77 protein-coding genes and 4 pseudogenes are annotated in these 93,831 nt (G+C 42.2%); 39 read left to right on the top strand and 42 right to left on the bottom strand.

From position 1 onward, the window contains the following. The first annotated feature begins 254 nt into the window (after window positions 1–254). The 5 genes from B9G53_RS03325 (at window position 255) to B9G53_RS03305 (ending at window position 9,471) form a co-directional block, all read left to right on the top strand. Entirely contained in the window at window positions 255–1,460 is a 1,206-nt protein-coding gene (locus B9G53_RS03325; RefSeq protein WP_254923533.1) for a response regulator, read from the top strand. 129 nt (window positions 1,461–1,589) lie between these two features. After that, on the top strand, window positions 1,590–1,967 hold the full coding sequence (locus tag B9G53_RS03320) for a response regulator (protein ID WP_094529079.1): 378 nt from the start codon (window positions 1,590–1,592) through the stop codon (window positions 1,965–1,967). Further along, entirely contained in the window at window positions 1,964–2,545 is a 582-nt protein-coding gene (locus B9G53_RS03315) for a chemotaxis protein CheW (RefSeq protein WP_094529076.1), read from the top strand. The genes B9G53_RS03320 and B9G53_RS03315 overlap by 4 nt, the downstream gene beginning before the upstream one ends. 136 nt (window positions 2,546–2,681) lie before the next feature. After that, window positions 2,682–8,549 carry a methyl-accepting chemotaxis protein gene (locus B9G53_RS03310; RefSeq protein WP_176453073.1) on the top strand — a complete coding sequence of 1,956 codons (5,868 nt, stop codon included), beginning with the start codon at window positions 2,682–2,684 and terminating at the stop codon, window positions 8,547–8,549. Window positions 8,550–8,844: 295 nt separating this feature from the next. After that, window positions 8,845–9,471 carry a low-complexity tail membrane protein gene (locus B9G53_RS03305; RefSeq protein WP_094529070.1) on the top strand — a complete coding sequence of 209 codons (627 nt, stop codon included), beginning with the start codon at window positions 8,845–8,847 and terminating at the stop codon, window positions 9,469–9,471. Between the two features lie 309 nt (window positions 9,472–9,780). Here the strand turns inward: B9G53_RS03305 and cobS are convergent, their stop codons facing one another. Then, window positions 9,781–10,533 (bottom strand): adenosylcobinamide-GDP ribazoletransferase, encoded by a 753-nt coding sequence (gene cobS, locus B9G53_RS03300; protein WP_094529067.1) that lies wholly within the window; start codon window positions 10,531–10,533, stop codon window positions 9,781–9,783. 157 nt (window positions 10,534–10,690) lie between these two features. On the opposite strand from cobS, the gene B9G53_RS03295 reads away from it, so the two are divergent. Continuing rightward, window positions 10,691–11,965, top strand: a complete 1,275-nt coding sequence (locus B9G53_RS03295; RefSeq protein WP_094529064.1) for a S41 family peptidase — start codon at window positions 10,691–10,693, stop codon at window positions 11,963–11,965. Between the two features lie 121 nt (window positions 11,966–12,086). Here B9G53_RS03295 and B9G53_RS03290 read toward each other — a convergent pair whose 3' ends face one another. After that, window positions 12,087–13,391, bottom strand: coding sequence for a serpin family protein (locus B9G53_RS03290; RefSeq protein ID WP_094529061.1), 1,305 nt, complete (start codon window positions 13,389–13,391; stop codon window positions 12,087–12,089). Window positions 13,392–13,645: 254 nt separating this feature from the next. Between B9G53_RS03290 and B9G53_RS03285 the strand changes: the two genes are divergently transcribed. Further along, window positions 13,646–14,056 (top strand): DUF4259 domain-containing protein, encoded by a 411-nt coding sequence (locus tag B9G53_RS03285; RefSeq protein ID WP_094529058.1) that lies wholly within the window; start codon window positions 13,646–13,648, stop codon window positions 14,054–14,056. Window positions 14,057–14,122: 66 nt separating this feature from the next. Here the strand turns inward: B9G53_RS03285 and rppA are convergent, their stop codons facing one another. The 9 genes from rppA to B9G53_RS03240 form a co-directional block, all read right to left on the bottom strand. Continuing rightward, a complete protein-coding gene (gene rppA / locus B9G53_RS03280; protein ID WP_094529055.1) occupies window positions 14,123–14,806 on the bottom strand; it encodes a two-component system response regulator RppA in 684 nt (227 codons plus the stop codon). Window positions 14,807–14,904: 98 nt separating this feature from the next. After that, window positions 14,905–15,360 carry a chemotaxis protein CheW gene (locus B9G53_RS03275; RefSeq protein ID WP_094529052.1) on the bottom strand — a complete coding sequence of 152 codons (456 nt, stop codon included), beginning with the start codon at window positions 15,358–15,360 and terminating at the stop codon, window positions 14,905–14,907. Between the two features lie 42 nt (window positions 15,361–15,402). Continuing rightward, window positions 15,403–18,828, bottom strand: coding sequence for a hybrid sensor histidine kinase/response regulator (locus B9G53_RS03270; protein WP_094529050.1), 3,426 nt, complete (start codon window positions 18,826–18,828; stop codon window positions 15,403–15,405). 56 nt (window positions 18,829–18,884) lie between these two features. Then, window positions 18,885–21,497 (bottom strand): methyl-accepting chemotaxis protein, encoded by a 2,613-nt coding sequence (locus B9G53_RS03265; protein ID WP_094529047.1) that lies wholly within the window; start codon window positions 21,495–21,497, stop codon window positions 18,885–18,887. A 69-nt stretch (window positions 21,498–21,566) separates the two neighbouring features. Beyond that, entirely contained in the window at window positions 21,567–23,921 is a 2,355-nt protein-coding gene (locus tag B9G53_RS03260) for a methyl-accepting chemotaxis protein (RefSeq protein ID WP_094529044.1), read from the bottom strand. Between the two features lie 63 nt (window positions 23,922–23,984). Next, window positions 23,985–24,506: a chemotaxis protein CheW gene (locus B9G53_RS03255; RefSeq protein ID WP_094529041.1), complete on the bottom strand. Its 522-nt coding sequence runs from the start codon at window positions 24,504–24,506 to the stop codon at window positions 23,985–23,987. A 12-nt stretch (window positions 24,507–24,518) separates the two neighbouring features. After that, window positions 24,519–24,884, bottom strand: a complete 366-nt coding sequence (locus B9G53_RS03250) for a response regulator transcription factor (protein ID WP_094529101.1) — start codon at window positions 24,882–24,884, stop codon at window positions 24,519–24,521. A 67-nt stretch (window positions 24,885–24,951) separates the two neighbouring features. Beyond that, window positions 24,952–26,163 carry a response regulator gene (locus B9G53_RS03245; RefSeq protein WP_094529038.1) on the bottom strand — a complete coding sequence of 404 codons (1,212 nt, stop codon included), beginning with the start codon at window positions 26,161–26,163 and terminating at the stop codon, window positions 24,952–24,954. Between the two features lie 399 nt (window positions 26,164–26,562). Further along, window positions 26,563–27,807: a BMP family protein gene (locus B9G53_RS03240; protein WP_094529035.1), complete on the bottom strand. Its 1,245-nt coding sequence runs from the start codon at window positions 27,805–27,807 to the stop codon at window positions 26,563–26,565. Between the two features lie 589 nt (window positions 27,808–28,396). Here B9G53_RS03240 and B9G53_RS03235 point away from each other — a divergent pair. Then, window positions 28,397–31,522 (top strand): PAS domain S-box protein, encoded by a 3,126-nt coding sequence (locus B9G53_RS03235; RefSeq protein ID WP_094529032.1) that lies wholly within the window; start codon window positions 28,397–28,399, stop codon window positions 31,520–31,522. A 114-nt stretch (window positions 31,523–31,636) separates the two neighbouring features. Here B9G53_RS03235 and murF read toward each other — a convergent pair whose 3' ends face one another. From murF to B9G53_RS03215, 4 genes are all read right to left on the bottom strand, one after another. Continuing rightward, complete coding sequence (gene murF / locus B9G53_RS03230) at window positions 31,637–33,019, bottom strand: UDP-N-acetylmuramoyl-tripeptide--D-alanyl-D-alanine ligase (protein WP_094529030.1); 1,383 nt, start codon at window positions 33,017–33,019, stop codon at window positions 31,637–31,639. Between the two features lie 125 nt (window positions 33,020–33,144). Beyond that, window positions 33,145–34,245, bottom strand: coding sequence for a hypothetical protein (locus B9G53_RS03225; RefSeq protein WP_094529027.1), 1,101 nt, complete (start codon window positions 34,243–34,245; stop codon window positions 33,145–33,147). A gap of 376 nt (window positions 34,246–34,621) precedes the next feature. Then, on the bottom strand, window positions 34,622–35,398 hold the full coding sequence (locus B9G53_RS03220; protein ID WP_094529025.1) for a TrkA family potassium uptake protein: 777 nt from the start codon (window positions 35,396–35,398) through the stop codon (window positions 34,622–34,624). Between the two features lie 139 nt (window positions 35,399–35,537). Further along, on the bottom strand, window positions 35,538–36,872 hold the full coding sequence (locus B9G53_RS03215) for a TrkH family potassium uptake protein (RefSeq protein WP_094529022.1): 1,335 nt from the start codon (window positions 36,870–36,872) through the stop codon (window positions 35,538–35,540). A 253-nt stretch (window positions 36,873–37,125) separates the two neighbouring features. Between B9G53_RS03215 and B9G53_RS03210 the strand changes: the two genes are divergently transcribed. From B9G53_RS03210 to B9G53_RS03200, 3 genes are all read left to right on the top strand, one after another. Beyond that, a complete protein-coding gene (locus B9G53_RS03210; RefSeq protein ID WP_094529019.1) occupies window positions 37,126–37,509 on the top strand; it encodes a hypothetical protein in 384 nt (127 codons plus the stop codon). Window positions 37,510–37,701: 192 nt separating this feature from the next. Then, a complete protein-coding gene (locus tag B9G53_RS03205) occupies window positions 37,702–38,151 on the top strand; it encodes an NAD(P)H-quinone oxidoreductase subunit N (protein WP_094529016.1) in 450 nt (149 codons plus the stop codon). Window positions 38,152–38,274: 123 nt separating this feature from the next. After that, complete coding sequence (locus tag B9G53_RS03200) at window positions 38,275–39,012, top strand: ComF family protein (RefSeq protein WP_094529013.1); 738 nt, start codon at window positions 38,275–38,277, stop codon at window positions 39,010–39,012. Between the two features lie 21 nt (window positions 39,013–39,033). Here the strand turns inward: B9G53_RS03200 and B9G53_RS03195 are convergent, their stop codons facing one another. Further along, window positions 39,034–39,357, bottom strand: a complete 324-nt coding sequence (locus tag B9G53_RS03195; RefSeq protein ID WP_094529010.1) for a DUF1825 family protein — start codon at window positions 39,355–39,357, stop codon at window positions 39,034–39,036. Window positions 39,358–39,579: 222 nt separating this feature from the next. Beyond that, on the bottom strand, window positions 39,580–39,834 hold the full coding sequence (locus tag B9G53_RS03190) for a hypothetical protein (protein WP_176453071.1): 255 nt from the start codon (window positions 39,832–39,834) through the stop codon (window positions 39,580–39,582). Between the two features lie 304 nt (window positions 39,835–40,138). Between B9G53_RS03190 and moeB the strand changes: the two genes are divergently transcribed. The 6 genes from moeB to B9G53_RS03160 all read left to right on the top strand — a co-directional run bounded on the left by moeB (window position 40,139) and on the right by B9G53_RS03160 (window position 46,730). Then, on the top strand, window positions 40,139–41,311 hold the full coding sequence (moeB, locus tag B9G53_RS03185) for a molybdopterin-synthase adenylyltransferase MoeB (protein WP_094529098.1): 1,173 nt from the start codon (window positions 40,139–40,141) through the stop codon (window positions 41,309–41,311). Window positions 41,312–41,832: 521 nt separating this feature from the next. Next, window positions 41,833–42,909: a hypothetical protein gene (locus B9G53_RS03180; RefSeq protein ID WP_094529004.1), complete on the top strand. Its 1,077-nt coding sequence runs from the start codon at window positions 41,833–41,835 to the stop codon at window positions 42,907–42,909. 206 nt (window positions 42,910–43,115) lie between these two features. Beyond that, complete coding sequence (locus B9G53_RS03175; protein ID WP_094529002.1) at window positions 43,116–44,138, top strand: pentapeptide repeat-containing protein; 1,023 nt, start codon at window positions 43,116–43,118, stop codon at window positions 44,136–44,138. Beyond that, window positions 44,113–44,511 (top strand): hypothetical protein, encoded by a 399-nt coding sequence (locus B9G53_RS03170; RefSeq protein WP_254923532.1) that lies wholly within the window; start codon window positions 44,113–44,115, stop codon window positions 44,509–44,511. Before B9G53_RS03175 ends, B9G53_RS03170 begins: the two co-directional genes overlap by 26 nt. 277 nt (window positions 44,512–44,788) lie before the next feature. Beyond that, window positions 44,789–45,166, top strand: coding sequence for a hypothetical protein (locus B9G53_RS03165; RefSeq protein WP_094528999.1), 378 nt, complete (start codon window positions 44,789–44,791; stop codon window positions 45,164–45,166). Window positions 45,167–45,311: 145 nt separating this feature from the next. Next, window positions 45,312–46,730, top strand: a complete 1,419-nt coding sequence (locus B9G53_RS03160; RefSeq protein WP_094528997.1) for a cobyrinate a,c-diamide synthase — start codon at window positions 45,312–45,314, stop codon at window positions 46,728–46,730. A 91-nt stretch (window positions 46,731–46,821) separates the two neighbouring features. Here B9G53_RS03160 and B9G53_RS03155 read toward each other — a convergent pair whose 3' ends face one another. Beyond that, window positions 46,822–48,429 carry an NAD(P)/FAD-dependent oxidoreductase gene (locus tag B9G53_RS03155; RefSeq protein WP_094528993.1) on the bottom strand — a complete coding sequence of 536 codons (1,608 nt, stop codon included), beginning with the start codon at window positions 48,427–48,429 and terminating at the stop codon, window positions 46,822–46,824. A 47-nt stretch (window positions 48,430–48,476) separates the two neighbouring features. Next, window positions 48,477–49,007, bottom strand: coding sequence for a hypothetical protein (locus B9G53_RS03150; protein ID WP_254923531.1), 531 nt, complete (start codon window positions 49,005–49,007; stop codon window positions 48,477–48,479). A 256-nt stretch (window positions 49,008–49,263) separates the two neighbouring features. On the opposite strand from B9G53_RS03150, the gene B9G53_RS03145 reads away from it, so the two are divergent. Continuing rightward, window positions 49,264–50,703, top strand: coding sequence for a WGR domain-containing protein (locus B9G53_RS03145; RefSeq protein WP_094528987.1), 1,440 nt, complete (start codon window positions 49,264–49,266; stop codon window positions 50,701–50,703). 342 nt (window positions 50,704–51,045) lie between these two features. Here B9G53_RS03145 and B9G53_RS27895 read toward each other — a convergent pair whose 3' ends face one another. After that, entirely contained in the window at window positions 51,046–51,222 is a 177-nt protein-coding gene (locus tag B9G53_RS27895; RefSeq protein ID WP_217901497.1) for a hypothetical protein, read from the bottom strand. Between the two features lie 164 nt (window positions 51,223–51,386). Between B9G53_RS27895 and B9G53_RS26620 the strand changes: the two genes are divergently transcribed. From B9G53_RS26620 to polA, 3 genes and pseudogenes are all read left to right on the top strand, one after another. Continuing rightward, a complete protein-coding gene (locus tag B9G53_RS26620; RefSeq protein ID WP_141211690.1) occupies window positions 51,387–51,566 on the top strand; it encodes a hypothetical protein in 180 nt (59 codons plus the stop codon). 33 nt (window positions 51,567–51,599) lie between these two features. Then, a pseudogene (locus B9G53_RS28930) lies at window positions 51,600–51,812 on the top strand (Txe/YoeB family addiction module toxin). Window positions 51,813–52,146: 334 nt separating this feature from the next. Beyond that, entirely contained in the window at window positions 52,147–54,999 is a 2,853-nt protein-coding gene (gene polA, locus B9G53_RS03130; protein ID WP_094528984.1) for a DNA polymerase I, read from the top strand. 254 nt (window positions 55,000–55,253) lie between these two features. On the opposite strand, the gene B9G53_RS27140 is transcribed toward polA, so the two are convergent. Continuing rightward, window positions 55,254–55,403 (bottom strand): hypothetical protein, encoded by a 150-nt coding sequence (locus B9G53_RS27140; protein WP_176453070.1) that lies wholly within the window; start codon window positions 55,401–55,403, stop codon window positions 55,254–55,256. Window positions 55,404–55,578: 175 nt separating this feature from the next. Here B9G53_RS27140 and B9G53_RS03125 point away from each other — a divergent pair. Beyond that, window positions 55,579–56,421, top strand: a pseudogene (locus tag B9G53_RS03125) (IS5 family transposase). A gap of 161 nt (window positions 56,422–56,582) precedes the next feature. After that, a complete protein-coding gene (locus B9G53_RS03120) occupies window positions 56,583–57,716 on the top strand; it encodes a cob(I)yrinic acid a,c-diamide adenosyltransferase (protein ID WP_094528981.1) in 1,134 nt (377 codons plus the stop codon). Window positions 57,717–57,760: 44 nt separating this feature from the next. Here B9G53_RS03120 and B9G53_RS03115 read toward each other — a convergent pair whose 3' ends face one another. Further along, on the bottom strand, window positions 57,761–59,965 hold the full coding sequence (locus B9G53_RS03115) for a polysaccharide biosynthesis tyrosine autokinase (protein ID WP_094528977.1): 2,205 nt from the start codon (window positions 59,963–59,965) through the stop codon (window positions 57,761–57,763). 346 nt (window positions 59,966–60,311) lie between these two features. Here B9G53_RS03115 and B9G53_RS03110 point away from each other — a divergent pair, with 346 nt between their 5' ends. The 4 genes from B9G53_RS03110 to uppS all read left to right on the top strand — a co-directional run bounded on the left by B9G53_RS03110 (window position 60,312) and on the right by uppS (window position 64,398). Further along, window positions 60,312–60,833, top strand: coding sequence for a cofactor assembly of complex C subunit B (locus tag B9G53_RS03110; protein WP_094528974.1), 522 nt, complete (start codon window positions 60,312–60,314; stop codon window positions 60,831–60,833). Between the two features lie 210 nt (window positions 60,834–61,043). Continuing rightward, window positions 61,044–62,483, top strand: a complete 1,440-nt coding sequence (gene lysA, locus B9G53_RS03105) for a diaminopimelate decarboxylase (protein ID WP_094528972.1) — start codon at window positions 61,044–61,046, stop codon at window positions 62,481–62,483. 287 nt (window positions 62,484–62,770) lie between these two features. Further along, window positions 62,771–63,658 (top strand): diadenylate cyclase CdaA, encoded by an 888-nt coding sequence (gene cdaA, locus B9G53_RS03100; RefSeq protein ID WP_094528969.1) that lies wholly within the window; start codon window positions 62,771–62,773, stop codon window positions 63,656–63,658. Next, on the top strand, window positions 63,655–64,398 hold the full coding sequence (gene uppS, locus B9G53_RS03095; RefSeq protein WP_094528967.1) for a polyprenyl diphosphate synthase: 744 nt from the start codon (window positions 63,655–63,657) through the stop codon (window positions 64,396–64,398). Before cdaA ends, uppS begins: the two co-directional genes overlap by 4 nt. Window positions 64,399–64,440: 42 nt before the next feature. Here uppS and B9G53_RS03090 read toward each other — a convergent pair whose 3' ends face one another. Then, window positions 64,441–64,998: an HPP family protein gene (locus B9G53_RS03090; RefSeq protein WP_094528964.1), complete on the bottom strand. Its 558-nt coding sequence runs from the start codon at window positions 64,996–64,998 to the stop codon at window positions 64,441–64,443. Window positions 64,999–65,155: 157 nt separating this feature from the next. Then, window positions 65,156–66,904, bottom strand: coding sequence for a diflavin flavoprotein (locus B9G53_RS03085; RefSeq protein WP_254923530.1), 1,749 nt, complete (start codon window positions 66,902–66,904; stop codon window positions 65,156–65,158). A gap of 263 nt (window positions 66,905–67,167) precedes the next feature. On the opposite strand from B9G53_RS03085, the gene B9G53_RS03080 reads away from it, so the two are divergent. Next, window positions 67,168–67,668, top strand: a complete 501-nt coding sequence (locus B9G53_RS03080) for a phosphoribosyltransferase (RefSeq protein ID WP_094528961.1) — start codon at window positions 67,168–67,170, stop codon at window positions 67,666–67,668. Window positions 67,669–67,772: 104 nt separating this feature from the next. On the opposite strand, the gene B9G53_RS03075 is transcribed toward B9G53_RS03080, so the two are convergent. Both B9G53_RS03075 and B9G53_RS27135 read right to left on the bottom strand, forming a co-directional pair. Further along, complete coding sequence (locus B9G53_RS03075) at window positions 67,773–68,231, bottom strand: DUF4332 domain-containing protein (protein ID WP_094528958.1); 459 nt, start codon at window positions 68,229–68,231, stop codon at window positions 67,773–67,775. 687 nt (window positions 68,232–68,918) lie between these two features. Beyond that, window positions 68,919–69,032 (bottom strand): annotated as a pseudogene (locus B9G53_RS27135) (IS1 family transposase); the annotation flags it as partial. Between the two features lie 52 nt (window positions 69,033–69,084). Between B9G53_RS27135 and B9G53_RS28925 the strand changes: the two are divergent. Next, a complete protein-coding gene (locus B9G53_RS28925; RefSeq protein ID WP_094528955.1) occupies window positions 69,085–69,285 on the top strand; it encodes a transposase in 201 nt (66 codons plus the stop codon). A gap of 458 nt (window positions 69,286–69,743) precedes the next feature. Continuing rightward, window positions 69,744–70,880, top strand: a complete 1,137-nt coding sequence (locus tag B9G53_RS03065; protein ID WP_094528952.1) for a PP2C family protein-serine/threonine phosphatase — start codon at window positions 69,744–69,746, stop codon at window positions 70,878–70,880. 47 nt (window positions 70,881–70,927) lie between these two features. Here B9G53_RS03065 and B9G53_RS03060 read toward each other — a convergent pair whose 3' ends face one another. From B9G53_RS03060 to B9G53_RS03050, 3 genes are all read right to left on the bottom strand, one after another. Beyond that, complete coding sequence (locus B9G53_RS03060; protein ID WP_094528948.1) at window positions 70,928–71,272, bottom strand: hypothetical protein; 345 nt, start codon at window positions 71,270–71,272, stop codon at window positions 70,928–70,930. Between the two features lie 68 nt (window positions 71,273–71,340). Then, the gene (locus B9G53_RS03055; RefSeq protein WP_094528945.1) at window positions 71,341–71,697 is read right to left on the bottom strand and encodes a hypothetical protein; all 357 of its coding nucleotides are present in this window, start codon (window positions 71,695–71,697) and stop codon (window positions 71,341–71,343) included. A gap of 86 nt (window positions 71,698–71,783) precedes the next feature. Beyond that, window positions 71,784–72,701 carry a restriction endonuclease gene (locus tag B9G53_RS03050; RefSeq protein ID WP_094528942.1) on the bottom strand — a complete coding sequence of 306 codons (918 nt, stop codon included), beginning with the start codon at window positions 72,699–72,701 and terminating at the stop codon, window positions 71,784–71,786. Between the two features lie 168 nt (window positions 72,702–72,869). Between B9G53_RS03050 and B9G53_RS03045 the strand changes: the two genes are divergently transcribed. Then, window positions 72,870–74,828: an AarF/ABC1/UbiB kinase family protein gene (locus B9G53_RS03045; protein ID WP_094528940.1), complete on the top strand. Its 1,959-nt coding sequence runs from the start codon at window positions 72,870–72,872 to the stop codon at window positions 74,826–74,828. Window positions 74,829–74,864: 36 nt separating this feature from the next. Here the strand turns inward: B9G53_RS03045 and B9G53_RS03040 are convergent, their stop codons facing one another. After that, window positions 74,865–75,737, bottom strand: a complete 873-nt coding sequence (locus B9G53_RS03040) for a hypothetical protein (protein WP_094528937.1) — start codon at window positions 75,735–75,737, stop codon at window positions 74,865–74,867. A 17-nt stretch (window positions 75,738–75,754) separates the two neighbouring features. Then, a complete protein-coding gene (gene panB, locus B9G53_RS03035; RefSeq protein ID WP_094528934.1) occupies window positions 75,755–76,522 on the bottom strand; it encodes a 3-methyl-2-oxobutanoate hydroxymethyltransferase in 768 nt (255 codons plus the stop codon). Window positions 76,523–76,681: 159 nt separating this feature from the next. Here panB and B9G53_RS03030 point away from each other — a divergent pair, with 159 nt between their 5' ends. From B9G53_RS03030 to B9G53_RS03000, 7 genes are all read left to right on the top strand, one after another. Further along, complete coding sequence (locus B9G53_RS03030; protein WP_094528931.1) at window positions 76,682–76,873, top strand: DUF2862 domain-containing protein; 192 nt, start codon at window positions 76,682–76,684, stop codon at window positions 76,871–76,873. A gap of 51 nt (window positions 76,874–76,924) precedes the next feature. After that, entirely contained in the window at window positions 76,925–77,242 is a 318-nt protein-coding gene (locus B9G53_RS03025) for an HU family DNA-binding protein (RefSeq protein ID WP_094528928.1), read from the top strand. Next, window positions 77,214–78,275, top strand: coding sequence for an ArsA family ATPase (locus B9G53_RS03020; protein ID WP_094528925.1), 1,062 nt, complete (start codon window positions 77,214–77,216; stop codon window positions 78,273–78,275). The genes B9G53_RS03025 and B9G53_RS03020 overlap by 29 nt, the downstream gene beginning before the upstream one ends. 11 nt (window positions 78,276–78,286) lie before the next feature. After that, on the top strand, window positions 78,287–79,783 hold the full coding sequence (locus tag B9G53_RS03015; protein WP_094528922.1) for an Ig-like domain-containing protein: 1,497 nt from the start codon (window positions 78,287–78,289) through the stop codon (window positions 79,781–79,783). Between the two features lie 122 nt (window positions 79,784–79,905). Then, window positions 79,906–80,469, top strand: coding sequence for a Uma2 family endonuclease (locus B9G53_RS03010; RefSeq protein ID WP_094528919.1), 564 nt, complete (start codon window positions 79,906–79,908; stop codon window positions 80,467–80,469). Further along, window positions 80,453–81,619 (top strand): beta-ketoacyl-ACP synthase, encoded by a 1,167-nt coding sequence (locus B9G53_RS03005; RefSeq protein ID WP_094528916.1) that lies wholly within the window; start codon window positions 80,453–80,455, stop codon window positions 81,617–81,619. The genes B9G53_RS03010 and B9G53_RS03005 overlap by 17 nt, the downstream gene beginning before the upstream one ends. Before the next feature lie 80 nt (window positions 81,620–81,699). Further along, window positions 81,700–82,275: a biotin transporter BioY gene (locus B9G53_RS03000; RefSeq protein WP_094529090.1), complete on the top strand. Its 576-nt coding sequence runs from the start codon at window positions 81,700–81,702 to the stop codon at window positions 82,273–82,275. A 67-nt stretch (window positions 82,276–82,342) separates the two neighbouring features. Here B9G53_RS03000 and B9G53_RS02995 read toward each other — a convergent pair whose 3' ends face one another. The 10 genes from B9G53_RS02995 to B9G53_RS02950 form a co-directional block, all read right to left on the bottom strand. Next, entirely contained in the window at window positions 82,343–82,768 is a 426-nt protein-coding gene (locus B9G53_RS02995) for an STAS domain-containing protein (RefSeq protein WP_176453068.1), read from the bottom strand. 366 nt (window positions 82,769–83,134) lie between these two features. Then, window positions 83,135–84,472, bottom strand: a complete 1,338-nt coding sequence (rimO, locus tag B9G53_RS02990) for a 30S ribosomal protein S12 methylthiotransferase RimO (RefSeq protein WP_094528910.1) — start codon at window positions 84,470–84,472, stop codon at window positions 83,135–83,137. 82 nt (window positions 84,473–84,554) lie between these two features. Continuing rightward, a complete protein-coding gene (locus B9G53_RS02985; protein WP_094528907.1) occupies window positions 84,555–86,039 on the bottom strand; it encodes a phospholipase D-like domain-containing protein in 1,485 nt (494 codons plus the stop codon). A gap of 83 nt (window positions 86,040–86,122) precedes the next feature. Further along, a complete protein-coding gene (locus B9G53_RS02980; RefSeq protein ID WP_094528905.1) occupies window positions 86,123–86,311 on the bottom strand; it encodes a hypothetical protein in 189 nt (62 codons plus the stop codon). 252 nt (window positions 86,312–86,563) lie between these two features. Beyond that, the gene (locus B9G53_RS02975; protein WP_094528902.1) at window positions 86,564–86,917 is read right to left on the bottom strand and encodes a YkgJ family cysteine cluster protein; all 354 of its coding nucleotides are present in this window, start codon (window positions 86,915–86,917) and stop codon (window positions 86,564–86,566) included. A gap of 57 nt (window positions 86,918–86,974) precedes the next feature. Then, entirely contained in the window at window positions 86,975–87,865 is an 891-nt protein-coding gene (locus tag B9G53_RS02970) for an alpha/beta fold hydrolase (RefSeq protein WP_094528899.1), read from the bottom strand. A gap of 61 nt (window positions 87,866–87,926) precedes the next feature. Continuing rightward, window positions 87,927–88,742, bottom strand: a complete 816-nt coding sequence (gene pstB / locus B9G53_RS02965; protein WP_094528896.1) for a phosphate ABC transporter ATP-binding protein PstB — start codon at window positions 88,740–88,742, stop codon at window positions 87,927–87,929. Window positions 88,743–88,790: 48 nt separating this feature from the next. Beyond that, on the bottom strand, window positions 88,791–89,762 hold the full coding sequence (pstA, locus tag B9G53_RS02960) for a phosphate ABC transporter permease PstA (protein ID WP_094528893.1): 972 nt from the start codon (window positions 89,760–89,762) through the stop codon (window positions 88,791–88,793). Then, window positions 89,755–90,717, bottom strand: coding sequence for a phosphate ABC transporter permease subunit PstC (gene pstC, locus B9G53_RS02955; protein WP_094528890.1), 963 nt, complete (start codon window positions 90,715–90,717; stop codon window positions 89,755–89,757). Before pstC ends, pstA begins: the two co-directional genes overlap by 8 nt. 78 nt (window positions 90,718–90,795) lie before the next feature. Next, on the bottom strand, window positions 90,796–91,887 hold the full coding sequence (locus B9G53_RS02950; protein WP_176453067.1) for a PstS family phosphate ABC transporter substrate-binding protein: 1,092 nt from the start codon (window positions 91,885–91,887) through the stop codon (window positions 90,796–90,798). 458 nt (window positions 91,888–92,345) lie between these two features. Between B9G53_RS02950 and B9G53_RS02945 the strand changes: the two genes are divergently transcribed. Beyond that, on the top strand, window positions 92,346–93,590 hold the full coding sequence (locus B9G53_RS02945; protein ID WP_094529085.1) for an esterase-like activity of phytase family protein: 1,245 nt from the start codon (window positions 92,346–92,348) through the stop codon (window positions 93,588–93,590). Here the strand turns inward: B9G53_RS02945 and B9G53_RS27885 are convergent. Further along, window positions 93,587–93,831: pseudogene (locus B9G53_RS27885) on the bottom strand (hypothetical protein); the annotation flags it as partial. The gene B9G53_RS02945 and the pseudogene B9G53_RS27885 overlap by 4 nt on opposite strands.

Genomic DNA, 93,831 nt, shown 5'->3' with positions numbered 1-93,831 from the left:
CCGCCGTCGGCGGGCTTTCAAAAAACCGATTTTTATAATTAGAATTGCGATGGAGTGAATGGCAAGCTATAACTAAGTAGAATTGCTTACAGACGATACGGTGCTAACCTGAATACAATTTGGGATAATGTATCTGAGACAACCAATCGAATTTATCTCTAGTTGCTACGATCTATGATGAAGTGATCCGTTTTTTGTAATATTTATAATATTTTTCCCATCCAAGTGCCTCCCAGTCAAAAAACATGATTGCTATGACAGGTTCCTTGCCTAACTCAGACCTTGTGTCTAATAACTTGACGGACGGACAGGTAGTGAGGAATGCCACATTACACATCCTGTTAGCAGCTATGCGCGTCATGAGTCGTTCTACAGGAGTAATCCGTGTAGAGACAAAATATCATCGGTGGAAATTATTACTTACGGGTGGAGGATTAGTATTAGCAGAAGAAGAAGGTCAAGTCATACCCACATTGGTTCGCAAATACAATAGCAAAGGCATCAATTTTTCGCGCATTCCTGAATGGGAACAGCGCCAAAGCAATCGTCCTTACTGCTACCCTTTTGTGAACAATGTTTATAAAAAACATCCTGAAATTACTAAGGAAGTTTTAAAAGAGGTGATCTTAGAAAACCTGTTGTCATTGCATTTAGAAGATGGGTTTTCGTTTGTGTGGAAACCAGCTAACGATCTACAAATCAATCTACCGATTTGGCAGTTATCAGTACTCGAAAATACCATCACCAATGAAGTCAGACAATGGCAAAAATTTGATTGTGTTAAACATCCTTATCAATTAGTCCAACTCGTTGATGCGGCAAATTTACTAGCGAGGGTGGGCAATGACAATTTCCCTCTTTTTGCTAAGGTCACAACGGGGCAAGATCGCATCTGTGCGATCGCTGATACTTTTAAACAGCCAATTTATCGCACGGCTTTATTGTTGGACAAGTTAGCTCAAAAAAATATTGTGTCAATTGTGCCACTGCAAGAGCGCAAATCCGACAGTGACATTGGTGCGCGTATCCAAGCAAATGCACCAACCGCACCTAAAGACGAGCCTAGAGTCTTTATTGTGGATGACTCACCTGTTTTACTGCAACAAATGCAACGATTGCTGATTAGCTGGGGGTATCAAGTTGACTTTACTGATGATGCAGAAGCCGCTACCGACAAAATCTTAGATTACAAACCGACGATTGTATTTATTGATATCAATATGCCAAGCTTAAATGGATTTGATTTAATTAAACAAATTCGTCGTCAACGTGATTTAGCTACACTATCTTTAGTGTTAGTTACTGCTGAAAATAGTATGACCAATAACTTTAGGGCAAGGTGGGCAAATTGTCGATTTCTAGCCAAGCCAAGATCGTCGTCAGATACACCAAAATTCCGCGACGAATTGCGTAACTTATTGAGAGAACTTGCACCTTTATCAACAGATACATTAGTCTAGGAGAGCAATTTATATCAGTTTTACAAAGGTAAACTTGTGATTCATAAAGAATGTTGGGGGTTACATTCATTCTCAAGTCAGCATAAGTAGCAGTATTTAATTAACTGGATAAAGTTTAGGGTAAAAATCATGAGTGAGCATTTTCTAATAATTGATGATTCCGCGATTCAAAGACATTTATTAACTTCTTTCTTGAGAGATCTTGGACATTCTGTAGATTTTTGCGAGTCAACTATTGGCGCTTTGGATAAAATTATTAACAATTCCTACACAGCAATTTTTTTGGATATTGTGTTGCCAGAACAAGATGGTTATAAGTTTTTGCGAGAACTGCGATCGCATCAGCAACTTACAGATCAGTATGTAATTTTATGCTCAACCAAAAGCACCAAACTGGAAATTGATTATGGGCTAAAACGCGCTAAAGCTAATGACTATTTGCCTAAACCTGTTAGTCGGGAATCCTTATCTGAAGTCTTGAAGAAGTTACCACAACGTGTGAAATGAGCATTCCTGCCAACACAGAGAACTTACTTGATCATCAAGTTGCACCAAGTAATCGATATATTGTGGCAAAAGTTGGCGATCGCTCAGTTACTTTTCCCGATGTTTTAATATCAGAAATTATCATTCTCGAACGCAATGCCATTTTAGCTTTGCCGTTTTACGAAACAGCAATCATTGGTGTAACGCATCATCAAGCAACTGTGATGCCTTTGCTGTTATTACGATTGTTAATGGGGGAGCAACGCACTTTAATCACTGAATCTCTGACAGTGGTGAGGCTGAGTAAACTTGCCGATAATTTGAGTAACAAAAATCTGGGTGGGGTCGGTGTAATCGTGGATCGCGTAATCGGCAGTCTCACTATTAATGAGTATCAAGAGCTAGATATATATGCATCGGAGTTAGTTGATCCATTACTCTCATCGCTCACTACTACCAACCCTGCCACGAACTCTCCAAAAAAAATAAACCAAACAGTAGCGAATATTAAAGAGAACGAGTATACTCCCATTGAAATTATCCTATCGAGTATTCCTAATCATATTTGGCAACCGCAACGCTGGCAGATTTCTAGCTAATGCTTTGCAACCATAAGTACGGAAAGTACGGGTTAAGACATACCTATTTGGCTACATGATTTACATGATTGTGGCGGGTATAGTGTAGGATGATTCTCACAAAAATGCTACGATCCTTTCCCTATAGCGAATGCATATGGCAAGCACATCTAATAAAAATCGAGCGACTTCTTTAGGTAAGAGCGATAAGTCATCTGCAAAGCGATCGCCTAAGTCGCCGACCACCTCCAAACCAAACAAGCCTAAAGGCTCAATGGGGCTGGGATTACTGCTGATTGCGATCGGGACATCGCTAATTGGGCTAGGTGGTTTAGGATATTTTGTCTATCAAGAATTATTAAGTAGCTCACGGCGGGAAGTTGATCGATCTGCCGAAGCTCAAACCCGTCAGCTTGAAGCTAAACTCACCGATGTGCAGCAGACCGTCGATGAAGTTGCGATTGCGTCAAAAATTTTATTGCAACAACAGCCTCGTCCAAGGGTAGCTGCTCCTTTTCAAAAAATAGTGGTTGAGAGTTTACAAAATGCTAACTCTGTCTCAGGTATGGGGATCGCATCAAATGGTAATTTACTATTCCCACCTGCTAAGCCACTTGTACCCTACGTTTGGAAAGAACAGTCTGGGTTAAAGCCTGAGACCTCTGGGCAAAAACTGGCTGCTCCCAATGATAAATTATTGTCTGGCGATCGCCCTGATATTTCCAAAGCCGCCTTTTATCAAGAAACGTTGAAGGGCAAAGCTTCTTGGTCACAGCCATATACTGCTTTAGGCAAGACGATCATTACCTACAGCGCTCCCATCAGTGATGGACAGAAAGTAGTCGGGATCGTTAATGCTGATGCGATCGCCAGTGAGATTTTGTCAGTGGTCGATACAGCGACCCAAAAGCCTACTGATGAAAGCAAAATTGGTTTTGTCGTGGCTAGCAGTAGTGGCAAAGTAATTTCCGCTTCTTACCAGTTTCAGGCAATAGAAACCCAAAATCCCTCGATCACTCAGGCTCTCACTAGTCTGGCTCAACAAGCTAAAACCGAACCATCGGGAATTGTCCAAACTGGAGGCTATCTCTGGGCATACCGCAAAATCGCAGGCAGCGATTTGCTCGTTGCCACGCAGTTACCTGAAGCGGAAATCACCAATAAGCTCATAGTTTTAGTCGGTGGTACGGCTGTTGGCATCAGCGCAATTTTAGCGATCGCCATTTTAGGATTTGTCAATTCCCTCAAAAAGCGACTTCATCCGCTTACGGAAGAATGCGATCGCTTCTTAAGTCAGCAAGGAAATTCAAGTGTAAATATTACAGGCAAAGATGAAATCGATCATCTTGGACTCTCACTCAAAAGTACTTTTCAACAAGTTAAAACCAATGAAATTCGCTTGCGTGGTGAATTAAGTCAATCATCTTCCTCCGATGACATCTCAACAGCAGCCCAAATCCAACAGAATTTCGCAGAAACTGAGCTAATGGAGGCGGAAGTCGGGGATCTTCTAGATGTCGTCTCATCAATGGAAGAGGGAGATCTGACCATAGAAGCCCAAGTAAATGACCGCGCCACAGGACTAGTTGCCGATACACTTAACCGCTTACGCGAAAAACTGGTGGAGATTATCTCCAGCGTCTTGGGTACAGCGCAACAAGTAGCACAGGGAGCCGCCGATCTCGAAGAATTAGCCAAAACCGTAGTGCTGAACACTGCCGAACAAGCTCAATCAGTTACCCAAGGTCAAGCCTTAACTGAACAAGTAGCGGCGATTGCGGAGCGATCGGCTGCACAGGTCAATGTTGCCAACCAATCACTCCAAGAAGTCCGCGACACCGTTGCTTCTGGACAAACCGCAATTAATACACTGACTGACAGCATCACCGTATTGCAGACAGGTTCAGCCCAGATTGTACAGAGGATGAAAACACTGGGTGAGTTCGTTGGCTTGGCAGAACAGTTTGTGCAAGATCAAGGACAAATTGCTTCGTTAACCCAAGTGCTGGCTCTTAATGCCACCCTTGTCGCAGCCCGCGCTGCTGAACAAAAAGATCCTAAACAATTTGCTAGCGTGGCTCGTGAATTTGAATCGATCGCAGGTCAAGTTAACGATTTGGCAACGCAAACCAATGACGGATTGACGGTACTGCAACAACGCACCTCTCAAATCCAAACCGTGGTAACAGCGATCGATGCTGAAGTACAGAATTTAAGTGGACTGGTTGCTGGCTTCACGTCGGGCGTAGAGTCATCGCAATCTGCCTTCAATAGCATCCAAAGTGCTACTGAAGAAGTTGTGCAAATTGGACAAACTATTACTGAGTCTAGTACCGAAATCGCAGATGCGGCAGGATCTACGGCTAGTTATATCAGTGAAATTGCCCAACTCGCTGATCGTACTGCTGACCTCACGCGATCGGCTAGACAACAAGCTGAAGCCATGGGAAATCAAGCTCAGCAATTATTACAAGGCATTCAGTTTTTCCGCTTGCCTGAATCATCTGAGTTAGTAAGCCCTGCGAATAATGCGGTTTCAGAATTTGAGTTTAACAGTCCTGATACATCAGGCAATAGTTTGTTTGATTCCTCATCAGAATCGAGTAGTACTGAAGCTAATAATTTAGGTTTGGTTGTACCTGCGATCGCCGTAGCTGCGACAGCAACAGCAGTCACTTTATCTCAGTCAGAACAGCAGGAAGCATTTACAGCCAAATATGCCACACCTGATGATGAAGACAACACTGCTACTGATAGTAGATATCTTGAAAATCTACTCGACGATGGTATTAACAGTGAGTTAGCCGAAAATAATTCCATCGAATTACCTCCAGAGCAAATTTTTGATTCTATTTCAGAAAACTTCATCTCAGAAGATGTTCTTGACAACCAAAATCAAGATTCAACAGTATATTCTGATATGACAGATATATCTTTAATAGAAGAATCACTCCTTGCTGATCTCAAACAAGAAATCTATAATGAATCTTCACTTGACGAAGTATCTGATACTGAAGCAACGTTAAAAAATCCCATGGAGGGAGTTAACGAGTTTGCAATTGATGACGCTTCCAGTGATCCGATGATTGCCTCAGCTACATCTTCATTCTTAGAAGACACAGCTTTTGGAACTCCATCACCACTTGCTGAAGATGCAAATCTTCATTTGCCAGCTTTTGTTGATTTCACAATTCCTGATCTGGATGATGATTTTCAGATCCCAAAAATGAATATAGAATCCTCGTTGGATGATTCAAGTTCATTCTTTGACAGTAGTACTTTAATTCAAGAGACGGAAATAGATACATCTGGAATAGATTTCGATCCATTTGCTATGGATGATCAGACATCTATGCAGTCATTAGTAGAAGAGGATGATTATGCGATCGCTGATGAGGATGAGATTCTAACTCCATTGGATGGAAGTGATCCCGCAGATGCTCTCGTGGATAATCCAGATGACATTGCAGACAATTTTGAATTTACTGAGTTTGAAGATTATAGCCAATACGCATCGAACGACGCAATCAATGAATCTTTAGAGCAGTCTCTAGCAAGTCCTCCTAACGACGCTTTTAGCGATACTTTCGATATATCTTTTGATGAGTCACCATTTGATAGAGCTTTGAATGAAGCTCTTAGTGATTCTCTAGAGCAGCCTTTTGATACTGACAGTACTTTTGAAGAGTCAATTCCAGAAGGGTTGGATGATGAGCTGGCTGATTTACCAGCACAAATTCCTGATGTTTATCTTGATGCATCTTCAGATGATGAATTTGCAGAAGAGTTTACTTTTGAAATGGATGAAAATCCTTTAACAAATGATGCTAACTTGGCTGAAAATGATAGTCTCATTGATACGAGTCTCAATGATAGCTTTACAGAAGAAACCATTGAAGCTTTTGAAGATCAATTTGCTGATCAAACAGATGGTTATATGATTTCGGCGATCGCGCCAGAATTGGAGATTACACCATCATCTGTCAATGATATAGAACAGTCATCAACTGAGTTTACTTTTGAAGTAGATGAATCCTTGTCAAAGGCTTCTTCTGATTCAGATGAAGTAGCAGTCTTTTCTGATGGATTTTTTGATAATAGTCCTAGTCAAGAAAGTGACGAACTTATTTCTAATCCATTTGATTTTCCCTCAAGTCTTCAAAGCGATGATCCTTTTGCTTCAGAATCTCAACAGCAAGAGATATCGTTGTTAGAGCTACCTGACGAGCAATTAGAGGATGAAGATTTGTCCTCGTTGTTTAATGAAATTAACGAGGTTGAAGAAAATCTAGAAGATCAACTTGAGATTGAACAAAATCCAACTGGTAGCCTATCGGAACAGCCTGATGAGCTAGACTCAATCTGGCAACTTGAAGAGACTGGCTCTAATGAATCAGACTTGTCTGATACTTTTGAGACAAGTACAATCTCAGCTAGCGAAAATTTCGCCGATCCATTTGACATTTCTATCAATCTTCAAGAAGAGTCTTTTGCGCCAGAATCAGAGAATGCTTTAGAAATAGATACACCAGAAGATGCACTATTAGATTTGTCTGATCAACAGTTAGATGATCAACTAGACGATCAACCTGATGAACTTTCTGAAGACTTCTCTTTTGAAATAGAAGATAACTTATCGGCTGATCATCCTGCTCTCGCTAATGTTGAGCAACTATTTGATGAAGGTATCACAGAATCTATCGATCCCTTTATTACGCAAGTCAACCCTCAAGAGTATATTGATAATGATGATGCATTTATTGCAGGATTTGAGACATATCCTGAAGTTGAAGATGCAGGGGTTTCAACTCTGACAGAACAGGAGTCAGAGACTGCTTTCCCTTCATTGTTTGACGAAAGTGAAGATCTAGATGAGCAGACCTCAGAGCTAATTTGGCAAACTGAGGGACTCGAATCAGGTTTAGTCCCTCCCGCTGACGTTCCAGAAGATCTCTCTGAAGTCCAAACTTCAGTTGTGACCAATATCTCTAGTTCAACTTTTGGTCTGCCAGACATGTCACAGATCGAAGAAATCGACTATGGCTTATCGGATCAAGTATTTAGCTTTGATACATCTAATGATTTTGATGCTTTAACTGGTTCTTTAGACGAAGAATCTCCTGTAGATTTCGCTGAAGGTTTGTTAATTGACGGAGAAGAAGATGTCTCCTCAATATTTGGCAACAATTTAGAGCAAGAACCAGAGTTAGACTATCAGGAATTTATAAATAGTTCTGAGGCTAATAACCTAGATATAGACGAGAATGCATCAACTTTTGAGGAGCTTACTGAAGACATAGAAACTGATGACGAATCAATTCTGTTTAGTGAAATCTTAGAAGTAGAAGATTCCATAAACAACTCTATGGAGCCAGAAGAGTCATTTGTTTTTGATGCGATCGCTGAAAATCTAGCTGAAGATTCTATGGCAAGCTTTTCAGAATTTAGTATCTCTGAAGCTAGCAACTTGGAATTAGATTCAGAATCTCCTGAATCCATACCCGATCTTTCTCTGGATTTTTCAGATAATTGGTTTGACGAAGTTACAGACGAAGATGAAAACAGCCCCAAATTTGCTAGTTTAGACGATGAAGATATATCTATTGGATATCCATCTGAAGATGCAATTGCGGAAATGTCAAATGTCGATTCCTATGAGTTTGCTGATAATTTACTAGACAGTCTAATGGATGAATCTGATGAGAAATTTGACGATTTATCTATGGATTTACCAGATTTAGAAGCATTACCAGACTTTCCTAGTCTTAACGATGATCCTTTTGGAACTGAAGATAACGGAAATGAATTTGGCGATGATCCTGAGTTTGACTTTTCTGCCTTTGATGTACCAGTTACAGATTCAGTTAATACAGCTAGAGCAGAAATTGATGATTTCCTTTCAGGTGCTTTAGGGCTACCAGAGATTGTGGAAGAAAATACTAAACCTAAATCTCAGGAAACTACATCTTTAGATGCTGACAATAATCCTCTACAAATACCCAAATCAGAAGCGAATGAAACCTAATTTTAGATAATGAAGTAGAACTTCGGCATAATTAACAACCAGAAGATGAGTTGCGGCGCAAAGCGCCGCAACTCGCCTCTTGGATTTTAGCTAACTCTTTTGTGAATTGATATAGCAACGTAAGAGATAGCTAGGACAAATCAAAACCCACAAAGATAAATGGCGGCGCAAAGCGCCGCCATTTATCTTTGTGGGTTTTAAGCAAAACTTACATTGCTATAGAATACTAAAATACGAGGAGCCAATCAGGCGTAGTTTTAAAAGTTTCTAAACAATAAATTTCTCTGTTAAAAATATGTCTTTTTTTAAATCTTTTAAATCTGAACCATTTTTATGGATTCATTTATCGGGAATTATAGCTTTTCCGATCTTCTTAGGAATTACTTGGCTAGGGTTATCAATTAGCGATCGCCTATCGCTATTTTGGATAGAAATATTGCTAATGCTGGTAATTGGGATTGTTCCCGTATTTCTCATGCAATGGTCACGCCCCTTTGAAATTTTTAGTTTGCTAGTCTTAGCAATGAAGCCCGACAAAATCACTGATCAGCAACGTCAGATTTTGAGTCTTTTTAAGATGCCAAAGCAACGCCTTCTCAGTGCGATTACAGCTTTAGCAATGTTAGGAATATTATATGGGCTGTATCAACTTCCGCCCTTATCATTGAGCGAATCATTAAGTGAAGTTCCAATGCTTGCTCAAGTTAAATCTTTAGGAATGATTATTGCCTATGTTGCCTTTGCAGGAGCAAATTTGTTTTTACAAGTTCCCATTAGCGTTTTAGGTGTGTTGTCAAATAACGAACAGCAATTTGCAGCGATCGCCCCATACCCAACTGAGAAGATCCTCCAAGACTTTACCTTGGCTGGTTTTCAAGTCGATAAAATTATTGCGATCGAGCAAGCATCCATCCAAAAGTAAAAGTACTATTCTAGCTATACCCAAAAGAGAGTGCGGCGCGAAGCGCCGCACTCGGTAGTCCTTAACCATACAAGTCCTTTCCTTTGCAGGACTACCTATAGCAACGCAAGAGATAGCTCGGACAAAAATCAAAACCCAAAATATGAGTGGCGGCGCAAAGCTCCGCCACTCATATTTTGGGTTTTATGCCCTAAAACTTACATTGCTATAGCCATTTTGTGTTTTTAAAATCCTTACTGGGTTTAGTTTTTAATTCACAAAAGTATTGTCACACTTTCGTGAACTGGTATAACTGACTAGAGCTTTGTTTTACAAGTAGGCGATCGCACATAAACTCAGCGCCTCAGTCCACTCAACGATCGCACCGTAGGTATCGCCAGTCTGTCCGCCGAGTTGACGATTAAACCATGCACCGATGAGCCATGTAAAACTAAAACCAATTACAGTTAAACCAATTCCCAAATAAAGCGAGTTGTAAAAATAGCCGATCGCTAGATTGCCAGCCGTTAATAGAATCGCCACAAGCCACACTTGCCAGTGGTGCAAATCTTCTTGATGAAATTTGCCTTTGCCGATCGCTTTGAGATAGGGATAAGCCATAATGGCGCGAAGCTGTCCCCACCTTGCCCATGCCCAAACACTAGTTAAAATCCACAAGCGTTGATCTTTAATGGCGGCAAGCGCGATAACTTTTAACAACAAAATTGTGATTCCTGCGATCGCCCCGAAAGCACCAGTATTACTATCTGCCATCACCTCAAGGCGACGATGAGGATCAGTGACGGCTAGCCCATCGGCAGTATCCATCGCGCCATCAAGATGTAATCCGCCTGTAATTAATAGTCCTAATAAAATTGTCAGTAGCGATCGCAGATATCTAAATTCTGGGTCAGGTTTGAGCAGTCCTAAGCACAGGTCAAAAGAGGCGATCTCCACACCGATAAAAATACCGATTAGTGGCGCATAGAAAGCAATTCCCCGAAAATCGAGTGTTCCCTGCGGACGCAAAGGCAAACAAGTATAAAAAATAAGTGCTGCGTGAAATTTCCGCCAATGCTGCATTTGAAAACCCCATAGATTTAGAGATCGCGCGAATCGTCTTTTCTAATTTATGGGGTTTCTGTATCTTAGGTACTAAAAATCGGGAAATTGGGTGCGATGAAAGCTAGATTTAGTTAGGATAGAGAAATATTTTTATATAAAAATTTTTATACAGAGCATGATAAAACAGCGTCGTATTTGGTCTTGGCTCGTAATTGGTTTAGTAACGATCGCCATGCAGTTTTTCTGGATTGGTGGCGCAAATGCTGCGGTGACCGACTATTTACAAGAACAAAAATTCCTAACAAATGTTTGGCAAATCGTCAACCGTTCCTATGTAGACGCTGATTTTAATCATCAAAACTGGTACAAAGTCCGTCGTCAGTTTGTCAATCGCAAATTTAACAGCCGAGAAGATACCTATCAAGCGATTCGGGAAATGCTTGCTACTCTAGACGATCCTTTTACGCGCTTGCTAGAGCCAGACAAGTTTAAGAGTATGCAAACCAGCACATCAGGAGCATTAACAGGTGTAGGTCTACAAATTGCCGTTGATGAACCAGATAATAATGTCACCGTGATTGCACCGATTGAAGGCTCACCTGCGGATGTGGCGGGTGTGCGATCGCGCGATCGCATTGTTGGCATCGATAACATTCCCACGAAGGGCTTAAGCCTCGATGAATGTGCCAACAGAATGCGTGGAGCGATCGGTTCAGAAGTGAAGCTCAGTTTAGAGCGTCCACTCGCTGATAGCAAAGGCTTTGAGAAACTTGATGTCTTGATTAAGCGCGATCGCATTGCGGTTACGCCGATCATTGCCAAGCTCAATCAAGAACAGAATCATAAAGTTGGTTATATTCGCTTAAATCAGTTCAATGGTAATGCCTCCGCAGATATGGAAAAGACTCTTAAGAAGTTTAAGTCTGAAGGAGCCGATCGCTATGTTCTCGATCTACGCGGCAACCCTGGTGGACTCTTCGATGCAGGTTTACAGATTGCCAGAATGTGGATTCCTGAAGGAACTGTTGTTTACACGGTTGACCGTCATGGCATTCAAGAGAGTTTTGAGGCGAAAGGCGATGCAATTACCACTGATCCCTTAGTTGTTCTTACCGATGGCGGCAGTGCTAGTGCTAGTGAAATTCTCGCTGGGGCATTACAAGATAATGATCGCGCTCAACTCGTTGGCACGAAAACCTATGGCAAAGGCTTAATTCAATCGCTCTATGAATTAGAAGATGGTGCAGGGCTAGCCGTAACGATCGCGAAATATGAAACTCCATTACATCACAATATCCATAAGCGTGGAATTATTCCTAATGTGGAGGTTTCGCTTAATGAACCAATCACCCGTAAGCAACTTGGTACAAAGGAAGATCCACAATATGTAGCGGCTCTATCAGTTTTAGATGGAACTTATAAAAATGTAATTGCGAAGTCTACTAATTAACTCCCCTCTAATACCAATTCACGAAAGTATTGCAACACTTTTGTGAATTAAAAACCAAACCCAGTAAGGGTTTTAAAAACACAAAATGGCGTAGCCATTTTGTGTTTTGGTATAAATTGATTTATTTGGGATTTTTAATTGCGCCCATGAAGATGATTGTGCCAGTTTGTCGATCGCTAATTGTAAAGAAAAATGGGCGGTTGACGATCATCTGAAACGGTTTCTCTTCATTAGGTCTAGCCGAAGTTACGCGCATCTCGATAGAAGTAACTGCCGCCGCTTCCGTACCTTCTTCGTTGACTTCGACAAAGGTTTTATGCTTCACATCGCTGATAAAAGATTTCACAGTTGAGAGATTGCGAAAATCTGCTTGACCGCGATCAAATGCGATCGCCATCCCCATATTTTGCAAAGCATTTTTAAGACTAGTCTCGTATTCCACTTTAAAGCGTGGCAATTGAATCAAGCCTTCTCTACGCGTAAATTTGGTTGACCATTCTTGCCAATTTGTTGCTGTCAGTTGTTGCTGAAACTCCACGAGATTAGAGCTAGACTTTGGTAAGAATACCTCCATACTGAAGCGTCCAGAACCGTAGGGAAGACTAATCGCTTGAAAGTTGGGCGCATCGTAATAGCGATATTCACCAGAGCGAGACATGGCAGGATGTTGAATCTTTGTGCCGTCGGCAAGGGTAAAGGGCTGAGGCTTGGTGAGCGATTTTTCAAAGGGAGCTTCCCATTTGCCTTTAAAGTAAACAGCATTAATCAAGAAGAGTAAACTATCGGGATCGATGCGATCCACGATTTTCTCAATTTTGTCTTTAGTATTTTGCTTTACCCAAGCATTAATCGTATTTACGGAATTAGGATCATTAAAATTAAGATTAGTAATTTCGGCTTGATAGAACTCCTTTACTCTATTCAAAAAAGATGATTCTAAAGCAATATCTTTTCTTGCCCAGAGTGAGTTCGCAATATTTAACTCAACATTGGTATCGCCATTAGCTAACAATTGTTGAATATTCCGATTGTAGTCATTTATCTCATCGATTTTGAGACCCTGTAGTTCTAAAGCCTGGGCGATCGCCTGTTGAGTTTCACCACTCGCACCGTTATAGGTCATCGATAAAGCGATCGATACACTCGCAGGAGAGATGAATATATTTTTATTAGTGTCTTGTTTAGCAATGCGATCAAATAGATTAAATCCAAAACTGGTACTTGCCTTAACTAAACGCTCATCAAGTTTCACTTTGCGATTATTAGCACTATTATTGACGATTGGTTTTGGAGATGTAGCGACAGTGGGGGCTGGGCTAACTGTGCTAATTAGTGAAACTTGAGGATTAGAACTGTTTGGTGCTGCACATCCCATCAGGGCTAAAGCTAAAAGGCTGATAATCGTGGCACGATAACAAGTTTTCATAATGCTGATTTCTAAACCTCAAGATTTCTACATTTTTAGCTTAGGACATAATTTACGATCGCTTATCGTCGTTACATTTTCTGTAACTCAATGTGATGTGCAATGCGAGCGCGATTGACTTAGACTGGAAATCGGTAGTCCTAAAAAGGTAAGGATAGGCTGCGCGAAGCGCAGCCTATCCTTGCCCCAAATCCTTTCCTTGGCAGGGCAGGGCTACCTGCACTACTGCTAAAACTTGCTTTGAAGAGGAACGTATGGGAACTTGGGCTGTTGATTCCTTTGGAAATGATGATGCTTGTGACTGGACTTATGAACTTGAAAAAGCTAAAGACCTCTCACCAGTTGAAGATGCGCTAAATGCAGTGCTGAATTGTGGTGATGAAGGCGTGGAATCCTCTGAAGCAACTGAGGCGATCGCGGCGATCGAAGTGCTTGCCCGATTGCAAGGCAATTGGGGCAAGCGTAGCGCCTATTCCGAGAGACTTGACAATTGGGTTGAAGCCAACAAAATTAAGCCATCAACAGCTTTAGTCCAAAAAGCTCATTTAGCCATCGAATGCATTCTTGCTGAAAATTCTGAATTGAAAGAATTATGGCAAGACAGTGATGAATATGAAGCTTGGTTAGCATCCGTCAATGATTTAAAGAATCGTGTCAATTTATAAAATTTCCGCTCATCTAGGTAAATAGGTGGAAGGAGGGAAAAGAAGACAATGCTATCGCTTTAGCTTTTAGCCAAAGCGATAGCCTTTGCCATATACAGTATTGATCAAAGAAATTGGGCGATCGCGATCAATTTTGCGGCGCAATAACTTGATCTGTGCAGCTAAGGCATTACTAGTGGGGGCATCTTCGCCTTCCTTCCAAAGATGTTGTGAGATCAGTTCATGACTTAGCAATTGATTAGGACGCAACATAAAATATTCTAAGAGTTGATATTCTCTCTCGGTTAAAGCGATCGCCACTTGATCTCGATATACAACTTGATTATCGCGATCAAGTTCCAAATCTCCATAACTTAATTTTGCAGGTTCACTAGTTAAGGCGATCGGCGATGGTGCGCGTCGCAGTAAAGCTCTGACTCGCGCTAGCAATTCTCGCAATTCAAAGGGTTTGACCAGATAGTCATCAGCTCCACTGTCCAACCCTGCCACGCGATCATCAAGGGTATCTTTGGCTGTAAGAATCAGGACTGGGGTACTATCTCCTTTTTGACGCAATTCACTACAAATCTCCACTCCTGATTTCTCAGGCATCATCCAATCCAAAATCAATAGGTCATAATCACCTGTATTAGCTAAGTCCCAACCGCGATCGCCACTATTTGCACTATCAACCACATACCCCTGATTTGTCAAAATCCGTTGTAATGGCTCAGCTAGTTCTTCTTCATCGTCTACCAATAAGATCCGCATAAATCTCCATCATTGCCGCAATTTTTATTATAAAACCGATTTTTTGTGGCGCGGCAAAGCCGTATCACAAAAAACGGTTCTTTATTTGACGGCTGTTCCTAACTTGCCATTTTTAGTAATAGTTCTGAATCCAGTAAAAATACAGTTTGCGGTTCAGATTTTTTGATTGATACCTGCATCATATGGCTAGCAATTCCTAGCGTGTCGCGATCGCGATATTCGGCTGGTACTGGTTGTAACTTATGCACAGGAACATCTTCCACATTAGGTAAAGCGGCGATCGTCAGACCATACAAGCTATGTTTACCTGCAAAAATCACCAAAAAGCCTTTAGTTAGATTTGTCTCTTGACTATAGATTTGCTTATATAAATCAATCACTAAAACTTCTTGATCTTCATAGTTAGTTATTCCCAATAACTTGTCACCACTGCGATAAATTTTTGGTAAAGGGATAATCCGCACCACACTATCAATTCCCATCGCTAAATTGAGATTTCCCATCGAGAAGATTAGGAATTTAAGTGTTTCTTCTTTCTTTTTGTTGCTAAGCATAGTAGTTAATTATAATTTCGTATAGGCAGTACTTCGCGCCATCTATACGAGGAGACTTTGAATAGTTTTGATTAGTTCTTGCTCTAGATAAGGTTTGGTGAGATATCCTGAAGCCCCAAGCATTTGAGCAACACCGCGATGTTTAGCGCCACTACGAGAAGTGAGCATCACAATGGGGATATTTAAATAGCGAGGCTCTTTACGACAGGCTGCTAAAAATTCAAATCCATTCATGTTTGGCATTTCCACATCACACAATACAGCTTGAATTTCAGAGGATCTCGCAAGTTGCTCGATCGCCTCACGCCCATCAACTGCTTGGATCACCTGATAACCAAATTTTTCTAGAGTCAAATAAAGTGCTTGGCGAGCAGTGAGTGAATCATCCACAATTAGAAGCGTTTTCCTTTGGATGAACTTTGGTTTAGAGTCCAATAATGGTGGGGTGGAAATAGCATTATTGATAGATAGATATCCTCCAACTGTTGTATGGACTGATTTCTTAATCGAAAACAAAGCTGAAGTATCAATTACTGGCACAAGTGTGCCATTGCCCAATACGGTACAACCATAAAGATAGGGTGGTGGCGCGATCGCTTTTCCAAAAGGCTTAATGGCTAATTCCTGCTCATTGAGTACGCGATCTATAGGTAGGGCCACAACTTGATCGCCATCAGAAAATAGTAGCAAGGTAGTCTGATTTTCTTCAGCGAATGATTCAGTATTGAATATGTCTAGGGATTGTTTGGGTAATGGATAGCCATCCGCAAATAGGTCGGTGGGATATAGGGGAATCAACCGATCTTCAAAACGGTAAAACTCTTTGCTTTGAATAGTTTGCACCTCGCTAGCATCAATGGTGACGATTCCCAGTAAAGTATCGATCGCGATCGCTAATAATCGCTCTTTAATACTGAAGATCATCAACTTAGCTATGCTCAAAGTGAGCGGTAATTTAATGGTAAAAGTCGTACCTTGTCCTATTTCTGACTTAATTTCAATTGATCCTTTGAGACTGCGGACTTGCTCTTGGACAGTTGATAGCCCCATGCCTCGACCTGATAACTCAGTCACGACATCTGCTGTCGAAAAACTAGGCTCGAATAGAAGTTGATAGATCTCTTCATTAGTAACCTGATCCGCTTTGGCAAATTCCAATACACCAGATTCGATCGCCTTCGCTTTGATATTCGCAGGGTTAATGCCCTGACCATCATCTTTGATCTCGATATAGGTTTGATTGCCGCGATAATAAGCACGAATCTCAATGGTTGCAATTAAAGGCTTGCCGAGTTCTAAACGCTTTTGCGTAGACTCAGTACCATGATCGAAGGCATTGCGGACTAAATGCACAAAGGGATCATAAAGTTTTTCCAGTACGGATTTATCAACTAATGTCCCTGCACCAAATAGTTTTAGATTGACCTGTTTATTATATTTATTGGACATCTCCCGCACCATGCGCGGCAAGCTGCTAAGGATATCGCCTAAGGGCAACATCCTTGACCACAAGAGGTCATACCGTAACTGCTTCAGGATTTGCTGTTTGCGTCGTTGAGTTTGCTGCGTTTGTTGCATTAAAACCTTCATGTCGCGCATTCCTTCGTCCATTTGCGCGATATCTTCGAGGGCTTCTTGGATAAAGCTATGCAGATGACCATAGGAATCCATTTGTAATGGATCGAAATCTGCTAGTAGACTCGCCGAAGCAGAAAAATTGGTGGGAATAGCATTAAGATGGGAAGAATCTACAGTTATTTCTTGCGTTCTAACTTGCGATCGCTGCGCTTTATCCAACCAAGTTTGGAGATTTTTAGAAAGTTGATCAAAACTTTTGAATTGCTTTTGAATGCGTTCAATTTTAGATTGAAGCTGCTGATTTTGGAGAATCGAAGCATTTTCTTGGGTCACTAATTCACTAGAAAAATTATTCAATCGATCTAATCTGGGCAAATCGACTCGGATGGTTTCGGCGATGTAAGGAGTGACAGTGGGAGGAATATTGACAGTTTTTTTGGGAATATAATTAGCTAGGATCGGCTTGGTGTCATCTGTAGAACTAGCTAAAGAAGAAGTGTTTTGCTCGGTTAATGAAGACTCTGGAGATTCAAAGAAACTAGATAATTCAGATATATCGGATACTGCATCAAAATCATTGAAGTCACTTTTCCCTAGAGGTGCATAGTCGTCCTCTAAACTTGATTCTGAAGAGGAAGAAGTGGAAAAAATATCAAAATTTTGATCTGAATCTAGTTGATCAATATCGATATCATCAATAGTTACTTCGTCAAGGCTATATAGTTCTGTTTTTGCTTTCAATAAGTCTAAATTGATTAAGGAGATATCATCAGGATGATCAAATTCTTGACTATCAGCAAACAGATTTAAGCTTGTTCCTAGGGTTATTTCTGAACTGATTTCTGGACTTACTTCTAGAAAATCATCGGCAAAACTATCAGAGATTAAATCTTCTTGAGTTTTGCTGTGCGTATTTATTTGAATTTTGCTTTGAGCTTCTTTTGGTGGATCGGACAGAGGATCTGGAAATTTAATTTCATTTAGTTCTTGCTCTAAAGAGAGAAACCAATCATCAGCATTATCAAACTCCTCCTCAAAAGGATTTTCTTCCGATAAAGTTGCCATCTTTACTATCTGACTTGCTTGATCTGGAGCCGTTTGAGCATGGGATTTTGTCAGCGCGATTAACTCTTGACTAAGTTGCCCACCTTGCGCGCGATCGCCTGCTAAGACCTCGGCACGGGCTGCTTCAAAATTAGCGACAGCCACCTTTCCTACCAAAATGGGATTGTCAGGATGCTGTTCGAGCGCCTGTAATGTGGCTTGGGCGATCGCTTTAAACCCAGATAAATTTAATAGTTCGCCGATACCACTAAATACTTCTACTTGCGCTCGAATTTCCCCTGTCACAGGCACACCTTCAGGATTAGCCAGCACACTTTGCAACCGTACAATTCCCTGCTGCACATCGCCCTCAAACACGATCTGCACAATATCAACACCTAACTCGGCTGCTGTCGGTAATTCAACATCCTCATCCGTATCACCCAAATACAGCTTTAGCACTTCAAATACTGGCTCGGCGGCGGCGATCGCGGTCGCAGATTCGTAATGTCCTGATTGCAGTTGATCCATTAATGGCAGACGCAAACAGTCATAAGCCTGTAATAACAAGCCCTCCACATCGGCATCAATCTCGCCTTCAAAACGATAAAGCGATCGAAAGACATCTTCTAATTGATGGGCGATCGTTTTAATACCTTCTAGATTCAGGCTAGCTGAGCCTCCCTTAATGGAGTGGGCAGCCCGCATAATCGCGTGAATATTCGCAGTACTTCGGTCTTCACGTAGAGAGAGCAATCCAGTCTCAATCGTCTGCAAAAATTCAGGTGCTTCTTGCTTGAAAAATTGATAGGCTTGATCGTGAATTTCTGTTTCTGTACTGTACATGGCTGCTATCCTACTGCTTTTGGCTGATTCTCTGTCCTGATTCTTTTGATTAGATTCTAAGCGTTGACTTTAAATTGAGCGACACTAACTTGCAATTCTTCCGCAACTTTCAGTAATTCGCTAAAAGCATCATTCAGGTTTTGGGCATAACTAGAGTTAGAAGTAGCGATCGCTGCTACGTTTTGAATTGTTTGGCTAGCTTGATCCGAGGTTTGTGATTGCAAAGCGGATGCTTGAGCGATTTCTCTGACTAGTTGGTTAACCTGTTGACTGGAAGCCGAAATATCCGTCAGTTTTTGGCGAGTTTCTTCAACCAATTGCGAACCACTGTTCACTTGTTTTGTCCCCATCGCCATCGCTTTGACCAAATCATTAACCTGCGCCTGAATTTCTTCGATCAATTGCCGAATTTCGGTGGTAGCTTTTGCTGATCGTTGAGCCAGCGCTCGGACTTCGTTGGCAACTACCCCAAAGCCTTGACCTTCTTCCCCCGCCCTTGCGGCTTCAATGGAAGCATTTAGGGCGAGCATATTTGTCTGGCTGGCAAAGCCGCTAATCAGTTTGACGACCTTCGAGATTTTCTGTGAAGCTTCTCCCAACTGCTGCACTTTTCCGGCAGTTTCCGAGACGGTTTCCCGAATCGCAGTGAAACCTTCAACGGTACTATTCATCGCCGCATCACCTTCAAGCAATGCTTGGTTTGCTGATTCCACTTGTGCTTCAGCTAGGACTGCACGCATCTCTACACCTGCGATCAATTCGGTGAGTATTTGGATGCGTTCAAGGGTTTGGGAAATCGCAAGTACCTGTTCTGCGGCTCCGTCGGATACGTTTTGCATAGTTGGTTGATTCTGCAAAACAGTTTGAGATACAGATTGCGAAGCGGATTGGACTTCTAATACTAGTTTGCGAAGGTTTCTAATGGTGGCGTTATAGGAATCGGCGATCGTGCCAATTTCATCTTCTGTTACCTTAGCGCGAATGGTTAAGTCTCCACGACTGATCGGATCAACTTCGATCAGTAATTCCAAGGCTCGTTTTTGGATAAACTCGGTGGCTTTTTTTTGTTCCTGAATGCGTAGCTCTGCTTCAGCCTGAGCAACTTCCTGTCTAGCTTCAGCAATACGTTCAGCTTCTAGTTGCTTTTCGGCAATTAGCAATTCTAGCTGCTCCGCCATGTTATTTAACTCTTGTGATAATGTGCCAATTTCATCACGGCGATCGCTATCGTCCAAGCGCCCACCCATTTCTCCCAGACCAATTTTTTGGGTGAAGCTAGACAAAAGACGTAAAGGACGCGCAAAGGAAATCGCAACAATAATCCCGATTGCACCAGCGACAAGAATTGAAATCCCTGCGATCGCATAGCCTACATTAGATAGGTTACTAACGAATTCTTGAATTTCTGATAGCGGACGACCTACATAAGCAATGCCAACGGGTTTAGCATTCTCATCAATGAGCTTACGGTGATCGTAAAGAGGGGCATAAAATGTGAGGTAATTGATCCCTGTGATGTTTGTTTCCCCAACATATTCCTGTCCTTGTTGAAGTACAGCATCAGAAACCTCACGGGCTGAACGAGTACCGATCGCTCTGGTCTTGTCGGGATTTTTGGTATTGGGATCGACGTAAGGAACATTGGTGGTAACGCGCCAATCCTGAGCGAAGATCGTCGCAGTGGGCATATTGTAGCGCTTAGAGAACTTGTCAACGATGCCATAGTTGCGGTTGAGTAACGCTCCCACCACGGCTGTACCAACGATGCGTCCTTTAACTTTGATCGGGTATACAGCCATGCTGATCAGCCCAGATTTACCCTGTTCAATTTCGTAGGTTCCTGCTGGTGCTGGCTGCTTAGCTTCCGCAAGTCCTTGAATTGCTTGAGGACGAAGACCAATATTGGCAGGTTTTTCTAGTCCTAGGGCTTGTAAATCCGAGGATTTTACTAGTTCGATGCCGTACATTGGTGTACCCGTGGCGATCGCATTTTTGACAATTGGTAAATTTGCCAAATTACTACCAGTGGGGATAGTCCCCTGTTTGTATAATTGCGGAATTAGTTCTAGTTGATCTTTTTGATCTTTGGTTGCAAGCAGTGGGAACTTGGTAAAATCTTCGTCAAGGATGAGCGTATTTCCTTCAATGCTTCGCCCACGGCTATCTGTAACGATTTTTACATTTTTAATAGATTCTGGATCAACACCTTCGCTACTCACTTGTAGCAACGGTTGCAGACTGGCGCGTTTGGATGCTAGTTCTGTAGCATCGTTGAGATCAAAACTATTTGCCTCGATCGCTTTGGCGATCGCTTCGGCATCCTGTTTACTTTCATTATTTGTCCAAAGTACATATTCTGAAACAAAGAACGAACCCTTTTCTTGCACTGAAGTTTTTAATTCTTTAAGGGAAGCTTGCTCTGAGGATTTAACCAGAATTTGAGTGACGATTAATACGGGCAAACCTGAAGCCAATAACAGCACAATCGACAATTTCCAACGTACACTCAAGTTATTCCAAGCTTGGGCTGGTAGTTTCCAGAAGGGAACTCTGGGTTTCAATATAGATGACGCTCTCTCTGGCGATGATATTTTCGTGATTGATTTTAACGATGGAATTTGGGCTGGATTTTCAGAGGGAGGGATTTCTGGCTTGTCTTTAATTAACATAGTCTTCTCTAAATCTTAGGATCAATATTTAATTAGTTTATTCAGTGCTTTGCACTGAATAAACTAAACTTAAGCGACTTTGAACTGAGCTACACTTACCTGTAAATCTTGAGCAACTTGCAAAAGCTCAGAGAATGATCGCGCCACATCTTCAGACTGTTTCGAGGTATCCGCCGCGATCGCCGAGACTTCTTGCATCGTCTGACCCATGCGATCGGAAGTTTTGGTTTGGGTATCTGCTGCGATCGCAATCTCTCGCACAATGGAGTTGACCTGCTTACTGACTGTTGCAATCTGCGTTAGTTTTTCACGGGCATTTTGAACCAGTTTTGTGCCTGTTACTACTTGCTCTGTACCAGTCTCCATCGCCGCAACAACTTCATTGGTCTGGAATTGAATCTCTTCCACAAGCTGTTCAATTTCCGCCGTTGATGTTGCCGACTGTTCCGCCAGATCGCGAACTTCTTCTGCAACCACACTAAAACCACGTCCTTCTTCGCCAGCGCGTGCGGCTTCGATCGCCGCATTCAGCGCTAGCAAGTTAGTTTGAGCCGCAAAGTTACTAATCAAGTTTACAATTCGCGAAATCTTTTGCGAAGTCTCACCCAGACGTTTGACCTTCTTCGCAGTTTCCGAAACAGTTTCACGGATTTCCGAAATCCCTTCAACCGTGCGATTCATTGCGTCGTCCCCTTCTTGGAGAACTGCCACCGCTATTTGCATTCCTTGTTCTGCTTGTTTAGCTCTATTTTCTACACCTCGACTCGACTCAGCCATGAATTGAATTTCCTGTAGCGCTGAGTTGATTGATTCTGACTGTTTCCGCGCCTCATTGGATACCGATCGCACAGATATTTCGTTGCTTGTAGCGGTTTGGGTTACGGACTGCGATGCGCCTTGTACCTCTAGTACCAGCTTCCGTAAGTTGCGAATAATTGCATTATAGGAGTCAGCGATCGTCCCGACTTCATCAGCAGTCACGTTAGCCCTAATCGTCAAGTCACCACGGCTAACAGGGTCTACTTCCATCAACAATTCCAACGCACGACGTTGCAAAAATTCTTTTTCTTGCTTTTGTTGTTCTGCCCGTTCATCCGCCTCGGCTCTAGCTTCTTGACGAGCATTTTCCAATCTTTCGGCTTCCTGCTGCTGAACTTCACTTAGATACTTGAGCTGTTCCGCCATCGAGTTAATATTCGTAGACAAGATCCCGATCTCATCTTCACTGACAACTTCCATGCGAGTATCCAGATCCCCTTGACCGATTTTGGTAACGACATCCGCCGCATCCTGAATTGGTTTCAAACCGCGATTAACCAACAAGGTCGCAAGGAAACCAACGACTAGCGCCGTTAGCCCTGTACCTGTAGCAAAAGCGATGATGATATTTGTGTTGGATCTAAAGGCAAAGTCAACATCGATCGTAATGATGACACCAAGGTTGAGATTAGGCATATTGCGATAGCTGGGTAATGGCACATAGGTTGCGTATTGCTCCTTACCATTAAATCTCTTTAAACGTTCCTCCTCAGTTTTGGTGGTCTTACTATTGATGGCTGAGGCTATCTCCGTGAAATCATCTTGAGCTTGGCGGTTTTCCTGAGATTTTTCTGTGGCAAGAACAATTTTGCCATTAGCGTCAAGGATGTAATACTCATCCTGTTCATCGATACTTCCTTCGATAATTTCACCCAGTCGATCAACAGGAATTTGCGATCGCATTACCCCTATCAACTTATCTGTACCATTCTCTTTTACGGGTGCAGCTACGATCAAGCTAATACTTTTATCAGTCGGTGACAGCATTGGCTGTGTAATAAATGGAGTTCCCTTGGCAATGACATTTTTAAAGAAGTCACTCTCTTTAATGCTAGCGTTGGGGTCTTGCGTCGATGTGGAGCGAATTGTAGTGATTCCATTCAGATTTGCAAAGGCAACTAGGTCATAGACTCCATAAGTACGAGCATAGTCATTTAGCACAGCTTCTCTCTCTGTCTGAGGTAATACCGCCTGTACTTTAGAATTTGCGATAATCGGGTGATCCGCTAAAACTTGAATGTCACCATACCGCTCATACATAAAGCGATTGATCTTATCGGCGATCGCCTTGGTTTTTTGTAGTTGCGTTTCGCGAATTCTTTCGTCTAGGGACACGCTCGACATGTAAGCCGCCACACTACCGATAACAAGCACAGGGAGCGTACTAATCAATACCGCTACCAAGGTTGCCTTGTTGCGAAGCGTTAGCGATCGCCACCCCCATTTTTTTGACTTTTTATTTTGCGGATTGGGTGGTACATCTTCTAGTAAATTTTCTAGAGAAACTAACTCTGTTTGATTGTCGTTGTCCAAATTGCCATTCGGGTTATTACTGTTGTTGAGTGTTTGTGGTTGATTTTTGGGTTGGTTATCTTGTGTCAACATTGCTGATTCTCCGTAATAATCTAAAAAAATATTAAAAAATCTCAAAATAAAATTTATCTATGTCTAGATAATCTGCGCGATCGCATCGCCATCAAGCACTAAAAATGTTTCTTCATCACCACTCAACCAATAGCCCCGACAAACCTGCATCATCTCTGGATTTCCAAAGGTGAGTGCTGAAGTTTGGATTTTGGCAACATCACATCGCATCATCTGCCCTATATGGGAAACTGCTAAGCCAATGACGTTATCTTGGCTACGCAGAAATATGATGTGGCACTTGTCCTGAAATTTTTCCTGTGCATAGCCCTGTGCGTAGAGAGGCTTACATCCCAAAAGGCTAGCCAAATCGACCACCCAAATCACATCTCCACGCCAGTTATATATCCCCATTATGCTCTTGTCCAAACCTGCGATCGCCGTTATTTGCGACAAATTAACCTTGACAATTTCAAGTAACTGATGAGTAGGAAGTAAGGCTTGTTGGTCTAACTCCAAATAGAAGGACAGAAATTGTTCAGTCTTAATCTGGGATTTAGCTAACTGATTTAACTTTTTCTGACTGTCAATCATCTGACTTGTCATGGCGATCGCTTCCTAATCTTTTACTAATAATTTAATTGTGCGAATCAGTTCAGCCACATCCACAGGTTTAGTCAGATACGCTGAAGCTCCTTGTTTCATACCCCAAAACTTATCCATTTCACCACTCTTAGTTGAACAAAGGATGATCGGAATATCCTTCGTGTCAGGTTTATCTTTGAGATCTCGGCATAACTCAAATCCACTTTCATTGGGTAACACCACATCTAACACAATGGCACTGGGCTTCTGTTGGCTAATTTTAGTTCTAGCTTCAGCGCCACTCATCGCCAAGATTGTATTAAAGCCAGCATTTCTAAGACTGCCTGTAATAATCTCAGCTTGGGTCATTGTGTCCTCAACCACTAAAATCGTACTCATATCTAAATTTTTCCCTTTACTTTTACTGTTTTCATTGATGAGTTGCGCGATAATGTCCACAAACTAATTAGTTTTCAGGTACTTGCAAAAACTTTCGCAGTATTTGCAGAACTTTTGCAGGATCGGGGGGCTTACTCAAAAAGTCCGAAGACCCAGCCATCTTCGCTCTTACCCGATCAATCATCCCATCTCGTCCCGTCAAAATGACAATTGGAATTTCCTGAAATGTCGTAGTTTTGCGGAGAAAAGTGCATAGTTCATAGCCATTAGTATTTGGCATCACCAAATCCAGAAAAATCAAATCGGGCTTACGTTGCAATAAAGTACTAACACTTTGCAATGGTTCAGTAATTCCCAAAACTTCATAGCCCAATGGCTCAAGGATACGCCGCATTTCGATCGCCACTTGAGGGCTGTCATCAATACAGGCTATTAAACCTCGCATTGGAATATCCTTGGGCTTATTGGGGAATTTCCAATTTGGTGATGTCCAATCCTCAACCTCTTGAAAAGCAACAATTCCGTCTACTACCAGAGGCAACAGCGATCGCATCACGGCAATCATCGAGCAGTGCATAATAATCGACATATCCCATAGGGTATTTTTGCCGTTTAAAATTTTCTTAAGGGTTTTATAGGTTTTGGTCGTGATTGCGTCAGCCTTGAGCATTACATCTAACTGGTCTGGATTAGCTATATAGGGAGCTAAATCAAAGGAAAACCCCTGAATCATATTCTGTACATGGGATAACCCCGCCTGTTGCCACCTCGTTTGAGCAGCCACAATACTATCTAAAGTCTGGATCGCAGGCAAAGCAACAATTGGCTTAAAAGGCAAAGATTCTAAGGGCTTCCAAGATGATTTTGGCTGCTTTTGATCGCTGAGACTATAAAAAACTTCATGGATACTTGACTGAATAATCGCACGCGCCTGTTCTGTTGTCAGTTGATTGTCATGAATCGCCTTTTCGATTACCTTTAACTCCCAAGCTTCCTTCGTCGGCTCGGCATCTTCAAGTAATTCTTGAATATTTACATGGAGTGAATGCTGGCGGATTGCTCTTGCTAGCCTCCGAACACGATGTTTACCTCCCGTGGCATACACCAGCCGCCCCAAATAAAAATATATGTGCCAAGCAGGATCTTCTTCTTGGTCACCAGCCACCAACAGTTCACCAGTAGCTTGCTGAAACAGAACATGTAACTGCTTCAAATCTTGAATAAACTTAGGTTGAAATTGGGTTGATGTGTCCACTAGAGCAAGTCTGGTAAGTAGCATGTATGAGCAATACCGAAATTCACAGGCAATTAGAATATATTCATTTCTCTTTATTACCCGTTGATATAACTATCTGCTTACTAAGTAAGAACAAGAGGATCACTGAGCAGATATAGCTATAATTAAGTTCATCTATAAAAACAATTTTTTTATTTGAGTGAGTTTTATAAGGCTTGTTTCAGGATAACTACTATACTATAGGAATTATTTTTTTGCTCTAGCTCAACGTCTATTTGAGTAAAATTTAATATTCTTTAGCTTACAGCAATTACCGATCAAACGAACTACAAAAAAAAATTTGAAAGGATTGCCTTGCAATCCTTTCAAATTTTTTCTTGGTTTGGGCTTAAGCAAAAAGCGCTGTAAGCAAATAAACCAAGAACTTGATTGCCGTGCTATCTACTTACTCGAACTTTCAATACCTTGCACTAGTTTGGCAAAGTACCAAATCTGCTGTGGTGTTGCAGTCTCACCAGCTTTTAGAAAAGGAGTTCCATCTTGATAGTTCAGTGGACCTTTATAAAGATCGATGCTGCGATCGCCCAAGCCATTAATAAACTTTGTCAAGAACTGATTGTTTTCAGGAGGCAAAGCCTTACCTTTTTCAAAACCTACCGATGAAGTATCGCGGTTATTCAAATCTGCCCAATTCGGTTTGGCAACAACAAACTCACCCGCAAATTTACCTTCCTTTGCCTTGGTAATCTGCTCAAGATAGGCGGGACCCCAGTTGTAATAGGGAACACCGACACAAATATCTGGAGCAAGGTTACAACCAGTTTTGATATCGTAATGGAGGAATTTAACTTTTTTGCCAGCTTCATTAGCCTTTTTGGTCTGGATGGACACCTCTGGTGTATCGATGCCACTCACTACTACATCAAAACCACTGTTGTAAAAATCATCGGTAACTTTACTGGGATTAAGAGTTTTACCAGGGATGTTGAACCAAAAACCAATCCATACAACTTTAAATTTTAAATCAGCAGGATTCTTTTTGCGATAGGTTTGCCAACAGTATTTAGCACCCAAATAGCTTGCTGAAGCTAGTCTGCGAGTTTCATCATTGATTAGTGGTCCCACATAACCGATTTTACCTGTCTCAGAGCTAAGGGCTGCCGAGCAACCAGCAATCATCTTGCCATACTCAATCTGTGGCATGACATTGCCCAGATTAGGCTGGTTTTTAAAATTCTTCCCTTCCTTCCAAGCATAGTCACCACTGGCATGAATGACAGATATATTAGGATGTTTTTTGGCAGTTGCTAACGCTTCGTCTTTAAAATCATCTGAATTAAAAATTACGAGTTTAGCGCCCTTATTGATGAGTTCATCAGCTACTTGCGAAGCTTTAAGATTAGGGCGATCGCCAGGATTAACCTGATCCACATACTTAAACTGAATACTTGCTTGCTTTTCCATTACATATTTAGTTGCTTCGTAATGGGCTTGATTCCAACCAGAATCATTTCTGGGACCAACTAAAATCATTGCCGCCTGAAAGTCCTGTCTGTCCGACGCAGAAGTTGTAGAGACAGGTGTAGAATTACTGCTACAAGATCCAGCTAGCATTCCCACTATTGCTGTCACCCACAAGCGTTTGGCAGAAACTACAGCAGAACTTTTATTAACAACTAATTTCATGGATTTATGTAACAAACATGTACCCTAAGAAGACTAGCAATAGCTGTAACAAATATGTGGTAAATATTTGTTACAGCTATTACCAACCAAACCATCTGATAGAGATTTCTTTATAGTCCTATCTTTATATAGCAGTCCTAAATCATTTGTAGATTTTTGGGTTTGTGGAAGCGCACCCCGAAGGGGTGCGCTTCCACAAACCATTTAGGATTGTTATAGTCCTATAGCGATCCTAAATGAGTTGTAAGATTTTGAGGATTGTGAGAATCCTCGCCTTCGGGACTCATTCTCACAATCCATCTAGGATCGCTATAGGATTAAGCAAAAATTTTGAATTTTTGTTTTCAAATGAGTACATAAGTAGATGGGCTTAATTAATTACAAAACTCAAACCCATAAAGTTGCGCTCCGCAGGGGCGCAACTTTATGGGTTTGGGTAATTTATTCTGCACAAGTACTTACTTATTGGAAAACCGCTATAAGTACTTATCCTGTTTTGTGATGATTAAACAAAAACTTAAGAACTTAAAGTAGAATTTGGCTAAGGGATGTTTAGATATAAATCTTATAAAATTCTGCGGTTGCACCTATGTATGCTAATAGTCAGGAAGTGTCACTTGAACAGGCGATCATTCGTTCTCCCTTAGTGATCTCAGCAAGTGCGACAGTTGCAGATGCGATCGCCTTGATGAGCGTAGGTAGTCAATCTTGCAATCTATTATGTGAAATTGACTCAGAGACAAATTTACAATTAGCCCATGCTCAAAATAGTTGCATTTTAGTAACCGAAGAAAAAAAACTAATTGGGATTTTGACAGAACGTGACTTAGTTAAACTCTGTGGACAATCAGCCCAAAATTCAACATGTAATCTAATTGAGACGGCAATCTTTGAGGTGATGACATATCCAGTTCAATCACTATTGGAATGGGAATTTACCGATATACTTGTGCCGATCAACCGCTTCCATCGTTATAACATTCGACATTTGCCCCTAGTAAATGATCGTGGTGAAGTTGTTGGGTTACTCACCCATGAGAGTTTGCGGCAGTTGTTGCGACCTATCGATATGTTGCGCTTGCGTCAGGTTCAAGAGGTAATGATTACCGATGTAGTTTATGCAAAGCCTACAACTTCAGTCTCAAAAATTGCGAACTTGATGCTAGAGCAGAAAGTTAGTTCGGTAATAATTGTCACAGACTGTGATGGTGGTTTATGTCCTGTAGGCATTGTTACTGAAGGCGATATCGTTCAGTATCTTGCTTTAGAGTTAGATCTAGTAACAACATCTGTAGATGTAGTCATGAGCTTCCCTGTAGCGACAGTCAGTCGAGATGAGACCTTGTGGGCAGTGCGGGAGACTATGCAAGAGCGGATGATTAATCATTTAATAGTTACTGATACCAATGGACAAATGGAGGGAATCATTGGTCAAAGCGATCTGCTAAGGACACTGCAACCAACTGAGATTTATAAATTAGTCTCTGTCCTAGAAACAAAAATGTCACGACTAGAGCAAGAGAAACTAGAACTACTCCAAAGCCAAAATAAGTTATTAGAGAGTCAAGTGCAGGAACGGACATCGGCACTAGCTGATAGTAATAATATGTTTCGTCAATTTGCTGACCATAATCGGGCGGTGATCGTTATTCGTGAAGCTCGATCTAATAAGGTTGTGTATGTGAGTCCTAGATATTCAGAAATATGGGGGCAACCAAGTGAGAATTTATGTCAAAATCCTAATATATGGATGCAATCAATTCATCCTGAAGATATAGATAGAATTAATCAAGCTCATGCTTTAACTGCTGATAGTGGAAACTTTAGTGAAGAGTATCGGATTGTGCTTCCTGATGGAGAGATCCGATGGATATGGGGACGCTGTTTTCCTTTAAAGAATGCCTATGGGAAAATTGAACAAATTGCGGCTGTTGCTGAAGATATCAGCGATCGCAAAATCGCGGAAATATCCTTGCAGCAGAGTGAACAACGCTTGAGAGCCAGTGAATCTCTTTTAAGTGCGATGTTTGAACGCTCAGTTGTGGGTATGGCGATTACTGATGCTAACGGTAGATTTGTGCGGACTAACCCTTTCTATCAACAAATGGTTGGCTATTCTGAAAGTGAATTGCAGTTAATGCGATTTACTGACAATATGCTGCCTGAAGACATCGAAGATAACTTGAGGTTGCGTACTCAAGTCCTATCTGGGGAAAGTGAAGGCTATCAAATGGAAAAGCGTCTTTTACATCGAGATGGCAAGATATTGTGGGTGAGAACAACTAGTTCTAAAATCTTAGATGAAGTCGGTCAGCCACCACTTTTTGTTGGTGTTATTGAAGATATTAGCGATCGCAAACAGGCTGAAGAGTCTTTGCAAAGTGCGGAAGTCGAACGCCAAGAGGCGATCGAAGCTCTCTATCAACTCAATCAGCAGTTAGAGTCGAGGGTGAAGCAACGTACTCAAGAGCTTCAGTTCGCCAATCAACAATTAATAGAAACCAATACTGAGTTAGCTAGAGCTACTAGACTCAAGGATGAGTTTCTTGCCAATATGAGTCATGAACTCCGCACACCGCTCAATGCAATTTTAGGAATGTCTGAAGGTTTAATGACGGGTGTATTTGGAGATATAAACGAACGCCAGATGCGATCGCTATCGCTTATCGAAACTAGTGGTCGGCATCTGTTGGCTTTAATTAATGACATTTTGGATGTTGCTAAAATTGGGGCAGGGAAATTAGATTTAGAACTTAGCTCTGTAGCGGTGGAGTATCTTTGTAAATCTAGCCTCAACTTTGTGAAGCAAGTTGCTAATCAGAAAAATATTCAGCTCAAATTGGCGATCTCACCTAATATCCAGACAGTCCTAGTTGATGAACGCCGCATGAGGCAAGCCCTGATTAATCTGCTCAGCAACGCAGTCAAGTTCACTCCTAAAGATGGAATGGTCTCCCTAGAAGTGAAGCTTCAGAGGATAGAAGTACCAGAATTAACTACCGAATGTTCCTATGTGCTAATTTTCTCAATCATCGATACAGGTATTGGTATTTCTCCAGAAGATATTAGTAAGTTATTTCAAGCTTTTGTCCAAATTGATAGTAGTCTAAATCGACAATATGCAGGTACAGGGCTAGGACTCACCCTAGTCAAACAGATTGCAGAACTGCATGGTGGATCTGTGAATGTCACTAGCCAAGTTGCTGAGGGAAGTTGTTTTTCGATAGTTCTGCCCTATAGAGAGAGCGTTAACTTAAATAACATCAGTTCAAAGCATGATTTAGATGACGATCATCACTGTGCAAACACTTTTGATAACAGTTTAGAAAATAGTTTAGCGATTAATGCTTTGATTTTGCTAGCAGATGATAATCCAAGCAATATTGAAACTTTCTCTAATTATTTAATTAGTCGCGGATATCGGCTAATTTTTGCAACTAACGGTCAAGAAGCCATTGATATGATCATTGACCAAAGCCCTGATCTAGTGCTGATGGATATTCAAATGCCAGTCCTAGATGGGATCAGCGCGATCGCCCAGATTCGGTCAAATCCCAATATTAACAATGTTCCGATTGTCGCTTTAACTGCTCTTGCTATGGCAGGCGATCGCGAAAAATGTTTAGCGGTTGGGGCAAATGAGTATCTCGCCAAACCTGTGAAACTATCGCATCTAATCAGCGTTATTCAACAACTCCTACAAAAACGTGATTAATGGAGGGGTATACACTATTACTGCAAGAAATTTTTGGAAAGTGTTGCGAAGTAACACTTTCCAAAAATTTCTTGCTTTTGATTTGATCGCAAAGCGCTGTAATTACAAGGCAACCTATTGCCAAGTTTGGCGAAATGCTTTGACCACTTGATCCATACCAACCGATCGCGAAGCCTTGAAAAGAATCCGATCGCCACTTTTGACTTTTTGTAAAAGCGTCTGCGTAATATCTTCATAGGAATGACAGGCGATCGCATGTTTTAACGATCCATTGGCTCCCGCTAAAATTGCATCCGCCTCACCATCGGTCAAAATAATCGCTCCTTCGATTCCCAATTTACTAATCGCTTCACCAACTTGACGATGTAATTGAGTAGACATTTCTCCCAATTCCTTCATTGTTCCTAAGACAGCCCAATGACGCTTGGCTGGCATATCAGCAAGTTGTCTTAGAGCGGCTAACATTCCTTCAGGAGAAGCGTTATAAGTCTCATCGAGAATGATCACATCTTGAGGTAACTCGTATAATTGCGCTCTGCCAAAGGGTAGATCGAGTTTCCCAATACCTTGAGTTGTCTGATGCCAGTCAAGATTTAGAGCCTTGAGAACGGCTAAACCTGCCAAGAAATTTAAAGCATTATGCCGACCGGGTAAGGGTAATTCCCATGTCAAACCCTCTACCTGTAAATGGTTGTCAATCAGTTCCCCATTGATATCGCCAGTTCCCAAACCATAGGTGATCGTTTTACCCTGCCAAACCTTGCTCGCAGTTTCCAATAAAAGGGAATTACTAGCATTCAAAACAACCGTGCCATTGGGAGGTGTCTCCGCTAACAGTTCACATTTAGCTTGGGCGATCGCCTCCCTTGATCCTAATCGGCCAATATGCGCTGTCCCGACATTGGTGATTACGCTTACCGTGGGCAGAGCCGTTTTCGCAAGACGCTCAATTTCGCCTAAACCACGCATTCCCATTTCCACGACCACAAAATCATCCTGATCAGGAGCGATCGCTAACAGGGTTTGCGCTACACCAATATCATTATTATGATTAGCCTGACTCTTGTGGACTCGATGATCAGATGCGACATAGCAAGCCAACATACTCGCAATAATTTCTTTAGTAGTAGTTTTGCCCACGGAGCCAGTAATCGCTACGACTGGGCGCTCAAACTGCGTTCGCCACCAACGCGCTAGATCTTGATAAGCCGCGATCGTATCGTCAACTGCTAAGACAGGTAAACCTGTAGCAGCATTGGAACTAGCCCACTCACGACTAACGATCGCTGCTACTGCGCCTTGGGCGATCGCCTGAGCCACAAATCCATGACCATCGAAATTTTCACCTATTAGAGCCACAAACAACTCACCAGCTTTGAGTTTGCGACTATCGGAAATAACGCCCCTTATCTCTTTGTTTTGCGCGTTTTCGTCAATATTGGCAACCGTTGCCGATGTGATGGCGATCGCTTGGCTAATCGTACAAATACAGGTCATGCTTAATTTTTTCTGTTCGTAGCTGTTCTAAGCTGAGGATTGAAAACCTGACCTTAATCAGAAAGCCACACAAAGCATGGCTTTCTGATTAAGGTTATGGCTTAATATCATTAGCTTTATTATTATCAGGCTTCGGGCAGCACATCATCACCAAACATTTCATTCAAAATTGTGAGATAAGGCTCAAACTCTTGGACATGCTCTTCGGCGAGATGGTGATGCATTTCTTGAGCAAGTAATCTCAACAAAGTACGGACTAGTTCCCAACTAACTTTTAAAGGTGGATAGAGCATGATACAGAGGGGGAAAAGCTCTTGCTGAATTGAAGAAACACTTTTTTCCAGCACACATAGACAAAGATAAACTTGGAACATCTCAATATCACGCAAACTGGAAATACGAACTTGAGGCGAACTCAGCACACCGCTATGGCACTGATAGTCAGAATGCATAATCAGGGTTTTCTGAGAAACTTGCCGCGCGATTTCACTGGTTAATGTCAGCAAATGACGCACAGATTCCAAAGCGGTATCCTCATATTCCAAATTTCCAGCCGCTTCGTAACATCTTTGCAAGGGCATGTAGAGATGATCGTCAATGACTTTGAAGTAGGAGTTCACCATCAGTTTCTCTAGGGGTGGCAGTGAATCGAGCAGTAGCTGTCCACTGTAATGAAACTGCATACTCACAAATCCGATTGCCCTTGGATCAACCGATGTGTATTTTTTGCGAATCTTGCCAACACTTTGGGCGATCGCTACCGAAAGTTGTCCAATTGTTGGCAGTTGTGTGTGACTTTCTAGCCTTAGATTCTGCCCATCGGTATTCAAGTCTATTTGGACTAGACGAGAATGCGAATTTTCTGTGTATATGTTGAGAGCTTGCTCCAATAAAAAACGAGAATCTGTGGCGATTTGCCAAGGATCGATCAGATCTGCGGAAATACCGTGGGCTTGCAACTGTCCCATCAGTAGATTTTCAGTCTTCGCCCATGCTTGAGCGCTGGAAAAACGCAAAGACTGCAATAAATTCGCCGCAGTAGTTTTACGTCTCTCTGGTGAGAGAATTTCCCCCAAATTATTAGATTGAATATCTTGCTTCGGTGAATCCGCTTGCAGATTTTGAATATACTTCTTTGCCCAAATATTCGCGAGAGTCGGAACAGAAGCACTGCTAACATTGTGAAAATCTTCCGCTAGATTATCTACAAGGGTATGTCTGATCATTTAGGCTCCGAAGGTAAAAAATTTTTTAAAATTATTCACATTATATTTCGTGTGCCCAAAATAGTTAAGGTTTAGTTAAAATACTTATCAGGATTAGATTTCCACTCAATTAATACCAAAACATAAAATGGCGTAGCCATTTTATGTTTTTAAAAACCTTACTGGGTTTGGTCTTTAGTTCCCGAAAGTGTGGCAACACCTTTGGGAATTGGGATAAGATGTGAGCATAAACAGTGTCAAGTGATCCCAAAGTATAAATTGCTTACGCATCTGGGAAAATACCTCCCAATAGAGGATGGCGGCGCAAAGCACCGTCATCCTCTATTAGATCTGAACCAGCCATTAAACCTGAGACAAATGACATTTCTATCTTTTTCTATTTGAGCTTGACTTCTGATGATTGATGAAATGGTAACTGAGTGGTTACAGAAGTTCCATCGGTATTAAACAAATCACAGGAAATAGGAAGACGACTAATATTTTTGTTACTACCAATCACCACGATCGCTGATCCTTTGAGGAGCTTTTGATTAGGATCGGGGTTAATTTCAAATTTTTGATCATGACTCACAGCAATCACATTTACACCATAGTGACCACGTAGCTTTAGTTCGAGAATCGTTTTACCGTCAAATTCTTCAGGAACCATCACTTCGACAATACTATTATCTGGATCGAGTTCAAAGCGTTCTAGAATTCCTCGCTGCGTAAGTGATCGCGCCAAAGCCCTCCCCATTTCTGCTTCAGGATAAACAACGAGATCGGCTCCCACTTTTTTCAGCAATGTGCCATGGACTTCTGATGAAGCCTTGGCAATTACATGTTTTACACCTGCTTCTTTGACATTGAGAGTGGTAATAATACTCTCTTCTAAAAAATTACCGATCGCCACAATCACCGTATCAATTTCGAGAATGCCAGATTCTTTAAGAGCGAGTGGATTAGTGGAATCTAACTGAATGCAATGGGCTGCTAGGTTATTGGCTCGAACGTTAGAAACACTCTCTTCATCTTTGTCAGCAGCCAATACTTCATGCCCCAATCGATCAAGAGTAGAACATACCGATCTTCCAAATCGACCTAAGCCAATCACGGCAAATTGCTTATTCTCATGGCGTAGGCTGCGAAAAAAACTCAAAGAAGATATATCCACAAAATTTTCCTGTATTCTGCATTGTGCTGTGATGGTGGATTTTACTAAAGGCTTTTCTAGGCAAAGCTTTTAGTAAAATCTAATGCTGCTTTAATTTTATATATTACTAAAAACAGCACGTAGAAATGTCTTTAGGAGTTCAACCGACTAGCATTGACTCTTTAGGATATTTAATCAGACTCGGACGGGTATCAGTAAAGATCGCTGCCATCAGTAGTAATATGCCAACTCTCCCAATATACATGGTTGCAATTATTACAAGTTGTCCTGCCCAAGACAAAGAGGATGTAATCCCTGTGGATAAGCCTACTGTCGCAAAGGCGGAAGTTGCTTCAAACAGGATACTAATAAAGCTGATATTGCGATCGGTCAGCGATAGTAAACCTGTTGAGCAAATCACGGTAAACAATGAACCCACAGCCACACCAACAGCCTTTAAAATCAGACCATTTGGGACTTGGAGCTTGTAAATTGTCACCTCATCCCGACCTTGCAAAGCGGCACTCGTACAGCTAGCTAAAATTCTTGCTGTAGTGGTTTTAATACCGCCACCCGTACCACCAGGGCTTGCCCCAATAAACATGAGGGCGATCGTGATAAATATCCCAGTTACAGTCATTTTGCCATTATCAATCGTATTAAACCCAGCCGTGCGCGTAGTTACCGACTGAAACCAAGCACCGATAATCTGATCAAACAATGGTAGTTTGCCTAAAGTTTCACTATTATTAAACTCTGTTAACCAGAAAAATATAGTTCCAAACAATAGCAAGGCGATCGTCGTACTAACGGCAACACAAAAAGTTAGGCTAAAGGAGATATATTCGCGATCGCGTGAAAATTTGGTTCTTAACCATAGATATCCTTCTAAAATCACCTGATAGCCAATACCACCAAAGATAATCAGTAAGCCGATAATAATGCTGACTACTGGTGTATTCACATAACTCATTAAGTTATCGGTAAAGAGGCTAAATCCCGCGTTGTTAAAAGCATTGACACTATGAAAAATTGCTTGCCAAACGCTATCGATGAAGCTCATCTTTTGATTAAAGATGGGAATTAGAACCAATACTCCAGTTAGTTCAAACAGCATGGTCACGGCAATGATTGACTTTACCAATTGCAGTCCTCCACGAATGCCAGTGGTATCTAGGGACTGTTGCAAGGTCACTTTGTCACGCAGACTAAACCTACGCCCAATTAGTATCATTAGCACGGAAGTTGCCGTCATATAGCCCAAACCGCCTACTTGGACTAATACCACTAAAAATAGTTGTCCCCAGAAGGAATAAAATTTACCCACATCAACTACGGATAGCCCTGTAACACACACAGCCGAGGTGGATGTAAACAGAGAAGTTATTGGATTAGACCAATTACCACTGCTAGAAGATAGAGGTAGCATTAGTAAAAATGCCCCGAAAGTGATTACAGCCAAGAAGCCAAGACAAATTGTTCTAGCAGGGTTCACGTTGATTCCGCAAATATATCCAGAAGTTACAAAATTAATTCTATAGCGATCATTGGAAATATAAACTATGCAAATCAAGAAGAGAGGGGGCAGCGCTTCGAGATGCCCCCCTCTCTTCTTAGTTTTTTACAGCTAAACCCCTAAAGGGATTTGATTTTATGGTTAACCATACCCAAGGACAGAAGGGCAAGATCAGATAAGAGTGTTACGATCGCTACATGCAAATAAAGGGTAAATACAGGGACTGAAACTCATGAAATACTACACATTTGGCAATAATTTTCCCAATGGCGGTGGTGGTGGCGATCGCTGGTCAGGTGTGCGCTTTTGGCTGACGACTATGCTTGTTTTTTGGGCTTTTAGTGCGATCGGGCTAGGCTGGTTGGTTAACTCCTTCTTCATCTTGATTGGTCTAGTTACAGTTGTCCCTGTAGTTTCCTTTTTGGGTTTGCAATGGTGGATTAAGCGCAGCATCATTACCGCAGATTGTCCTGTATGTGCTGCGACTTTTAATGCTTCAAAGTCAAGTCAGTTTCAATGCCCTAGCTGTGGCGAACCCTTGCAAGAACAGCAAAATAAATTTGTACGGCTTACCCCACCAGGCACGATTGATATTGATGTCCAAGTTGTTGACTGATATGCGGCGCTTTGCGCTGGACAAATTTTTAGAAAGCAAAAGGATGCGCGAAGCGCATCCTTTTGCTTTCTAGGTATGGATTAAAAACCAAACCCAGTAAGGGTTTTAAAAACACAAAATGGTGTAGTCATTTTGTGTTTTGGTATAAAATACTGTTAGCTGTATATTTATCATTTAGCCTAGGATGTCACCATGCCCTTGATTGCAACCGATAAAATTGTCAAAGACCTAGAGAAAGCAGGTGCTTTAGCAATGCGCGTTCCTCCTGAAGGTGGTTATGAAGGTCGCTACCAACTGCGCTTGAAGAACGCAGGTTATGAAATTCTCTTCATTACGGCGCGTGGTTTAGGCGATATAAGTAGTTATCTAACGGATGTTCATGGTGTGCGTCCCTCTCACCTTGGCAAAACTGAAATTCGCACATATTTTATTCCGCCTGCGATCCAATTTCGACTCAATGCTTTACCCGCAAAGTCCAAGGGTTTAGTCGTGTGGCTGATTGAAGGTAAATATCTCTCTAGGCAAGAGTTAGAGACACTCAGCCAGATCCCCGATCAAGATCCGCGTGTAAAAATCGTGATTGAAACTGCTAGCGATCGCCAAGTCACTTGGCAACCGCTTAAACAAGCAGTTGCTGCCTAGCTTTTTAGTCAAATTGGCAACCGCTTAAACAAGCAGTTGCTGCCTAGCTTTTTAGTCAAAAAAACAATAGAGAGTTGCGGCGCGAAGCGCCGCAACTCTCTATTAAGCGATTATCCAAAAATCATGAACTGGTTCACATCAATTAGCAAAGGTTTAAGGATTGATCGCTTAGCAAATGTCGTTACAGATTCACTTTGGCAAGCTAATTGTCCATTATGCAAACGTCCTGCCGATCGCATTTTATGCAAAGACTGCGATCGGCAAATAACTGCTTATCAATCACCAGAATTTTTACAAAAAGATTATCCCATTGACCCAAAGATTCCACTTTATAGCTGGGGAATTTACGATGGCACATTGAAGCGGGGCATCGCTGCTAGCAAATATGAAAATCATCCTGAAATTATGGAACTGATTGCCGAAAAAATCGCTGAAAGATGGAAGCGATCGCCAGATACTAGGGAATTTACTCAAAATTATAAAAAACTAGCAGTGGTTCCGATTCCTCTCCATGACAACAAATTAAAATCGCGAGGATTTAACCAAGCTGAAATTCTCGCCCGTCGTTTTTGTGATCTGACCGCAATGCAATGCACTCCCCAACTGTTGCAACGGGTCAAAGATACTAAAGCGCAAATGCAAACCAAGACTATCCAAGAGCGTGAGCAAAATTTATCTAAAGCCTTTACAGTTCCCTCAGCCCAAGTTTCTCAACGGACAAACTCGCGATCGGTAATTCTATTTGATGATATCTATACGACTGGTGCAACTATCCGCGAAGCGATCGCCACTCTTGCCACCAGTAAAATGACAGTGCGTGGTGTAATTGTGATTGCACGCCCGCAATTTAAAAGCCAATAGCTAAAAGCTACGAGCCATTAGCTAATTATGAAGTTCAAGTTCAGACTTCATTTTTTCAAGAGTTATGTTCATCTGGTCAAACATTTGCTGGGGCGTAATGCCAAAATTGCCCAACTGATTTTCCAATTGCTTGAGGGTCATCTGCGCCATAAAGTCATCGGATAATTCAAACCGCTTCATAAAAATTTTATAGCGATCCATCATCTCTTCCATTTTTTCAATAAAGAGAATTTTGCCTTCGCGATCAAACTTGCCATAACTACCGCCAAGCTGAGTTAAGGCTTGATAATCTTGAAATAGATTGCGGGCTTCATGTTGAACAATTTCAGAATCAAAAAATGCCATTTTAATGCTCTGCTTTACTTACATCTACAATTTTTCTTACATCCATTCTAATTTTACAAGCTAGGTCAACTTTACAGAAATTAACCGAAGTGGGGATATCACTATAAAAAGCCCAAAGAGTATTGGCGGTGCTTTGCACTGTCATACTCTTTGGGCTTTGTTGTTATGGTCAGCACCGCAGGCACTGACCATAAAGTTCTTTCAAAGCAAGAACTTTATGGCTCAAGTCATAATTGGCACTGCGCGATCGCGTTTTCGCGGCAAAAACCTAACTGAAACTCGCTTTAAATCAAACTTTTCTTCTAGCTCGTGAACATAGTCTACGGCTTCGCCCTCATGTTCACGATTGTCAAGGGTTTCTAATAGGGTGAGGATTTCGTTGTCTAGTCCGGGCTTACCGATGAATAAGTGCATCAGAGTTTCGCAATTATCATCATCAGGGTAAATCGGAATGTAGTAAATGTAAGGGGTATCCATAAGCTCCATAATACTGCGTGGATTCAGTCACACTTTAATTTTTTGCAATCTAAACTTTTGTAAATCTTAGATCGTAGTTATGGCAGTTAAACCAACTGCAACAAAGATACAACATTGCATTAAGTAGCTGAGCATAATTAAAAACCAGAGCCAAAAACTATGGCGCACGCGCAGCGTGCGCCATAGTTTTTTAATTGCGTCTAGCTACTTAAAGCGTAAACTAGGAAACTACAATAGAAATACAAAAACACGCCAAACCAGCGTAAGCGATCGCTTACGCATTCAAAGTGCGATTTATTTAATCATGCTCAACCCAGACCCAAATTCGATTCAACTCACCCAAGATGACTACGAGCGCTACTCCCGTCACCTGATCTTGCCTGAGGTTGGCGTAGAAGGACAAAAGCGCCTCAAGGCTGCCAGCGTACTGTGCATCGGTACGGGTGGCTTGGGTGCGCCTTTGTTGTTATACCTTGCTGCCGCAGGGATCGGACGTATTGGCATCGTGGACTTCGATGTGGTGGATACCTCCAATCTTCAGCGTCAAGTCATTCATGGCACTAGCTGGGTCGGTAAACCCAAGATCGAATCGGCAAAAGCGAGGATCTTGGAAATCAACCCCCATTGCCAAATTGATTTATACAATACGCAGTTATCCTCAGCCAATGCTTTAGAGATCATGGCTCCCTATGACATTGTTGTCGATGGTACGGATAACTTCCCTACGCGCTATCTCGTCAATGATGCTTGCGTATTGCTTAATAAGCCTAATGTCTACGGCTCAATTTTCCGCTTTGAAGGACAAGCAACTGTCTTCAATTATGAAGGTGGTCCCAACTATCGCGATCTCTATCCAGAACCACCACCACCAGGATTGGTTCCCTCCTGCGCTGAAGGTGGCGTGTTAGGGATTCTCCCTGGAATCATTGGGGTGATCCAAGCTACTGAAACTGTCAAGATCATTCTAGGACAGGGAAATACTCTGAGTGGGCGTTTGTTACTTTACGATGCCTTAAAGATGACTTTCCGCGAACTCAAGCTGCGTCCTAACCCAGTCCGTCCTGTAATCGAAGAATTGATTGATTACCAGATGTTCTGTGGTATTCCTCAACAAAAAGAGACTGAAATGGAATCACAAAAAGCGATCGCTGAAATTACGGTTAAAGACCTCAAGGAAATCATTGATGCTGGTGCATCAGACTATGTAATCATTGATGTCCGTAACCCTAATGAATGGGAAATTGGCAGAATTCCGAACACTGTACTAGTACCTTTGCCAGAAATCGAAAATGGCAATGGTGTAGAAAAAGTTAGAGCCTTGCTTAATGGGCATAAGTTGATCGCGCATTGCAAAATGGGTGGGCGATCGATGAAGGCTTTGGGCATTCTCAAACAGGCTGGCATTGATGGGATCAATGTACAAGGTGGTATCAACGCATGGAGCGATCAGATCGATCCTTCAGTTCCAAAATACTAACAGATCAGAAAAAACTAAGTATATATCTAGTCTTTTTCTAAGCTAAGTACCTGTGCAGAATAAATTAGCCAAACCCGTAAGGTTACGCCCCTGCGGAGCGCAACCTTACGGGTTTGAGTTTGTAATTAATTAAGCCCATCTACTTATACAGTGTAAGTTTTGTAACCCAAAAGACGAGTGGCGGCGCGAAGCGCCGCCACTCGTCTTTTGGGTTTTGATTTGTCAGAGCTATCTCTTGCGTTGCTATATAACTTTTTCCCACCCAATAATTAGGGGTGCGGCGCTTTGCGCCGCACCCCTAATTATTGGGTTTTAATGTCAATTTTTAGGCTGAGAAGGGATTACCAAGAAAGGAATGAGCAACAGCAACAAGAATTTAAACAACTTATAGCAATTCACAAAAGCGTGATCACACTTTTGTGAATTGCTATAAGAGTCGGCACAAAGTGCGGACTCTTATAGCGTGTTGCATTAATAGCTTGCTCCTGTATAATTCATTCCTATTTGAATAGGTTATTTCTATGGTTACTAACCTTGTAAAACCACTAGCAGAAAACTTTTGGAGCGAATATAACATTCGCCTAGAACCTTGGAGTATGGGCTACGATGCACCTGTCAGCATCAATCCCGAAGAAATCCCTACTAGTGACAAGGTAAATACTGAAGTTGAGTTTAGCAATGGCGAATGGCAACCAATCAGGGCAGCGATCGCCCCCGAACTTCCTCATCAAATTTTGTTTATAGATGGACGTTTGCGCCTTGATGCTAGCTTTTTGGGGAGGCGAGATGATGAGATTTTGTATGGAGCTTTTGCAACGATTTCAGTAGGGGCGGTGTTGGTCGATCGCACGATCAGTAGAGCTAAATGTGTAGCAACGGAAGTAACAAGGATTATTGCTCTGGGTGGAAATCTCATTCCTCCTGTCACGTCAATTCCTTGTCCTGTCAGTGGTCGAGGTGATTTAAAATACGATCGCTGTTTGACTAGTAGTAACAATCAACCAGATACGCCTTCTCAACTAGTGCAAGGGGAAATGCTTGATGAAGAACTACGGATTGCTAATGCCCTCTCTTTGGATAAAGAATTAATTAAAGAGAATACGCTGATTGTCCGCGATGGGCCCTTGCTCTATCGGGTTTATCAAACTCCCTACGATACGATTGGCTATGTCAAAACGATGGGTAAAGCTTATCTGAAAGGAGACAATGCCCAAGTCATGCGATCGCTAAAAGTGGGAGAGCGCACACCGATTTTTCGGATTTCCAATACCCATGGCTCCAATCTCAGTTGGTATTTGCGATCGGGTAGTAAAGATTTGAACTATAAAAAGCTGGGCTATCACGACTTACATGGGATTATTCGCATCGATCTGGATGGTGCAATTCCCCTTGAACGAGCTAAGGCGATCGCTGATCAAAGCACCTATTTAATTCCTCAATATGCCTCACATCCCACCCGCGATCCCCGTGCGCCGCAAAACCTCACACCAGTGGGAGCTTTGGAAAAAGAGCTTGGGCGGAGAATGGGAAGTCGAGAACTAATTTCGCGACGATTGCGTGGGTTTTTAGCGGATTCGGCGAATTTTCAGCCGATCTAGGTCGTGTTTTGGTATTAGGGACGCGCCTTCGCCGCGCCACGAAAAAATCTGGTTCTTTATTGTAAGATTATCAAGGTTAATACATCTTTTATCCCAAATTCTCAGCAAAATCAACAGAATTAACTAGATTGGCTCTACCAAATTCTCGGATCAAAGTATTTTTCTTAATCATCGCCACGATCGCATCGATTGTAGCCCTCATCGCCATGTATTTAGAACGCGATGAACTGGTTTATATCGGGCTTGCCATCATCACAACAATTATTCTGCCAATTCTCTTACCGCCATTTCTAACAGCGCTCGCTAAGTCGCCACTGGGAAAACGCTGGGATATTACCCTATCGATTATTCTCGCTGGAGTCGCTATATTAATGGCAACCCATGTCACTAAGTTTGACATCGCATTTGCGCGTTGGTTTGACAGCCTAAAATGGGAAGCTTTAGGAGCAGTGGGACAGATTTTAATCGCGATTTTGGCGGTGTGGGTGGCTTGGCGACAAAATGAAATTTCGGAAAGTTTGACAGGTCAGCAAAATGTAATCACTCAACAGCAAACCATTGATTCTTATTTTCAAGGGATTTCTGATCTCGTTCTTGATCCACAGGGACAATTGGAAGACTGGCCTTTAGAAAGAGCGATCGCCCAAGCCAGAACCGCAGCATTATTAGGTGGGTGTGATGCTGACGGACGCGCCAAAATTATTCGCTTCTTATCCAGTGCCAATCTTCTAACTCCACTCAAACGTGATGGCTTACTCGGTCGTCCGATTCTGGATGGAACTGGTGGCTATGTCGTAGACTTGGCTAATGGAGTGCGCGTAGTTAATTTAGGAATGATGCTAGCTGGTCGTGATGTTTGTAATACGGATTTGCGAAATGCAGATTTGAGTGGAGCGAACTTGATTAAGACAAATTTTGTAAATTGCGATCTCACGGGTGCAAATCTTGTGGGGGCGATCTTGGCTAAGGCAAACTTGCGCGGTACAGATCTGAGTCGAGTGAGGCTATTTTATGGCAAGCTAGAAACCGCCTCTCCCCGCGATCGCCAACATCTCCCCAACTTTGAGACAGGGGAATACACGGGTGCAGTGGTGGAAGATGCCGACTTTAGCAAGGCGATCGATTTATCCGAAGAAACGCGCCAATATCTCTGTGCATGGTGTGGCAAAAAATCTCGTAAAACTATCCCAGGAGGCTGTGAAGATGTACCAAATAGATTGGGGCGCTAAAAGTTGTCAAGCTGTACACCGCTCAAATTTACAGCAAAGCAGAAATCACAGATTAGCGATCGCCACTTTCTTGAGTGTCCAGATCTCTGCTATTGCGATGATGCCGATGCTTAGTTTTGCCGAAACACAGTCAAAACAACTTGTACAGGAAGATATCCCCGAAGAAGTTTTGCGTGCCGAAATCTATACCGATGCGCGATCGCCGATCGATGGCAAACAACTCTCGGCAGCCGAATATACTGAACTCATGGAAAAACTGCGATCGCTCGATGGCATACCACCTGAAGATTTCGTCTCACCCAAGGTGCGAGAAGTCATCGGTCTATTGAAACTGCGTAAGTTTTTGCGGCAATTTATTCCATTTATTCCCTAATAAGTAGCTAGGCATAAGTAAACTAAAAACCTAGAAAGATGTTCCGCTCGCGAAGCGGGCGGAACATCTTTCTAGGTTTTAATTATGGTGAGCTACTTACCAAATTACAGTAATTAACAATCAAACGAACCGTAAGAAATTCTTTAAAAGTGTTGTGAAGCAATACTTTTAAAGAATTTCTTGGCTTGGCTTTGGGCGTAAAGTGCTGTAAATGGAACAATTTATGATTTGGCTTTGTCTTTTTGGCTTGTGTTATTCATAATCAAGAAATTAACCCATGAAAATTCAAGCCGCCCTAATTAGTGTAATCTCAGCGATCGCCGCATTAGGAGTTGTATCTCCAGCCCATGCTGATATTCAGACTCGCAATGCATTTTGTATGTACTTCGTAAATGGCTCTGCCAAACCTCAAGCCGCAATGCCCTGCAAGGTTTCTTCTGATGTTGAAGTTTTCGATGCGGAGATAGTATGGCAAGATGGAGTACGTCAATCCTTCAAAAACTATGATGGAGTACCATTTACCTATAGAGATGATCGCGGAGGCAGAGTTTTTAAAAAGCTGGGACTCTACGAGCCTAGTGGCAAATTTGAGACTGTAAGCGATCGGGCTTATGAGATGGAAAGTGGCATAGTTTATATCTGGTGGAGAAGATAAATTCTTGCGACGTTTATTTCATGATCAGGATTAAAAATCAATATGGGACATACAGTAAAATAAAGAACCAGATTTTTGGTAGCGCGGCGAAGCCGCGCTACCAAAAATCTGGTTCTTTATTAAATCGCGGAACCCTATCTATAAAATGGCAGTTATTATCGCAGGTGAGCGTAGTGGTGTAGGCAAGACCACCGTAACTTTGGCACTATTAGCAGCAATGAAAGCGCGATCTGCTAAATCTCCAGTGCAATCTTTTAAAGTGGGACCCGATTACATTGATCCCATGTTCCATTCCTACATCACAGGGCTACCCTGTCGCAATCTCGATCCTGTTCTTACTTCGGAAGATTATGTAAAGGGCTGTTTTGCGAAACATAGCCAGAATGCTGAATATGCACTCATCGAAGGGGTAATGGGGCTATTTGATGGTGCAACGGGGAAAGATGATACTGCTAGTACTGCTCACGTTGCAAGGCTGCTAGATGCGCCAGTAGTCCTAATTCTTAACTGTGCTAGTACTTCTCGTTCAATTGCGGCGATCGCGCATGGATATCGCACCTTTGATCCACGCATTCACATTGCGGGCGTTGTGCTTAATCGTGTTGGTAGCGATCGCCATTTAGAGCTATTAACCCAAGCTTTAGAACCATTAAATTTGCCAATCTTAGGTGTTCTCCGTCGTCAAGATGATATCTCCATTCCCGATCGCCATCTAGGACTAGTTCCCACTGCGGAAATGTCTGATCTCGATGGAATTATTGAGCGGTTAGCCCATTTAGGAGAGACTTGCTTTGATTGGGAAAAATTATTGCCATTGATGGCAAGCACTCACCCCGCAGCCCCCTCTCCCAGTGAGAGAGGGGGAGAAGAAATATTACTCCCCTCTCCCACTAGGAGAGGGGCTGGGGGTGAGGGGCTTCGTATTGCGATCGCGCAAGATCGTGCCTTCAGTTTTTACTATGCTGATAATCTCGATTTGTTTAGAGAAATGGGTGCGGAGTTAATTCCTTGGAGTCCAATTAGCGATCGCACCTTACCAGAAAATATCCAAGGCTTATACTTTGGTGGCGGCTTTCCTGAGGTGTTTGCCAGTGAATTAGCCGAAAATAAGACTGCTAGAGCATCTGTTTACAAGGCCATTACATCAGGAATTCCCACCTATGCCGAATGTGGAGGACTCATGTATCTATGCGATCGCATTGTTGATTTCCATGAGCAATCATTCCCAATGGTGAATATTTTCCCGACAGCAGCAAAGATGGGCAAGCGCTTAACCCTTGGATATCGACAAGCGATCACCTTGCAAGATAGTCCATTAGTAAATAAAGGTGATCGGGTTTGGGGGCATGAGTTTCATCGTTCATCTTTAACCGAATTAAGCGATCGCCCCTTATATTCTCTACAAGGCTATGATTCACATTTACAGTATCCATCGGAAGGATGGCAAAAATATCGAGTTCATGCTTCTTATACCCATCTCCATTTCGGCGCACAGAAACATTTACTAGATCGGTTTCTCAATAATTGCAATCAAGTTAGTGTCATTAGACCTGTTGGGAAATAAAAGCTAGTGGTTTCATGCCCCCTATAACTCGCAAAGATTTCCTAGGGTTAAATGATTGGATAAGGTTCTTGAAAGTCTTGTGCAGTCAGCCCTATTTTACTCTTTGTATCTCATAGTCGCCACCTGAACCGTAGTACCATGCATCAAACTGACGTTGGCATTGATATTCTTGTTCAGGCAAGAGATTTGCGATCGCAGGTTCCACTCTTTGACTAATTTGATTCAAAAAACTATATGCGCCCAACCCCAGATAATGCTTTAGCCAATCTAGTAAGGTGGGAATACCAACCTGTTGCATGATCCTCCAAACTAGCACAGGATCAGCAATAGACATGGCAAGCATCGTTTGCGCGAGGGGAATAAACTGTACCACATCTTGCAAAAATGGATAGAGAACCCGATCGCCTAGTTTCTCCATTGCCGTAAAAGTTACACCTAGTAGATAATTAATGCGATCACTTTCGATTTGTTGATTGACAGCAACACTCATCGATTTTTGGAATAGCCAAGTTACCGACAGATTTGGCTGATAGGGCTGTAGCGATCGCAGATTTTCTTTGGACAATAAGTCATGATGCAGCGCTGTATTAATTCCATCAGTTAAGCGTGGTAAATGCCGCACCATCGCTCCAAAACCACCAAAACTAAGCGGAGATTGCATTCCTGAGCTATCACCTACTTGCAAAATCCGATCCCAAGGTGTTTGCAAAGGATTTTGTTTATAGGATGGAAAGAAGCCAAAGAGAACTCGTTGGAATTCCAGTTTGCTAAGTTCTATTTCCTGATATTTCGGTAGCCAAAATAGATAGTCTTCCATCAATTGAGCAAAACTGGGACGTTGTGGATCGGCATCCACATAGGTAAACATATAAGTAGTTCTTCCATCTTTAGCTGGAAAAGCTTCCCAAAAATACTGACATTGATTTTGAATCGGCGTAAAGCTGTAAATCAAGTCACCATAGGATTTTTCGGGCATTCCCTTCGCACAACTTCCCACCACCATGCAGACTCCATCGGGTTTGATGTTGCCCTGTGTTAGCGATCGCGCTTGCTTGGCGATCGGGGAGAAATGCCCCATCACATCCAACAATAAGCGCCCTGTAATCCTCTTATTCTCCTCTCCTACGGGAGAGGCGCTAGGTGTGAGGGCAACTTCTACAGACACACCGTCAGCGTAGGCGATCGCCTGTTTAAAGCCAGTTTGTTCAAATAACGTGCCGCCAGCAGCTAAAAACTTTTGTTTAAGAACTTCCAATAGATAAATAGGATCAACGCCAATATTGAGAATATCCCGCACCCAAAGATCCTTACCACCTTGAAAGCCAACTCTAGCAGGATTATATACAGTCGCGATCGCCTTTTCTAGTTCTACTTCTGTGAGTAAATCTAATTCTAAAAATGCATTTAATTCCTTCCGTGAAATGTTCCATTCTTGCGCCCTACCCCGCAATATCCCCTGTTCAATAATCGCCACCTGCCAACCTCGACGCTGCAATGCACAGGCGATAAATATGCCCAATGTGCCACCACAGACGATCGCATCAAAATCTTTGTCGCCTAACTTTTCCTGTGAAGTTTGGACTACCTTGGTGATCGCTTGATCACCTTGACGATAACTTTTCCAAAAAGCATCCATGCGTTCTAACTGCGATGGAACTTCCACAGGCATTTGCGATCGCACAGTTTCAAATAAAGACATAATTTCCCAGCATATGTAGATGTCGGCTGTGCCGACATCTACATATGTTAGCGCTGATAACGAGGATCGCAATAGTCGCGTAGCCACTTATTTGTAGCATCAGCGATCGCCGCATCACTGACATCTACAGGCGGCGCTTGCCCGATTCGCATAAAGGCGATCGCTAGCCGCCAACCGTTAGAAGTAGGAACTACAAATAACCAGTAAGCCCGTTGTGATGTTGCGGTTTTACCCGTTTGTCGTTCGAGGATCGATAAAAATATCTGTTGCGGGAGGCGATCGCTTGCTTGATCGGGGGCAAGAGGCAAAGGTTCTAGTTCTGGCTGACTAATGGTCATCACCTCGCGTTTAATTCTTAAGCGACTGTAAACGCGATTGAGATAGTCTGGTAAATCCTTAGCTAGAGCTTTACTTAAGCTCGGAAAGTCCGCAGGACAGGTACGGTTATTAATATAGGTTTCAGCTTTTGCGGAAGAAGGAATATAGGCAAATGCAGCGAGGGCGATCGTAGCCGCAAGTTTGGACAATTTTCCGATGGGATACAGCCATCTTTTGGGTGGTCGGTAGTTTGTCATCATGCTCTAAGAATATAGTTCAAAGAAGCGATCGCGCAAATAGCTGAATTGAAGTTTTGTAAGGTAACTGCTCGCAAAGTCAAGCAATCGGGCAAAATTGGTTAATCAAGTCAGCACATATAGTGGTTTTAATTGTGCCGTAGGTACAATGAAAACCGCAAACCCTTACTGTAGTTGTTTTTTGTTTTGCAAACGAGTATGCACTCATGTGCAAAATGCTATACAGGTCAACACATAGGCGATCGCCACGAGTAGAGCTATGAGTCTGGATATCACTTACCTTGAGCTATCAGAAGGCGATCAAGGATCGCACAAGTTTTATGAGGTCATTGTTGAGGGTGTAGAGGTGCGAATTCGCTACGGACGCATTGGCGATAAAGGTCAACAACAAAACAAAACCTATCCCACAGCCGAAAAAGCTCAAGCTGAAGCAACGAAAAAGATTAACGAAAAAAAGCGCAAAGGCTATGCACCTGCGGTGATGGGAGAACGTCAAAAGCGAGCGCCTGTTACCCGTCGCTCTGTAGAAAGTGTTGCCTCTACCGCAACCCGCGCCCCAATTTTGTGGTCATTTCGGTCTAGCTCGTCGGCTTTTGGCATTTTTATTGATCGAGATCGCTGTTGGCTGGGGAATCAAAGGGGACAAGTGTTTAATTTAGATCATCAAGGACAGATCAATAACCAGTTTCAATTGCCTGAAGGTGTGAAATGTATAGTTGCCGATGACATTTGGATTTACGTGGGTTGCGATGATGGCAATGTTTACGACCTCAGCGGTAAATTACCTCGTCTCGCCTACGAAATTGATCCGAATATTGATATTTACTGGCTCGATATTTACGACGGTACGCTAGCGGTTTCCGATGCCAATGGCGCGATCGTCAAAATCGAGCCAACAGGGGAGCAATGGACAAGACTCAGCCAAGGACAAGCAGGCTGGATGGTACGTTGCGATGGTACAAATCTCTATCATGGACATCATGGAGGCGTAACTGCCTACGATTTAGCAGCAGGACGGCAGCTATGGCAACAAACAACTAACGGTGCGGTTCTATTTGGTTGGCTAGAGGGAGAAGGAGTCTATGCAGGAACTTCAGCTAAGAAACTCTATCGCTTAAGTAAGCAAGGTGAAGTCGAACAAATCTATGCCTGTGATGCTTCTGTCTATTCCTGTGCCACTTCCAAGGGTGGAAAGTATGTCTTTGCAGGAGATAGCTCCTCTTCGATCTATTGCTTTGAAGCATCAGGTAAAAGGCTTTGGAAATTGGGAACAGGGTGTGGTTCAGCGCTCTCGATGCAGTTTTTAGGCGATCGCCTTTATCTCGTAACTACCGATGGCGTGCTAGCTTGTGTCGATGCTTCAGCAGAAGCGATCGCCTCGGCACAGACAGGGCAATTACCGCAAACTCGGCAAATTGAGGCTAAGGCTTCATCTTCAGCAGCCTCTATAACTACACCCATGGAAACTACCAGTTCCGCTAGTTCCGTCACATCAGGTCAAGGCGTAATCGTTGAATGTTTTCGACAAGGGAGCGAATTACGGGTACGGGCGGTTTCCGAAGGATATCATTCTGATTGGTTTGTACAATTCCCACGGGATATTCGAGAAGAGGGTGCAAAGTATTGGGTGCAGGAGTTGCGCGAGTCAGCACGAGGTGGCTTCTATCGAGCCTATGGAGATATTAAGCGCTATGTATAACAAATTTAGGTTAAAAGTGTTTGAGCGCAAAGCATTGTAGGCTAATCTCCAAGACCAGTCTTCCTGATTTTTTCTTGATTGGATAAGAAATAGTTTTTGGGATTCGCGAATAAACCTGTTGTCCTAACCATTGAGATACTAATTCCTTAAATTCAGGGTCATTCATATAACGAGCAAAAAGGTCTTCATTTAATTCCATCCGCTCGATAAAGAGTGACTCTAATACTTGGCTAAAAGCAAGTTGAAATTTATCGATGGGATTAGCTTGGGCCGCTTGGGCGATCGCCTCAACTTGGGCGGTAACCTCGGTAATCTGGTCAAAAAATAGCTGATCGGCTTCATTCAGTTCTTCCCCAAATTTTCATTAATTAGATCGATGAGACGAGACAGAGGTAAGTCACTTTCTCTAACTTTGCCACTGCCAACTTCTTTTGGCCTATCAAGTTTTGCGGCATAGCCTTCATTTAGGCTGATAGAACCTTCGTTAATCTCTTGGATGCGATAGTATGCAAGCTGCATTTCATCATCAAACTGATAACCTGAACTTGATGTTCTTTTTTGTAATTTCAGTGCTAAATGTTTGAGATAGGTGTATAGCTTCTCTAGGTCACTGTCTTGATAGGGGATAACTTGGCTTAGAAATGCGTAAAGGTTGCAGAAAGCTTGTACATTAACGCAAAAGCATGGTCATCTACCTAAAAGCATTTTTCGTCAAGGGCTTACGCAACCTCGACCTTACAGAGGTCAAATATCATGGCTCTAAAGTGTCGATCGCCTGTAACTCTAGTAAAGTCTTACATCCAGTAAAATCGTTCCACGTAACATCAGTTACTAACTGCGGTGGAAAACATCCAAAACCGTAATAATCTCGTAGAACTTAATTGGGATAACATCTCATGAGAAGACACATCCTATTTGAAGCAGAAGCCTTTGAGGACTATAATACATAGGCAAAAACGGATCGAAAAGTTTACAACACAATAGTAGAATTTATCAAAGATATTGAGTGATCGCCTTTTTCAGGTATCGGTAAACCTGAACCTCTCAAATATGGACTTAGTGGATTTTGGTCAAAACGCATTAGCAATGAACATCGTCTCGTTTACTAAGTAACTGATACAGAGATTCTAATTGCTGCCTGTAAGAGTCATTATGTATGAATAACAGAACTATCACGATTAGTCCTATTCGCAAAATTTTAAAGCGATTATTTTTGTCTGCAAGGTTCTGTTACCGAAAAATGGATGCCGAAAAATAGACAAAATTAGGTTCAAATTTTAGCGATGCAAGCCGTAAGTCTTTTGGTGTTGACGCCAGAACAAGGATTTTTTTGGCAGTCATCGTGCATAGCTGAGGTATATAGGCATTTTTACCCCGATCGCACTATAATCAGCGATCGGTTAACCTAAGACTAGCGATCGCCAAAACTTTAAAACGAGCATCATGACTTCAAGCGAACAAACCCACCCCACATTTTTACTCGTTGATGGACATTCCCTCGCATTTCGTGCCTTTTACGCCTTTGGCAAACATCCCGAAGGCGGCTTGCGAACCTCGACAGGAATCCCCACTAGTATTTGTTTTGGCTTCTTGAAAGCATTAATTGAGATGCTCGATCGCGAAAAACCCACAGCCGTAGCGATCGCCTTTGACCTCGCCACACCCACATTTCGCCATGAGATTGACGATACTTACAAAGCTAATCGTTCGGAAACACCTGAAAGTTTTATTCCTGACATGCAGAACTTACAGAAAGTTTTAGCAGCGATGAATTTGCCAGCAATTACTCAGGCAGGTTTTGAGGCGGATGATGTGTTGGGAACACTCTCACAGGCGGCGAGTGCTGAGGGTTACACCGTGAAGATATTAAGTGGCGATCGCGATTTATTTCAGTTGATTGATGCAGAAAAGCGGATTTCGGTGCTGAACATTGGTCAAAAAGATAAGATTGTGGAATACCATGCTGATCAGGTGAAAGAGAGGCTAGGAGTATCACCCACGCAGGTTGTGGACTATAAGGCTTTATGTGGTGATGCTTCGGATAATATTCCAGGGGTGCGCGGAATTGGTGAGAAAACGGCGATTAAATTAATTGAGGAATATGGCAGCTTAGAGAATGTTTTGGCAGCCGTACCGAAGATGAAGGGAGCAGTTAAAACCAAGTTAGAGCAAGGAATTGAAGCTGCTAAGCATTCGCAATTTATGGCGACAATCAAAACTGATGTGCCGCTTCCGATGGCGATCGCCGATTGCAAATTAACAGGTTTTGATACCGCAGAGTTAATTCCTTTATTAGAAGAGCTTGAGCTTAAAGCTTTTGTGAATCGGGTTGATCAGATTCAAGCTAAGTTATCAGGAAATTATGAGAAGAAGCCCTCACCCCCAGCACCTCTACCTAAGAACGATGGGAGTGAGATATCGGCTCAGCATGGAGAAGATGAGGAGTTGTGGTTTGACTTTGCTAAGCAGGAAACCGATCAGGCGATCGCTGCGACTGCTTCGCTTAAGTTAGATGTGCAGATTATGGACACAATTCCTAAATTAGAGCAGTTAGTGGAAATGTTCCGTAGTACTAAACAACCTGTGGCATGGGATACGGAAACTTCGGCGCTAAATCCCTTTGAAGCAGAATTAGTAGGAATAGGCTGCTGTTGGGGCGATTCGATTAGTGAAGTTGCTTATATTCCGTTGAGTCATAGTGAAGGGGAAAATCTGAAATGGGAAGAGGTGAGAGAAATTCTTAGCCCCATTCTCGAAGATACTAGCTATCCGAAATATTTACAGAATGCTAAGTTCGATCGCTTGATGTTTAAGGCTGCGGGAATTGAACTAGCGGGAGTGGTATTCGATACGATGATCGCTAGTTATGTGATTGATCCTGAAGCTAGCCATAAGCTCGATGACATGGCGATGGATTTGCTCCAGATTCGCACTGTCAGCTACAAAACTCTAGTTGGTAAACGCAAATCGATCGCTGAAATAGCAATTCCCTTAGTTGCCCAATATTGCGGGATGGATACTTACATTACCTATCGCCTTGTGCCAATTTTACAAGAGCAGTTAACTGCGATTCCTGAACTTTGGGATTTATTCCAAAATGTGGAAATGGCACTAGAACCAATTTTAGCAAAAATGGAATGGTGCGGCATTAGAATTGATAAAGAATATTTGAGTATTTTCTCACAGGAATTAGAAAAAGATTTAGATGCTTTAGCGATCGCCGCTTATCAGCAAGCAGGAAAGAAATTTAATCTTAATTCTCCTAAGCAGTTAAGCGAAATTTTAGTAGAAATGCTGGGCGAAAAATTTACAAAGAAGTCACGTAAAAGCAAGACTGGCTATTCCACTGATGTTGCAGTTCTCAACAAATTGGAAGGTGAAGATCCACTCATTGACACAATTCTCGAAAATCGCACCCTTGCCAAACTCAAATCCACCTATGTCGATGCTTTGCCTTCGCTGATTCAGCCAAAGACTGGGCGCGTACATACTGATTTTAATCAAACTGTTGCTTCAACAGGTCGTTTGAGCAGTTCTAATCCGAACTTGCAAAATATTCCCATTCGCACAGCTTTTAGTAAGCGGATTAGAGCAGGATTTTTGCCTGAAGAGGGTTGGATATTAATGTCGGCGGATTATTCGCAAATTGAACTGCGGATTCTTGCCCACTTGAGTCAAGAGCCTGAATTGATGAGAGCTTTTAATGCTGGAGAAGATGTGCATACTGTCACCGCCCAACTGCTCTTAGAGAAAGAAGAAGTGACTAGTGATGAGCGGCGCTTAGCGAAAATCATTAACTATGGGGTGATCTATGGCATGGGAGCGCAGAAATTTAGCCGTGATATCGGTGTACCTGTGAAGGTTGCCAAGCAATTTATTGAGAAGTTCAATCAGCGCTATGAACGCATTTTTACTTATATGCAGGATGTAGAATTTGAAGCAGAACGGGATGGTTATGTAAAAACAGTTTTGGGCAGGCGACGCTATTTCCGTGGGCTAAGTCAAGTAGGTGGATATCAGAAGGCGGCATTGTTGCGATCGGCGGTCAATGCACCGATTCAAGGAACTAGCGCTGATATTATCAAAATTGCGATGTTGCGGGTGGATGAACTTTTGCAAGACTATCAAGCGCGATTATTATTACAAGTCCATGATGAACTTGTGTTTGAAGTACCACCCGATGAAGTTGCCAAATTACAACCAAAAATTAAAGCAGCGATGGAGTCGGCGGTCGAGCTTTCGGTCAAGTTGGAGGTGGATGTCCATACTGGCAAAAACTGGATGGAAGCTAAATAAGAGATTGTTTTAGAAGTCCTTTATCCCTCTTAATCTCACCTTGTAAAGGGAGAAAACGCAAATCCTCTTTTGCAAGCTACCCTAAAGTACTGTGCGCTCAAACCAAAACCAAAAATATTAAAACGCCAATTCAAGGATGAAAGGCAACACCTGTTGCAGAAGATTAGGAGTTTACATAATTATCGCAGTTTCCATGAGTGATTCCCATTCTTTTTAGGCAATCAAAATGTAGCTGCGATTTTCACTAACTATTCCTACACCTTCAGATTCTTTTGTAGCCCGATCGCATATAGCAGTCCTATATCATTTGTGGATTTTTTTGGTTTGTGGAAGGACACCCCATTGGGGTGTCCTTCCACAAACCATTTAGGATTGCTATAGTTCATCAAGGTTCTTTTTGGCATAATCAACGGTAACTTAATACATATATTTTATTTGCCTAAGATACTTTCTTTGAATGGCTGCATTAGACCTCTTGCAAATTAGGCTGAGAGTCGGTTAGAAGTGAATTTTTGATTTTCAGAGGCAGCCAAAAGTGTCAAAATCAAGCCCCAATTCTACAAACTTATAATTACGCTAATGGTTGATACCACAATAGCCAAATCATTATCACCCAAAGACTTCAAACGACATTTTGGGGTAAAACGTACCACCTTTGAAAAAATGGTCGAAGCCCTACGACCATTTTGGGGCTGGAGCGCCAAACGTGGAGTAAAAACGAAGTTAGGATTATCGGATCGAGTTCTAGTGGCTTTGGAATACTGGCGAGAATATCGAACCTATTTCCACATTGGCAATAGTTGGGAGGTGAGTGAATCAACCGTTTGCCGCATAGTGCATTGGGTAGAAGAGGAATGGATGCGCTCAGGGTGCTTCCGCATACCAGGAAAGAAGCAATTTAGTGAGAGGGTTTGGTCGTCCAGATGTGACGATCATTGATGTGACAGAAACGCCTATAGAGCGTCCTCAACAAGGTCAAAAGCAGTTTTATTCTGGCAAGAAAAAGCGACATACACTCAAATGTCAAGTAATCGTCAATCAGCAGACTAAAGAGGTAATCTGCTTGTTTTTTGGCAAGGGCAGTCAGCATGATTTTAAGCTCTTCCAAGCTTCTGACGTACACCTCCATCCTGAAACTAAAGTTTGCAAGATAAAGGGTATCAAGGGCTCCAAAAGCTACATGCTAATAGTCGTTTACCCGTTAAGAAACCAAAAGGGGACTCGCTAACTCCAGACCAAAAAGCCTCAAACCGTCAACTCGCACGAGAACGTATTTGCATTGAACATATCAATCGTCGTTTTAAAATCTTCAAAATTCTGGCTGAACGATACCGCAATCGCCGTCGTAGTTATGGTTTATGGTGTAATTTAATTGCGGCTTTGTACAACTATGAATTGAAGCATGTGACTGCCCACATTTAATTTGCAGGAGGTCTAATATCGACGTATGGAAGAGTAATTGAGTAATTAAGATAAAACCGAAATTAGGTTGAGGTGATAGCCTCCTTGGAAGCGTCGTCTTTAAGTTTTGGGTTTTCGATATAATCACAATGAATGAGAAATGAAAAAGCTTAGATAAAAACATGGCAGCAATTGGCATTATGACCGCACAGGTGCGTCCCGAACGTGAGATCGGACAAATCCATGTTTATGACGGAACAGGCAAAGGCAAATCACAAGCAGCATTAGGTGTGGTGCTGCGATCTCTAGGACTAGGAATGTCCGACACATCGCCCTTTGGCACAAGAATTTTGTTATTGCGATTTCTCAAGGGGGCTGAACGTGAATATGCTGAAGATGCGGCGATCTCAGCTTTACAACAAGGATTTCCCCACTTGATCGACCATGTGCGAACTGGTCGGGCTGAATTTTTTGATGCTGAGCATGTCACGCCCTTCGATCGCCAAGAAGCTGAACGTGGTTGGGCGATCGCTAAAGGCGCAATGGCTTCAGGCCTTTATTCCGTAGTGGTCTTAGATGAAATTAATCCTGTTCTCGATTTAGGACTAATTCCTGTCGATCGCGTGGTCAAAGATTTAAAAAATAAGCTCCCCCACTTAGAAGTAATCTGCACAGGTCGCGGCGCACCGCAATCACTGATCGATATTGCTGACCTGCACTCGGAAATGCGATCGCACGATGAAGCTCATGCCGAGAAATATGGTGTGACGGGGATTGAGATTTATACAGGTGCGGGTAAAGGTAAAAGCACTTCGGCTTTGGGAAGATCGCTTAAGGCGATCGGGACAGGAATTAGCCGCGATTTATCTCATCGTGTTTTGATCATGCAATGGCTCAAGGGCGGTGCTGGCTATACCGAAGATGCAGCGATCGCCGCTCTCAAACGTGGCTATCCCCATGTGATTGATCATCAGCGCTGTGGACGTGATGCGATCGTCTGGCGTGGTCAACAGCAGGAAATGGACTGCATTGAAGCTCAACGTGGTTGGGAAATTGCTCAAGCAGCGATCGCCTCAGGACTTTATAAAACGATCATTCTGGACGAACTAAATCCTACTGTCGATCTGGATTTGCTTCCTGTCGAGCCGATCTGCCAAGCCTTACTCAAGAAGTCTCGCGATACCGAAGTAATCATCACTGGGCGTTGCCTCAATCAACCTGCCTATTTTGACCTTGCATCCGTTCATTCAGAAATGGTCTGTCACAAGCACTATGCCGAAAAAGGCGTAGACCTCAAACGTGGTGTAGATTTTTAAGAGAATGGCTGCGGCGCTTTGCGCCGCAGCTATTCTTTTTGGGTTTAATTTTCGATGACTTCTACTTCCGCATCAGATTCCTCTTCTTCAGCTTCTGAGGCATTCAGATAGTAGCGATTATAGTAACCATAGTGATATTCACTATCAGAGGAGCCAATCATATTAATCAACAAACCAGAAACATTAGCTCTTGCTGTTGATAAAATCTCTAATGCACGGGAAATTCCACTTCTAGTTGAACGATTAATCGCAGCTACCAAAATAAATGTATCGACTTTAGAAGTTAAACACTGAGCGTCGGTTATGCCGATTACAGGTGGCGTATCAACTAATACATAGTCATACTCTTGTCGCCATTCCTGTAAGAGTGCTGCCATCTTATTCGACTCTAGCAATAACATCGGATTGGGAGGAAGAGAACCTGAAGTCAGAATATGCAAATTATCTTGTTCATCTCCAGCCTGAATCAAATCTTGCCAAGGACTAGGTGTAGCTAAAGCCGTAGACAAACCCACTTTATTACTTAGTCCAGCTAACTTGTGAATGGACGGCTTTCGCATATCGGCATCGACTAAGAGAACTCTATATCCTAGCGCCGATAGAATCGTGGCAAGATTATAAGTCAATGTACTCTTACCCTCCGAAGGCACAGACGAGGTGAAAGCAATCACTTTCATCATGTTATCTGTACCTAGGTAGCGCAAATTTAAGGCAAGAGAACCTAGCGCTTCTTTAAAAGCATAATAACTACTAGAGGGCAATATACCTTGATTAGTCGCTGCGCTTAAAGAGGATACTTCTGTCATTGGAATTGAAGCAAGCAAAGGAATATCAATCAGTTCTCTGACTTCTTCCACCTCACGAATGCGCTGATCTAAGCGATTGAGTAACAGAGCAAATAAGATTCCTAATGCTATTCCAGAAATTGCTCCAGTTATTAAACTCCTCTCGATATCTGGAGAAGATGGTTTAATGGGAGTAAGGGGTGGCTCCAAAATTTTCCATGATGAAATTTCTTGAGCCTCAGAAATTCTTAATTCTTCTAGTTTTTCACTCAGCTTATTGTAGGTTGAAGTATCAAGTGCAAGTTGTCTTTGAATTTCCACATACCTTTGCTGTATCTGGGGAATCTTAGAAAAAGCTGTAGCAACCTCAGACTGGGCATTGCGAATGCTTTCTAGTTGAGCTTGGCTCACTGCAAGGGTAGTTTGAGCATCGAATAATTGGGAAGCTAGGTTTTGCTGAATTGCACTATTCGGCTCATTAGTAATATTTGTCGTACTGCCTCTAACCCCAACTACTGATTGAGCACGAGTCTCCAGCAACCGATAGAGTTCATCACGACGATCTTTAAGTGCGATCACAGTAGGATGATCTTCACGAAATCGAGTGCGCTCTAAAAAGTAGTTAGTTTCAACTTCTTGAAATTGTTTGACTAAGGATTGGTAAGGAGTATCTTGTTGTAAAATTGCACTACCGATCGCAGCTTCTGGAGATTTACCAACTTGACGGCTAAGCGCTTCGTACTGCTGTTGGACTTGAGCCATTTTAATTTGTAAATCTTGCGCTTGATTTTCTAAAGCCTCACGCATTTTATAAACGGAAGCAGCGTAGGTATCAGGATCGACAATATTGTAGGTCTTACGAAATTGGGTAACTGCTAGAGCCGACTTATCAAGTTGTTGCTTAACCTGTGGCAGTTTATCTTGAATAAACTTAATCGCAGTACTGGACTTAGTACGGCGATCTTTTAAGCTATATTCAACGTAAGTTTGGGTTAATGCAGTTAAAACTTCTCGCGCTCGCTTCGGATCGCTATCTGTATAGGTAAGACGCAGAACCATCGTATCTTTTTCGGGTCGGATATCTAATCCGTTCATGATCGTCAACGGGTCAAGGTCTTTAAAGGAGAGTGCTGACGGAGATTGCTGCATTTTAGAAACAGCAATTTCAATTAGAGGTCGGCTCTTTAGGATGGCAACTTCTGTACCAAGATTAACCAGAGAGCTAGTGGATAAACCTGGAAGTTGAATATCTGATACGGCGATCGTCGAGTTAACCAGAAGCGAAGCACTTGAGCGATATTGTGGAGTTCTGGTAAATGTGTAGTAAGTGTTTCCAGCGAATACGCTGACCGAGACAGCGACGATGACGATCCAACGCTTGCGGAGTACTCTGAAAAATTTGGCAAGCTTAAACGAATCATCGACATACTTGCCTACATAGGTAGCTTTAGGATATTCAGTCATCGTTGTTTTTACCTAAGTAGCTTAATCGTTAAACCCTTAATCGTTTAATCGTTAATCTTTATATCAAAATCAGGATGATAGATCAAATTTAAAATTTGAGTATCAGTAATTCTCTTTAGAAAAACCTATTACGTCCGCCATGATCGCAACATAGTTGTTTGGGGTTTAAATTTACTGCAATTCCCGACCAACTGAACCAAGGGATTTTTTGAAAGTGTTGCTTAGCGACACTTTCAAAAAATCCCTTGGTTTGGGGTTGAGCGCAAAGCACTGTAAGTATGTCTACTTACTTATAATATAAGTGATTGATTAGACTGTAACCAAAACCCATCACATCTCAGCCCGAATGCCTGCAACTATTCCGACAATATACTCTACTCTGTTCTTAACAATCCTGTTGTTTTTTGGATTAATTTCTTTTTTGCGCGGCTCAATCCGCGATCGCACAACTGATGCACTATTCACTGTCGAAGAAATTACGGACGATCACCTATTGAAGCAAGTGCGCGATCATTTTCAGCAGAGAGCTTACAAAGTAATCGAGATTGATCCTGCGCGAGATGTCGCAACCCTATCAGGTCAAGTCAAGCCAAGTCTTTTTTTGGCAATATTTATGACAATACTCGCGGCAGTTGGCTTAATTTGTCTGGGTGTAGTGTTAGGCATTTTAATCCCTGATCTGGAAAATCTTTGGTTATGGCTGATGATCTTTTCGCCGATCGCGGGTGTGTTTTATTGGCGTGGTACTCCTCGCGAACGTCAAGTTAGTTTGCAACTTTTGCCTGAGACGAAGCTTAAAGTCCGCGCCCATAAAGATGAGATCGAAGAGTTACAGCGATCGCTCAACCTAGAAAAAATAGACATTTAAAAGTGTGTTTTTGTTGGTGAATCATCACAAACCTAAAGCTGTAAAGTTTCGCCCCGCAGGGGCGAAACTTTACAGCTTTAGGAATTTATTTTGGATAAGTACTTAGGAACTAAAATTGCTAGCTTTATTGCTGGTTTCCAAATAAAATTGCCGCTATTTTTTATAATAGATTAGGAAAACTTTGCTCAAATTTATTGTTATTGGTATTTCATGACTACCGTTTTACCCAGTCTCAGACAAGAGACCATCTCCACAATTCAGTCTAATTCACTGCAAAATACGACTTCAAGCTTAGATAGTTTGTCTCCTAATCAACAGCTTCTGCCCTTAACTGCCATAGTTAATTCTAACGATCATCTGGAAATAGGTGGTTGTGATGTAGTGGACTTAGTGAACCAATATGGCTCACCACTTTATATTTTAGATGAAGTCAGTCTTAGAACCGCCTGTCGGCAATATCGAGATGCTTTTACCAAGCATTATCAGGGACAGTCCCAAGTTTTATATGCTTCTAAGGCTTGGAGTTGCCTAGCGGTTTGTGCGATCGTTAGTTCTGAAGGGCTAGGGATTGATGTTGTCTCGGCAGGTGAAATCTTGACCGCTTTACGGGCTGGGGTTTCGCCGAGTTTGATTTATTTTCATGGCAATAATAAATCTGCCGATGAACTGAGCTATGCCTTAGAGTCAGGCTGCACCATTGTCGTAGATAACTGGCATGAGCTAAAAACTTTGGCTCATCTCGCTCAAGAGAAATCCCTTGAAGTGAGCTTTAATGCACCACGCATAATGTTGCGGTTAACCCCTGGAATTGAATGCCATACCCATGAATATATTCAGACAGGACATATTGACAGTAAATTTGGCTTTGATCCCAATGAAATAGAAGCGGTATTTGCTTTTGTTGCTCAGTCTAGCCTCAACTGCATCGGTATCCACGCCCATATTGGTTCGCAAATTTTTGAGTTGCAGCCCCATCAAGATATTGGCGGCGTGATGGTGCAGTGGTTTAAACTCGCTGGCGATCAGTATGGTTTGAAATTTTCTGAGCTAAATATTGGTGGTGGGCTAGGGATTCGCTATGTAGAGTCTGATGATCCTCCTAGCATCGAAGACTGGATCAAAACTGTCAGTGCGGGTGTAACCGATGCTTTTGTTACCGCAGGATTAGCGCTACCCAAACTACTCTGTGAACCAGGGCGATCGCTAGTTGGCTCAACCTGTGTAACAGCCTATACAATTGGTGGTAGCAAAACGGTTCCTGATATTCGAACCTACATTACTGTAGATGGTGGGATGTCAGACAATCCTCGTCCGATTACCTATCAATCAAAATATCGGGCTGTGGTGGCAAATCACATGAGTGCATCCTTGTCGCAAACTGTAACGATCGCAGGTAAGCATTGCGAATCAGGTGATATTTTAATTAAAGATATTCAATTGCCTGAGACTAAGGCTGGCGATATTCTCGTTGTATTTGGTACAGGCGCATACAATTACAGCATGGCTTCCAATTACAATCGTTTGCCAAAGCCTGCGGCAGTGGTTGTGGGAACTGGAGAATCCAGTTTGATCATCAAACGAGAAACTCGTGAGGATCTATTACGTCAAGATTGTCTGCCAGAGAGATTATACCAATTCACAAAAGTGTGACGACTTTGTGAATTAAAAACCAAACTCAGTCAGGGTTTTCAAGTTAAGAAATGGTATGCCATTTCTTAACTTGGTATAAAAAACAAACCCATTAGGGGTTTTAAAAACATAAAACGGCTACGCTGTTTTATGTTTTGGTAATGTACCAATTCACAAAAGTGTGACAACACTTTTGTGAATTAAAAACTAAATCTAGTCAGGGTTTTAAAAACATAAAACGGATATGCGTTTTATGTTTTGGTATTACGGAAGTAGTTGGAGTTGAGTTGTGAATGAGAGGATGATGAATGCAGTGGTTTAATATCAACTCAATTGCATTCATTATGAGGGCACTCGATATCCTTGCGGTATTGGGATTGATCTATTTCATGCTGTCCCTCAGCAATGATCGCCGCACCCTATTGATGGTGAGGGGGATCATCTTTTTACTAATCGCGAGTGTATTAAGCGATCGTCTTGGTATGCGATTGCTTAATTTTGTTCTCGACAAATTATTGATTGGTGCAGCCGTGGCGATGGCGGTAATTTTGCAACCAGAGCTACGGCGATTTCTAGAACGTCTGGGACGAGGCGATTTACTATCGTTAATTCAACCCACAGCGAATCGACGCACACCTGTGGAGACTGACTCAGTAGTTGAAGAAATTAATGATGCAGTGATTGAACTATCGCAAAATCGTACTGGTGCATTGATGATTATTGAGACGGGTGAACCAATTGATGATCGTGATTTTTCAGTGCCAGGGGTGAGACTTAACGCTTTATTATCAAAAGAGTTATTGCATACAATTTTTCAAACTTCAACGCTTTTGCATGATGGAGCGATCCTGATTCGAGAAGATCGCATTCTGGCGGCAGGTGTGATTTTGCCAATTTCTGAACGAGCCGCCTCGCGCGAAATTGGCACAAGACACCGTGCGGCGATGGGCATTACCGATCGCGTTAGAAATTGTTTTTGTATCGTTGTTTCAGAAGAAACAGGATCGATTGCGATCGCGGAGAATGGCATCTTAGATCGCCCCATCTCCAGTAGTCGTCTACGAGAAATATTAGAAACTAAACTAGGTAATAATCGTCCAACGACCTTAGGAAGAACAGTGCCAGAATTTAACTGGCTCTGGTCAAGATTGAATTTCAAAAATATGGTAAGTCGAAAATCGTCAGAAAAGAAATGACTGCTAAGCTATTGCAAACTTTGCCACCAGACCTCGATCACCAACGCTTACCCAAACACGTAGCCGTAATTATGGACGGTAACGGACGTTGGGCAAAGCAAAAGGGAATGCCCAGAATTGCGGGACATCGTCAGGGTGTGGATGCCTTGAAGGATTTATTACGATGCTGCAAAGATTGGGGAATTGCGGCTCTGACGGTCTATGCCTTTTCTACGGAAAATTGGAGCCGACCCGCTCAAGAAGTTGACTTCTTGATGGTTCTATTTGAGCGGATGTTGCGTCGTGAATTGGAGGAAATGTGCCGCGAAGGAGTACGCATTTCCTTTGTGGGTGATCTCGATTCTTTGTCGAAGTCTTTGCGAAATGAAATTGAGCGATCGCAAACTGCCACAGCCAATAATCAAGCCATTCATTTTACTGTGGCGATCAATTATGGCAGTCGTCGCGAAATCGTCAGAGTCTGTCGCCAAATTGCTGAGGCAACTTTAGCGGGTGAAATTCAGCCTGAAAATATTGATGAAAATGTGTTTGAGCAACATTTATACACAGCAGGAAACCATAATCCTGATCTCTTAATTCGGACTAGTGGTGAAATGCGCTTGAGTAATTTCTTGCTTTGGCAAATGGCTTATACGGAAATGTATTTTACAAATACACTTTGGCCAGATTTTGATCGCCATGAGTTTCACCGAGCGCTAATTGATTATCAAGAACGCGATCGTCGCTTTGGCAAAGTCTAAAAAATATCTAAAAATAAAATATCACGTAGTGATATTTTATTTTTACAACCAATGCTTCGGGTAAGTGCGATCTTCAGCAAAATTATTAAAGATTACAGCGCAAGTTACCAGAATTATTGAGCCTTCTAATGTCGGTGTAACCAGAAATTGCCAGTTAGGTTTGGTCATCATGACGACTAAGGCTACTGCACCTGAAGGAGGATGTAAGGTACTAGTAATTTGCATTATGGCGATTACTGTGGCTACGGCTAAGCCCATAGACAAAGGGGAAGAGCCGAAAATACTTAAAATTGTCAAGGCAATTAGGGCTGCTAAGAGATTTCCCCCGATCACATTGCGAGGCTGCGCGAAAGGGCTTTCAGGTATGCCGAAGATTAAAACACTGGTAGCTCCAAAGGGAGCCATGATCAAAGGAGAATTGGTGATTGTTGCTAAATAAGCTGTTATGGCGATCGCACAGCAACTACCAAACCAACTCCAAAAAACATGCTTCCGATGTGGTCTTTCAATGGGACAGGTGAGGGGACACGATCGCCATCTGCCAAAGAGTTTAAACCAGTAGGTTTGCAATTTTGATCGCGCTTTTCGGAAGTTCAGCATGAATAAATAAAAAATTAGGAGTAGAATGTCAAGAATCTATGACATTCTACTCCTAACGATGAGAGTTTAGTTTTTAAAATGTAGCTAAATTTACAGACATTATAACCTTAATCACCGTTTAAGTTTCAAAAACAGGGAGCGAAGCGCTCTGTTTTTTTTAGTAATGATTACCCACCTTGCGGTGGTGAGCGGCGGTGAGAGATTCAGGTTTTGAGACGCGACCTTCTTCGGCGATCGCATAGATAATCCAGTGATCGCTACATTCCATCCGACTCATTACTTCGCACTCGATAAAGGCAAGAGCATCAGTGAGAATTGGCGCGCCAAAGCTCGATAACTGAGTTTTGACACCTTCAAAGCGATCTGCCCCAGGAGCAAATCTCTTGAGGAAATGCTGCATCAATTTAGAATAATTGCCATCTTCAAGCACGTTCAAAACAAAGCGATCGCCTACTTGCATAAACGACTCGATCGCCCGATCCTTTGCCACTGCAACCGTAAAGCCTAAAGGTTTAAAACTAGCTTGGGCAACCCAAGAGGCTAGCATGGCGCTGCGTGCGCCGCCTTTGGCAGCCGAGATAATATACAAACCACCTGCCAAACGTCCTAAAGCTTTATCAAGATCCGCGTCGATCGCCTTGAGTTGTTTGATATTTTGCTTGCGAGTTAGCAATTGTCCCAAGTCAGTACCTGCTTCATCACAGGTTTGATAGGTAGCTTCGTTGGGATTTTCCCTTACCTTGATGGCTGGGAAAGCGGTGACTACGCCCAAATCTTTAAACCGATTATTCAGCAGATCAATGGATGAATCTTGATCCCCGTGCGGTTCGTATAGTCCAATTACTTGCTTTTCGCTAGCTGCCGCAAGGATTGCCCCGATCGCAGTTTCCACATGACTATTAGACGCTGGCGGTGTGCAGACAACTAAACCTGATGCATGGGCGACAAGTTCGCGCAACTCCTGTAAATCGATCGCTTTAAGATCTGCCATTTCTACAGCTACACCAGTTTTCGCGATTCCGCGAGCGATCGCTTGGGAGAGGCGATCGCAATAGCCATAGTCGGACACATAGCAAACCACGACATTAGTTTCGCCCTTAGTTTGCGCTTGACTCCATTGGCGATAGTTTTCCGTTAGTTCTTTGACGTTATAGCGCAGTAAGGGACCATGCCCATTTGCCACGATTTCCGCCTGTGGTAAGTCATCCATCCGCTTCATTGCCGAAATGACTGATCGCGCATTAGGAGCCATCAAACATTCGTAATAAAAGCGATAATCGGGCGCAATTCTTTTTAAATTTTCATCGTAAATTGCATCACTGCAATAGTGCATTCCAAAAATATCGCAGGTATATAAAATCGATGTGCCAAGGTCAAAGGTCATCATTGTGTCTGGCCAGTGCAAATTCGGCGCATTTACAAACTGTAAAATGTGACCATTACCTAGATCAACTTGATCGCCATTTTTGACAACTTGCTGCTTAAATGGCTGATTAATTAACTCACCAAGAAATTGCAACGCCACCTTTGTCGCCACCACCGTAGCATTGGGGGCTAATTCTAGTATTTCTTTAACCAAGCCACTATGGTCTGGTTCGGTATGACTGATTACTAAATAATCAATCTGAGCAGGATCGATTTGCTCTTTGAGGGTATTGAGATATAGCTCACGAAACTTGGCGTGGGACGTATCGACTAGCGCTAGCTTTTCGCCACGAATGATATAGGAGTTATAGGTCGTACCATTTTGTAAACCAAACTCGATATCAAAGCGATCGCGATCCCAATCAAGCGATCGAATGGTGGTTGTGTCCGCCGCGATTTCGGCAACTTGGATAGTGAGTCGGCGTTCAATCGACTTCTCAGCAACATTTGCAATAGAAGGAATCTCAATAGCAGCTACCACGATCTTGTCTCCCTATCTGATTTTCAACTATCTCCAGTTTAATGCTTACTTTTCGACAAGTCCAATTGAATGTACTAATTGATACTATAAGTACCTAAGGGACGCGCAGTAAAATAAAGAAATGACTTTTTGTGGCGCGGCTTTGCTAGGTCATCAAAAATCTGGCTCTTTATTAAATTGCAGAACCTAACCAAAAACCAAAAATTAGATACTGCCGTAAACACCGCTCCCTCATTTCTGGGTTATAAACTAAATCCGCAACTATGTCAGATCTTTACGTTTCATGGGAAGAATATCACGCCAATATCGAGAAATTGGCAGTCCAAATCTATCAATCTCAATGGGAATTCGATCAAATTCTCTGTCTTGCTAGGGGGGGATTACGCATTGGGGATATGCTTTCGCGGATTTATAACAAGCCTCTAGCGATTCTCTCGACTTCTTCCTATGGGGGCAAAGATTTTCAGGAAAGGGGGAAATTGACGATCGCTAGTAATATCACGATGACTACTAATACCCTTGGCAAAAGGATCTTGTTAGTAGATGATTTAGTTGATTCGGGTGTAACCATGATGCGGATTCTCGAATGGCTGACACAACATGAAGAATTTGCCATTACCGAAGTGCGATCGGCAGTTTTATGGTTTAAGGCTTGCTCGGTAGCAAAGCCAGATTATTATGTGGACTTTTTAGATGACGATCCTTGGATTCACCAACCCTTTGAAAAATACGAAAAACTAAGTCCAAGTGAACTACAAACTTGATCTATACAAGGATAAGCGGCACTTCGCACTGCCTATCCTTATATATAGATCGTCAGTCTTGTTAGAACATAAACCCCAAAAAGCGAGTGACTAAAGCTTTATTACTAGATCACGGCCCTAATTTTCTTAGTCATAAGTTGTTGAGCTTGCTTGATCCAGATTGACATCTCCCCAATATCAGGACATAAATCAGCACGGTTAAAATTTTGTACCTGTAAACGCATAATTTGTTTGTGGAGTTTATCGAGAGGAGTTTGAGCAAGTTGCTCCACCGAAACGATGCCACTATGCACAATCACTCCGCAATGTTGACAACCTACCGCAGGGATACGCGCCAAATCTGCGAAAGCTATCCATTTTGTTAATAGCTGAAATCTCACACCAAGAGCGATCGCTAGTTCTTCTTTTTGGGCTTTGTTCCGACCTGCCTTTTGCAGCAAAGTGCAAGTATTTGTGATGGCATGGTCTTTGAGCTTTTGGCAGTCTTCGGTACTTAATGCTGGTAACTGGTCAATCGGAAAGTTTAAGGATGAACAAGTTTGAGAAGTTGTGGAAAATTTCATTTTGTAACGATATTATTTTAATCGTGATGTTGGTCAATACGGCTTAATGGCATTTGTAGTTAGACAGACATCTTTTGCATTGGGGATGCTTTGCGCCAAGCATAACTTTTTTTCTAGTAAGATAATCAAAAAGCTGGAATATTTAAGCTGGATTTGGATTGTTTTAGGATCGATATAGCAATCCTAAATGGTTTGTGGAAGCGCACCCCGAAGGGGTGCGCTTCCACAAACCCAAAAATCTACAAATGATTTAGGACTGCTATAGGAGTTTTTATAATTAAGTTTATAGTCAACTTTGTCCCAAACTATGACTTTGCTTTAACGCCTTTATTTATCTACTTTTCGATTAGATTAGTTGAAACCAATTACCTATCTAAAGTATTTGCTTATCTAGGTAAATATTCTTTTCAGATGTGGCTTGTTCATTCATTTTTCGCCATTTATTACCTGCAAGATCTTACTTTCTTACCTAAATGGTCACCACTTATTTTTGCTTTACTAGTAGCCAAAACACTTTTATCAGTTCTATTAATTGAGTATTTATGTTCACAGATTAACAAAAGATTTAAGTCGTTTACTAAAAACAATTTCACAACTATAAACTAAATAAAAAGCCAAAAGATAATTGGTAGTGCTTTGCACCGCCACTTATCTTTTGGCTTTTTATTTGTCCTAGATATAGCGTTTATCAGTATGAACGTCACTCTTGACGCTAATAGCCGTATAGGGAAGCTCAGGTTTGAGCCATTCGACCCGACGATTTACCTGTGATCCTTTGATTTTGATGGCAACTTCCAAACCAGAGAAGATTTTTAAGTATGGCTTTTTTCCACAACTCATTTAGGATTGCTATATTGTCATTGGTCAAGACAATAGCTCTACTCATATTTGTAAGGCGGTACAATTAGAAATTCCTGAGTGGCAGCGTAAAGGCTTATTTTTATTTCAATTGCCTCCCTACTGCTCTGAGATGAATCCCATTGAATTGGAATGGTTGCATTTAAAGCGTGACCATCTTTCTGGGCAAATGTTCGACTCTAATGTTCGACTCTGAGGATAATTTAATCTGGGGCTTAGAAAATGCTCTTCTTTCCCGTTACGATTCACTTGGCTTTGATACTTCCTATTTTGAGTTTTCTTATGCCTAGCTACTTAGAGCTAAATATATTACAGTTATGATTCAGAGTGCTATTAGCTTTAGCAATCTCTGTGTGATCGCTCAATTTACATAAATTCATACTTCATACCCAAGCGTAAACAAAAAGATACTTTCTAGATCTGCGATCGCCCCTGAAACGAACTGTCCTAACTTATTAATACTTTGTCCTCTCTGTGCAAGAGTTCAAATAGTGGTAGAAGCAAGAATTATGTCAGTAAGATAGTTAGACAATGGGACAGTTTGAGAGACGCTATACAACGAGTTTTCTTTCACTTGTCCTAACTACCCCTTTCTTTGCTGTGGCATAGCCATTTTGTGTTTTGCTATAACATATAGTCCATAAGGTAATCAGGATGCAGCAAATTCTTGTAATCGATGACGATCTTGTCATGCAAATGATTCTGAAAAATACACTGCAAGCACAAAAATATGAAGTAATTGTCGCAAAGAATGGAAAGGAAGGAATATCATTAGCCAAACAATATCAACCAGCCTTAATCATTTGTGATTGGATGATGCCAGACATAGATGGATTAGAAGTCTGTCATCAAATTAAGCTGGATGATAATTTATCTTCAACAATCTTTATTTTATTAACTTCTAAAGGTGCTGTCGAAGATAAGGTGAAAGCTCTAGATAATGGAGCTGATGATTTTTTATCTAAACCGATCGATAAGACTGAATTAATCGCTAGTGTTAGAGCGGGTTTAAGAATCTATCAACTTAATAAAGACTTACAATCACAAAAGCAGTTACTAGAGGCGGAACTTGCAGAGGCAGGAGAATATATAAGAGCTTTGTTGCCCTTGACTTTAGAAGGTGTAGTAAACATTACGGCTGAGTTTATTCCTTCTAGTCAACTAGGTGGAGATTGTTATGACTTTTATTGGCTAGATCCTGATCATTTAGCTATTTATTTAATCGATACTTCTGGTCATGGCGTAGGTTCAGCATTATTATCCATTTCAATTTTAAATCTCTTGCGATCGCAGTCCTTTGGTAAAGAGAAGTTTTACGAACCTAGCACAATTATGATAGAGCTTAATCGAGCTTTTCAGATGAGTCAGCACAATGGGCGCTATTTCACAATGTGGTATGGAGTTTATGAGCGATCGCAACGCAAGCTGATCTATGCTAATGCTGGACATCCCCAAGGAATTTTGATTTCTGGAACTCCTGAAAATCCCCAGATTCAAGAACTTCCTAGTCTAGATATGCCTATAGGATTTTTCCCTGATGTGGATTACACTAGCTCGGAACTATCGATAGCGACAGACAGTAAACTTTATATTTGCAGTGATGGCATTTTTGAGGTTATGCAAGAAAATGACAAAATATGGGGAATGCCTAAGTTTTTCAATTACTTAGTAGAAAAATTCTCGTTGAGTGCAGAAATTACTACAAATTCAGTTCTGCAAAAAATCCAGAGCGAAACTCCTAACGCCAAATTTGGTGATGATGTTTCGCTACTACAAATTCACTTCCCATAGCGGTTTTGATTTTGCCTTAGGCAAAATCAAAACTCAAACCCCTTTGACTAGTATTCAATCGTCATACTTTCATAGGTTGCGCCACGGATTGTTTGAATACGCTCTGTGGGCTTAGCCTTAATTTTATTAACAAACTGTGCCTCAGTCATCTCTGCACTTACAGCGTTATTCTCCACTTCAAGATCTAATTGCGCGAGATTGCGATCAAGATCGGCAAGGCGATTAACTATTTGTTGCTGGCGATCGCATACTCGTACCAGTTCTTCCTGTAGCCGCTCTTTCTCATTGGCGAGTTGATGCATCTGGATGTATAGCGCCGAAGGGGTTTTCCGTAGAGGCATAGAACGCAATTTCGGCTGAATTGGTCTACGAGATGCACGAGAAATAGTCATAGGAATTAGTCCTGATAGACATTTAGTTTTAGATATAAAAATCTTTACGCAGTAAAGATTTTTATTATTTATTTCGTTGGGCTTGGCTCAAAGAATACTTTGTACAAAATAAACCCGACTAGCGCCATAATGCCGATGGAAATGGCAAGTGATACTAGTTTAAATACAAAACTCAGAATTGTAAATGAAACTAGCCCGATCGCCACGATCGCGGCAACTTTGGTTGCTCCAGTTAGGCTATTTACCCAAGCAATAAGACTACCTAAGCCAGTTTTAGCTGCCTCTACACTTTGCCCAACAGCCACAAATTCTGGTTCAGCACGTTTGTTTGGATCGTGGGGTTGGCTACTCGTTTGTTGCTTATTGCCCATCACTTCGCGCTCTAGCTCACGAAAGCGTTCTTCTAGGTTATCGGTTTGACTCATAGCAGCAATAAATAAAAAATCTATGGTTTATTTTACTCCATTCATTGAAACCAAGAAATTTAAGATAATTCTAAATATTCAGCAATTTATTCATCAGCAAAAAAATCAGAGTCAATCTTTTTAAGCTCATACTGCGAAATGATTGACACACCTAGGTTGTAGTCAATCATATACTGAGTCAATTGTTCGCCATCTAGTAAAACCACCTTTGTATCTTTCATATTTTTGGCGTATTCATAGGCATCTCTAGAAAAGCTAGAAGTGGTTATAAATACACCTTTTTTCGCTCCTTGTCCTGCCAAGGCTCCAACAAATTTTTGAATCTCAGGTCGCCCTACCGTACCTTCCCATTTTTTCGCTTGGATGTAAATTGCATCTAAGCCAAGACGATCTTCTTTAATAATGCCATCGATACCCTCGTCACCACTTCTACCAATCGCTCTTCCTGCGTCTTGAATTGAGCCACCATAGCCCATCTTAACTAATAACTTTACAACTAGGCGCTCAAAAAAATCAGGTGTACAGTCTTTAACAAGGGTCAAGAGGTCTTGAGCTAAAGCTAGTTTTAGTTTTTGATAAGCTGTAGCTAAAGCTTCTTCAGGTGTAATTTGCTCAGTTAAAGGATCTTGAGGCAGCTGACTAGAATTTTCAACAGTTGTATTAGCACCTGCAAACTCTTGATATTCAGGAAACTGCTTGAGAAACTTAGCATTAATCTGAGATGGATTGCGGCTAAGAACTTCTTTACCTCTGATCGTAATTTGAAAAATAGAGCGTCGAGGAGATTCCAGTAAACCAGCCTTTAGTAAATATGTTTTTGACCAGCCAACACGATTATCAAAAGTAGGTTGTTGCCCACTGGGTAATAATTCTTTTCTATCATTCTCAGATAATTTAAAAAATTCTGCCAAGTATTCCACACTTTCTCTGAATGAATGCTCTTTGCCATCACTAGCAAATTGCATTAATGGCAGCATAATTGACTGAAAATCGGGAACTGACATAGAGGTATTTCTGAGACTTTTTTGGGTTGTAGTAATTTTTAGGGCATATCTAAAAATTTAGAGTCTCTGTAATTGTAAACTTAAGCCTAGAGAGCTATCCCGAATCTTGTTACAAATTGTTAAAATAATCTATACATATAAGTCTACAGATGAGTCTACAAAAATTCTATGCCCGTAACCAAAACAGACTTTGAGTTAGATCGTTATGACATTGACGCGATCGCAAACTACTACCGCAACCAACCTTTGCGGGTCTGGTGGCGCTGCATAGTGATTTTTGTACCACTGATCTGGTTGATTCTGAGACTACGCCTCAGTGCCAAAGCCTCAGCCACAGAATTAAAAAAATTAGCGATCGAATCGCGAAAGTTACTAACCCGTCTCGGTCCAGCCTTTATCAAAATTGGTCAAGCCCTCTCGACCCGTCCTGACATCGTGCCACCTGTATTCATGGACGAACTCGCCGAACTGCAAGATCAACTGCCACCATTTCCTAACGAAATCGCCTATCAATTTATTCGCGATGCATTAGGAGCCGATCCTTCGGAAGTTTATGCCGAAATCTCCGATAACCCGATCGCTGCTGCTTCATTAGGTCAAGTCTATAAAGGCAAACTCAAAACAGGCGAACTCGTTGCCATCAAAGTCCAACGCCCTGACATTGCCGCAGGTATTGCGCTCGATATGTATATCCTGCGTGGTATTGCTACATGGCTAAAGAAGACTTTCAAATTTGTGCGTACCAATTTAGCCGCCATCCTTGATGAGTTTGCTAGTCGTATTTTTGAGGAAATGGACTACACCTTTGAAGGTCAAAACGCCGAAAAATTTGCTGAATACTATGGTGGATTGGACGGAATTTATGTTCCTAAAATCTATTGGCAATATACTGCTAAGCGTGTATTGACGATGGAATGGATTGAAGGCATTAAGTTAACTAATGTGCAGGGAGTCAAAGAAGCTGGCTTTGATAGTCGTCACATCATTGAAGTTGGTGTGCAATGCTCTTTGCGTCAATTGCTCGACTATGGCTATTTTCACGCCGATCCACACCCAGGCAACCTATTAGTAATGGGTGATGGCAAACTTGCTTATCTCGACTTTGGCATGATGAGCCAAGTTTCCTCAGAGCAGCGCTTTGGACTAATCGAAGCGATCGTGCATTTAGTCAATCGTGATTTTGTTGCTCTTTCTAAAGACTATGTGCGTTTAGGCTTTTTGACTGAAGATATCGACTTTGCTGCGATCGTCCCCGCACTATCGGAAGTCTTCAATCCACCTGAAGGTCAAAGCTTGACACAAATGGATTTTAAAGACATGACCGATCAGTTATCGCAGATCATGTATGACTATCCCTTCCAAGTTCCTGCTTACTATGCGTTGATTATCCGATCGCTTGTCACGTTAGAAGGCATTGCCTTTAGCGTTGATCCTAATTTCAAGGTTTTAGCTGTCGCCTATCCCTACGTTGCTAATCGTTTGCTGAATGACTCTGCACCAGAGTTAAGAATGGCTCTCAAGGATTTACTCTTCCGTGATGGTGAATTCCGATGGAATCGTCTAGAGAATTTGCTCAGCAATGCTCAAACCAATCCTGACTACAACTTGAATGGAACTCTCGACAAAGGAATTGATTTCTTACTTTCCGATCGCAGTGAGTTTATGCACGATCGCATCATCGATGAGATCGTCAAAGGCATCGAAGTTGAGGCAAGCAAGCGTTTACCAGAAAGATTTCGCACGTCACCCATCGGCAATATCGTGATTGATCCTCAAGTCAAAGAAACAATTGCTAAAACTGAGACTCCATCAAGTTTGGGCTATATTGCGAGACTATGGACAATTCTCCAGAAAGACAAGGCGATCGCTCCCACCGACATTTTGCCTTTAGCAACCCGTATTCTCACTAAGCGTCAAACTCTCACCTTCGGTCGCGATGTCATTTCTAAACTTGCCCAGAGATCAATGGTGCGGGCAGTCCGTGAGGTGTTATTACGCGATGAGCAAAAATATCAAGATGATAAACAGCAAGATTTAATCAATAATTCTATGAGCAATTTTCAAGGCGAAGAGCGCGAATTGGTTGGCTCTGGTTTAAGGCGATCGGTAAATGGACGCAGTTGGTAAGCCCAAAAAAAGGAACGCGAAGCGTTCCTTTTTTATTTAGAAGAAAAGTTCTATCCCTGACTCTGTGCAAGCAGTCTCTAACAAATCACTAAGGCTAAGTTCCTCAGCCCAGTTTTGCAAATAATCAAAATCTAGGCGATCGCCTTGTAGTTTCAAAACACCCAAAACATCGCGCCATTGTCTCTGTGACTCATTCTTAGTCATCCGATACCAAACTAACTTTTGCAAAATAATATCTTCAGGAGTGGGTAGTACCAACATTTGGTCGGGATTTTGCCTCACTAATTGCGATCGGCGACGTTGAAACTCAATTTGAGGAAAAGGGTTATCTTTAAGCACAAAAACATCTATTTTCCCCAGAGAATCATTGTCGATTAGATTAAAGGAACGCTTGAACCTAATTGCATCTCTAACTGCATCTTCAGAGACATAGAATCTGGGTTGGAGAGATTGTAGTAATGGAATTAATTTTTCTATGGTTAAATCAGCAACAATATCTACATCTTCAGTTGCTCTCGGCTCTCCCATTAGCGTACTTGCAACCGATCCACCGACTAAATAGGGAATATCTAAACCATTAAAAATTGCGGCTACATCCAGCGCTAGTGAAATTGGATCAGTAAGCATAAGTGGTTGCTCGTATGCAGAAATATTTTGATATACAGAATCAGAGAAATTAAATTTAAGTGTAGCTTTAGCAAATTCGTATCGCAACTTGCATAAACTTATATTTGGATAGCGCTGCTGAAGACCAACTAAATAGAGTTCTAAGCATCCTTTTGTCCAGCCGCTAACTTTTTCAGCCTTTTGAATTAGTGTCAGAGATTTTAAGCGATTGAACAGATACATTTCAGCATCAATACTGGTATCAATCGATTGGGTCTTATATCCTACAGGTGCGCTTAGCATTTGATTTTACCTATCTTCTAAGATTTGGTTCTTACATCTTGGCAATACTGCTTAACAGCTTCTGTTATCGAGCTTTGCAAATCAGCATATTTACGGGCAAAGGGAGGCTGCCAATCGGATAAGCCTAAAACATCATGAGTTACCAAAATCTGTCCATCACAGCCTTGACCTGCACCAATACCAATTGTAGGGACAGGAATTAGTTCTGTAATTTTAGTCGCTAACTCCGCAGGGATATTTTCTAATAGCAGTGCAAAAATACCAGCTTCCACTAAAGCTTTAGATTGATGTAAAATCTCTTCGGCTGTATCAGGAGTACCACCTTGAACCCGATAACCGATCCGATGCACCGATTGCGGGGTTAAGCCCACATGTCCCATGACTGGCATTCCTGCTTGTACTAGCTTACAAATCGTTTCAACCATATCAGGATACCCACCTTCAAGCTTAATGCCCCGCGCATCAGTTTCTTTGAAAATGCGTCCCGCCGATCGCATTGCCTCTTCCGCAGAAATTTGATAGCTGAGAAATGGCATATCAACAATTAGTAAAGCATTATCAACTCCACGCCCGACCGCTTGAGCATGACGAATCATGTCATCAAGGGTAACAGGCAAGGTGTTTTTGTAACCAAGCGCTACCATCGCCAGAGAATCACCCACCAAGATCATATCCACGCCTGCTTTGTCGAGCAGTTTGGCGATCGCATAGTCACTTGCTGTCAACGCCGCGATCGGCTTTTTTTGCTGTTTCCATTTTTGTATTTGGGCGATCGACACTGGCATCGTGGCATTCCTCGTGAGTATTAAAGAACCAATTTGTTATGGTGAGGCGGAGTCGTACCATAACAAATTGGTTCTTTATTTTATAGAGCTAACATCTAATGTAAACTTTTTAAAGCAAACGCAACAGATTAATCGAGTTCGGTACGAGAAGCAAACATTATGCAAGTTGGACAAAAAGTTCGTGTTCGTGGTTTCAAAGATGGTAGCGGTAAGGCAATCTCTAACAAAATTGGCGAAGTCGGCGTAATCAAAGAAGAGAAAATTATGGATGGTAGCAAATGGGGCTACATCGTCAAATTCTCTGATAGCACTAAGTCTTGGTTCTTTGCCGATGAGTTAGAATCAGCCTAAAAGCATTAGGATGTTGCGTGTTGCGCGACATCCTAATTACGAATAAGCCCTATGGCAGATATTAACCGTCAAGATATCATTCGGGGCATGATGGCTGAAGTTGATGGGCTAAGCTATAGTATGGCTTCCGCTAGCCTCGAAGCTGTAATAACCTGTGTTACCAAAGCATTATCCAATCACCAATCCATAACCCTTAGTGGTTTTGGTAAGTTTAGTGTACGCCATCGTCGCGCCCGTTCAGGAAGTCATCCTCGTACACATCAGCCCATTAATATTCCTGAAGTTATTGTTCCTCACTTCACTCCCAGTCCTCATCTAAAAAAGCTAGTGCAGAAGCCCAATGAGCCTAATTCTGACATTTCTCGGTAAAGGTGGTGTTGGCAAAACAACGACTGCGATCGCGGTTGCGCGTGCTTTTGCCGCCCAGAGCAAACAAGTCTTATATGTTGGTCAGCAAGCAGGAGATAGCCTTAGCATGAGGCTTGGTGCTGAGTTAGCTAACGATCCGCAATTAGTTGCACCAAATTTTGCGGCTGTACATTTACAGTCAACACTTCTGCTTGAACGCTATTGGGACAAGATGAAAGGCTTGGAAACCCAGTACTTGCGGACTCCTTTTTTTAAAGAAGTGTATGGTCAAGAGCTTGGGATTTTACCTGGAATGGACGCGGCACTAGGTTTAAGCTTCTTGCGCGAACGTGATGCAGAAGGTAAGTATGACGTAATTATTTACGATGGTGTTGGCGATCTCGAAACATTGAGAATGCTAGGAATGCCAGAGATTTTAGGCTGGTATCTACGCCGCTTTAAACAAGTACTAACAGGTTCAGCGATCGGGCAAGCAATTTCGCCATTTGTCGAACCAATTTTAAGAAGTATTCTCCAAGTCTCTAGCACTGATGATATTTCACAACAAGCAGGAGAAATGTCGTCAGTATTAACTCGCGGTCAAAAAGCAGTGAACGATCCTAGTCGTGTGGCGGCGTATCTAGTCACAACTGGTGATCCTTACGCGATCGCCACAGCAAAATATTTATGGGGTAGCGCTCAGCAAATTGGCTTGACCGTTGGAGGGGTGCTGGCTAGGGAGCAAATTAATGATGCAGATTTTGAACCTCTAGCAGTATGTCAAATCCCCGACCAAGTGACAGAATTAACAATCCCTGATCGTCTTGCTAGTCTTGCACCAAAACCCATTGAAATTAATGCAGTAACCAAGCAAGTCAAGTTGTTTTTGCCAACATTTAATAAAAAACAAGTCAAACTAATTCAGCTAGGGCCAGAAGTCACTATCGAAGCAGGCGATCAACGTCGTAATATTTTCTTGCCCAATGAACTAGCTGGCAAACAAGCCACTGGCGCAAAGTTTCAAGATTCTTATTTAATTATTTCATTCGGCTAAATTATTCAGCTATGCAACTTAGCCCTCGCTTTAAATTATTTTCTCAGCCGCTCGATCGTTATGCCATCGGTTTAGTAGCAGTGCTCAGTGTGGCGATCGCCATATTGTTGTGGGTAGGCGATCGCACAGCCCCGCAGGTAAGAGACTTTAGTTGGCAAGGACAGAAGATTGATGCCACTAATATTTCTTTTTCTTTAACTTTTAACCGCCCAATGGATCGAGACAGTGTTGAACAAAATCTTAAGTTTGATCCACCCCTAGCAGGCAAAATCAGTTGGTCATCACGGCGGATGTCCTATACGCCCCTAGCACCAGCTAGTTATGGTAAATCCTATACAGTCAAACTAGAAAATGCCTACGATCGCTTTGCTAGAGAATCTGGTGATAAACAAGCGATTGAACCTTTTACAGGAAGCTTTACAACACCAAAACCATATTTTGCTTATATCGGTTTGCAAGGAGAAGATCGGGGTCGCCTTGTACTTTACAATGTGCTACAAAAGGAAAAGCGCGTTTTAACACCTGCTAATCTGACAGTTCTAGATTTTCGGATTTATCCTGATCGCCAAAAGATTTTATTTGGGGCGATCGAAACTGCGGGGCAAAGCCTTCTTGACCAAAAAATCTATACAGTAACGACAGGGCTTGATCGTGAAGATCGGCTCACGTCTAATCCACCAGAGATAAAACCTATTCTTGGGAGTGATGACTATCAAAACTTTAAATTCGATCTCTCTCCAGATGGCAAAAACATCTTGGTACAGCGTCTCAGCCGTCAGCAAGTTGGACGCTATGGACTCTGGCTCATCAAAGAGAATGAACCAGCAAGAGCGCTTGATAATCAACCAGGGGGCGATTTTATGTTTACGCCCGACAGCGCGTCGGTGGCGATCGCTCAAGGCGAAGGAGTTGCGATTTTGCCCCTTGAGCCGCAAGCCCCACCGTTGGACTTTCTCCCAAGATTTGGCACGGTTTTAAATTTTGGTAGAAGCGGCACAAAGGCAGCCACAATTAAATTTAATAAGGACTATACGCGATCGCTCTACTTGGTAAATAATCAAGGATTACAGAAAGAACTTACAAAAATTAATGGGTCTATTCTTGGCGCTCAGTTTGATCCGCAAGAGAAGACCATTTATTGCTTGTTAACGGATGTAGAACAGGACACTGCAAAAAATATCTTTCGGGAGAAGCCATATCTTGCGGCGATCGATTTAGAATCTACTCAATTCCGAAGACTTTTAGAACTTCCACCCCAAAGAGAAGTTCAGTTTAATATTGCTCCTGATGGTCAATCAATTCTCTTGAATTCGGCTATTCCCAGCAGCAAAGAATCCTCTAATGCTCCACCTGTTTCAGAAGACTCCGCTCAAGCATCTAGAAATTCTCGTACTCCCCAAGTACCAACCCAACTAATTATGTTGCCGATTAATAATAATCAAGGTTCAGGTCCTCTACAACCTGAAGTATTACCAATGTTCGGCACAGTTCCACGCTGGCTACCATAGAGAGATTTTTGGGAAGTGTTGCTTTGCAACACTTCCCAAAAATCTCTTGGTTTGGGCTTAAGCACAAAGCGCTGTCAAACATTTCAAGGTTAGAATAAAAGCAGTTCCACGGAGGTAAATATATGCCAACGACATCAGTGCTTAAGCGCCTCTTCACCGTCAAAGAATATGATCGGATGGCTGAGTCTGGAGTGCTAGCCGACAATGAGCGAGTAGAACTAATTAGAGGAGAAATAATTAAAATGTCACCCATTGGTCGAAGACATGCAGCTTGTGTAATTCGATTGTCGGATATTTTCACAAGAAAATTAGGCGATCGCATTTTACTTAGTGTACAGAACCCTTTAGCTTTAGATAACACTTCTAAGCCTGAACCAGATGTAGTGTTGTTAAAGCGTAAATCTGATTGCTATGAATCTGGATTACCACAGCCTGAGGATGTATTTCTATTAATTGAAGTTGCTGATAGTACAATCGATAGCGATCGCGAGTTGAAAATCCCTCTCTATGCTGAAGATGGGATTACTGAAGTTTGGTTGGTTGATATTAATAGTGCTTGCATAGAAGTTTATCGATACCCAACTAGTAAAGGTTATCAAGAAACCTTCAAAGTCTATCGTGGACAAAATTTATCTATTCTTGCTTTTCCTGATGTAAGTATTACTGTCGATGAAATCTTGGGATAGAGAAGTTAGTGGCAAGACAGTCGTTGTGACAGGTATTGGTATGATGACAGCGATCGCAGATGATCGCGAAACTACTTGGAAAAGACTGTTAGCTAGTGAATCAGGAATCAAGTTTGACCATCAATTACAACTTCCTATTGCTAGGATTAATTCCTTAGGCGATAATCATTCGTCACGATCGCAATATTTATTAGAAAAAGCGACCTTAGAAGCGATCTCTGATGCAAATCTAGACATTTCATTACCTAACTGCGGAGTTGTCATTGGTTCTAGTCGTAGTAATCAAAGAGAATTAGAACTACTTCTAGATAGCCCTGAAAAACTTTTAAGTGAGAACCAATGGTGGCAAAGCCAGCCAGCAAGTTTATCTGCTCAAATTGCGAATTTATTACAAACTCAAGCCCCAGTATTTGCACCGATGGCGGCATGTGCCACCGCAAACTGGGCGATCGCTCAAGCTTGTGAATTAATCCGTTCGGGGCAATGTGAGTTAGCGATCGCTGGCGCAACTGATACTGCGATTACACCACTGACAATTGCAGGATTTCAAAAAATCAATGTATTAGCCAAATCTGGCGTATATCCTTTTAGTCAAGAACGTGAAGGTTTTGCGTTAGGAGAAGGATCGGCAGTTTTAGTAATGGAATCATTAGATTCAGCTAAACAACGTGGCGCAAATATTTATGGCAAGATTTTAGGCTGGGGAATTACCAATGATGCTTATCATGCCACTAGTCCCAATCCAGACAATAAAATGGCAGCGATCGCCCTCAAAGATTGTCTGCGGCGATCGCAAATTAATGCGGATCAGGCTGGTTACATTAATGTGCATGGTACGGCTACTCAATTAAATGATGCTCGTGAAGCGGAACTAATTCAACAATTTTTCCCAAATATCGCCGTTAGTGCCACCAAAGGAGCAACTGGTCATACGCTAGGAGCGACAGGCATGATCGAAGCAGCATTTTGTTTGTTAGCTTTACGCGCTCGCCTTTTACCACCCTGTGTAGGAATGCAAACCCCTGCCTTTGATTTGCGGATTATTCACCAAGCTGAGCGATCGCCCGATCTGCAATATGCACTTAACTTCAGTTTTGGCTTTGGCGGACAGAACGCGATTGTTGCCTTTGGTCAAGAATTATCAAGGTGATGCTCTGCATCACCTTGATAATTCTTGACCAAAATTCATGTACGATTCTATATTGCATCTATTTTCTGACTGAGACGCTTGTGCCAAAACCGTTACAGCTAATGTGGGCATTGTCTGGGCTATTGCTGACAATTGCGAGTACATTCATTCAACCTTCCATGCTCCTGCCATCTCTCACAGGTCAGGGAAACAATGTTGCGATCGAGTCGATGTCGATCAGCGTCACTATGCAAATTGGTGCAGTCCTGATTACAGGTTGTCTCGGTGGACGCTACGCTGCATTACTATCGCAAATTACTTACATTACTTTGGGCTTAAGCGGATTTGGTGTATTTTATCAAGGTGGTGGATTAAGTTACCTCAAATCTCCTGCTTTTGGATATCTACTAGGATTTGTGGCAGGCGGATGGCTTTGCGGATTTCTTGCTTTTTTGAGACCACCAAGTTTAGGGCAAATGGCAATTAGTTGTTTTGGTGGATTATTGGCAATTCATCTGGTCGGCATCATCTATTTAGTTGCAATTCAAATACCTAACTTTAGTGCCATCCAAACTTCATTTTGGCAATATTCTGTCCAAGTTTTGTCAGGTCAATTTTTAGTCGTGTGTGCCACTATTGTCATTGCAACTATTTCCCGAAAATTATTGTTTTATTAAACGCAGAGCTAAAACAGTAAAAGCCTCGCGCAGCGAGGCTTTTACTGTAAGATTTTGTGTTTTGGGATTAGGCAGCTAGTAGATATTCAGAGCCTTGTCCTTGCTTATCAAATTGATTGATAAATTTGTCAACGCTAGGGAAAACAGCAAACAATTGGTCAATTCTTGTGATTTCAAATACAAGACTAACAGAAGGCTGCTGAGAGCAAAGTAACAAGTTACTCTTTTGAGATTGCATTAGTCTCAGACATGCTATTAGCTTTTGTAAACCTTGACTATCGATAAATTCTACATTTTCCATATCAACAATCAAGACAGGAACTTCTTTGCTGTTCATCATCACATTAGCTGAGACCCAAGATTCAACTTTACCAAACAGTTCAGATCCTGCAAAGCTATCGAACTTGCTATTGGTAAGTTTAATGGTGAAAGCAGTCTCGCTGTTTAAACCTTGGCGGAAGGATAGCTGATTCACTTTAGTAATTGTATCCATTGTTCTTCCTTTTCGCTTCTTTGAGAGAGTAATAGTCTGATTTCTAAGGCTTAGCATTTGACGTAGCAGTAAATTTAGATTGCTGACAACACAAACTTCTTTCTTGCTTCTTACTCTTAATTATTCACTCTTTTCTAATTTGTAAAACCATTAATAGATATACAAAGGTTAGTAAAAAGAAGTTAAAAAGTTATATAAAAGTTATTTTTCTCAGTTAGCTATAAATTTGATAAAAAAACATGTAGCTTCATATACCAAAACAAGGCTGTAATCCTTTGGATATAATTCTCGCCAATTATTTGAAGTCCAAATTAATACCAATTTTCATGATGACAAAGCCATCATGAAAATTTAAAAGGCAAGTAATTAGACAATTTCGCCGAATAGGTCATAATGATCGGCGGCAGTGATTTTGACGGAAAACATGGAACCGAGAGTGGCTTTGCCGAGGGGATCGCGGACATAGACAACACCATCAACATCAGGAGCAAATCTTGCCGATCTCCCAATTAGTTCACCTGTATCAGGATTTTCCTGTTCGATCAATACATCAACGGTTTTGCCGATCTCCAACTGGTTTTTCTTGAAGGATATTTCCTGTTGAGCTGCCATGATGCGATCGCGGCGTTCTTGTTTGACTTCTTCAGGTAATTGGTTGGGCAAATCAAAGGCTGGTGTACCTTCCTCGGCGGAGAAGGTAAACACACCAACATGATCGAATTCATGACGTTTCACGAATTCTAATAAATGCTCAAACTGCTCCTCAGTTTCATCGGGGAAGCCAACGATAAAAGTGGTGCGGGTCACAGCATTAGGCAGCGACACCTTTAGTTGTTCCATGATCTTGTCATTGATCCGACCTTGCCAAGGACGATTCATTGCTCTTAATACATCGGGATGGGAATGCTGCAATGGCAAGTCTAAATAGGGAACCACATTGGGTGTGGACTTCATCGCATTGATGACTTTCGGAGTCAAGCCTGTGGGATAGGCGTAATGCATTCTGATCCAAGGCACATCAACTTGTCCAAGAGCCGTTAAGAGTTCGGCAAGGCGCGGCTGACCGTAAATATCTAATCCATAATTAGTAGTGATTTGCGAGATCAAGATAATTTCTTTGACTCCTTCACTAGCAAGGCGATCGCATTCCGTCACAATCGACTCAATCGTGCGCGATCGCTGATCCCCACGCAAGTGCGGAATAATGCAAAACGCACAACGATAATCACAACCTTCAGCAACGCGCACATAGGCTACTGCTTCATTGGTAGTGCGGTAGCGTGGCACGGTATCATCGGCAATATAGGTAGGAACTTGAGTAACTTCTTTGACTCGTTCGCCTTTCTCGGCACGTTCAATTACATCGACAATCTTTTGATAGTCACCAGTACCGACAAGAGCAACTGCTTCAGGAATTTCATCAAGTAGTTCTTGTTGGAAATGTTGCGCCATGCAACCAGCAATGACGATGCGTTTGCCCATATCGGCAAGTTCAACCAATGTCCGCACAGATTCGCGGCGAGCATCTTCGATAAAGCTACAGGTGTTGACGATTACATAATCGGCAAGCTCTTCATTGCTATCGACTTGATAACCTGCTTGCACTAATAATCCCAACATGTGTTCCGTATCGACGCGGTTCTTTTCACAACCCAAGTGGGAAAAAGCGATCGTGGGTTTGACGGTTTGAACCAGATTGACCATATTTCTATTAACGCAATTTTTGGCGCACAAAATTTCAGACACTCTAGCTTAACAAAACTTAAGCACCATGCGATCGCTATGATTAAAACTCTGCCTCTTCAGTCATTGGTTTAGCTTTGCCTTTAACTCGCTCAGCACAGCTTTTGGAAGTAGCTTGAACTAGTTTTGCAGTGGGGCCAAAGGTAGCATCTTGATAAAGGCGATCGTATTCCCTTTGATAATGGGCTGCTACAGTCTCATTTTGAATGGCAACTAAAACCTCATCATTAGTATGATTCGCCGCATTAGTCCAATTGTGTGAACCTGTCAGCACTAAAGTGCGATCAAGAATCGCGAACTTATGATGCAAAGTATCGCCAGATACAAGATTGGGAATACCGACGGTTTTAATTGGTTGTTTCCATGCGCTACTTTTGCCTGTTTTGCAATCTTGAGTAGACTGTAAACCCCACATATCGAGGGTAGATGAGTAATCACGATAGGCAAATTGTGGTTCCACTAAGGCTCGAATCTGCATATTTGACTGTTGACGTTCTTCGAGAATTGTGGAAATAAATTGATCGGAGTAGACAAATAGAGCCATATCGACATTGTTTTTAGCTCCTGCGATCGCCGTAGCGATCAGTCCATTACTAGTTTGCTCTCGAGCCGTATCTTCAGGATCTGGAGAAAACTTAATGCGGATCTGCGCTCCACCCACAATTAGATAATCAATTTTACGGGAAGGTTTTTTAGTGCCAAACAAACTGTCGGGCTTACCATTGGGACCATCCCCCCACATCAGGTTAAACTCTTTCTTAAATCTTGCGGCAAGTTCTTTGCTATCAATACGCACAAGATTATTGGCATTACCTCTGGTCTGAGGTTTCGTAAAATCACCGTGAATATCGCTCATGGTCAAATTGGCTGAACCAAATAAAACAATCTGATCATCAATCACCATAAATTTATGGTGCATTAGTCCACTGCCTTTTGAGCCATCAGCAGTGTCATCAATCCAAGGAACATTGGTAACTTTGATTAACCGCAAACCATCACGACGATCCAATTCATCTTCACTTAAGCGACCGTCATTGTTAATATCGGCAAATTTTTGAAATTCTTGATAGCGATCACGATCGCGGGAATTCAGCTTCTCAATTTCCTCAGGAATTAATTCGCTCCAAGCCCGACTATATTTATTTTCAAGAATCAGTCGAACGTTGACACCCCGCAATCTTGCATCGACGATGGCTTTAGCTATATTTGGTAAGCGTAATTCTTGGACAGCAACATCAAGGCTAAATTTAGCGTTGCTGACATTATCAATCATTACCCTTTCAAGATTGTCCCCCAGACGCTCGATTTTGCGATATGGATCAGTGTATCGAGCAGCTTGATTTTGATTAAAAAATACTTGAATATTTGGATGCTGCGGTAAGGCAGGAACGATACCCGATTCAGATTGGCAAGCGTTTACAGCGATCGCTATTAATATCGCTACACCACAAAACAGCAACCAATAACCCATCTTTCGAGGTAGCGATCGAAATTGATCATGTAGGTGCGAATAGGTCAGATAACCCATACATGCAAGACTTCAAATTTTGCAATCCTAGTCTACAGCCTTAGTACGAAATCTAGTCCTTAGTTAGCTAATAATGGCGAATATTAGCTAACTTGGCTTACTTTACCTTGATCAACGGCTTTCATGAGATATTCTAGAGCTTCGTAGTCAGGATCGGTAATATATCCTTGCTCAGAAAGTTCATGGTTAATCATGTTTTCCAGTTCAGGAGTCAGTCTTTTAATGAGGAGAGCGCGGTTGACTAAGTTTCTGATGACACTCTTGTTGTTCATGATCTTTTACTAGGCGTATATTGCGATAAGGACAGAACTAGAGAAGTAATTGCTGTTTGAGTAATGACAAATCACGATTGATTTGATGTATCGTCACTCCTTTAGGACTACCTCTATAACAATAAGTTTCCGCTAAAATCAAAGCTTCAGATGTGACTTGTATCTGTAGATAGATGTGACTCTCATATATATGTGTAGGTGATCACAGTCACAAAAGGAAATGGCGGCGCGAAGCGCCGCCATTTCCTTTTGTTATGTAGCACTAATTGCTTTCTCAAAACGTAATAGTTCTAATGAGCGATCGCCATAAATCGACTCAATATTTTCTTCGCAACAGGCGATCGCAAAGTCATCTAGTTCTTCTGGCTCAACACCAAACATGTCATAAAAAGTATCAGGTTCCACTCGACAAAAGCGAGGTCTTTGATCATAGATTTTGCAGTTGCGATTAAGGTGATCGAAGTTAATACACCAGCCATCGCTACCCACCATGCTCAAATATTGTTGCAGCTCGGCGGCAGTCAGGTAATCTGCAAGGTCAGGACGCTCACTCGGATCGAGATGACAGCAAGCGCCACAGCTACTAATACATTGCCAAGTTGCCATTTCGTTAGTTTTTTATAGTGAAAGAAAAGTTGGTGCTTAGCACCAACTTTTCTTTCACTATAGAGTTAATTCATACCAATCTCGAATTAATCTATTCACGATTTGGGGACTTTCATCGTGGGGACAATGCCCTGCATTAATGTAATGCTCTGTGAGTGATGGATAAAACTCACGAAATTTTGCACCCCTAGCACGGGAATTCATCCAAGGATCACCTTCACCCCAAATCGTCATTAAGGGACAAGTCATCGCTCCCAGCAACTCATCAACTTTTTTGCCTTGCGGAGTACTAAATACTGATGCAAAAACCTGTGCAGCCCCCTGATCGCAAGACGGACGATAAATATCTTCGACTAATTGATCGGTAACAGCAGATTGATCTAAATAGACTTTTTTGAGGGTGCTACGAATGCGCGATTTTTGGCGGACAAAGGTAAATAGTAATTGATTTGCCCAAGGCTGGCGCAACGCTTTCTGCAAGGCTGGGGCGATCGCTTTTTGGATCGGATTTACTTTCTTAGCACCAAGGGGATTAGTGTTTGTAAATGGACCCGCACTATTGAGCAAGATCACTGCGGCAACTGATTGTGGATAATCAGCCGCTACACATAACGCAGAATAACCACCAAGGGAGTTGCCCGCAATTACGGTTGGACGTTGAATTTTTTCGGTAATAAAATCATGGAGTTGATCTCGCCAAAGATTGCCACTATATTGCCATGCAGGTTTTTGCGATCGCCCGAAGCCTAGCAAGTCAATCGCATATACTTCAAACTCTTGACTAAGTTCGGAGATATTCTTGCGCCAATGATCGGTTGATGCCCCAAACCCATGCACTAAGAGCAACGGTGGACGCTGAGGATTATTTCCTGCTTTGACAAAATAAATTTTTTGTTCCCGCCACAGCCAATATTGACCAGCGATCGCTTCAGTACTTGTTAAAACCATGAAATTCATCAAAAAAATAGGTAAAGGTCGCGCTTCGCACGACCTTTACCTATTTTAATCTTTATCCAAATCTACCGCTAATATATTCTTCAGTCGCTACTTGCTTCGGACTGCTGAAAATAACTGAAGTACGATCAATTTCTACTAATTTGCCCATCCGCTTGCCATTGTCAGAAAGTTCGGTATTAAAGAAAGCCGTCATATCTGCTGATCGCGAGGCTTGTTGCATATTGTGCGTCACAATAATCAGCGTATATTTTTGCTTTAATTCCTGCATTAATTCTTCAATGCGAAGGGTGGAGATCGGGTCAAGCGCTGAGCAAGGCTCATCCATCAAGATTACCTGTGGCTCAACGGCGATCGCTCGGGCGATACAAAGACGTTGTTGCTGTCCACCAGAAAGAGCTAGACCACTCTCGTTGAGTTTGTCTTTGACTTCATCCCAAATTGCTGCTGATCGCAATGATTTTTCGACCAAATCAGCCATATCATTTTTAGAGCCTTTGAATCCATTAATTCTTGGACCAAAGGCAATATTTTCAAAAATAGACTTAGGAAATGGGTTAGGACGTTGGAATACCATGCCAATATGACGACGTACTGCTACAGCGTCAATCTTAGGATCGTAGAGATTATGACCATTGAAGGTGATTTTCCCCTTTACTCTTGCGCCTTCGATTAAGTCATTAAGTCTGTTAAAGCACCTCAAAATTGTACTTTTGCCACAGCCAGAAGGACCAATGAAAGCCGTAATTTGATTTTTGTAAATCTCTAGATTTACGCCTGCAACGGCTGGTGTATTTGAACTGTAGAAAACATTAACGTCTTCTGCAATCAAGATTGACTCATGTTCGGCTTGCTTGTCACTTAAGTTCATTGTAAAAAACCAAATTCGTTAGATTTATTCTTTGTCGAACACTCTGGATTACTGGAAGCGGTTGCGTAGGAAAATCGCCACTAAGTTCATCCCCAAAACCAGTAATAAAAGCACTACGATCCCCGCCGAAGCAAGTGTTTGAAATTCTGGTTTCGGATCGCCAACCCACTCATAGATTTGGTAAGGCAGAACGGAAAAGAAGTTGTCGTTTGACCATAATGTATCGGTAAATACATCTCCTATTTTACCACTGAATAAAGCTCCAAAGTTGATAGGAGAAGCTTTGGGGTCAAATAAAACCGTACCAGCGCCGAGAACCACAATTGGCGCAGTCTCACCAATGCCTCTAGAAGTAGAGATAATTACCGCAGTCAAAATCCCTGGTAAAGCCGCAGGTAAGACGTGATGGCGAATTGTTTGCCACTTAGTTGCACCGACTCCATAGGAAGCTTGGCGGACTGATTGAGGAACGGCTCGGATTGCTTCTCTAGAAATAACGATCACTGGCGGTAAAATCAATAAAGTAATCGTCAAAATCCCTGTAACTAGCACAGCACGACCACTATATAAACCGCGCACAAATAGTCCTAGTCCTAACAATCCATAGATAATCGAGGGAATACCAGCTAAGTTGTAAATATTTAGCTCGATTAACTCTGATAACCAATTCTTTTTGGCATATTCTTCTAAATAAATTGCTGAGCTAACTCCAAGGGGGACTACTAGCAGCAATACATAGGCAAGCATCCAGATCGAGCCAAGAATCGCGGCTTTATATCCAGACTCTAGTGGGCGACGCGAGGGATAGTTTTGAAATAGATCCCAATTAAGACGAGGAGCCGCATCGCTAAATACGTCATAAATTAAGAAGGCGAGAATAATTAATCCAAGGGATGTGGCAAAAATGCAGAAAGCTGCAAATATTTTCCCCCATAGTTGCCTTGACTCAAGCTTTGGTTCAAATTTTGACTCGCTAGGCTGCTCGTCAATATTTTCTAAGATGTCTAACCCTTTACTCATAGGTTTCTTGGAATCGTTTGCTAATTTGCTTACTGATAATATTGAGAAGAAGTGTGATCAGAAATAGCGTCATCCCCACCGCAAAGAGTGCTTGGTATTCGACGCTGCCAACCCTTGAGTCGCCCTTGGCAACTTGAGCAATATAGGCGGTCATTGTGCCAACTGTTTGTCTAGGATCGAGAGTTAGCACTGGACGTTGACCCGCCGCGATCGCCACAATCATCGTCTCACCAACTGCACGGGATATACCTAAAATGATTGCCGCACAGATACCTGACAAGGCGGCTGGAAAAACAACTGTGGTAGCTACTTCTTTTTTGGTGGAGCCAAGCCCATAAGCTGCCTCACGGAGAGATCTTGGTACGGCGAGCATCGCATCGGTACTAATTGAGGCGATCGTCGGGATAATCATCACACCCATGATCAAACCTGCGCTGAGAGCATTAAACCCATTTAATCCAGGAATAATTTTGCTAAGAATTGGGGTGATAAATGTCAGGGCAAAGTAGCCATACACAACAGTAGGGACACCCGCTAACAACTCAATTATGGGGCGTAGGAATTTACCCACCTTTGGTGTTGCATATTCTGACAGATAGACGGCAGTTGCTAAGCCTAGAGGTGTGGCTACCAACATTGCAATTAGCGCTACCATCATCGTGCCGTTTACTGTTGGCCAAACACAAAAACCTTTGTCAGCAAATTGAGGAGTCCAGCTACAGCTATAGCTGCCATTTTCTAAGGTTTTACCAAATAAAAACTCGCCAATGTTGACCTTGCCAAAAAAACTGACCGTTTCTGATGCAAGTACATAGACGATCGCAACTGTGGTCAGAACAGAAACGAAAGCACAAAAAAGCAACGCGTAGCCGATCGCACTCTCTTTAATATTGCGATCACGGCGTTGATAAAGATCAAGATCTTCAACTGGAGGGGGAATTACAGGACTTGTCATAAAGGTTCCTAATCAAGTACATCAAAAGTCAAAGCCCCCCATCGAAATAGGAGGGCTTAGCTCAAAACTAACTTGAAATTATTTCAAGTCCTTTGCCAACAATTCAGCGATCGGTACGCCAGCTTCAGCACCCATAAAGGTTGTACCAGCCTTAGCATTAGTCACACGCTCTAGGATTTTAGGCAAAGCGTCGGTAGGAAGTGGCACATAGCCAACTTCTTTGACAACTTTAATGTCCTTAAAGTAGTAGTCAACAAAAGCCTTTACTTCAGGACGAGCAAGGGATTTCTTGTTAACGTAAATGAATAGAGGACGAGATAGTGGCGAATATTTACCACCGTTGATGTTCTCAGCAGTTGGAGCAACACAACCCTTACCGCCATCGACTTCAACAGCATTTAAAGTTTTGGCATTTTCTTCAAAGTAAGCAACCCCAAAGAAGCCCATGCCGCCTTTACCACCTTGCACACCCTTAATGGTGATGTTGTCATCTTCGCTAGGTTGGTAATCCTTACGAATCACTTTTTCCTTCTTGTTGATGGCTTCGGTAAAGTAGTCAAATGTACCAGAGTCAGCACCAGCACCAAACAAGGCTAGAGGCTCGTTAGGGAAGTCAGGACGCACTTGATTCCAGTTGGTGACTTTACCTTCTGACTCAGGACTCCAAATTGTGTTGAGTTCTGCGACTGTCAGACACTTTGCCCAAGTGTTTTCTTTGTTAACAACTACAGTCAAACCATCAATAGCAACTGGTAACTCGATAAATTCAACACCTGCTTTCTTGCAATCTTCCGCTTCCTTCGACTTGATCGGACGAGATGCATTAGAAATATCAGTATCTCCAGCACAGAATTTCTTGAAGCCACCGCCAGTACCGCTTGTACCAACAGGAACTTTTACGCCAGGGTTAGATTTTGCGAAGTCTTCAGCAACAGCTTTGCTAATTGGGGCAACGGTGCTAGAACCATCAATGGTGATGTTGCCAGATAGGCTAGAAGCTGCTGGTGCAGGATCTTTCATCGCCGTTGTTGATGTCGCTGCGGGGGTAGTTGCACCAGTTGTGGGGGCTGTGGGGGTGCTGCTACCGCTACAGGACGCTAGAGCTGTAGCAAGTGTAACACCAGCTACAAACTTGACTACACTACGATTGATACTCTTTTTAGACATCATAGAAATCTTACTGCGATTATATCTGTTACGGTTGACTAGGCATTTAAACTAGTTAAGATTGATACTAAACTGCATCCGTCAACACAAGGTTAAGGAACGTTAAAGATGCAGTTAAGTTTAGTTTGCCAAAAAGTTTTTAGGTCAAGATTAATTAACAAAGCAGACAAGAAGATGGATCAGTAGCTTATCTTGTCAGTTTTGTCTCCTAGCCATAATACCTATCCACAAAAGAGTTCTGCAATTTAATAAAGAGCCAGATTTTTGATGACGCGGCAAAGCCGCGTCATCAAAAATCTGGCTCTTATTTTGCCGCGCAGCCCAAATACCAATTCGCAAAAATATCGCCACACCTTTGTGAGCTAAAACCCAATCCCAGTAAGAGTTTTTAAAACACAAAATGGTTACGCCATTTTGTGTTTTGGTATAACATGCAGCTATCAGTAAATTTAACTTTCGTCATGCTAAAACAAAATCAAAAAACAAAAGAGAATGGCGGCACAAAGCCCCCCCATTCTCTTTTACCGAAAAAACTTGGGAATTTATTAATTGGGTTTTACTTCGTATTTTTGGTAGTTTTTAGCATTGATCATTTACCAGTCATGGCAAGCGATCGCACATTTCTGAATGTATCGCTGGTCTTCGTTAATGAGTATCAATTACCAAAACAAAATTGTGAGAATACTCCCGTGGGCGGATTATCGGGACTGACTTACGATCGCATTGATGATGTTTTCTATGCGATTTCTGATGATCGCAGTGAATTCGCACCAGCGAGATTCTACGCGCTCAAGCTAAAATTTAGTCCTCAAAAAGAACAGCCTAACCTTGAAAATGTAGAAGTAATTGGTGTAGATTTCCTCAAAGATAAAACGGGTAACACCTATGCTAAGGGTGAAGTTGATCCTGAAGGAATAGCATTAACAGGCGATCGCACAGTTCTCGTTTCCAGTGAAGGTTTAGCTAGCAAGGGCATTCCTCCCTTTATCGACGAGTTCGACCTATTGACAGGTAAATGGCTCAGAAGCTTACCGATTCCTCAGCGCTATCTATTCGAGCCAAAAAAGGAACCAAATTCTAACAAGAATCAACTTCCTAATCCAGAGCCACAGGGAGTAAAAGACAATCTTGGCTTTGAAGCACTCACCGTAATTCGTGACTCCATCGGTGATCCCTATCGCGTTTTTACGATTACCGAAAATGCGCTTGCTCAAGATACTCAAACCGATGAGAGTCAGCCATCTGAAAGCCGATTTTTGCATTATCTTGTTGGTAATATCGCGCCGCTAATCGTTGCTGAGCATCGCTATCCCGTCGAAGCAATGACTCCGACCGTCACTCAAATTGGGGTCAATGACATCGTATCCCTTGATCGCGGCGGTCACTTTCTCACCCTTGAACGCTCTAATGGAGGCGATGGACTGAGCGCTAAAATATGGCAGATTTTTACAGGTGATGCAAATGACACCTCAGCCATCAAGAGTTTTCGGAATAGTCCCAATGTGCGATCAATCCGCAAAAAGCTAGTTTTAGATTTAGCAAATCTGGGGATTAAATTAGATAATTTAGAAGGAATGACCATCGGTCCCCGTTTAGCCGATGGTTCGCAAAGCCTGATATTGGTAAGTGACGATAACTTTAGCGATCGCCAAGTCACTCAATTTCTAGTATTTCGACTAAATCGTAATTCCAGCCCTGCTCGCTAAATACCTGCTTTGACAAAGAACTGCTCTGATGTGACTGCTAAATTAGGAAACAACTCATCCGTTAACAAGCGATCGCCTCGATAAGTCTCAGGGGGGCGATCGTCAAAAAACACTGTAATACTCCGCATTGGTGGATATACCACCCAGGTTGAGTCGAGGTAGGGTATTATCCCTAGCCCCTCTCTGTTAGATCCGTACGTGCGATTTTCATCGCATACGGCTCCCGATATTCTTAGCTTAC

The organism is Pseudanabaena sp. SR411, assembly GCF_002251945.1.
Taxonomy (GTDB): Bacteria; Cyanobacteriota; Cyanobacteriia; order Pseudanabaenales; family Pseudanabaenaceae; genus Pseudanabaena.
The sequence above is the reverse complement of the archived record's forward strand: the minus strand, read 5'-3'. Positions and strand labels throughout refer to the sequence as shown.

Coding starts and splice junctions, on each gene's coding strand:
- pstB (WP_094528896.1), bottom strand. CDS start 88,742: ATGAACTTAAGTGACAAGCAAGCCGAACATGAGTCAATCTTGATTGCA.
- B9G53_RS02945 (WP_094529085.1), top strand. CDS start 92,346: ATGCTAAAACAAAATCAAAAAACAAAAGAGAATGGCGGCACAAAGCCC.
- B9G53_RS03090 (WP_094528964.1), bottom strand. CDS start 64,998: ATGCTGAACTTCCGAAAAGCGCGATCAAAATTGCAAACCTACTGGTTT.
- B9G53_RS03040 (WP_094528937.1), bottom strand. CDS start 75,737: ATGCTAAGCGCACCTGTAGGATATAAGACCCAATCGATTGATACCAGT.
- B9G53_RS02950 (WP_176453067.1), bottom strand. CDS start 91,887: ATGATGTCTAAAAAGAGTATCAATCGTAGTGTAGTCAAGTTTGTAGCT.
- panB (WP_094528934.1), bottom strand. CDS start 76,522: ATGCCAGTGTCGATCGCCCAAATACAAAAATGGAAACAGCAAAAAAAG.
- B9G53_RS03080 (WP_094528961.1), top strand. CDS start 67,168: ATGTCAGATCTTTACGTTTCATGGGAAGAATATCACGCCAATATCGAG.
- murF (WP_094529030.1), bottom strand. CDS start 33,019: ATGACCTGTATTTGTACGATTAGCCAAGCGATCGCCATCACATCGGCA.
- B9G53_RS03295 (WP_094529064.1), top strand. CDS start 10,691: ATGATAAAACAGCGTCGTATTTGGTCTTGGCTCGTAATTGGTTTAGTA.
- B9G53_RS03150 (WP_254923531.1), bottom strand. CDS start 49,007: ATGATGACAAACTACCGACCACCCAAAAGATGGCTGTATCCCATCGGA.
- rimO (WP_094528910.1), bottom strand. CDS start 84,472: ATGGTCAATCTGGTTCAAACCGTCAAACCCACGATCGCTTTTTCCCAC.
- B9G53_RS03190 (WP_176453071.1), bottom strand. CDS start 39,834: ATGGATACCCCTTACATTTACTACATTCCGATTTACCCTGATGATGAT.
- cdaA (WP_094528969.1), top strand. CDS start 62,771: ATGCAGTGGTTTAATATCAACTCAATTGCATTCATTATGAGGGCACTC.
- B9G53_RS03025 (WP_094528928.1), top strand. CDS start 76,925: ATGGCAGATATTAACCGTCAAGATATCATTCGGGGCATGATGGCTGAA.
- B9G53_RS03325 (WP_254923533.1), top strand. CDS start 255: ATGACAGGTTCCTTGCCTAACTCAGACCTTGTGTCTAATAACTTGACG.
- B9G53_RS03115 (WP_094528977.1), bottom strand. CDS start 59,965: ATGACTGAATATCCTAAAGCTACCTATGTAGGCAAGTATGTCGATGAT.
- B9G53_RS03055 (WP_094528945.1), bottom strand. CDS start 71,697: ATGAGTCAAACCGATAACCTAGAAGAACGCTTTCGTGAGCTAGAGCGC.
- B9G53_RS03155 (WP_094528993.1), bottom strand. CDS start 48,429: ATGTCTTTATTTGAAACTGTGCGATCGCAAATGCCTGTGGAAGTTCCA.
- B9G53_RS27895 (WP_217901497.1), bottom strand. CDS start 51,222: ATGCAGCTTGCATACTATCGCATCCAAGAGATTAACGAAGGTTCTATC.
- B9G53_RS03010 (WP_094528919.1), top strand. CDS start 79,906: ATGCCAACGACATCAGTGCTTAAGCGCCTCTTCACCGTCAAAGAATAT.
- cobS (WP_094529067.1), bottom strand. CDS start 10,533: ATGCAGCATTGGCGGAAATTTCACGCAGCACTTATTTTTTATACTTGT.
- B9G53_RS03255 (WP_094529041.1), bottom strand. CDS start 24,506: ATGACAAGTCAGATGATTGACAGTCAGAAAAAGTTAAATCAGTTAGCT.
- B9G53_RS02975 (WP_094528902.1), bottom strand. CDS start 86,917: ATGGCAACTTGGCAATGTATTAGTAGCTGTGGCGCTTGCTGTCATCTC.
- pstC (WP_094528890.1), bottom strand. CDS start 90,717: ATGACAAGTCCTGTAATTCCCCCTCCAGTTGAAGATCTTGATCTTTAT.
- B9G53_RS03020 (WP_094528925.1), top strand. CDS start 77,214: ATGAGCCTAATTCTGACATTTCTCGGTAAAGGTGGTGTTGGCAAAACA.
- pstA (WP_094528893.1), bottom strand. CDS start 89,762: ATGAGTAAAGGGTTAGACATCTTAGAAAATATTGACGAGCAGCCTAGC.
- B9G53_RS03315 (WP_094529076.1), top strand. CDS start 1,964: ATGAGCATTCCTGCCAACACAGAGAACTTACTTGATCATCAAGTTGCA.
- B9G53_RS03015 (WP_094528922.1), top strand. CDS start 78,287: ATGCAACTTAGCCCTCGCTTTAAATTATTTTCTCAGCCGCTCGATCGT.
- B9G53_RS03065 (WP_094528952.1), top strand. CDS start 69,744: ATGCAGCAAATTCTTGTAATCGATGACGATCTTGTCATGCAAATGATT.
- B9G53_RS03180 (WP_094529004.1), top strand. CDS start 41,833: ATGGTTACTAACCTTGTAAAACCACTAGCAGAAAACTTTTGGAGCGAA.
- B9G53_RS03120 (WP_094528981.1), top strand. CDS start 56,583: ATGGCAGCAATTGGCATTATGACCGCACAGGTGCGTCCCGAACGTGAG.
- B9G53_RS03225 (WP_094529027.1), bottom strand. CDS start 34,245: ATGATCAGACATACCCTTGTAGATAATCTAGCGGAAGATTTTCACAAT.
- B9G53_RS03275 (WP_094529052.1), bottom strand. CDS start 15,360: ATGCTTAGCAACAAAAAGAAAGAAGAAACACTTAAATTCCTAATCTTC.
- B9G53_RS03260 (WP_094529044.1), bottom strand. CDS start 23,921: ATGTTGACACAAGATAACCAACCCAAAAATCAACCACAAACACTCAAC.
- B9G53_RS03145 (WP_094528987.1), top strand. CDS start 49,264: ATGAGTCTGGATATCACTTACCTTGAGCTATCAGAAGGCGATCAAGGA.
- B9G53_RS27140 (WP_176453070.1), bottom strand. CDS start 55,403: ATGCCAAAAAGAACCTTGATGAACTATAGCAATCCTAAATGGTTTGTG.
- B9G53_RS02985 (WP_094528907.1), bottom strand. CDS start 86,039: ATGGGTTATCTGACCTATTCGCACCTACATGATCAATTTCGATCGCTA.
- B9G53_RS03030 (WP_094528931.1), top strand. CDS start 76,682: ATGCAAGTTGGACAAAAAGTTCGTGTTCGTGGTTTCAAAGATGGTAGC.
- B9G53_RS03200 (WP_094529013.1), top strand. CDS start 38,275: ATGAACTGGTTCACATCAATTAGCAAAGGTTTAAGGATTGATCGCTTA.
- B9G53_RS03310 (WP_176453073.1), top strand. CDS start 2,682: ATGGCAAGCACATCTAATAAAAATCGAGCGACTTCTTTAGGTAAGAGC.
- polA (WP_094528984.1), top strand. CDS start 52,147: ATGACTTCAAGCGAACAAACCCACCCCACATTTTTACTCGTTGATGGA.
- moeB (WP_094529098.1), top strand. CDS start 40,139: ATGCTCAACCCAGACCCAAATTCGATTCAACTCACCCAAGATGACTAC.
- lysA (WP_094528972.1), top strand. CDS start 61,044: ATGACTACCGTTTTACCCAGTCTCAGACAAGAGACCATCTCCACAATT.
- B9G53_RS03195 (WP_094529010.1), bottom strand. CDS start 39,357: ATGGCATTTTTTGATTCTGAAATTGTTCAACATGAAGCCCGCAATCTA.
- B9G53_RS02970 (WP_094528899.1), bottom strand. CDS start 87,865: ATGGTTTTAACAAGTACTGAAGCGATCGCTGGTCAATATTGGCTGTGG.
- B9G53_RS03305 (WP_094529070.1), top strand. CDS start 8,845: ATGTCTTTTTTTAAATCTTTTAAATCTGAACCATTTTTATGGATTCAT.
- B9G53_RS03235 (WP_094529032.1), top strand. CDS start 28,397: ATGTATGCTAATAGTCAGGAAGTGTCACTTGAACAGGCGATCATTCGT.
- B9G53_RS03265 (WP_094529047.1), bottom strand. CDS start 21,497: ATGTTAATTAAAGACAAGCCAGAAATCCCTCCCTCTGAAAATCCAGCC.
- B9G53_RS03160 (WP_094528997.1), top strand. CDS start 45,312: ATGGCAGTTATTATCGCAGGTGAGCGTAGTGGTGTAGGCAAGACCACC.
- B9G53_RS03175 (WP_094529002.1), top strand. CDS start 43,116: ATGTATTTAGAACGCGATGAACTGGTTTATATCGGGCTTGCCATCATC.
- B9G53_RS03050 (WP_094528942.1), bottom strand. CDS start 72,701: ATGTCAGTTCCCGATTTTCAGTCAATTATGCTGCCATTAATGCAATTT.
- B9G53_RS03240 (WP_094529035.1), bottom strand. CDS start 27,807: ATGAAATTAGTTGTTAATAAAAGTTCTGCTGTAGTTTCTGCCAAACGC.
- B9G53_RS03110 (WP_094528974.1), top strand. CDS start 60,312: ATGCCTGCAACTATTCCGACAATATACTCTACTCTGTTCTTAACAATC.
- B9G53_RS26620 (WP_141211690.1), top strand. CDS start 51,387: ATGGTCATCTACCTAAAAGCATTTTTCGTCAAGGGCTTACGCAACCTC.
- B9G53_RS03250 (WP_094529101.1), bottom strand. CDS start 24,884: ATGAGTACGATTTTAGTGGTTGAGGACACAATGACCCAAGCTGAGATT.
- B9G53_RS03285 (WP_094529058.1), top strand. CDS start 13,646: ATGGGAACTTGGGCTGTTGATTCCTTTGGAAATGATGATGCTTGTGAC.
- B9G53_RS03270 (WP_094529050.1), bottom strand. CDS start 18,828: ATGTACAGTACAGAAACAGAAATTCACGATCAAGCCTATCAATTTTTC.
- B9G53_RS03075 (WP_094528958.1), bottom strand. CDS start 68,231: ATGAAATTTTCCACAACTTCTCAAACTTGTTCATCCTTAAACTTTCCG.
- B9G53_RS02995 (WP_176453068.1), bottom strand. CDS start 82,768: ATGGATACAATTACTAAAGTGAATCAGCTATCCTTCCGCCAAGGTTTA.
- B9G53_RS03320 (WP_094529079.1), top strand. CDS start 1,590: ATGAGTGAGCATTTTCTAATAATTGATGATTCCGCGATTCAAAGACAT.
- B9G53_RS03290 (WP_094529061.1), bottom strand. CDS start 13,391: ATGAAAACTTGTTATCGTGCCACGATTATCAGCCTTTTAGCTTTAGCC.
- uppS (WP_094528967.1), top strand. CDS start 63,655: ATGACTGCTAAGCTATTGCAAACTTTGCCACCAGACCTCGATCACCAA.
- B9G53_RS03210 (WP_094529019.1), top strand. CDS start 37,126: ATGAAATACTACACATTTGGCAATAATTTTCCCAATGGCGGTGGTGGT.
- B9G53_RS03245 (WP_094529038.1), bottom strand. CDS start 26,163: ATGCTACTTACCAGACTTGCTCTAGTGGACACATCAACCCAATTTCAA.
- B9G53_RS03205 (WP_094529016.1), top strand. CDS start 37,702: ATGCCCTTGATTGCAACCGATAAAATTGTCAAAGACCTAGAGAAAGCA.
- B9G53_RS03060 (WP_094528948.1), bottom strand. CDS start 71,272: ATGACTATTTCTCGTGCATCTCGTAGACCAATTCAGCCGAAATTGCGT.
- B9G53_RS03165 (WP_094528999.1), top strand. CDS start 44,789: ATGAAAATTCAAGCCGCCCTAATTAGTGTAATCTCAGCGATCGCCGCA.
- B9G53_RS02980 (WP_094528905.1), bottom strand. CDS start 86,311: ATGAACAACAAGAGTGTCATCAGAAACTTAGTCAACCGCGCTCTCCTC.
- B9G53_RS03170 (WP_254923532.1), top strand. CDS start 44,113: ATGTACCAAATAGATTGGGGCGCTAAAAGTTGTCAAGCTGTACACCGC.
- rppA (WP_094529055.1), bottom strand. CDS start 14,806: ATGCGGATCTTATTGGTAGACGATGAAGAAGAACTAGCTGAGCCATTA.
- B9G53_RS03005 (WP_094528916.1), top strand. CDS start 80,453: ATGAAATCTTGGGATAGAGAAGTTAGTGGCAAGACAGTCGTTGTGACA.
- B9G53_RS03045 (WP_094528940.1), top strand. CDS start 72,870: ATGCCCGTAACCAAAACAGACTTTGAGTTAGATCGTTATGACATTGAC.